This is a genomic window from Bergeyella porcorum (assembly GCF_042427575.1).
Taxonomy (GTDB): Bacteria; Bacteroidota; Bacteroidia; order Flavobacteriales; family Weeksellaceae; genus Bergeyella; species Bergeyella porcorum.
The window spans coordinates 57672-173014 of the sequence record NZ_JBHMFD010000002.1 but is presented as its reverse complement, the minus strand read 5'-3'; the positions used below and the strand labels follow the sequence as shown (position 1 = coordinate 173014).

The 115343-nt window shown below is 37.7% G+C and carries 98 protein-coding genes, 2 tRNA genes and 3 pseudogenes (2 of these 103 cut by a window edge); 67 read left to right on the top strand and 36 right to left on the bottom strand.

Features of this window, described 5'->3' with window-relative positions; translation table 11 throughout:
• From ACFFUE_RS02305 to ACFFUE_RS02270, 8 genes are all read left to right on the top strand, one after another.
• Positions 1-386 carry the 3' portion of a hypothetical protein gene (locus ACFFUE_RS02305; protein ID WP_376832467.1) on the top strand. It extends 394 nt beyond the left edge of the window, so 386 of the gene's 780 nt are visible here — the last part of the coding sequence; the start codon falls outside the window, past its left edge; it ends in the stop codon at positions 384-386.
• A gap of 36 nt (positions 387-422) precedes the next feature.
• A complete protein-coding gene (locus ACFFUE_RS02300) occupies positions 423-1037 on the top strand; it encodes a deoxynucleoside kinase (RefSeq protein WP_327984444.1) in 615 nt (204 codons plus the stop codon).
• Positions 1038-1089: 52 nt separating this feature from the next.
• Positions 1090-1434 carry an ArsC/Spx/MgsR family protein gene (locus tag ACFFUE_RS02295; protein ID WP_376832464.1) on the top strand — a complete coding sequence of 115 codons (345 nt, stop codon included), beginning with the start codon at positions 1090-1092 and terminating at the stop codon, positions 1432-1434.
• Positions 1435-1563: 129 nt separating this feature from the next.
• The gene (locus ACFFUE_RS02290) at positions 1564-2202 is read left to right on the top strand and encodes a DUF47 domain-containing protein (RefSeq protein WP_376832462.1); all 639 of its coding nucleotides are present in this window, start codon (positions 1564-1566) and stop codon (positions 2200-2202) included.
• Between the two features lie 21 nt (positions 2203-2223).
• Positions 2224-3369, top strand: coding sequence for an inorganic phosphate transporter (locus tag ACFFUE_RS02285; RefSeq protein ID WP_376832460.1), 1146 nt, complete (start codon positions 2224-2226; stop codon positions 3367-3369).
• A 104-nt stretch (positions 3370-3473) separates the two neighbouring features.
• On the top strand, positions 3474-4445 hold the full coding sequence (locus tag ACFFUE_RS02280; RefSeq protein WP_376832458.1) for a polyprenyl synthetase family protein: 972 nt from the start codon (positions 3474-3476) through the stop codon (positions 4443-4445).
• A gap of 317 nt (positions 4446-4762) precedes the next feature.
• Positions 4763-5716: a GSCFA domain-containing protein gene (locus ACFFUE_RS02275; RefSeq protein WP_376832454.1), complete on the top strand. Its 954-nt coding sequence runs from the start codon at positions 4763-4765 to the stop codon at positions 5714-5716.
• Between the two features lie 129 nt (positions 5717-5845).
• A complete protein-coding gene (locus ACFFUE_RS02270) occupies positions 5846-6610 on the top strand; it encodes a TatD family hydrolase (RefSeq protein ID WP_376832452.1) in 765 nt (254 codons plus the stop codon).
• 219 nt (positions 6611-6829) lie between these two features.
• Here the strand turns inward: ACFFUE_RS02270 and ACFFUE_RS02265 are convergent, their stop codons facing one another.
• Entirely contained in the window at positions 6830-9256 is a 2427-nt protein-coding gene (locus ACFFUE_RS02265; RefSeq protein WP_376832450.1) for a hypothetical protein, read from the bottom strand.
• 88 nt (positions 9257-9344) lie between these two features.
• On the opposite strand from ACFFUE_RS02265, the gene ACFFUE_RS02260 reads away from it, so the two are divergent.
• On the top strand, positions 9345-9947 hold the full coding sequence (locus tag ACFFUE_RS02260; protein WP_376832448.1) for a DUF5715 family protein: 603 nt from the start codon (positions 9345-9347) through the stop codon (positions 9945-9947).
• 67 nt (positions 9948-10014) lie between these two features.
• Here the strand turns inward: ACFFUE_RS02260 and metG are convergent, their stop codons facing one another.
• A complete protein-coding gene (metG, locus tag ACFFUE_RS02255; protein ID WP_376832446.1) occupies positions 10015-12057 on the bottom strand; it encodes a methionine--tRNA ligase in 2043 nt (680 codons plus the stop codon).
• A gap of 422 nt (positions 12058-12479) precedes the next feature.
• On the opposite strand from metG, the gene ACFFUE_RS02250 reads away from it, so the two are divergent.
• Genes ACFFUE_RS02250 through ACFFUE_RS02240 form a run of 3 tightly spaced genes read left to right on the top strand, consistent with a single transcriptional unit; the run spans position 12480 to position 14458 of the window.
• On the top strand, positions 12480-13652 hold the full coding sequence (locus ACFFUE_RS02250; RefSeq protein WP_376832444.1) for a thioredoxin family protein: 1173 nt from the start codon (positions 12480-12482) through the stop codon (positions 13650-13652).
• Between the two features lie 12 nt (positions 13653-13664).
• Positions 13665-14252 carry a DUF3575 domain-containing protein gene (locus tag ACFFUE_RS02245; protein WP_376832442.1) on the top strand — a complete coding sequence of 196 codons (588 nt, stop codon included), beginning with the start codon at positions 13665-13667 and terminating at the stop codon, positions 14250-14252.
• A gap of 2 nt (positions 14253-14254) precedes the next feature.
• Positions 14255-14458, top strand: coding sequence for a hypothetical protein (locus tag ACFFUE_RS02240; protein ID WP_327984455.1), 204 nt, complete (start codon positions 14255-14257; stop codon positions 14456-14458).
• Between the two features lie 123 nt (positions 14459-14581).
• Here ACFFUE_RS02240 and ACFFUE_RS02235 read toward each other — a convergent pair whose 3' ends face one another.
• Positions 14582-15778, bottom strand: coding sequence for an exo-beta-N-acetylmuramidase NamZ family protein (locus ACFFUE_RS02235; RefSeq protein WP_376832439.1), 1197 nt, complete (start codon positions 15776-15778; stop codon positions 14582-14584).
• 4 nt (positions 15779-15782) lie between these two features.
• Between ACFFUE_RS02235 and ACFFUE_RS02230 the strand changes: the two genes are divergently transcribed.
• Positions 15783-17012, top strand: coding sequence for an ABC transporter permease (locus ACFFUE_RS02230; RefSeq protein WP_376832438.1), 1230 nt, complete (start codon positions 15783-15785; stop codon positions 17010-17012).
• Positions 17013-17386: 374 nt separating this feature from the next.
• Here the strand turns inward: ACFFUE_RS02230 and ACFFUE_RS02225 are convergent, their stop codons facing one another.
• Positions 17387-18943, bottom strand: a complete 1557-nt coding sequence (locus tag ACFFUE_RS02225) for an Rne/Rng family ribonuclease (protein ID WP_376832437.1) — start codon at positions 18941-18943, stop codon at positions 17387-17389.
• A 344-nt stretch (positions 18944-19287) separates the two neighbouring features.
• Positions 19288-19578, bottom strand: coding sequence for an HU family DNA-binding protein (locus tag ACFFUE_RS02220; protein ID WP_376832436.1), 291 nt, complete (start codon positions 19576-19578; stop codon positions 19288-19290).
• Positions 19579-19624: 46 nt separating this feature from the next.
• On the opposite strand from ACFFUE_RS02220, the gene mutY reads away from it, so the two are divergent.
• The 6 genes and pseudogenes from mutY to ACFFUE_RS02190 form a co-directional block, all read left to right on the top strand.
• Positions 19625-20674: an A/G-specific adenine glycosylase gene (gene mutY / locus ACFFUE_RS02215; RefSeq protein WP_376832435.1), complete on the top strand. Its 1050-nt coding sequence runs from the start codon at positions 19625-19627 to the stop codon at positions 20672-20674.
• A 303-nt stretch (positions 20675-20977) separates the two neighbouring features.
• Positions 20978-23713 carry a SusC/RagA family TonB-linked outer membrane protein gene (locus ACFFUE_RS02210; protein WP_376832570.1) on the top strand — a complete coding sequence of 912 codons (2736 nt, stop codon included), beginning with the start codon at positions 20978-20980 and terminating at the stop codon, positions 23711-23713.
• Positions 23714-23738: 25 nt separating this feature from the next.
• Entirely contained in the window at positions 23739-25307 is a 1569-nt protein-coding gene (locus ACFFUE_RS02205; RefSeq protein ID WP_376832434.1) for a RagB/SusD family nutrient uptake outer membrane protein, read from the top strand.
• 24 nt (positions 25308-25331) lie between these two features.
• Entirely contained in the window at positions 25332-26462 is a 1131-nt protein-coding gene (locus ACFFUE_RS02200; protein ID WP_376832433.1) for a SusE domain-containing protein, read from the top strand.
• 122 nt (positions 26463-26584) lie between these two features.
• Positions 26585-26845: pseudogene (locus ACFFUE_RS02195) on the top strand (helix-turn-helix domain-containing protein); the annotation flags it as partial.
• Positions 26846-27052: 207 nt separating this feature from the next.
• A pseudogene (locus ACFFUE_RS02190) lies at positions 27053-27163 on the top strand (transposase); the annotation flags it as partial.
• A gap of 238 nt (positions 27164-27401) precedes the next feature.
• Here ACFFUE_RS02190 and ACFFUE_RS02185 read toward each other — a convergent pair.
• Positions 27402-27920: a DUF4136 domain-containing protein gene (locus tag ACFFUE_RS02185; protein ID WP_376832432.1), complete on the bottom strand. Its 519-nt coding sequence runs from the start codon at positions 27918-27920 to the stop codon at positions 27402-27404.
• A 5-nt stretch (positions 27921-27925) separates the two neighbouring features.
• Positions 27926-28105 carry a C1orf53 family protein gene (locus ACFFUE_RS02180; RefSeq protein ID WP_327984835.1) on the bottom strand — a complete coding sequence of 60 codons (180 nt, stop codon included), beginning with the start codon at positions 28103-28105 and terminating at the stop codon, positions 27926-27928.
• A 33-nt stretch (positions 28106-28138) separates the two neighbouring features.
• On the opposite strand from ACFFUE_RS02180, the gene ACFFUE_RS02175 reads away from it, so the two are divergent.
• From ACFFUE_RS02175 to rpoN, 4 genes are all read left to right on the top strand, one after another.
• A complete protein-coding gene (locus tag ACFFUE_RS02175) occupies positions 28139-28471 on the top strand; it encodes a hypothetical protein (RefSeq protein WP_376832429.1) in 333 nt (110 codons plus the stop codon).
• Between the two features lie 116 nt (positions 28472-28587).
• Positions 28588-30036 carry an asparagine--tRNA ligase gene (gene asnS, locus ACFFUE_RS02170; RefSeq protein ID WP_376832428.1) on the top strand — a complete coding sequence of 483 codons (1449 nt, stop codon included), beginning with the start codon at positions 28588-28590 and terminating at the stop codon, positions 30034-30036.
• 181 nt (positions 30037-30217) lie between these two features.
• Positions 30218-30658: an ORF6N domain-containing protein gene (locus ACFFUE_RS02165; RefSeq protein WP_376832568.1), complete on the top strand. Its 441-nt coding sequence runs from the start codon at positions 30218-30220 to the stop codon at positions 30656-30658.
• 34 nt (positions 30659-30692) lie between these two features.
• Positions 30693-32174: an RNA polymerase factor sigma-54 gene (gene rpoN, locus ACFFUE_RS02160; RefSeq protein ID WP_376832426.1), complete on the top strand. Its 1482-nt coding sequence runs from the start codon at positions 30693-30695 to the stop codon at positions 32172-32174.
• A gap of 55 nt (positions 32175-32229) precedes the next feature.
• Here rpoN and ACFFUE_RS02155 read toward each other — a convergent pair whose 3' ends face one another.
• Positions 32230-32889 (bottom strand): DUF8845 family protein, encoded by a 660-nt coding sequence (locus ACFFUE_RS02155; RefSeq protein WP_376832424.1) that lies wholly within the window; start codon positions 32887-32889, stop codon positions 32230-32232.
• Positions 32882-33376, bottom strand: coding sequence for an RNA polymerase sigma factor (locus ACFFUE_RS02150; RefSeq protein ID WP_376832422.1), 495 nt, complete (start codon positions 33374-33376; stop codon positions 32882-32884). The genes ACFFUE_RS02155 and ACFFUE_RS02150 overlap by 8 nt, the downstream gene beginning before the upstream one ends.
• 97 nt (positions 33377-33473) lie before the next feature.
• Here ACFFUE_RS02150 and ACFFUE_RS02145 point away from each other — a divergent pair, with 97 nt between their 5' ends.
• The 3 genes from ACFFUE_RS02145 (at position 33474) to hemL (ending at position 36925) form a co-directional block, all read left to right on the top strand.
• The gene (locus tag ACFFUE_RS02145; RefSeq protein WP_376832420.1) at positions 33474-34388 is read left to right on the top strand and encodes a 1-aminocyclopropane-1-carboxylate deaminase/D-cysteine desulfhydrase; all 915 of its coding nucleotides are present in this window, start codon (positions 33474-33476) and stop codon (positions 34386-34388) included.
• Positions 34389-34440: 52 nt separating this feature from the next.
• On the top strand, positions 34441-35499 hold the full coding sequence (locus ACFFUE_RS02140; RefSeq protein ID WP_327984826.1) for a glucosaminidase domain-containing protein: 1059 nt from the start codon (positions 34441-34443) through the stop codon (positions 35497-35499).
• A gap of 139 nt (positions 35500-35638) precedes the next feature.
• Positions 35639-36925, top strand: a complete 1287-nt coding sequence (gene hemL / locus ACFFUE_RS02135) for a glutamate-1-semialdehyde 2,1-aminomutase (RefSeq protein ID WP_376832417.1) — start codon at positions 35639-35641, stop codon at positions 36923-36925.
• A gap of 50 nt (positions 36926-36975) precedes the next feature.
• On the opposite strand, the gene cdd is transcribed toward hemL, so the two are convergent.
• Positions 36976-37461 (bottom strand): cytidine deaminase, encoded by a 486-nt coding sequence (gene cdd, locus ACFFUE_RS02130; protein WP_376832415.1) that lies wholly within the window; start codon positions 37459-37461, stop codon positions 36976-36978.
• A gap of 91 nt (positions 37462-37552) precedes the next feature.
• Here cdd and ACFFUE_RS02125 point away from each other — a divergent pair, with 91 nt between their 5' ends.
• Positions 37553-37867, top strand: a complete 315-nt coding sequence (locus tag ACFFUE_RS02125; RefSeq protein ID WP_376832413.1) for a DUF2752 domain-containing protein — start codon at positions 37553-37555, stop codon at positions 37865-37867.
• A gap of 336 nt (positions 37868-38203) precedes the next feature.
• Positions 38204-39325 carry a DNA polymerase III subunit gene (locus tag ACFFUE_RS02120; protein ID WP_376832411.1) on the top strand — a complete coding sequence of 374 codons (1122 nt, stop codon included), beginning with the start codon at positions 38204-38206 and terminating at the stop codon, positions 39323-39325.
• Between the two features lie 2 nt (positions 39326-39327).
• On the opposite strand, the gene ACFFUE_RS02115 is transcribed toward ACFFUE_RS02120, so the two are convergent.
• Positions 39328-40611: a replication-associated recombination protein A gene (locus ACFFUE_RS02115; RefSeq protein WP_376832409.1), complete on the bottom strand. Its 1284-nt coding sequence runs from the start codon at positions 40609-40611 to the stop codon at positions 39328-39330.
• A gap of 278 nt (positions 40612-40889) precedes the next feature.
• On the opposite strand from ACFFUE_RS02115, the gene ACFFUE_RS02110 reads away from it, so the two are divergent.
• The 11 genes from ACFFUE_RS02110 (at position 40890) to dnaE (ending at position 59416) form a co-directional block, all read left to right on the top strand.
• Complete coding sequence (locus ACFFUE_RS02110; RefSeq protein WP_376832407.1) at positions 40890-41885, top strand: helix-turn-helix transcriptional regulator; 996 nt, start codon at positions 40890-40892, stop codon at positions 41883-41885.
• Between the two features lie 396 nt (positions 41886-42281).
• Positions 42282-43517, top strand: a complete 1236-nt coding sequence (locus ACFFUE_RS02105; protein ID WP_376832405.1) for a reverse transcriptase domain-containing protein — start codon at positions 42282-42284, stop codon at positions 43515-43517.
• 148 nt (positions 43518-43665) lie between these two features.
• Complete coding sequence (locus tag ACFFUE_RS02100; protein ID WP_376832403.1) at positions 43666-44868, top strand: hypothetical protein; 1203 nt, start codon at positions 43666-43668, stop codon at positions 44866-44868.
• Entirely contained in the window at positions 44865-45773 is a 909-nt protein-coding gene (locus ACFFUE_RS02095; protein ID WP_376832401.1) for a hypothetical protein, read from the top strand. The genes ACFFUE_RS02100 and ACFFUE_RS02095 overlap by 4 nt, the downstream gene beginning before the upstream one ends.
• Positions 45736-46977, top strand: a complete 1242-nt coding sequence (locus ACFFUE_RS02090) for a DNA-binding transcriptional response regulator (protein ID WP_376832399.1) — start codon at positions 45736-45738, stop codon at positions 46975-46977. The genes ACFFUE_RS02095 and ACFFUE_RS02090 overlap by 38 nt, the downstream gene beginning before the upstream one ends.
• A gap of 91 nt (positions 46978-47068) precedes the next feature.
• The gene (locus ACFFUE_RS02085) at positions 47069-48136 is read left to right on the top strand and encodes a DnaB-like helicase C-terminal domain-containing protein (protein WP_376832397.1); all 1068 of its coding nucleotides are present in this window, start codon (positions 47069-47071) and stop codon (positions 48134-48136) included.
• Positions 48137-48374: 238 nt separating this feature from the next.
• Positions 48375-49454, top strand: a complete 1080-nt coding sequence (locus ACFFUE_RS02080) for a reverse transcriptase family protein (RefSeq protein ID WP_376832395.1) — start codon at positions 48375-48377, stop codon at positions 49452-49454.
• A 207-nt stretch (positions 49455-49661) separates the two neighbouring features.
• Positions 49662-52622: a tetratricopeptide repeat protein gene (locus ACFFUE_RS02075; RefSeq protein WP_376832393.1), complete on the top strand. Its 2961-nt coding sequence runs from the start codon at positions 49662-49664 to the stop codon at positions 52620-52622.
• Positions 52623-52665: 43 nt separating this feature from the next.
• On the top strand, positions 52666-54438 hold the full coding sequence (locus ACFFUE_RS02070; RefSeq protein WP_376832391.1) for a TonB-dependent receptor: 1773 nt from the start codon (positions 52666-52668) through the stop codon (positions 54436-54438).
• 11 nt (positions 54439-54449) lie between these two features.
• Positions 54450-54521: transfer RNA gene (locus tag ACFFUE_RS02065), tRNA-Arg, on the top strand.
• 263 nt (positions 54522-54784) lie between these two features.
• On the top strand, positions 54785-59416 hold the full coding sequence (gene dnaE, locus ACFFUE_RS02060; RefSeq protein WP_376832388.1) for a DNA polymerase III subunit alpha: 4632 nt from the start codon (positions 54785-54787) through the stop codon (positions 59414-59416).
• Positions 59417-59750: 334 nt separating this feature from the next.
• On the opposite strand, the gene gldG is transcribed toward dnaE, so the two are convergent.
• The 9 genes from gldG to ACFFUE_RS02015 form a co-directional block, all read right to left on the bottom strand.
• Positions 59751-61406 carry a gliding motility-associated ABC transporter substrate-binding protein GldG gene (gene gldG, locus ACFFUE_RS02055; protein WP_376832385.1) on the bottom strand — a complete coding sequence of 552 codons (1656 nt, stop codon included), beginning with the start codon at positions 61404-61406 and terminating at the stop codon, positions 59751-59753.
• 13 nt (positions 61407-61419) lie between these two features.
• Positions 61420-62154 (bottom strand): ABC transporter permease, encoded by a 735-nt coding sequence (locus tag ACFFUE_RS02050; RefSeq protein ID WP_376832383.1) that lies wholly within the window; start codon positions 62152-62154, stop codon positions 61420-61422.
• A gap of 95 nt (positions 62155-62249) precedes the next feature.
• Positions 62250-62795: a CopD family protein gene (locus ACFFUE_RS02045; RefSeq protein ID WP_376832381.1), complete on the bottom strand. Its 546-nt coding sequence runs from the start codon at positions 62793-62795 to the stop codon at positions 62250-62252.
• 6 nt (positions 62796-62801) lie between these two features.
• Positions 62802-63629 (bottom strand): SAM hydrolase/SAM-dependent halogenase family protein, encoded by an 828-nt coding sequence (locus ACFFUE_RS02040; RefSeq protein WP_376832566.1) that lies wholly within the window; start codon positions 63627-63629, stop codon positions 62802-62804.
• Between the two features lie 347 nt (positions 63630-63976).
• Complete coding sequence (locus ACFFUE_RS02035; protein WP_376832379.1) at positions 63977-64567, bottom strand: outer membrane beta-barrel protein; 591 nt, start codon at positions 64565-64567, stop codon at positions 63977-63979.
• Positions 64568-64721: 154 nt separating this feature from the next.
• Positions 64722-65282, bottom strand: a complete 561-nt coding sequence (locus ACFFUE_RS02030) for a putative outer membrane beta-barrel protein (protein WP_376832377.1) — start codon at positions 65280-65282, stop codon at positions 64722-64724.
• Between the two features lie 137 nt (positions 65283-65419).
• Positions 65420-66382 carry a PhoH family protein gene (locus tag ACFFUE_RS02025; RefSeq protein ID WP_376832564.1) on the bottom strand — a complete coding sequence of 321 codons (963 nt, stop codon included), beginning with the start codon at positions 66380-66382 and terminating at the stop codon, positions 65420-65422.
• 132 nt (positions 66383-66514) lie between these two features.
• Positions 66515-66594, bottom strand: a tRNA-Leu gene (locus ACFFUE_RS02020).
• 75 nt (positions 66595-66669) lie between these two features.
• Positions 66670-67437, bottom strand: a complete 768-nt coding sequence (locus ACFFUE_RS02015; RefSeq protein WP_376832375.1) for an MBL fold metallo-hydrolase — start codon at positions 67435-67437, stop codon at positions 66670-66672.
• A gap of 48 nt (positions 67438-67485) precedes the next feature.
• Here ACFFUE_RS02015 and ACFFUE_RS02010 point away from each other — a divergent pair, with 48 nt between their 5' ends.
• Positions 67486-68916: a TonB-dependent receptor gene (locus tag ACFFUE_RS02010; protein ID WP_376832373.1), complete on the top strand. Its 1431-nt coding sequence runs from the start codon at positions 67486-67488 to the stop codon at positions 68914-68916.
• 1 nt (position 68917) lies between these two features.
• The gene (locus tag ACFFUE_RS02005; RefSeq protein ID WP_327984802.1) at positions 68918-69367 is read left to right on the top strand and encodes an XrtF-associated fRMsr-like GAF protein; all 450 of its coding nucleotides are present in this window, start codon (positions 68918-68920) and stop codon (positions 69365-69367) included.
• A 32-nt stretch (positions 69368-69399) separates the two neighbouring features.
• On the opposite strand, the gene ACFFUE_RS02000 is transcribed toward ACFFUE_RS02005, so the two are convergent.
• The 6 genes from ACFFUE_RS02000 to ACFFUE_RS01975 form a co-directional block, all read right to left on the bottom strand.
• The gene (locus ACFFUE_RS02000; RefSeq protein WP_327984801.1) at positions 69400-69978 is read right to left on the bottom strand and encodes a pyruvate decarboxylase; all 579 of its coding nucleotides are present in this window, start codon (positions 69976-69978) and stop codon (positions 69400-69402) included.
• Positions 69979-70146: 168 nt separating this feature from the next.
• Positions 70147-71013 (bottom strand): sigma-70 family RNA polymerase sigma factor, encoded by an 867-nt coding sequence (locus ACFFUE_RS01995; protein WP_327984800.1) that lies wholly within the window; start codon positions 71011-71013, stop codon positions 70147-70149.
• Between the two features lie 235 nt (positions 71014-71248).
• Positions 71249-72490, bottom strand: coding sequence for a DUF1015 domain-containing protein (locus ACFFUE_RS01990; RefSeq protein WP_376832370.1), 1242 nt, complete (start codon positions 72488-72490; stop codon positions 71249-71251).
• A 7-nt stretch (positions 72491-72497) separates the two neighbouring features.
• Positions 72498-73457 carry a D-2-hydroxyacid dehydrogenase gene (locus tag ACFFUE_RS01985; RefSeq protein ID WP_376832368.1) on the bottom strand — a complete coding sequence of 320 codons (960 nt, stop codon included), beginning with the start codon at positions 73455-73457 and terminating at the stop codon, positions 72498-72500.
• A gap of 10 nt (positions 73458-73467) precedes the next feature.
• Complete coding sequence (serC, locus tag ACFFUE_RS01980) at positions 73468-74532, bottom strand: 3-phosphoserine/phosphohydroxythreonine transaminase (protein ID WP_376832366.1); 1065 nt, start codon at positions 74530-74532, stop codon at positions 73468-73470.
• Positions 74533-74594: 62 nt separating this feature from the next.
• Entirely contained in the window at positions 74595-74945 is a 351-nt protein-coding gene (locus tag ACFFUE_RS01975; RefSeq protein WP_327984796.1) for a 4Fe-4S dicluster domain-containing protein, read from the bottom strand.
• Between the two features lie 68 nt (positions 74946-75013).
• Between ACFFUE_RS01975 and ACFFUE_RS01970 the strand changes: the two genes are divergently transcribed.
• The 7 genes from ACFFUE_RS01970 (at position 75014) to ACFFUE_RS01940 (ending at position 81935) form a co-directional block, all read left to right on the top strand.
• Complete coding sequence (locus ACFFUE_RS01970; protein WP_376832363.1) at positions 75014-76048, top strand: acyl-CoA reductase; 1035 nt, start codon at positions 75014-75016, stop codon at positions 76046-76048.
• Positions 76049-76097: 49 nt separating this feature from the next.
• Positions 76098-77588 (top strand): MFS transporter, encoded by a 1491-nt coding sequence (locus ACFFUE_RS01965; RefSeq protein ID WP_376832361.1) that lies wholly within the window; start codon positions 76098-76100, stop codon positions 77586-77588.
• 107 nt (positions 77589-77695) lie between these two features.
• Positions 77696-78622: a mevalonate kinase family protein gene (locus ACFFUE_RS01960; protein WP_376832359.1), complete on the top strand. Its 927-nt coding sequence runs from the start codon at positions 77696-77698 to the stop codon at positions 78620-78622.
• A gap of 68 nt (positions 78623-78690) precedes the next feature.
• Positions 78691-79590 (top strand): UbiA family prenyltransferase, encoded by a 900-nt coding sequence (locus ACFFUE_RS01955; protein WP_376832357.1) that lies wholly within the window; start codon positions 78691-78693, stop codon positions 79588-79590.
• Positions 79591-79621: 31 nt separating this feature from the next.
• A complete protein-coding gene (locus ACFFUE_RS01950) occupies positions 79622-80845 on the top strand; it encodes a TCR/Tet family MFS transporter (protein WP_376832562.1) in 1224 nt (407 codons plus the stop codon).
• Positions 80846-81017: 172 nt separating this feature from the next.
• The gene (tatB, locus tag ACFFUE_RS01945) at positions 81018-81380 is read left to right on the top strand and encodes a Sec-independent protein translocase protein TatB (RefSeq protein WP_376832355.1); all 363 of its coding nucleotides are present in this window, start codon (positions 81018-81020) and stop codon (positions 81378-81380) included.
• 3 nt (positions 81381-81383) lie between these two features.
• Entirely contained in the window at positions 81384-81935 is a 552-nt protein-coding gene (locus ACFFUE_RS01940; protein WP_327984788.1) for a phosphatase PAP2 family protein, read from the top strand.
• Positions 81936-82154: 219 nt separating this feature from the next.
• On the opposite strand, the gene rplT is transcribed toward ACFFUE_RS01940, so the two are convergent.
• Both rplT and rpmI read right to left on the bottom strand, forming a co-directional pair.
• The gene (gene rplT, locus ACFFUE_RS01935; RefSeq protein ID WP_327984787.1) at positions 82155-82499 is read right to left on the bottom strand and encodes a 50S ribosomal protein L20; all 345 of its coding nucleotides are present in this window, start codon (positions 82497-82499) and stop codon (positions 82155-82157) included.
• Between the two features lie 124 nt (positions 82500-82623).
• Complete coding sequence (gene rpmI, locus ACFFUE_RS01930) at positions 82624-82821, bottom strand: 50S ribosomal protein L35 (protein ID WP_327985282.1); 198 nt, start codon at positions 82819-82821, stop codon at positions 82624-82626.
• Between the two features lie 213 nt (positions 82822-83034).
• Between rpmI and ACFFUE_RS01925 the strand changes: the two genes are divergently transcribed.
• Both ACFFUE_RS01925 and ACFFUE_RS01920 read left to right on the top strand, forming a co-directional pair.
• Positions 83035-84438 (top strand): amino acid permease, encoded by a 1404-nt coding sequence (locus ACFFUE_RS01925; protein WP_376832351.1) that lies wholly within the window; start codon positions 83035-83037, stop codon positions 84436-84438.
• A gap of 10 nt (positions 84439-84448) precedes the next feature.
• On the top strand, positions 84449-85003 hold the full coding sequence (locus ACFFUE_RS01920) for a DUF4256 domain-containing protein (protein ID WP_376832349.1): 555 nt from the start codon (positions 84449-84451) through the stop codon (positions 85001-85003).
• 27 nt (positions 85004-85030) lie between these two features.
• Here the strand turns inward: ACFFUE_RS01920 and ACFFUE_RS01915 are convergent, their stop codons facing one another.
• The 5 genes from ACFFUE_RS01915 to tamL all read right to left on the bottom strand — a co-directional run bounded on the left by ACFFUE_RS01915 (position 85031) and on the right by tamL (position 91973).
• On the bottom strand, positions 85031-85246 hold the full coding sequence (locus tag ACFFUE_RS01915; protein WP_376832347.1) for a heavy-metal-associated domain-containing protein: 216 nt from the start codon (positions 85244-85246) through the stop codon (positions 85031-85033).
• Positions 85243-85674 (bottom strand): phosphohydrolase, encoded by a 432-nt coding sequence (locus ACFFUE_RS01910; protein WP_376832345.1) that lies wholly within the window; start codon positions 85672-85674, stop codon positions 85243-85245. The genes ACFFUE_RS01915 and ACFFUE_RS01910 overlap by 4 nt, the downstream gene beginning before the upstream one ends.
• Before the next feature lie 54 nt (positions 85675-85728).
• Positions 85729-86550, bottom strand: coding sequence for a hypothetical protein (locus tag ACFFUE_RS01905; protein ID WP_376832343.1), 822 nt, complete (start codon positions 86548-86550; stop codon positions 85729-85731).
• A gap of 216 nt (positions 86551-86766) precedes the next feature.
• On the bottom strand, positions 86767-89172 hold the full coding sequence (locus ACFFUE_RS01900; RefSeq protein WP_376832341.1) for a heavy metal translocating P-type ATPase: 2406 nt from the start codon (positions 89170-89172) through the stop codon (positions 86767-86769).
• A gap of 236 nt (positions 89173-89408) precedes the next feature.
• Positions 89409-91973: a translocation and assembly module lipoprotein TamL gene (tamL, locus tag ACFFUE_RS01895; RefSeq protein WP_376832339.1), complete on the bottom strand. Its 2565-nt coding sequence runs from the start codon at positions 91971-91973 to the stop codon at positions 89409-89411.
• Here tamL and ACFFUE_RS01890 point away from each other — a divergent pair.
• The gene (locus ACFFUE_RS01890; protein WP_376832560.1) at positions 91959-92687 is read left to right on the top strand and encodes a TrmH family RNA methyltransferase; all 729 of its coding nucleotides are present in this window, start codon (positions 91959-91961) and stop codon (positions 92685-92687) included. The genes tamL and ACFFUE_RS01890 overlap by 15 nt on opposite strands.
• Positions 92688-92710: 23 nt before the next feature.
• Here the strand turns inward: ACFFUE_RS01890 and ACFFUE_RS01885 are convergent, their stop codons facing one another.
• The 3 genes from ACFFUE_RS01885 to ACFFUE_RS01875 all read right to left on the bottom strand — a co-directional run bounded on the left by ACFFUE_RS01885 (position 92711) and on the right by ACFFUE_RS01875 (position 94021).
• Entirely contained in the window at positions 92711-93205 is a 495-nt protein-coding gene (locus tag ACFFUE_RS01885; protein ID WP_376832337.1) for a phosphoribosyl-ATP pyrophosphatase, read from the bottom strand.
• Positions 93206-93219: 14 nt separating this feature from the next.
• The gene (locus ACFFUE_RS01880) at positions 93220-93528 is read right to left on the bottom strand and encodes a phage holin family protein (protein WP_327984780.1); all 309 of its coding nucleotides are present in this window, start codon (positions 93526-93528) and stop codon (positions 93220-93222) included.
• A gap of 109 nt (positions 93529-93637) precedes the next feature.
• Positions 93638-94021, bottom strand: coding sequence for a YtxH domain-containing protein (locus ACFFUE_RS01875; protein ID WP_327984779.1), 384 nt, complete (start codon positions 94019-94021; stop codon positions 93638-93640).
• A gap of 209 nt (positions 94022-94230) precedes the next feature.
• Between ACFFUE_RS01875 and ACFFUE_RS01870 the strand changes: the two genes are divergently transcribed.
• From ACFFUE_RS01870 to ACFFUE_RS01795, 16 genes and pseudogenes are all read left to right on the top strand, one after another.
• Positions 94231-94572: a phage holin family protein gene (locus ACFFUE_RS01870; protein ID WP_376832335.1), complete on the top strand. Its 342-nt coding sequence runs from the start codon at positions 94231-94233 to the stop codon at positions 94570-94572.
• Between the two features lie 29 nt (positions 94573-94601).
• A complete protein-coding gene (locus ACFFUE_RS01865) occupies positions 94602-96596 on the top strand; it encodes a S9 family peptidase (protein WP_376832333.1) in 1995 nt (664 codons plus the stop codon).
• A 659-nt stretch (positions 96597-97255) separates the two neighbouring features.
• Complete coding sequence (locus ACFFUE_RS01860) at positions 97256-99232, top strand: site-specific DNA-methyltransferase (protein WP_376832331.1); 1977 nt, start codon at positions 97256-97258, stop codon at positions 99230-99232.
• 1 nt (position 99233) lies between these two features.
• A complete protein-coding gene (locus ACFFUE_RS01855; protein WP_376832329.1) occupies positions 99234-102107 on the top strand; it encodes a type III restriction-modification system endonuclease in 2874 nt (957 codons plus the stop codon).
• 178 nt (positions 102108-102285) lie between these two features.
• Positions 102286-103302 (top strand): nucleoid-associated protein, encoded by a 1017-nt coding sequence (locus ACFFUE_RS01850; protein WP_376832327.1) that lies wholly within the window; start codon positions 102286-102288, stop codon positions 103300-103302.
• Positions 103303-103312: 10 nt separating this feature from the next.
• On the top strand, positions 103313-103537 hold the full coding sequence (locus tag ACFFUE_RS01845; RefSeq protein ID WP_376832325.1) for a putative signal transducing protein: 225 nt from the start codon (positions 103313-103315) through the stop codon (positions 103535-103537).
• 177 nt (positions 103538-103714) lie between these two features.
• Positions 103715-103861 (top strand): hypothetical protein, encoded by a 147-nt coding sequence (locus ACFFUE_RS01840; protein ID WP_376832323.1) that lies wholly within the window; start codon positions 103715-103717, stop codon positions 103859-103861.
• Between the two features lie 3 nt (positions 103862-103864).
• A complete protein-coding gene (locus ACFFUE_RS01835; protein WP_376832321.1) occupies positions 103865-104197 on the top strand; it encodes a type II toxin-antitoxin system PemK/MazF family toxin in 333 nt (110 codons plus the stop codon).
• A 144-nt stretch (positions 104198-104341) separates the two neighbouring features.
• Positions 104342-105268, top strand: coding sequence for a malate dehydrogenase (locus ACFFUE_RS01830; RefSeq protein ID WP_327984405.1), 927 nt, complete (start codon positions 104342-104344; stop codon positions 105266-105268).
• 177 nt (positions 105269-105445) lie between these two features.
• Entirely contained in the window at positions 105446-107776 is a 2331-nt protein-coding gene (locus ACFFUE_RS01825; protein ID WP_376832319.1) for an ATP-dependent helicase, read from the top strand.
• A 35-nt stretch (positions 107777-107811) separates the two neighbouring features.
• Positions 107812-108408, top strand: a pseudogene (locus tag ACFFUE_RS01820) (NAD(P)H-dependent oxidoreductase); the annotation flags it as partial.
• 196 nt (positions 108409-108604) lie between these two features.
• Positions 108605-111430 (top strand): DNA polymerase I, encoded by a 2826-nt coding sequence (gene polA, locus ACFFUE_RS01815; RefSeq protein WP_376832558.1) that lies wholly within the window; start codon positions 108605-108607, stop codon positions 111428-111430.
• 1014 nt (positions 111431-112444) lie between these two features.
• Complete coding sequence (locus ACFFUE_RS01810; RefSeq protein ID WP_376832317.1) at positions 112445-114088, top strand: alpha-amylase family glycosyl hydrolase; 1644 nt, start codon at positions 112445-112447, stop codon at positions 114086-114088.
• Positions 114089-114122: 34 nt separating this feature from the next.
• On the top strand, positions 114123-114701 hold the full coding sequence (rclC, locus tag ACFFUE_RS01805; RefSeq protein ID WP_376832315.1) for a reactive chlorine resistance membrane protein RclC: 579 nt from the start codon (positions 114123-114125) through the stop codon (positions 114699-114701).
• A 15-nt stretch (positions 114702-114716) separates the two neighbouring features.
• The gene (locus ACFFUE_RS01800) at positions 114717-114860 is read left to right on the top strand and encodes a hypothetical protein (RefSeq protein ID WP_376832313.1); all 144 of its coding nucleotides are present in this window, start codon (positions 114717-114719) and stop codon (positions 114858-114860) included.
• Positions 114826-115343: the 5' end (the start) of a M16 family metallopeptidase gene (locus ACFFUE_RS01795; protein ID WP_376832311.1), read on the top strand. 2347 nt of this gene lie beyond the right edge of the window; only the first 518 of its 2865 coding nucleotides appear in the window; its start codon is at positions 114826-114828; the stop codon falls past the right edge of the window. The genes ACFFUE_RS01800 and ACFFUE_RS01795 overlap by 35 nt, the downstream gene beginning before the upstream one ends.

The following is a 115343-nucleotide window of genomic DNA, read 5'->3' as shown; positions in this document are numbered from 1 at the left end:
GCTCCCAGCGACTTTTGCAGTACAACTATCGGGAAGGGAATATTATCAATTCTTTTCCCATTGTCTTTTCCACAGAAGATATTGTAGATATGTTGGTCTTTGATAATCAAGCTTATATGATTACACGAGATAAGCTGATGGTGTACCATACTAAAACTGGAAAACTTACCTCATACAATATAGACCATCCCAGAAGGCTGAGGCGAGAGGGCAACAACCTTTTTATTTTGACAAAAAATCAAATTCTGCAATGGCAAAATGCCTCGCTAAAAATCATCTTTGAAAAAGAAAATGCCCGAATTGTGGATAAAAACTCCAATGCGTATTTTGAAATGAAGGATAACAAAGTTTATCTTTACACCCGAGATTTATCCGCAGAAGAATAATTATTAATCAACTCATAATCAACATAATTTTACACTATGCATATTGCAATTACAGGAAATATCGGAGCAGGAAAAACCACCCTCACCACAATGCTAGCAAAACACTACGGCTGGGAAGCCCAGTTTGAAGATGTGGAGCACAATCCGTATTTGGAGGATTTCTATGCCGATATGAGCAAATGGAGTTTTGCATTACAAATTTACTTTTTGGGAAGCCGTTTTCGTCAGGTCAAGGAAATCCGTGAAAGTGGAAAAAACATCATTCAAGACCGTACCATTTATGAAGATGCTCATATCTTCGCAGAAAACCTGAATGATATGGGGCTGCTATCTGAGCGAGATTTTAACAATTATTCTTCGGTGTTCAATCTGATGAAATCCTTTGTTTCGGCTCCAGATTTATTGATTTATTTAAAGTCTGATGTTCCTAATTTGGTGAAAAAAATCTACAAAAGAGGGCGTGATTATGAAGCCAGCATCAGCATTGAATACCTTTCCAAGCTCAATCAGAAATATGAAAAATGGATTGAAAGCTACAAAGATGGAAAACTTTTGGTAATAGAAGTAGATGATTTGGATTTCGTGGAAAGACCAGAAGATTTTGGCTATATTTTAGAAAGAATAGAAGCAGAATTGCACGGGCTTTTTTGATGATTTTGAAACAAGGCACTAAAACGCAAAACAAACCCTATCATCCTCCCTTATGTTAAAAGTTTTACACAATCACCATTGCTCCAAATCTCGTGGGCTTTTAGAATTTTTAGACGAAAAAAAAGTTGATTATGAATTGATTAACATCGTCCACGAGCCACTCACGGTATTAGAGCTCAAAACGCTACTAAAAAAGTTGAATCTAAGCGTTCAGGAGCTTATCAGAAAGAACGAAACCCTTTTTAAAGAACGGTTTTCGCACCAGACTTTTTCAGATGAAGACTGGCTTTACCTGCTATCTGAAAATCCATCATTGATACAAAGACCCATTGTTATCAAAGGGCATCAAGCCATTGTTGCAAGACCTTTGGAGGTGGTTTTACCTTATATAGAATAAAAGCGAGCTTCAGAAAGAGGCTCGTTTTTATGATTTTATACCAATGTTAACAAAAATTAATGTTCAATATAGAAAAGATTGTCGGCTTATTGTAGATATTTGCAGTCCGAAAATTAAAATAACATTACAATGGGAATAGGTAATATTTTCAGGGCTTTTCAGCCAAAAGACAAAGTATTTTTTGTATTGTTTGAGCAAGTGGCACAAACATTAGTAGAGATGTCTAGCGATTTTCACAAAGGTCTAGAAGATTATGACCTGAATGATGATAGTCTGCTCAAAAAAATGAGTGATTATGAGCATAAAATGGATGACTTTACGCACGAAATCTTTGTGCAATTGGGAGAAAACTTCATCACGCCATTCGATAGAGAAGACATCAGCCAACTTACTGTGGCATTAGATGATATCGCAGACCATATCTACGCTTCAGCAAAGTATATGTATCTGTACAAAACCAATGAAATCAAAGCGTTTTCTGAGTTTTCACTACTCATTCATAAATCTTGCGTGGAAATTCAAACCGCTATTCAAAACCTTAAAGGATTTAAAAACCCAGCAGCCGTAAGAGAGTCTAGTATTAAAATTAACTCTTTCGAGAATATTGCAGACGATGTATTGAGCCAGTCTTTGGTAAAACTTTTCGAGTCTAATGATCCTATCCACATCATCAAGGCTAAAGATGTATTGGAGTACTTGGAAATCGTAACGGATAAAGCAGAAGATGTGGCGAATATTATGGAGAGCATCATCATCAAATATTCTTAATTTTAATACGACTATTTTAGAATGGAATTTCCAATTTTACTCATTGTCATCATCGCATTGGCATTGATATTTGACTACATTAATGGTTTCCACGATGCTGCCAATGCCATTGCAACCATTGTTTCTACCAAAGTGCTTACGCCATTTCAGGCGGTACTTTGGGCGGCATTTTGGAATTTTGCTGCATTCTTCGTAGCAGCTTATCTACTACCCGGAGGGTTTAAAATAGGTAATACCATCGCCAAAACCGTTAGCGAAAACTACATCACGCTAGAAGTGATTTTCGCGGGGATTGTAGCGGCAATATTCTGGAACTTGCTCACTTGGTGGTTTGGGATACCATCTTCTTCTTCTCATACCTTGATTGGAGGATTCTTAGGGGCTGCACTGATGCACGCTCTAAGGATAGATTATCAAGCCGTAGCAGCATTACACCCAGATGCTTCGGTATTTGAAAAATTCAAGCTGGCAATGCAAGAGCTGATGACCCAAGGCGTGGTGAAGTATGATAAAGTGATACCAATCTTTTTATTCATCTTCTTAGCTCCAGTGATAGGGATGCTGATGTCTATTCTCCTTACCCTTATCATCGTGAATATCTCCAAGAAAACCAAGCCTCACAAAGCTGAAAAACAATTCAAAAGATGGCAGTTGGTTTCCTCAGCATTATTCAGTTTAGGACACGGGCTAAACGATGCTCAGAAAGTAATGGGGATTATAGGTGCAGCGGTAATCTACTACCACGTGAATATGATTGCAGACCCTGCCTATGTCAATATAGACCACTCTGAGCGTTTCCACTACTTTACAGAACATTATCTTTGGGTACCACTAGTATCATTCTTGGCTATTGGTTTAGGAACTATGAGTGGCGGTTGGAAGATTGTAAAAACAATGGGTACTAAAATTACCAAAGTAACTTCATTGGAAGGTGTAAGTGCGGAGTCTGCGGGAGCGCTTACCTTGTTCTTAACAGACCATTTAGGAATTCCTGTTTCTACTACGCATACCATCACAGGTTCCATCATCGGGGTGGGAGTTACCAAGAGGGTATCTGCTGTACGATGGGGCGTTACCGTCAATCTACTTTGGGCGTGGATACTTACCATCCCTGTAAGTGCTTTATTAGCAGGATTAACATATCTTTTGGTTATTTTGTTCCAATAAGAAATCAGTTTTATAAAAGTCATTTTCTCAGAAATGGCTTTTTTTATTGGGGTAAATTTTAGAAAACGCTTAATTAATCTTACTTTTGCATAAAACCAATTTTTATGAATTTTTTAGACCAATATCAAGACATTGTAGCTAAAGCCATTGAACAATATAAATTTACCAACACGCCTACCGAGCTTTATGAACCGATGAACTATATCATCAGCCACGGTGGCAAGAGATTGCGTCCCATTATGGTACTAATGGGCAATGACCTCTTTGGTGGCAATGTGGAGAAAGCCTTGAAACCAGCCTTGGCAATTGAGTTTTTTCATAACTTCACCCTTATTCACGATGATATTATGGATGAAGCCCCTCTCAGACGAAACAAGCCTACCATCCACACCATCTATGGCATCAATATAGGAATATTGTCTGGTGATGCTTTGCTCATTAAGGCATATCAGTTTTTTGAAGATTTGGAACCAGAATTATTCAAAAAGTGTATTTCTATATTCTCTGAAACTGGTGCCGTACTCTGCGAAGGACAGCAGATGGATGTGAATTTTGAAACGGATAACAATGTAACCTATGATGATTATCTGAAAATGATTACCTACAAAACAGGGGTGCTGAGTGCCGCTTCTTTCAAAATTGGAGCCCTTATTGCAGGGGCTACCGATGCAGAAGCCGAAGCCTTGTACAACTTCGGAAAGCATATAGGTATTGCCTTCCAAATTATGGATGATTATCTGGATGTTTTTGGTGATATGTCTCAGTTTGGAAAACGCCAAGCAGGAGATATTTATGAGAACAAAAAAACCATCCTCTACCTTACCGCAATGGAAAGTGCTACCGAGGAAGAGAAAAAAGAACTCTTATATTGGTACTCTAAAAAAACCGAAAATATCGATAAAGTACACGGCGTTCTCAAAATTTTCCGAAGAGCCAAAGTAGATGAACAAGTACTGCGTCTGATACAGAAACATAACGAAATAGGACAAGAATACCTCAATAGTATTGGACTTTCTGAAGAGAAAAAACGCCCATTTATAGAGCTGGCAAATTATTTACTTAAAAGAGAGTCTTAAGTTGGTTGTCGGTTAAGCTAAGAGGTTAGATATTAGATATTAGATATTAGAGAAAAAGTCTTTTCTTTTTCTTCTTTCTTCTTTTTCCCAAAGCTCAAAACTCAGCACTTAGAACTTAGAACTTAGAGCTTAGAACTAGTATGGGTATTAAATTGATGGTTGAGGGGTATTAATTTAGTGGTTGATAGTTGTTGGTTGTCGGTTGATGGATGACAACTTAAAACTCAACACTTAGCACTCAAAACTTAAGTTGGTTGTCGGTTGATGGATGAAAACTCAAAACTCAACACTTAGCATTCAAAACTTAAATAATTAAGATGAAATTTCGTACAGAGGTTTTGCTCAATTCTTCGGAAATGAAAATGGGCATTCAAGATAAAATCTTTTCCATTGGCTCTTGCTTTTCTACAGAGATGGCAGAACTTCTGGAAAAAGGGCAACTGCAAACGCTTAATAACCCCTTTGGAACGGTGTTTAATCCGTATTCCATCAATATGGCATTGCAGAGCATCTGCCAACTGAAATACTATACCGAGGAAGACCTCATATTATATGATGAGGAAATGATTTCTCTGGACCACCATAGCAGTTTTAACTCCCGAGATGGACTAAAAACCCTGCAACACATCAATCAAAATATAGAGCAAGCTCATCAGTTTCTGAAAACAGCACAATGGGCTATTGTTACCTATGGCACGGCATTTATCTATGAGTTTTTACCACAGCAAAAGCTCGTTGCCAACTGCCATAAGATTCCTAATAAGTTCTTCCAAAAACGATTGCTAACCCACGAGGAAATTTTACAATCTATCCAAAACACCATACAGTTTATCCGCCAGATGGCTGGAGAAAAGGTGCAGATACTATTCAGTATTTCACCCGTACGCCATACCAAAGATGGTATGATGGAAAACCAATGGAGCAAAGCAAGGCTTATCAATGCCCTACACGAAGTCATTTCCGAACAACCCAACTGCCACTATCTTCCCATTTATGAAATAATGATGGACGACTTGAGAGATTACCGTTTCTATAAAGAAGATATGATACACCCTAGCAGGCAAGCGGTAAATTATATTTTTGAGAAGTTTTCAAACGCTTATATTTCTGAGGAAGCCCAAGCCTTTATGGAGGAGAATTTTAAAATTCACACGGCTTTGAATCATAAAACCAATGATGCTAATCATCCCAAGCATCAAGCGTTTTTAAATAAAATAAAGGAACGAATAACCCATCAACAAACTAAAGTAAAACATCAATTGAAGTTTTGAGTTTTGAATGCTGAGTTTTGAAGAAAGAAAAAAGAAGAAAGAGGAAAGACTTTTTCTCTAACTTCTAACCTCTTAACTCTTCAACAATTTAACCAACAACCATCAACCAACAACTAATTTTAAATTCCTATGATAGACACCCACACCCATTTATATTCCGAGCAATTTGATACCGACCGCGATGCTACTATCCAACGGGCGATAGATAATGGTGTAACCCATTTCTTCCTTCCTGCCATAGATTCTTCTACCCACGAAAAAATGCTAACCTTGGAAGCCCAATACCCTGAGCGAATGTTTGCAATGATGGGACTGCACCCTTGTGATGTGAAACCAGATACTTGGGAGCAAGAATTGGAAATCGTGCAAGGGTATTTAGCCCAAAGACCCTTCTGTGCCATTGGTGAGATTGGGATAGACCTATACTGGGAGCAAAGCACCTTGGATATTCAGGTGAAAGCCTTTGAACAGCAAATAGACTGGGCTATAGAAAGAGATTTGCCCATTGTAATCCATACCAGAGAAAGTTTTGATGAGACCTTTGAGGTGCTACATCGCAAAAAGCATCCAAAACTAAGAGGGATTTTCCATTGTTTTTCAGGCAACTTGGAGCAGGCTCATCAGGCGATAGCTTTAGGCTTTTCATTGGGGATAGGTGGCGTGGTTACTTTCAAAAATGGGAAAATAGACCAATTCCTTAGTGAGATTCCTTTGGAACACATCGTCCTAGAGACAGATTCCCCTTATTTAGCTCCCGTTCCTTATCGAGGGAAACGCAATGAGAGTGCTTACCTAGAATACATTGCAGGGAAATTGGTAGATATCTATGGTAAAGATTTGGCTACGATAGATGCCATCACCACCGCTAATGCTTTATCCATTTTTCAATTATAAAAAATGGTTATTGGGGGCTTGGTAGCTCGAACTAACCCAGATTATTGTTTAATCTCTAAGCCTTTCAATTTTCAATAGGGGTCGGGTTTTAACCCGACTTTTAGTATGGTGTTCCCAAGAGGCTTTAGCCAAAAAATCTTGCGGAGTTACATTCTAGGTGGGAGATGATGTCATTGTTTAGTTATTGCTTACGGCTTAAAGCCTATTGTATAATCTAGCTTAAAACCCTAAAAGTTTCACCTTTAGTTGTACGGCAAAGTTATCCCCAAATTTCGGAGTTTGATAATGCCCTACACGATAGAAGAAGCCTAAATTAAGTCCTGTACTTAGGAAATTATTCCATTCAAATCCTGCTTCTTGATACAAACGGTTGAGCGTAGAAAAATCAAACTGATGACGCTCTGGATGCTTCATATCACCAATTGCCCCTCGGTAAACCAAATCAAAGCTGGAGGTCTGTTGCCCAAAACTTTTGAAATGCCAAGGAAGGCGATGGGTGAGATAGTAGCCCAGCATTCGGTCGCTATAATATTTACCCGCTTGCATTGTAGCAAATCCCAGATATGAGGTCAGATTATAATTATAATTTAAATTAGAAGAACGCCCACCCAAGCCATTCATATGGAAGAGGTGCCAGATAGGAGCTTCTCCCGTTACGATACCAGAATAAACCCTTGCTCCTGTAATCCCCGCTTTGGTTTTAAACCTATGCGTTGCCAAAATATCCATCTTGGTATAATCAAAATCGCCTCCAAAAGCTTTGTCCGCCTTTTCAAAATTGAAATAAAACTCTGGAAAACCTTGTTCAAAGGTATATTTCCCCGATGGTGTCATTATATTTTTAGATTTCGGGGCGTACTTTAAAGTTACTATCGTTTTAAAATTATCAAACTGATTTCCCATACCACGATAATCGTAATTGAACAATGCTTGTTCTACATTTCTGGCTACAGATGTACGCAATGTAAGGGAATTGAGCAGGTCGTTTTCATAAGACAGTTTTACGCCTTCGTATTGGTAGAAACGGTCGTTTTTCAGATTGACACCGCCATTCATTATTTTCATCTTAAAGTTCCAGAGCCTCTCGTTAAATTTTCCAGCGGCAAGCACATCGTGATAATATTCTATTCTAAAAAAGGAAGTTTTTCTAAGGGTGGTTTTTACATCCAATCCCAATCCATATTTCAGACCACGGTCTTTGAAACCATACGCTACATAGGCATCAGGAGAGAGATAGCGGTGAAATTTCTCATTCATTTTAACCTCCGCTCCCAATCTCAAGCCTTCATAAAGAGTATATTTGATGGCGTTTCCAAGATTGAAATCTACCTTCCCTAATCTCAGCTTTCCACCCAACAACGCCGAAACAAGCTTCACTTTTCTATCCAACTGGTACTTTTGCCCTACGCTATCTATCTTGATATAGGTCATCAAATCCCTTTGGGACAAGCTATCTGTACGATACTGAGAGAGCAGAGAGCCATCGGCATTTTTTATTTCCATAGTATAACCTTTGAAATCTTTAGCCTTAGCTTCAAAATTGGTTTGATAATCAAAGTAATCGGCAATATGATATACATAGTAGCCATACTGTTGCGTTTTGTTATTTTTTTCTTCTTTATTTTGTTTAAAGCTTATCTGCCCAGCTTTTAGTTTCAAGTTTTCCTTTTGTAAAAACCATTTGCCATCTACCAACGTCCAGATACTAGTAAGGCTACCTTCATTTTTCTTATTGCTACTGCTTTCTATTTTTTTCAGTCCGTAGGTTTCGGCATCTATATAGAGATAGCCGTTGTATTTTCTTCGGTTTTCGCGTTGTTTATAATTGGTCTGTCGGAATCTTATCACATAGCTGGGTCTTCCTTCTACATCTAGGGTATCGGTAAGGAAGTATCTGTAAAGTTTTTGATTTTCTTCAAGAATTTCACGGGGCATTTTTGTACGGTTGGAGCGGAGGGTCAGCATTTCATAGATGGGATTATTAAGCCCCGAAACACGATTGTCTAGAACGGTAATCTTTTCTCCATATTTCTTAGAATAGGCAAACTCTTTTACCCGCTCCCAGAGAAAAGCCTTGCTCTGCCCCACCAGTTTCATTGTATGGGTATTCTCTATAGAATCTTTTATCTTCTTTTGGTCTTGATTTTTTTGAGGTAATTGTTTCAGAGAGTCTAATCTTGCCTTTACGAAATCATTATACTGCTGTATGGTATCTTGGTCTAGGTCTAATGCTGTTTTTTCGTAAACCTTAAAGGAATAAGACGGTAAACTCTGTGGCGTATTATCGCTGTAATGCGCTCTTACTTTTTTCAGCAGTTCTAATGCCTTGGGGTCGCTCACATCTTTTAGCACTACTTTTTCTATACTTGCTGTTCCTTTTTCTAGTTGTTCCAAAGTGGCTTCCATCACTTTATCTACCACCACTTCCGTTTCATAATAACCTTTAGCGGCTACTTCTACGCTTCTGCATTGGGTACGAAATTTCAAGATACCTGCGGCATTAGTTCTTCCTAAAATCTTACCATTACAAGCAACCGAAGCTCCTGCAATGGGCGTTCTACTACCAGCTTTGAAAACTTTAATTTCTGATTGGGCAAATCCTAATACTCCCAATAAACTTAAAACTAAGATATACCAATATTTCATAATGCGAAAATACTTTTTTTTTTTCAGATTTAACCTCGTTAGGATAAGAAAATGAAAGAAAAAGCGTTAATTCTAAAAACAATTTTTGATGAGATATATTCTATTCGTTATTCTTTTCTTTCACTTATCAGCTTCTATTTCGGCTCAAAAATCCAACTGTTATGATAGGGATAAAGTAATGAAAGTAAAACCTACGGCATTGTATGAAAAACATCTTTCCGCATCCAAGAAAATGAAACTTTCTGTACTAAAAAATGATACTTCTATCAAGAAACATAAAAAATCTGGCAAACTTACTTCTGTGAAATCTTTAGGCAAAGGCTATCGCGTACAAAAATTACGATATAGTCAGCTGGTATTAGCTCCTAGAGCCAAAACTGCGTTACAAAAAATTGCAAAAACATTCTACGCTAAAGCCAATGGTAGTACCCTTACTTATACCTCTCTTACCCGAACTTTAGAAGACCAATGCCGACTGCGAAAAGTAAACAACAACGCTTCTTTAGGGTTTAGTACACATAATTATGGCAACGCTTTTGATGTCTCATATATCCGCTTTAATGACCGCTTAAAAAGGAATGACCGTTTAGAAAAAATCTTAGAAAAAGTATTAATCCAAATGGAAAAAGCTGGCGAAATCTATTTTATCAAAGAGAAGCAACAAAATTGTTTTCATATCACTGTGAGATAAAAAAGCCGCCTCACAACTTGTGAAAGGCGGTCTTTTTTTGCTCATTAATTGTGTGATAGATTTGTTATTATCCTATCTCCACGCCGTTGTCCACTTTTTCATCTGGTGTTACGAAAGATAGTTTACCATCTGGTTTGGTGGTGAGAAGGAGCATTCCTTGGCTTTCTATTCCGCGGATTTTTCTGGGAGCAAGGTTGAGCAAAATCATCACTTGTTTGCCTACGATTTCCTCTGGAGTAAAGCTCTCTGCAATGCCAGAAACTACAGTTCTTACATCTACACCTGTGTCTACTTTCAGTTTTAGAAGCTTATCGGCTTTTTCCACTTTCTCGGCTTCCAAGATAGTAGCTGTTCTTAGGTCTATTTTCGTGAAATCATCAAAGGTAATCTCGTCTTTCATAGGATTAGCGTTAGGATTGGTTTTCTTATTTTGTTGTTTTGTATTTTCAAGTTTTTGGATTTGAGCCTCAATGGTTTCGTCCTCAATTTTTGAGAAGAGTAGCGGAATGGAATTAATCTGATGCCCCACTGGAATAAGGAAATTATCAAAAATTTCATTCCATTTTTTATCTTCAAGGTTCAATCCTTGTCTAATTTTCTCTGCAGTGAATGGCAAGAATGGTTCGCATAGATAGCCCAATGCTGCTGCCACTTGCAATGCACAGAATAGTTGTGTTTTTACCCTTTCTGGGTTGTCTTTTATCACTTTCCAAGGCTCTTCATCGGCAAGGTATTTGTTCCCCAAACGGGCCAAGTTCATCAGCTCTGCCAAGGCATCACGGAATTTGAACTCATCCAAGTTTTTACCTATTCTTTCAGGGAACTGTCTTATTTCGTGATACAAATCTTTATCCACTGGCTCAAAATCGCCAAACTGTGGAACAATGCCTTCATAATATTTATTGGTAAGTACTGCTACACGATTGATGAAATTTCCAAAAATACCTACCAACTCCGAATTGTTTTTGGTCTGAAAATCTTTCCAAGTAAAGTTGTTGTCCTTCGTTTCTGGGGCAGAAGAGAGTAAAGCATATCTTAGGACATCTTGTTGCCCAGGGAAATCTTCCACATACTCGTGTGCCCAAACAGCCCAATTTCGGGAAGTGGATATTTTATCATTTTCAAGGTTTAGAAACTCAAAAGCAGGAACATTTTTCGGCATAATATAGTCGCCGTGTGCCTTCATCATTGCTGGGAAAATAATGCAATGGAATACAATATTGTCTTTCCCAATGAAGTGAATCAGTTCTGAGTTATCATTTTGCCAATAATCTTTCCAATCTTTACCGTTTTTCTCTGCCCACTCTTTGGTGAAAGAAATGTATCCGATAGGAGCGTCAAACCATACATAGAGTACTTTGCCCTCAGCATCGGGTAGAGGCACGGGAACACCCCAGTTCAGGTCGCGGGTCATTGCACGCGGTTTCAGGCCATCGTTGAGCCAAGATTTTACCTGACCGTAAACATTAGGTTTCCAATCGTCTTTATGTCCTTCGATAATCCATTCATTGAGGAAGTTTTCATAGTCATTCAGTGGAAGATACCAGTTTTTGGTTGCCTTTAAGGTTGGGACATTGCCACTCAACATAGATTTTGGATTGATGAGCTCCGTAGGCGAAAGGGTAGAGCCACACTTTTCGCATTGATCGCCATAGGCGTTTTCATTACTACAATTAGGGCAAGTCCCTACAATGTATCTATCGGCGAGAAATTCTCCCGCTTGTTCATCATAAAATTGTTCTGAGACTTCCTCTGTGAATTTTCCATTGTTGTACATTTTCAGGAAAAATTCCGAAGCGGTTTCGTAGTGTTTTTTAGAAGTTGTTCTAGAATATTCATCGAAAGAAATGCCCAAATCTTCAAAAGATTTTTTGATGATTTCGTGGTATTTATCTACAACATCTTGAGGGGTAACACCTTCTTTTTTAGCACGGATGGTGATGGGGATTCCGTGTTCATCGGAGCCACAGATAAAGGCTACATCTTTGCCCATTCTTCTTTGGAAGCGGGCATACACATCGGCTGGAATATACACACCCGCCAAATGTCCAATATGCACAGGTCCATTGGCATACGGCAAAGCGGCGGTAATCATCTTTCTTTCTGACATATTTTATGTAATTTTTTGCAAAGATAATCAATAGTAGGATTAATAAAAACTTGATTTTGGAAAGGATGTGAATTGTAGTATGTTTTTCTGAAAGCTTTGAAACTCTCAAAGAAAGATTTCGAGATATCAGCCTGAATGAAATCGAAGGATAATGCGTCCTCTGCTTGGCAATGTCTTCAAACTCAGTAACACGGACTGCTGTAATTACTTTTTTCATAGCATTAAGATTTAAAAATGATTCCATTTTCTAAATAGAAACTCCCAATATTTTTATCATCCTAATTTCTAAACAGAAAATACCTCCTTTGGAAGCTTCTTATCAATTTCTAAATAGAAAATACCTACCTTTTCTCCTCAGAGGGAAATGACTTAAAAGCATTAATAGTTTTTCTGTATATTTGCGAGGTCAAATGGTTTTTAAGATGAAAAAAATATTCTCTTTACCTCTTTTAATGGCTGGAGCGTTGTTTTATGCCCAGCAATCCATCAATTTTGAAAACGCACCATTCAAAGATATTTTAGCAAAGGCTAAGAAAGAAAAAAAGTTGGTGTTTTTGGATGCTTATGCATCTTGGTGTGGACCTTGTAAGATGATGGAGAAAAATATTTTTCCGAAAGATGAGGTGAAAGATTTTTATAATGCTCATTTCATTAATGCACATTTTGATATGGAAAAAGGGGAGGGGCGAGATATTGCAATGAAATATGGCATTCGTTCTTATCCCACTTTTTTATTTTTGAATGGTGATGGAGAAGTGGTTTTCAAAGGAATGGGTGCTTTGGATGAGAAAAATTTCATTGCTTTGGGTAAAGAAGCCGATGCTGTTGGCAAGGGTGGTTCTGCTAAAGAACGCTTTGAAAAAGGGGAGAAAGACCCTGCGTTTTTGCTCAACACCATTAAAATGAATGCAGGCACAGACCCCGTATTTGCTCATAAAGTGGCAGATAGATATTTCAGCCAAAGGGCAAAAGGGGCTTATACTCAAGAGGAGATTTCTATTTTGCTACACTTTCTTAAAAGCCAATCAGATGCACTCTATACCACTTTTGTGCAAGATAAAGCCGAGATAGTAAAACATCTTCCAGAGGCTAGCTATCAGCAGTTTGATAATCAATTTAAACTGAATGCTGTAGTAGAGAAAACCTTTAACCACCAGACAGGAACTATAGACGAGGAGCAATTTTTAGCCGAGGCGGAAGCTATTTTGGGCAAAGCAGAAGCTAAGACAACGCTTGATAAATTAAAGGTCTATTTTTATCCTTCGGTGGGAAATTTCAATGCTTTTGAGAAAGCAGCGTTGGCATACTATGGGGATGGTGATGGTTTTGAGGATAAAGAACTGAATAGGGTAGCTTATACTTTTGCAGAAAAAATTTCTAACCCCGAATCGCTGAAAAAAGCGGTGGTATGGGCAGAAAAAGCCGTGATGAAAGCAGAGACCGCAGAGAATACCTATATTTTAGCGAAGCTTTACCTTAAAACAGGGAATAAAGATGCTGCCAAAATGTACGCTGAGCAATCTTTGAAACTGACCAAGCAAAGAGGAATGGATGCTTCTATTCCTGAACAATTACTTTCAGAAATTAAAAAATAAAATACAATCAACTTGAAAAAAATATATAGCATCGCTTTGGGATTATTGACAGCTTTTAGCATCAATGCCCAAAAGACAGACAAAGCTTTGTATGTCAAGGGAAATGCTCTTTTTGTTCCTTTGTCAATGATTAATTTAGGCTTAGAATATCAGCTGAGCAAGCAGTTTACAGTGCAAGCAGATGGCTTTATTTCCCCTTGGAAGTCGGCATTTGGCAATCATTTTCAGGTTTATATGGGACATCTGGAAGGGCGATATTATTTTAAAGAAGCTTTTAAAAATTGGTATGTAGGTGCCAATGCTGGCTTTGGAGTATATGATATGACCAAGTGGAACTATGTAGACACAGGGAAATTCCAAAGAGGGTATACCTATATGCTAGGAGCAACGGTAGGCTACCAATGGCAATGGAAAGACCGCTGGAATATAGATGTTTACTTAGGTGGGGGAACCAGCCAAGGCTATTATAGAGGTTATGTAGATGTGCCGCCAGATGGCTTCATACGCTATGATGACCCTGAGGGAAAAAGACAATGGAACCAAAGTGGCGAATGGATACCTTACCGAGGTGGTATTATGATAGCATATAAAATAAAATAACAATGAAACTTTTCGGAAGAACACACATTATTATATCAATCATCACTTTTGTGATTTTATTCTTAATGAATTACATCGGTAGCGATGCAGCAGATAAACTAAGCCGAGCGTTACTCAATGCTGTGGCAGGCGTGGTGGGACTATCCATTGGTCTGTTTATTTTGTACAAAAACAAAGATGGTAATCATCCTAATCATTTTGATTAATGTAACAATGTATCAATGTACCGATGTAACAATGTATAATGTAAAAAGTATAATGTACAAAGTACAATGATACAATAATACAGTAATACAAATTACAACAATACAATAAGCGTAGCAGTACAATCAATCTTCATAGATGATGTATCGGCGTCTGATTTTTTCAAAAGCTTCTAAATCTTTTTTCCAAGAATCGCGGATTTCTTTTTCGGATTTTCCAGCAACAATTTGCGTGCGAAGCTCATCTGACCCTGCCAACTTATCAAAAAAGAGATTGTCTAAAAAGAAGTTCTTTTCAGGATTATGGTAGGCTTTATATGCTTTTAGCAACCAAGAGAGTTCAAGGGAGTTTAATGTTTTTGGATATTGAGAAAGGTTTTCACCAAAGCATTGCTCACCATTGAGGAAAGGGTTTTTTGCCCCGAAGTTGGGCTCTGGGGTGAACTGGTACGGCAATGTTTTTGTCCACGGACTGCCGTAGATTTGGAAAGGCAAATCGGTGCCGCGTCCTACGGAAACTTGGGTGCCTTCAAAGAAGCAAAGCGATGGATATAGGTTGATGGCTTTATCATTAGGTAAGTTGGGCGATGGTTTTTCTGAGATGGGGTAGCGTTGTTTCTTGTAGTATCCTTGCATTGGGATTAGGGTATAATGGGCTTTGATACCGTTTTTTAGCCATCGTTCACCATTGATCATTTTGCCGTATTCTCCTATGGTTAGTCCGTAGATTACGGGTACGCTGTGCATTCCTACAAAGCTTTTCCATTTCTTTTTCAGTATAGGTCCATCGGTATAGCCATCGTGAGGGTTGGGTCTATCCAGTACTACAACGGCAATTTTGTTCTCCGCAGCGGCTTCCATCACATAGGCTAAAGTGGAGATGTAGGTGTAAAACCGTACGCCCACATCTTGAATATCGAAAAGGATGATTTCTATATTTTTTAGCTGTTCTTTAGTAGGTTTTTTATGATTCCCGTAGAGGGAGATGATGGGCAGTCCCGTTTTGGTATCCTTACCATTTTTCACTACTTCGCCTGCATCTGCGTCCCCTCGAAAGCCGTGCTCTGGTGCAAAGATACTTTTGATATTCACGCCATTGGCAAGGAGGAAATCTACCAAGTGGGTTTTATCTTGTAGCAAGCCAGTTTGGTTGGTTACCACGGCTACCGCTTTGTCTTTTAGTAGTGGTAGGTAGAGTTCTGGGCGGTCGGCAGCAGCTTTATATTCTATATTTCCAATGTTTTGAGCCTTATGGAAGGATATTGTTCCTAAAAAAATTAGGCAAATAAAAAGTAAATCTTTAATTTTGAGGTTTAAAATCATTGCGTTGAATTTTCCGATTTATTTTTCTAAAAAAATTGCGTTTTCCAAAGATAACAAAAATAATCTATCCAAGGTGATTATCTTCATCGGGAGGCTTTCTGTGGCTTTGGGTATTATTGTCTCTCTGATTACAGTGGCTACGGGGCTGGGGTCTAAACACGCCATTAAAAATAGGCTGGCAGATTTTGGCGGGGCTATTCAGATTAAGTCTCAGAAGTCTAATGCCTCGTACAACTCCTCCATCATTAGCCAAGAGGGTTTTAATGTAGAGGCGGTGAAGCAACTGCCAGAGGTGGCGGCGATGCAGAAGTATGTAACGGTGAGTGGCATTATGCGTACAGAGAGCAATTTTGCGGGGATTATCTTCAAGGGCGTGGGAGCGGATTTTGATTACCATCGTTTTCAGAAGTTTATAGTTTCGGGGGAGGTGCCACAGATCAAGGAAAACTCCTATGATGCTAATGTCTTGGTTTCGCAGAAAATTGCAAGGGATTTGCATAAAAAGGTGGGCGATAGCGTGGTAACTATTTTTTCTAAAGAAGACCAAAAACCGATTTATAGAAAATTTAGAATCGCTGGAATTTATAAAACGGATATTAAAATGATAGATGACCTCTTCATTATTGGAGGGATTGCCCACGCAAGGAAGATACAAGGGTTTGATAAAGATGCTGTGGGTGGCTATGATGTATTTTTGGCTAATAATGCGAAAGTAGATGAAGTTTATCCTAAAATAGACCAGCTGATAGGCATTAAAAACTATGCGGAAAAAATGACGGATAAGTATCCGCAGATTGTGGATTGGATTAATATTTTTGACACCAATATCGCATTGATTATTACCATTATGCTGGTGGTGGTGGTTATCAACATTGTGATGGTGCTTCTTATTTTGATTATTGAAAGAACCAATTCTATTGGAATGCTGAAAACCCTTGGGGCGAATAATGCACAGATTAGAGCCATTTTTATTAATTATACTTTGATTATTATGGTGCCTGGTTTGCTGATAGGAAATGCCATTGGACTGGGGCTACTCCTTGTACAGAAATATACCGGGATTATCAGGCTGAACCCTGAAAACTACTATGTGAGCGAAGTTCCTGTGGAGCTGAATATCTTTTACATCTTGGGACTTTCCTTGGGAATTCTTGCCATTTCTGCTGCCGCTTTGATTTTCCCGAGTTACCTCATTAGCAAAATTTCTCCTGTTAAATCAATAAAATACCGTTAATTTTTATCTTTTTTAATAGTATGATGAGCGTTTTAGTCGGTAGGATGCTTGTTTTAATGGTATGATGAGCATTTTAGTTGGTAGGATGCTTATTTTAATGGTATGATGAGCATTTTAGTTGGTAGGATGCTTATTTTAATGGTATGATGAGCGTTTTAGTTGGTAGAATGCTTATTTTAATGGTATGATGAGCATTTTAGTTGGTAGGATGCTTATTTTAATGGTATGATGAGCGTTTTAGTTGGTAGGGGCTTCTTATTCAAAGTGAATTTGTGAATTTAATCAGTTGTATTGTAGTTTATTGATTATTTGTGTTAAAAAAAACAAAACCATTCCTTTTTTGCGGGAATGGTTTTGTGTAAAGATTGCTATTTTTAGTTGGAGTAACTTGCGAGTTCCTCTTTTTTTGCATTATAAAGGTGGTATTCCAGATACTTGTAGCTATCTCGAGGGATGATGGTAACCCATTTTTTGTATTTCAGATACCATTTGGTTTGTATGCTGATGAGCCCTTTGGTAAGGTAGGCTTCTACAAATGGGTGTACGTGGAGATAGAGCTTGCCTTTCTCTTTTTGGATGAGGTTCCGTATTACCTCTTCCATTCTTTCTACCACTACAATAGGGGCTAATATTTCCCCATCTACATTAGGATTTTCTTCCTTAGTTTCTATTTGTTTTTCGGGGCGTACCCTTTGTCTGGTCATTTGGATGAGTCCAAATTTACTTGGAGGAAGTATTTTATGTCTGGCATTATCCTTTTTCATTTCTTCGCGGAAATGCTCGTAGAGCTCCCGTCTATGTTCAGGGTTTACCATATCGATAAAATCTACCACAATGATGCCTCCCATATCCCGCAGGCGTAGCTGTCTGGCAATTTCTGTGGCAGCCAGTTTATTGACATTCAGCCCGTGTTCCTTATTGGTAGTAGTGGAGGAGATATTAGGCCCAGAGTTTACATCTATCACGTGTAGGGCTTCGGTATGTTCTATCACCAGATAGGCACCTTTGGAGCTTGGGATATTCACATGTTTTCCAAAGCTTTGTTTGAGCTGTTTCTCCACATTATAGTACTCTAATAAGGGAATATGAGAGTCATAAAACTGAACGATTTTTTTGCGTTCAGGGGCAATTACATCAAGGTAGTTTTTGATGTCTTCTACCATTGCTTCATCATCGCAGATGATGCTGGTATAATCTTGGTTAAAATTATCCCTCAGTATGGCAGAAGCACGGCTTTCCTCGCTAAGTACTTTAGATGGTACTTTTTGTTTTTGAATATTTCTGAAAGTAGCGTCCCACTTCTGTATCAGTTGGTTCATATCATTGTGGAGCTCGGCTACCTTTTTACCTTCCGCTACGGTGCGGATGATGACGCCAAATCCTTCAGGGCGAATGCTTTCTATCAATGTTTTTAAGCGTTCTCTATCTTCAGGATTTTTAATTTTTTTTGAAATGGAAACTTTATTATCAAAAGGGATAAGCACTAGGAAACGCCCCGTGAGGGAGAGTTGTGTAGAGATTCTAGGGCCTTTGGTAGAGATGGGTTCTTTGGTAATTTGGATAAGTACCACATCATCTTTTGCCATTACTTTATCTACGGTGCCATTTTTATCTATAGCCTTCTGAACTTGAAAGTTTTTTAGCTCTGCACTTTGCTGGCGTTTCGCAAAAGTGTCTTTAATAAATTTTTGATAGCTCAAAAAATCAGGGCCTAAGTCCTGATAATGCAAAAAAGCATCCTTGCCATAACCAATATTGACGAAGGCTGCATTGAGGTTGGGGGCAAGTTTTTTTACCCGTCCTAAAAATAAATCGCCAACGGTAAATTCATTGTTGTCCTCCTCCTCGTGGAGTTCAAACAATCTACCGTCTTCGAGCAGTGCAATCTTCGTACGCTCATTCTCATAAGAAATGATAAGTTCTTTCTTCATTGCTCAGATTTATTTTTAATGATTAAATTTTTCTTATTATAGAGAGAGGAAGGAGAAAAGAGAAAAGAAGAAAGAGAAAATACTAGTCTCTAAATTCTAATGTCTAATATCTAACCTCTAAGTTCAATATCTTAATTTCTACGCTCTCTCATAAACAAAATATAGTTAATGAAAAAACTTTCATCAACTATATTGAATATTTTACTTTCGAGAAAGATTATTTTTTCTTTTTGTGTCTGTTAGCTCTTCTTCTTTTCTTTCTCTTGTGCGTCGCTACCTTATGTCTTTTTCTTTTCTTTCCGCTTGGCATTTTTTTAAGTTATTTAAGGTTAATATTCAGTTAATTATTTTACAGCTACTTTAGTTTTTACTCTCTCCACGAATGATTTCGATGGTTTGAAAGCTGGGATATTGTGAGCAGGGATTTCGATAGCCGTATTCTTAGAAATATTTCTACCAGTTTTAGCTGCTCTTGTTTTGATGATGAAAGAACCAAAACCTCTTAAGTAAACATTGTTACCATTATACATAGAAGTTCTTATCTCTTGCATAAAAGCTTCGATGATTCTTTGTGTTTCATTTTTTTCCGTTCCCAATTTACTTGAGATGGTATTTACCAATTCTGCCTTTGTCATTTCCTTTTTTGTTTTTAATTTTGGTCTGCAAATATAAAACATATTTTTGAAACCAAAAAAACAAAACCCTGATTTTCTTTATCTTGGTAAAAAACTTTTGAATTGGTACCGAATCAATGCAAGAAATTTACCGTGGAGAAGTACCAGAAATCCCTATAAAATATGGATTTCTGAAATTATTTTACAGCAAACCCAAGTGAAACAAGGTTTGCAACATTACCTCAATTTTGTGCAGAGATTTCCCAATGTAGAAACCCTTGCCAATGCCGATACAGACGAGGTTTTGCTCTATTGGAAAGGTTTAGGATATTACTCCCGAGCGTTGAATTTGTATAAGGCAGCCCAACAAATCATAACCGATTTTGAAGGTGAATTTCCTCAGAAATATGAAGAAATTCTGAAACTGAAAGGCGTAGGGAAGTACACCGCAGCGGCTATTGCTAGTATTTGTTACCACGAGAGAAAACCTGCTATTGATGGTAATTTTTATCGGGTGCTATCCAGATTATTTGCAGATGATTATGATATTTCTCAGACGGGAGCGTTTCAATATTTTTCAGAATTGGCATTGCAAATGATGCCTTACGAGGCTTGTGGAGATTTTAATCAAGCTATAATGGATTTGGGTGCAGAGGTTTGCAAGCCCAAGCAGCCTTTGTGCCAGCTTTGTCCATTAGCAGCGGATTGTATGGCGTGGCAAACGGGAGCAATGGCTCAATTTCCTGTGAAAACCAAAAAAGTAAAGGCTACAGATTTAGCTTTGCAGTATTATTTTGTACACTTTGAAAATCGGTTTTTAATTCGGCAGAGAGCAGATGACTTTATTTGGAAAAAGCTGTATGAGTTTCCCGATGCTATTCCAGAGGATTGGTTGCAATTCCGTCAGTCATCCATTGTTCTAAAACATAAGCTGACGCATAAAAATCTTGAAATTACAATAGATACCATTGCATTGCCCTCGGAGGCTCTTTTGGAGACATTGGTAAAGCAATATTCATATATTATAGTAGATACGGAAGCATCACATCAGAAATCATTTCCTAAGCCATTAGAAGCGTTTATCCAGCAATGGGAACAGCGTAAGAATGAGGGATAAGCGTGTTTTTTTTTGTTAATCTTACACTTTCATTTGAAGATGCGTAACTATGATAATTATCAATTTTGTGAAAATAATGTTAACAAAATGTAAATAAATGTTTAATTGTTTCTAAATTTAGATTCTCTACAAGGGAATGATATTGATGTTGAAAATGAGTGAGTTACATATTTCTTTGTGATTTTGATTTACTAAACAGGGAGAAAAATGGAGAGTGAGAGGGGGAAAATGGTTAATTTGGATATGAAGAAGGCGATTAGTAAATTGGTTAATAATAGAAACAAATTTTTAAAATTTTATATCGTGAGAAACTATAGTACAGTACTGAAAATTGCTCCAGCTTTTCTATTGGCTGGAACAATGATGCAAGCACAGGTTCGAGATTCCGCTATTAAAGAGCGAAAGATAGAAGAAGTAGTGCTGGTGGGATATGGTGCAAAGAAAAAAACTGATTTAACAGGTTCCGTTACGGCGATTTCTACTAAAGATTTCAATGGAGGCGTGGTTTCTTCACCAGAGCAATTGATTCAAGGTAAAGCTGCGGGGGTGCAGATTACTACCAATGGTGGGGCACCAGGAAGTGGTTCTACCATTCGTATTCGTGGGGCGGCGTCTCTTAATGCGTCTAATGACCCTCTTATCGTAATTGATGGGATGCCATTGGATAACAATACCATTAATGGGGCTGCGAATCCTTTAGCTTTGATTAACCCTAACGATATTGAGTCTTTCAATATCTTGAAAGATGCTTCTGCTGCAGCTATCTATGGTAATAGAGCTACCAACGGGGTTATCATCATCACTACTAAAAAAGGAACGAGAGGAAGATTGAAAGTGGGTTATAACGCTACCACTTCTGTTTCTCAGAAGTTTGGAACTTTGGATGTGTTGAATGGTGATGAGTTTCGTAATGTGGTGAATGCCAATGCAGCAGATATTTATAAAACTCTGTTGGGTACAGGAAATACCAATTGGCAAGAGAAAATCTATCAGACTGCAGTTGGCTTGGATAATAACTTGACACTTTCTGGTGGTATTGGAAAATTGCCATTCAGATTGTCTTTGGGGTATCTTAATCAAGATGGTATTATAAGAACCAATAATATTGAAAGAAGCACAGTAGGTTTAAACTTGAATCCAAAATTGTTTAAAAATCATTTGGATATTAACTTTAACTTGAAAGGGTCTTACACCGAAAACCGTTTTGCAGCTGCGGGTGCCATAGGGGCTTCTGTAGCGTTTGACCCTACACAGTCAGTATATGATAGCTCAATGTCTCAAGTTGGTGGATACTGGGAATGGTTGCAAAGCAACGGTGATCCTAATGTGAATGCTACCAAAAACCCACTGTCGATGCTTTATCAGAGACAAGATTTATCTTATGTAAGAAGATTGATTGGGAATGTTCAGTTTGATTATAAATTCCATTTCTTGCCAGAGTTGAGAGCTAATTTGAACTTGGGTATGGATTATGCAGATTCTAACGGAAAAACCATAGTACCAAGAACATTAGCTTCTGCTTACTTTACCGAAGGTTCTAGCAGAAGATATACGCAAGAGAGAAAAAACCAATTGTTAGAATTTTATCTTACCTATGCTAAGAAATTACCTTCTATTCAGTCGGATTTTGATATAATGGCAGGTTATTCTTATCAGAAATGGAATGAAGACACGCCTTTTGCACCTACAGTATTCGGAACAGGGGCATTGGACCCAGCAGATGGCGTAGATTTCTTTACTCAGAATCTTTTGATTTCTTACTACGGTCGTTTGAACTACACTTTCAAAAACCGATATTTATTAACAGCATCTTTGCGTAGAGATGGTTCTTCTAGATTTAATGAAGACAATAGATGGGGCTATTTCCCTGCGGTTTCTTTGGCTTGGAGAGTGGATCAAGAATCTTTCTTAAAAGGAAATTCTACCATTTCTACATTGAAACTTAGAGGGGGCTGGGGTAAAACAGGGCAACAAGACCTAGGTACTAGTAATTATCCTTACTTAGCAGTATATACTATTTCAAATGGTGGAGCTACTTATCAAATGGGAGATACATTCTATACCTTATTCCGTCCTAATGGATATGATAAAGACATCCGCTGGGAAACTACACAGACTACCAATGTTGGGGTAGATTTCGGTTTATTAAAAGACAGAATCTTATTCAATATTGATGCTTACGATAGAAAAACCGTAGATCTTATCAGTGTAACACCACCAGCAGCAGGAGCTAACTTTACCAACCTACTCCTAAGTAATGTGGGGGATATGAGATCCAAAGGTATTGAACTAGGGGTTACCGTAAAAGCTATTGATAAGGAAAACTTTACTTGGGATTTCACTGCCAATGCCACTTTGCAAAAGGCTGAAATTACCAATCTATCTACGACTAATGACCCAACTCAAAAAATCCTTACAGGAGGCATTAGTGGAGGAACAGGTAGTACCATCCAAGTACATTCTGTAGGCTATACTCCAAGCTCTTTCTATGTATGGCAACAGGTATATGGAACAGATGGAAAACCAATAGAAGGTGCTTATGTGGATAGAAATGGCGACGGCGTTATCAATGAGCAAGATTTATATCAGTACAAGTCTCCAATGCCAGACGCTCTATTCGGATTCTCTTCTAGAATGGCATACAAAAATTGGGATTTAGGCTTCTCTTTGAGAGCAAGTATTGGCAACTATGTGTACAATAATATGAACTCTCAGTTTGGTAACCTTCAAGGGATTGGACTGAATAATTATCTGCAAAACATCACTACAGATTATTATAACACAGGCTTCAAGAGAGCTCAGTTCTATTCAGATTACTATGTGGAAGATGCTTCTTTCCTTAGAATGGATAACATCAGCCTAGGGTATAACTTCCCAGAGTTTGTAGGTAACGCAAGACTTAGAGTAAACGCTACGGTAAACAATGTGTTCGTTATTACTAAGTATAGCGGGTTAGATCCAGAAGTATTTAATGGTATTGATAACAATTTCTATCAAAGACCAAGAGTGTACTCTTTAGGATTGAATCTTCAATTTTAATCATTAACATCAAAGAATTAAAGCAATGAATTTTAGATACATAAAAATAGGTGCTGCTGTATTAGCCTTCAATTTGGCATTGGTTTCTTGCGAAAGAGATCTTAGCGAATTCCATAGTAGTGATATCTCTTCGGAAACGGTGTACAGCAATTTTGATAACTACAAAAAGGTTTTGGCAAAATGCTACGCTGGTCTTGCAGTAGGAGGACAAGATGGGGGAGATGGTAGAGCAGATATCGGTGGTATAGATGGTGGAACATCTAGCTACTTGCGTCAGTATTTCCAATTGCAACAATTGCCAACAGATGAAACCATCATCGCTTGGAATGATGCAGACCTTCCAGATTTGCACAATATGTCTTGGGGATCTAATAACCAATTCATCACGGCAATGTACTACAGAATAATGTACCAAGTTACTTTGGCTAATGAGTTCATTAGAGAAACTTCTGATGATAAATTGTCTTCAAGAGGTATTTCTGGAACTCAAGCGGACGAAGCTAGATTGTACAGAAACGAAGCTAGATTCCTAAGAGCATTAAGCTACGCACACGCCATTGATATGTTTGGTAATGTAGCGTTTGTAGATGAAAACTTCCCAATCGGGAAAACCGCTCCACAGAGAATTGAAAGAGCAGCGTTGTTCAATTATGTAGAAAGCGAATTAAAAGACCTAGAATCTCTTTTGAAAGATGCTAGAACCAATGAGTATGGTAGAGCGGATAAAGCGGCAGTGTGGATGCTTTTAGCAAAACTTTACCTTAATGCAGAAGTATATACAGGCACCGCAAGAAATACAGAAGCTGCTACTTATGCTAAAAAAGTTATTGATGCAGGTTACTCTTTGAAATCTAATTATGCAGAATTGTTCTTGGCAGATAACCACTTGAACAACAATGAAGTAATCTTCTCTGTTAATTTTGATGGAAGATATACCAGAACATTCGGTGGAACTACCTTCATTATCAGTGCAGGTGTAGGAGGAAGTATGCAGGCAGAAGCAGACTACGGCATTGGTGGTGGCTGGGGAGGTATCCGTGCTACTAAGGCGTTGGTAGAGAAGTTTGAAACTGCAGATAAGAGAGGAAGATTCCATACCGATGGACAAAACCTTGAGATTAACAATCCTTCTGTATTTACAGATGGCTATCCACTTATCAAGTTTAAAAATATCACAAGTAAAGGAGTTATAGGTTCCGATACTGGTAAAGCGTTTGTAGATACAGACTTCCCATTATTCCGTTTGGCAGATGCCTACCTTATCTATGCAGAAGCTGCTGTGAGAGGTGGTGGTGATAAAACTTTGGCACTCACTTATGTTAATGATTTGAGAAAAAGAGCAGGAGCAAGCTCCATTACATCATCGGCTTTAACCTTGGATTTCATCTTAGATGAAAGAGCAAGAGAATTGGCTTGGGAGGGGCATAGAAGAACAGACCTTATCCGCCACGGAAAATTCACTTCTGGTTATACTTGGCCTTGGAAAGGAGGTAGCAAAGATGGGGTAGATGTAGCTTCTTATAGAGCATTGTATCCTATCCCTGCAAGAGATTTAACTGCTAACCCTAACTTGGTGCAGAACCCAGGATATTAATCTAATTTTAAATTATTAAGCAAAATGAAAAATATAGTTAAAGTATTGTTCTCCGCATTAGCATTGGCTATGGTATTTTCTTGTGAGAAAAGAGAGGAGGATATGGTGCAATACAGCCAAACGGGGACAGCCTCTTTCACGCTAAGTGCTACCGAAATTGTTTTGGATGAAACAAAAGCTGATGAAGCAGCATTAACGCTAAATTGGGTAAACCCAGTGTTCTCACCAGCAATGGTTACTAAAAACCAATTGCAGTTTGGAGTAAAAGGTGAAGACTTTGCTAACAGTGTAGTGATGGACTTGCCAGCAGATGCTACCACTTATGGTCTTACCCACTCCACGCTTAATACAGTATTTACAAATCTAGGATTATCTCCTAACCAAGCTACTGCGTTGGAGGTGCGTCTTAGAACTGTTTTAGGAAGTAATGAGGCTAATTCTGTTTACTCTGCAGCTACCAATCTTACAGTAACCACTTATAAGTCTAATCCAGATTTAGTTTATCCTAAAATCAATATGCCAGGAGGCTATGCTGGTGCAAGTGGCTATAGCGATTGGAATCCATCTGCTACAGCTAACCTTTTCTCTCCGAAGAAAGATGATGTGTACTATGGTTTTGTTTGGATGAATGTGAATACAGAAGGACAAAGAGAATTCAAGTTCACTAAAGGAGAAAGTTGGGATGTGAACAAAGGAGACGATGGAACATTCACAGGTAAATTGTCTGATGGAGGTCCTAATTGTAAAGTAGAGCTGGGTACTAATACTTACTATGTGAAAGTGGATTGGGCAGGTAATACTTATTCATTAGAAAAAGCCAACTTTGGAATCATCGGAGCAGCTACTCCTACAGGTTGGGATTCTGATACAGATTTTACCTTCAATACTACCACCAAGAAGTTTGAAATCGCTTCCATTGCATTGACGGGAGGAGAAATATTCAAATTCAGAGCTAATGATTCTTGGAATTTCAAATTCCAGCCAAGTTCAGATGATGAGGTTCTTGTTTCAGGAACAGAAGTTCAAACTTATTTCAGTGCAGAAGGTACCGTAAATGGAGACCCTAACTATAAAGTAGAAACTACAGGTAACTACAAAATAGAATTAGACCTTCACAACTCTGCTTACTATTCTATCAAAGTAACGAAGTTGTAATTAGGAATAATTTATGACTATAAGACTGTCCGAAAATGGGCAGTCTTTTTTTTGGGGGGAATTATTGAGAAATTAACACCATTTAAACCTTTTTATTTCACTTATTTTTCGTATATTTGTATGTGGGAAGGAAGAGAGCATTTGAGATAAAAGAGGGCTTAGCAGAGCTTAAGAGTTACATACCTAAGGTGAGAGGATACAAACCGTCTAAACGCTTAGAAAGTTTGATTCTTATCAAGTCGGACCAATATAAAAAATTGGAAGAAGTTGCCGCACACCTTGGTGTGACGAGAAAAACCCTGCTCAATTGGATAAAGGAATATAAACAAGGCGGTATCGCTTTGCTACTCTCCCCTGCAAAGCGTAACAGACCATCAAAACTGATTACTCCAGAAATACACGAGGAATTAGAGAAAAGACTTCTGAGCGAGAAAAATCCCTTTTCAAGTTATGTGGAGGTGAAAGAGTGGCTTTTGAAGCAGTACGGCGTTGAGATAGAATACCAATGGCTGTGGAAATATATGCGAACGAAATTCAAATCGGTCTTGAAGGTTCCTAGGAAAACCAATGTCAAGAAAAATCCAGACAAAGACTTCGATATTCCCCAAAATATTGCACTGATAAATATTCCACCATACAGTCCAGAATTGAATCCCTGTGAACAAGTTTGGCAATACATAAAAAACGCTTTAAAAACAAGACTTTTGAAAATATGAAACTTCTCAAAGAATGGCTCTACGAAACCTTAAACGCTATGGACAATCAAAAAGTAAAATCCATCACTTCTAATCATCATTACCTTAAAATATTTACGAGTATTTTTATGGTTTAAGTGGTTTAAGTGGTTTAAGTGGTGTAAGATATTGAGTAAATCTGGCTTTAATGAAAAAAATCCACACATTGTTGTATGGATTTTTTTTGAGTTGTTTGTATATCAAATTATTTCTTAGGTGGATAATTCGCCATAATAGAGGCCACAATATCGGGGATTTGTTTTTGTTTAGATTTTGGAGAATCTACGGAAATCCCCTCGCCAATGCCTTGCCATACCAATTTTTGAGTATTAGCATCTATCAGGTCTATCACTAGGCCTCCTTGGGTATAGTTACTAGTCCAGGTGCGGTTCATCCCTACGCCCCAGCCCCAAGGACCACCCCAGCCCCACATTCCAGGGGAGCTTTGTACATCGGTGATTTTTTTGTGCTGAGCCTTGATGTTTACAATAAGGTCAGGATTTTCACCCACAGTAAGACCTTTCGCTTTCAGTTGTTTAGAAACTTCGTTTAGCACTCGGTCTTTATCTATGTCATTCAGTTTCAAATCGTCAATTCTTAGTTTATAAGTTTTGTAAGAATTAAAGTTGGCAGTTTCTGCATAGTCGGTTCTTACCTGAAATGGGCTACAAGAGGTAACGCCCAATGTAGCGGAGGCTAATAAAATAAAAAGGTATTTTTTCATAATTTCTATTTTTTTAAATTTTTTTGTTTGAATGTGTCTGTTTTTTTATCATATCCATACGGGCAGTGCTTGCATCCATTTTTGCAACAATAGCCGCGTTTTAGATGAAATTGCTCCGTAAAGACCTTATAACCTTGCTCGTTATAATAGAAATCTTCATTTTCTTTGATATCAGAGTTTGCCATAAGTTAAATCAAAGTTTTTGTTATTTTTGTCTGATGATTATTATCGCTCAAAAACTTCTCAAAAATACGAAAATAAATGGGATTACACTATTTCCGTTCATTTTGCTACGCCATAGAGGTTTGAAGCATCATCCTATTCTCATTAACCACGAGAAAATCCACCTTCGCCAGCAGATAGAGTTGCTCATTATTTTCTTTTATCTCTGGTATGTGATAGAGTATTACTATTGGTTTTTTAAGTTGAAAAACAGTTTTTTAGCGTATAAAAGAATTTCCTTTGAGCGGGAGGCTTACGCTATGGAGGCAGATTTGGACTATCTGAAACACCGTAAGTGCTGGAGTTTTTGGAAGTATATTCGTTCATAATTAAGTCCTAAAAATAAATAATATAGATACTTTTTCGTATAAAATTATTCTTTACTGAGCAAACATTATTCCAAATTTCTTACATTTGTGCTTTATATTAAGAAGAGAGGATAACAATGGAAAGAAAAACAATCAAAGACATTTTAGCAGATTATAAGAAAATTCTTCATCACGATATCACGGTGCAGGGCTGGGTGCGAGCATTTCGTTCCAACCGATTCATCGCTCTGAATGATGGCTCTACCATCAACAATTTGCAGGTAGTAGTAGATTTTGAAAACTTTAATGAGGAAGTCATCAAAAGCATTACAACGGCATCTTCGCTCAAAATAGTGGGTGAAGTGGTAGAGAGCCAAGGAGCAGGGCAGACGGTAGAGATTTTGGCAAAGAAAATTGTAATTTTGGGTGACAACTTCTCTGATGATTTGCAGAAAACCATTTTGCAACCGAAGAAACACTCTTTGGAGAAATTGAGAGAAGAAGCACATCTAAGGTTTAGAACCAATCTTTTTGGGGCAGTGTTCAGAGTAAGAAGTGCGGTGAGCTTTGCCATTCATCAGTTTTTTAATCAGAATCAATTTTTTTATATCAATACGCCTATCATCACGGGGGCAGATGCAGAGGGAGCTGGCGAGATGTTTGGCGTTACTGCATTTGATTTGAACCAAGTTCCTAAAACGGAAGATGGCGAGGTGAACTTTGAAGAAGATTTCTTTGGTAGAAAAACCAGCCTTACCGTTTCTGGGCAGTTGGAAGCAGAAACTGCCGCAATGGGATTGGGGAGAGTCTATACCTTTGGACCTACCTTCCGTGCAGAAAATTCTAATACCACAAGGCACCTTGCAGAGTTTTGGATGGTGGAGCCAGAGGTGGCTTTCAATAATTTGGAAGACAATATAGACTTGGCAGAAAACTTTTTGAAATATGTTATAGGCTATGTTTTAGATAATTGCAAAGATGATTTGGCATTCCTTGACAAGCGATTTGCAGAAGAACAAAAGCAAAAACCAGAGAAGGATAGAGCCAAAGAAGGATTGATCGAAAAACTGGAAAATGTCATCAAAAAGAGATTTAAAAGAGTGTCTTATACAGAGGCTATTGATATTTTGATGAACTCCAAAGAAAATAAAAAAGGAAAATTTCAGTTTCCAATAGAAGAATGGGGAGCAGACCTGCAATCTGAGCACGAAAGATACCTAGTAGAGAAGCATTTTGAGTGTCCTGTGGTACTTTTTGATTATCCTAAGGATATCAAAGCCTTCTATATGCGTCTGAATGAAGATGGAAAAACCGTTGCCGCTATGGATGTGCTGTTCCCAGGGATAGGAGAAATCATTGGTGGGTCTCAGAGAGAGGAACGCCTTGAGGTATTGAAATCTAAAATGCAAGAGATGAATGTAGATGAACACGAACTGTGGTGGTATCTTGATACTAGAAAATTTGGTTCTGTGCCACACGCTGGGTTTGGATTAGGATTGGAGAGATTGGTGCTTTTTGTAACGGGGATGACGAACATCCGAGATGTGATTCCTTTCCCAAGAACGCCAAAAAGTGCAGAGTTTTAGGCTCTAAACTTATAAAGAAATACCAAAATTTTATAAGATATTGGATTCTGTATAGAATATTTTTGCAGCCGTTATGCTCATACCGTTTAAAAATATAGAGGAGAGAGTTATCAGCATTAGAGAAGAAAAAGTGCTGATAGATGCAGATGTGGCAGAGCTTTATGGTGTGTAGACCAAGGAAATCAATCAAGCGGTGAAAAATAACCCTGAAAAATTTCCTATGGGGTATATTTTGGAATTGAACAAAGAGGAGAAAGCAGAGCTGGTCAAAAATTTTGACCACCTTCAGAGGCTTAAATTTTCTAAGGCATTACCAAAAGCATTTACGGAAAAGGGATTGTATATGCTAACCACAATATTGAAAGGCGAAAAGGCTACGCAGACCACGCTCTCTATCGTAGAAACATTTGCAAAAATAAGAGAGCTTTCTAGGACTATTTCTGATTTATCCGAAATAAAAAATAAGGCAGAACAGAAATCCTTGATGCAGAAAAGTGGTGAAATCATTTCCGAAATTTTGGGAGAGGAAATGAAGACCACAGATACAGAAACCACGGTAGAGCTGAATTTTGCAGTACTCAAGCTGAAGCATACCATCAAACGAAAAACTGATAAAACCTAAAATGGATTTGTATTTAAATCCTTAAAATGTAATTATGTTAAAACAAAACCTACAGCTTAAGCTCGGACAAAAACTTGCCCCTCAGCAGATTCAGTTGATGAAGCTTATTCAGCTTCATACCTTGGAATTTGAAGAGGAACTAAAGCGTGAGTTGGAGGAAAATCCCGCATTGGAAAGAGTGGGAGAAGAGCATAAAGAAGAGGATAACTATGATGAGCTGGGAACGGATTACGAAACAGAAGGCTCCGAGAGTATCGATACCGATTTTGATGTAGAGGAATACCTCTTTGATGATGAACCATCTTACAAAACGGCTTCTAGTAACTACTCCGCAGATGATGAGGAATTTGATAACGAAAGTTTGCTCACCGAAGGGCAAACGCTGTATGACTATCTTATAGAGCAAATTCGTCTGGTTAATATCGCAGACGAAGACCTCAGCATTGCAGAATATCTCATTGGAAATTTGGATAATGATGGCTATCTGAGACGGGAAATCAAATCTATTGTAGATGATTTGGCGTTCTCGCAAGGAATCTATACCACCCAAGAAAAGGTAACCGATATTTTGGAAAATTATGTCCAAAAACTAGACCCCGCAGGAGTGGCAGCCAGAGATTTGCAAGAATGCTTATTGCTTCAGATAGAGAAAAAAGTGTCTTCTAGTAAAGCGGTTTCCTTGGCGGCTAATATCCTTAGAAATCAGTTTGATGCACTTACCAATAAGCATTATAATAAGATAATGCAGAAGTATGATGTGGATGAAGATGACCTGAAAGATGCCTTGGATGAAATTTCTAAACTATCTCCTAAGATAGGAGGAAATTTTGATACCCAAACCATTACCATCAATCAAGAGATTATTCCAGATTTTGTGATTCAGGTAAAGGAAACTTCCAAAGGGAAATACGATGTCATCCCATTGCTGAATGGGAAAAATGCACCTACGCTTAGGGTTTCAGAGGAGTATAAAGATATCCTTACCACTTACTCGCACGATAAAACTTCAGCGGAACACAAGCAGGCGGCTTTGTTTATCAAGCAAAAATTAGATGCGGCAAAATGGTATATAGATGCTATTAATCAGCGACAAAATACATTGTTGCAGACCATCACGGCAATTGTGAAACTTCAGAAAGAGTATTTCCTTACGGGAGATGATAAGTCTCTGAAGCCGATGATTCTGAAAGATGTAGCAGACATTACGGGGTTTGATATCTCTACCATTTCTAGAGTGGTGAAAAGTAAATATGCCGATACACCTAATGGTATTGTTTATCTAAAAGATTTGTTTTCAGATTCTTTAACGAATGATGATGGTGAGGAAGTTTCTACTAAAGAAATTAAACAACATCTTCAAGACGCTATAGATAAAGAGAACAAACGAAAGCCTTATACAGATGATGCCCTAGTGGCAATACTGAAGGAAAAAGGCTATAACATTGCCAGAAGAACCATTGCTAAATATAGGGAACAACTCAATATCCCTGTGGCAAGGCTTAGAAAAGAGTTGTGATTTTTTAGAAAACTAAAATAGACTGGCTTCAAAATTTCTTGAAGCCAGTCTATTTTCATTGTTGATTATCCATCTCCTGCAATTGTTTCAGGTTTTTACCCAATCGTTTTACCAATATACCGTAAACAATGCGATAGTATATTAATGCCAATGCAATACACAGCCCAATGCCAATGCTTAGAGCCACAATGAAGCGAAGGGCTCGGGCAGACTCTATCTCAATATTCTGGAAAGAAGAATAGCCAATAACAAACCCCACTAGAGTGATGACATAGATGATGAACAATACAATATTGATGAAAATAAAAAGATTAACGGTCTTTCTAAAATAGATGATTTTCAGGATAAACTGCTTTAGATTTTCTTCTATTTTAATACCTTTGTATCCAAAATAAAATTTGAAAATAAAGAATCCCGTCACCAAAAGCGAAACCACTTGCATTGTGATGTAGATGGTATTGTATTGTTGTACCAGCGTATCAGTAACGGTGATGTCTAGGTTTTCCATTATTTTGAAAAAACTATGGTGTTTATCCACCAAAAGATGGCTTCCCAAGATGATGAGAAACTCTATTACACTTACCCAAAGGATGTACTTCACATAGTTGCGTGATTTTTTATTCAGCAAATTTAGAATTTCACTGTGGCTGTATGGATTAGAGATTTTCTGTGCTTGCCATTGTTGTTTCAGGCTATCAATATCAAAATCAGGCATATTGTTCCATCAATTCTTTTAGCGTTTTCTTCAATCGGTTCATTTTCACACGGGCATTTCCTTCTGATATGCCCAGCGTTTCGGCAATTTCTTTGTAAGGCAAATCGTCCAGATACATCGTTACAATGGCTCTATCCATCTTCGGAAGTTGCTTGATGACCTTGTAGAGCAGAGCAATCTGGTGTTGTTTTTCTTCATCATTTTCTATTACAATTTCAAAATGATGCTCAGCCAGTTCATTGGTGATGGGCGATTTGGTTTTCTTTCTAAAAAGGGTAATTGCCGTATTCAGAGCTACGCGATACATCCAAGTAGATACTTTGCTCTGTCCTTTGAATGAGTCGTAGCTTCGCCACAATTGTAACACAATTTCCTGAAAAAGGTCTTGTTCATCTTCGGGGTCATTGGTATATAGACGAGAAACCTTGATAATCAAACCTTGATTATCCTTTATCAATTGTGAAAATTCTCGTTCTTTCTGTGGCAAGAGGTTGTTTTTCTGGCGAAGATAGGGAAAATGGATGATAAAAGTATAAGTTTATTAAAGAGATTTCTTAACTTTGAACCTACAAAACTGGCATTGGATGTTACCACTCCCCGAAATTAAAATTCCCATTATTCCTATCCCTTTGGAAAATTCGTCTGTGAGTCTTTATATCAAACGGGAAGATGAGGTGAATAAAGCCATTTCGGGAAACAAATATTGGAAGCTTTTTTATAATGTTAATCAGTATTTAGAATTAAATCCCACTGAGCCGATGCTTATTTCTTTTGGTGGAGCTTATTCTAATCATATTGCAGCCTTAGCAGCTTTGGGAAAGGATTTTGGAATCCAGACTTTGGGTATCATTCGTGGAGAAGAATTGGAAGAACGCTGGGCAGAAAATCCCACTCTTCGTTTGGCAGCAGAGTGTGAAATGCAGTTTTGTTTTGTGTCCAGAGCCCTCTATCGGGATAAGGAATCGTTAGCAGAATCATTTAAAAATCAGTATCCCAATGCTTTGATTATCCCCGAAGGTGGTACCAATCTCCAAGCGGTAGAAGGGGTAAAATATATGCTGAATGCTGATACCCAAGATTTTGATTATATTTGCACCGCAGTAGGTACGGGAGGTACGGTTGCTGGGCTCTCAAAGTTTGCAGAGTGCCATCAGCAGGTTTTAGGCTTTAAAGTGGTGAAAGATGCTTCGCTTTCAGAGGTGGTTTCAAGACTTTCAAGGCGAGAAAATATTACCTTATTTGAGGCTTCGTATGGGGGATATGGTAAGGTATCAGATGAAGTGATTGGTTTTATTAATGCGTTCCAGCGTAGGTATCAGATTTTATTAGACCCAATCTATACGGGGAAAATGATGATGAAGCTTTTGGAACTGATAGAAGCAGGCTATTTTCCTAAAGGAAGTAAGATATTAGCCTTTCATACAGGAGGTTTGCAAGGGATTTTAGGAGCCAATCAAATGCTGAAACAACAAAATAGACCTTGTATAGACATCATTTGATGTTAATATCGATGGTGAATCATCAATTGGATTTAGACCAAAAAAAATATTTATGAAAAGATTGCTTATTCTATCATCTATGGTGTTGCTGTCTAAGTTTAACGCTCAGAGTTGGAAAACGGACGACCAATACATCCAGAGATTTGCACTTTATGCGGTGGAAGAAATGGAGAAATATAAAATTCCAGCTTCTATCAAACTGGCTCAGGGGCTTTTGGAAACGGGCGGCGGACAGAGCCGTTTGGCTCAGCAGGGCAATAATCATTTCGGTATCAAGTGCAAGGAAGACTGGACGGGAAAAACAATGAAACATAATGATGATGCTCCCAATGAGTGCTTCCGTGTGTATGATGACCCACGCCAATCCTATGAAGACCATTCTAAGTTTTTGGCTTATCGTAAGTATTACGCCAATCTTTTTAATCTGGATATGAAAGATTACAAAGCTTGGGCACACGGGCTGAAGAAAGCGGGCTATGCTACCAATCCGAAATATGCCCAAATTCTCATCAGTAAAATAGAAAAATACCGCTTGTACGAGTTTGATAATCTGAAGCCTAAGGAGGTCTATGCTACACTACTCACCCGATATCCAGAGCTATCTAGCGATAAGATGTTTATGGCTAAAAACGACCAAAGTAAGGCAAAACCAGCCACCCCAGTTACGGTGACGGTTCCTTATAGCCAGACTTCTTATGCAGAACAGCAAAAGAAAGCCGAAACCCTCAAAAATAAAAAAGAATCTTTACAAGCTATTTTGGTGAGAAATCATCCCAATGGTGGTAAAAAATTCATCATTGTGCCTGTAGATACAGAGGTTTCCTTTATTGCGAATAAATTTAAAGTATCAGAAAGCAGTTTGCTGAAATGGAATGAACTCACCCAGCATCAGTTGAAAAAAAATGCCATTGTTTTTTTAGAAGCTAAAAATGCTAAAGGCAATATTAATACCTATAAAGCCCAAGTGGGAGAGTCTATGTATGATATTGCACAGAAATTTGGGATTAAACTTTCCAAGCTTTATTCTAAAAATAGAATGGCATACGGCGAACAGCCTAAAGTAGGACAAATTATCTATCTGCAAGATAAAAAACCAAGAGGTAAATCGTAAGTTTGGTTGTCTATTAATGGTTAATTGTCAATGGTTAATTGTTAATTAGATAAAAACTCAAAACTCAGCACTCAAAACTAATAATTATGGTGAATTTAGATTCATAAAATTTTTAATCATTTAATATTTGAATAAAAAAATGTTATATCAAAGAAGTTCAGCCTTATTTGCTGAGGCACAGCAGTATATTCCGGGGGGGGTTAATTCTCCTGTTCGTGCGTTTAAATCCGTAGGAGGCGTACCAGTTTTTATGAAATCGGCAAAAGGAGCATACCTTACCGATGCCGATGATAGAACCTATATAGACTATATCAATTCTTGGGGACCTGCCATTGTGGGGCATACGCATCCTGTAGTTTTAGAAGCGGTGCAGCAGCAGGCAGAGAAGGGATTTTCTTTTGGAACGCCCACCGAATTGGAAACCGAAATAGCCAAGTTTATTATAGATAATGTACCGAATATAGACCAAATCCGTATGGTTTCTTCGGGTACGGAGGCGTGTATGAGTGCTGTAAGACTCGCGAGAGGTTTTACAAAACGGGATAAAATCATTAAGTTTGAAGGGTGTTATCACGGGCATTCGGATTCGTTTTTAATCAAGGCGGGAAGTGGAGCGGCTACCTTTGGAAATCCTAATTCACCAGGTGTAACGCAAGGCACTGCTAAGGATACGCTGCTGGCAAGGTATAACGATTTTGAACAAATACAACAGCTGTTCAAGGATAATAGTGGAGAAATTGCAGCCATCATTATAGAGCCTGTGGCGGGTAATATGGGCTGTGTTTTACCAGAAAATAATTTCTTACAAAAACTGAGACAAATCTGCGATGAAAACGGCACTTTACTGATTTTTGATGAAGTGATGACGGGCTTCCGTTTAGCATTTGGAGGAGCTCAGGAGGTGTTTGGGATTAAAGCAGATTTGGTTACTTATGGTAAAGTTATTGGCGGAGGGATGCCTGTGGGGGCTTTCGCTGGACGCAACGAAATTATGGACTGTCTTGCCCCGAAGGGTGCGGTGTACCAAGCGGGAACTTTGAGCGGTAATCCATTGGCAATGCGTGCTGGTTTGGAAACTTTGAAACTGATAAAAAACGATACCGAGTTCTATAATAGAATCCATACCACTACAGAAACATTAGGAATGGAGGTAGGGAAAATCCTTTCAGAGAAAGGGATTTCGCATTGCATTAATAGGAGAGGTTCTATGATGAGTGTTTTCTTTGAAACGGATAAGGTTTCCAATTTTGATGATGCTCAAAAAGCCAATCATTCAATGTTCAATCAATTTTTTCATTCATTGTTAGAAAATGGTATTTATCTACCACCGAGTGGCTATGAAACTTGGTTTATTTCAGATGCTATTAAAGACAATGAAATAGAAAAAACTTTGGAAGCGATAAGGAAATTTGAAGTGAAACATTAATTTTTAATAGTGATAAAACACAAATACCAATGGTTTTTCCATTGGTATTTTTATAAGTAAGAAGAATCAAAATTGAAAGGAAGCAAATCTTTGATGGAATTGGTCTTATAAACCTCGCCACTTACCGATGCAAAATAAATCTCAATATCCATAGCTTGTTTACTTTCGTATTCCATAATGCTTTGTCGGCAAGCACCACAAGGCGGCGTAATGATGTCTGCATTTTGTTCATTTCGTTGGGAGCCTCCTACCACGAAGATTTTTAAGATTTTCTTATTAGGATGATTGGCAGAGGTCCAGTAGATAGCAGTTCGCTCCGCACACAGCCCAGATGGATATGCGGCATTTTCTTGGTTATTTCCCACCACAATAGTACCATCTTCCAACAGCAAGGCACAACCCACCAAAAATTCAGAGTAAGGAGCATACGCCTTTTCTCGGATTTCCTTAGCTTTCGCAAATAGTTGTTTTTCAATATTATTAAGCTCTCTAATGTTAGAAAAATACTCGTACTTTATATTGATTTCTTTCTGCATTCCATCATTTTTTTGAGAAAGTAAAATTAATACATTTATTTAAATTTGGAAAGACTTATCTTTATCCCTCAAAAAAAGCATTAACCTTCGTATGGTAATAGAAGATTTTTTATGGCGATGCCCATACAAAAAGTATTTGGGGATAGAGTGTTTGGGTTGTGGGGCTCAGACCGCTTTGCTACACCTATTACAGGGTAATTTCTCTGAAGCGTGGCAAATTTACCCTGCCATTTACCCTCTTATTTTTTTAGCATTTACTTTCGTTTTATATCTTATCACGAAGCGAAAATTTTTTCAGAAAATGCTATTGCCCCTCGTGGTACTGAATGTAGTTTTTATTTTCGTTCAATATTATTGGGAGATGATCAGGAAGATTTTTGATGTAATCAATCTTTGTGGATTATAATTTTAATAATTATATCTTAAAATAATTGTTGTTTTTATCGCAAACAGGGTTGAATGAAACAAAACCTTTTAGGGATTATTTACAAACATTGATGTTTGTAATGAATCCCGATTGGGATTTCCTTCAAACAACTTGCAGGAAACCAATCCCGATTGGAATTTTGGAAAAACACGGTTGTTTGTAATGAATCCCGACTGGAATTTTAGGGAAACAAGCCTGTTTGTAATCAATTCCAAATGGAATTGCTCTAAAACAACCTTGTGTGAGGCTAATCTTTTGTTTTGAAAACAGAAAACGCATTGTTGATAGCTAATAATTTTTACTATCTTTGGGACTATGAATTGGGACGCTATTGTAGGGCAAGAGGCTCTAAAATCACAACTGAAAGACAGTATTCAAAATCAGAGAATTAGCCACGCACAGCTGTTTGTAGGGAAGGAAGGCTATGGTACTTTGCCTTTGGCTTTGGCGTATGCTCAGGAGATTTTAAAGCAAGAGAATGCCTCTGCGGCAGCCAAGGTGCAGCACTTCAATCATTTGGATTTACATTTTAGCTTTCCCGTTTATTCTGAAAAAAACAAAGCCCTTAGTCAGCGGTTTTATGAGGATTTTCGCACGATGATTTTGGAAAATCCTTACTCTAGTTTTGAGGATTGGACAGCCGTTTTAGCCTCGGAGAACAAGCAACTTTTAATCTCTGCTGATGAAATGGAGGAGATTAATCATAAATTTAGCCTAAAAAGTTTTGAAGGTGGCACCAAGATTTTGATTGTATGGTGTGCCGATAAGATGAATGAATCCGCATCTAATAAATTTCTAAAATTTTTGGAAGAACCTCCGAAGAAAACCATCATTATCCTCATTGCTGATTCTGACCAAAATTTCCTCCAAACGATACTGTCCCGTACTCAAAAAGTGGAAGTTCCGCGTTTGCAAGATGATGATATTCTGGATTACCTTCTGAAGCATTATGAGCTGCCCGAAGATAGAGCAAGGGAGATTGTAAATCAGGCTCAGGGCGACCTTAATATCGCGATAAAATCTGCTGTAAGTGGGGATATCTCTACCGAGTTTGAAGAGCTTTTTGTACAGTGGGTAAGAGAAGCATTTCAGGTGAAGAAAAACCCTGCGATGCTGAAGAATATTATCCTTTGGGCAAGGAATATCGCTGGCTGGAATCGTGAAAAGCAAAAGCAATTTCTGAGCTATTGTGCAGAGATGTTTCGCTTGGCATTGTTGCAAAACTATGGTCAGCAAGATTTGGTATATAAAACCATTAATGTGAGCCAATTTCGTTGGGATAAGTTCTCACAATTTATCCACGGGGCTAATATTGAAGATATTTTAATAGAAATCAACGAGGCCGACCACCATTTGGTGAGAAATGGGAACGCTAAGGTGGTGTGGACAGATTTGGGCATCAAGCTTTCTAGGTATATCCATAGAAGTGCAATGTAGGGCTAATCAAAATATTTTCCTTTCCACTTTTTTTGGAGGTCTTCACGGATTTTTTTCTCTGTAGAATTATTTCCAGGGGTGTAGAAAGCCGTTCCAGCAATGGTTTCGGGTAAAAATTCTGCTTTTACAAAATTATTCTCGTAGGCGTGGGCATACTGATAGTCTTTGCCATAGTTCAAATCTTTCATCAGTTTGGTAGGAGCATTTCTCAGATGAAGTGGCACAGGGAGATTTCCTGTTTTTTTTACAAAAGCCATTGCTTCATTAATGGCAGTATAGGTGGAATTAGACTTTGGAGATACCGCCAGATAAACCGCCGTTTCGCTCAGTATAATTCTAGCTTCGGGATTACCGATGACATTCACCGCTTGGAAGCAATGGTTTGCCATTACTAGAGCGTTAGGATTCGCCAGACCGATATCTTCAGCGGCTAAAATCACCAATCTACGGGCGATGAATTTAATATCCTCACCTCCTACCAGCATTCTCGCCAGCCAATACACGGCAGCATTAGGGTCTGAACCTCGGATGGACTTGATAAATGCGGAAATGATGTCGTAATGCTGTTCTCCATTTTTATCATAGAGAGCCATATTTTCTTGTAAAACAGAAAGCACATCATCACTAGTGATGTTTTGTTTTTCAGAGTTTTTATATTGCCCAAGTACCAATTCTATGGCATTAATCAGCTTCCTTGCATCGCCCCCTGAATATTGAATAAAGGCTTGTTTTTCTGGGAGGGTAAAATGGGTATTTTCATTGAGATTAAATCGGTTCAAAGCGATATCTGCCAATTCTTCTAACTTCTCAAAGCTCAAAGGTTTTAAAACATAAACCTGAGAACGAGAGAGTAATGCGGAAACTACCTCAAAGCTTGGGTTTTCTGTGGTGGCACCTATCAGTACAATCCAGCCTTTTTCCACAGCGTGAAGCAGGGAATCTTGTTGAGATTTATTAAACCGATGAATTTCATCAATGAAAAGAATTGGGGATTTCCCTGAAAAAAGATGTTGTTGTTTCGCTTGGTCTATCACTTCGCGTACTTCCTTTACGCCAGAGGAAACCGCAGAGAGTTTAAAAAACTTTCTTCCCGATTGCTCGGAAATAATTTCTGCCAATGTTGTTTTCCCTGTACCTGGAGGCCCCCAGAATATGAGGGATTTCAAGGTATTGTTTTCTAGCATTCGGCGTATGGTTCCTTGAGCTCCCACCAAATGCTCTTGTCCTAAGACCTCGTCTAAGGACTTAGGGCGTAGTTGCTCGGCTAAGGGAATGTTCTGATTCATTGGGGAGCAAAGTTACGATAAAAAATGTTTTTAAGTTAGCCCCTTGTTCCCCGAAAGTGACAAAGATTCTAAGATTATTCTTTTGAGTTTTTGAAGAAAGAGCAAAGACTTCTTAGCCTGCTAGCTTTCTAACCATTAACCATTAATAATTGACAATTAACCATTAATAGACAGTCAATTCCAAGTTTTTGAGTTTTTGTTTATGAGAAAAAAATATTAACTTGGCGACATAGATAAGAACAATATAATTTTGATAAAAAATAATTTTTCATAAAACAATGGCTACCAATAAAAATGCACAGCTTCGGTATAAAATTTTAGACGAATGCTTTTCTAATCCGTATAAAAAATTTTTCATTGAAGATTTGATAGAGATTTGTTCGGAACGGATTTCGGAGCATTACGGTGAAGAAAAGAGCGTGTCGCGCAGACAGGTTTTGGAAGATATGAAATTTATGGAAAGTTTAGATGGCTATGAAGCCCCGATAGAGCGTATAAAAGATGGAAGGCGGGTATATTATCGATACAGCGATGAAGAGTTTTCGATACTTAAAAAAACATTTAATAGAGAGGAACTTAATGCAATATCTGAGGCTATTGAAATTTTTTCTAGGATACAAGGTTTAGAATGGGGAGAAACATTACAAATAAAACTCAAATCTGCTGTAACGCCCAATTCTTCAAATGAGAAAGTTATTGATTTTGAAGAGAATAGATTTTTGAAAGGTTTAAAATTTCTTAATCCATTGTATCAATATATTGTCAATAAAAATGTTTTATCTATTGATTATAAACCATTTAAAGAGGATTCGCAATCTTTTATAATATCGCCATATTATTTAAAACAGTATAATAATCGCTGGTTTTTGTTGGGAAAAAATCATACAGAAAACTATTTGCAAGTAATGGCTTTGGATAGAATGGTAGCTGTAGCCATTTTGGATGAGGATTTTATTGAAAATACTATTGATTTTGAAAATTATTTTGAAGAAATTATAGGAATTACTAATTTTGAAACCAATAGAATAGAAGAAGTTATTATAGAATTGTCAGAGCATATTATTCCTTATGTAGATTCTAAGCCATTGCATTCTACTCAGAGAATTCAGGGAAATATACTTACATTGGAGGTGAAGCTAAACTATGAGTTGGAATCGCTTATACTTTCTTTTGGTGAACATTTTAAAGTTTTATCACCTCAATCTCTGAGAAATAAGATTGTGGATAGGTTAAAACATTCTGTAAATCAATATGATGTTTATAGAAAAGAATAAATTATCTCATTAGTGCAGATAGGTTGCACAATAGCATTATACATTTGCACCATCAAAACGAAACAAGTTCATTGAAATACCTGCTGAAATATTGAATAGTTGATTTTAAGTTTTTACTTTTAATTAACTTGGTTGCTGGAAAAGCCCATAAAGCGATTCAGATCGGCAACTGGCTCGGATAGCACCCGAGTAATACAACGTGAGTCGATAGACACTCGTCGTTTGGAAATCTCCCACATTTTTTTGCTCGCACTCACAAGTGGGACATCTTTCAAGATTAATCTTGATGTCAAATAACATTAAAGATTATAGGATTATTAAATGAACTACATTATTAAATGGAACTACTAAGAATAGAGTAGGCAGGTATTTCGGAACTTAAAAAAAACAAACATTATGAACACCACTAGTAACGAAGTAAAGGAGCAGATCAAAGCAGAGTTTCTCAGTATAAAAAAAGTAGATGATTTATACGATATTATTATTGGCGTTTTAAAATTTCATAATCTTCCAAGAATCTCTAGGAAACAGTTTGCTGTATGCATTCGCTCTTTGAATATCAGATACAAGAAGTTTGTTATTAAGAAAAAATCTGGTGGAGAAAGGATAATAAATGCACCGATTGGACCTTTGATGTTGGTACAAAAAGCATTGAAATTTATTATGAGTTTGTTTTTTGAAACGCATCATAAAGCAATGGGGTTTGTAGAAGAGAAATCTGTGGTAGATAATGCTCATTTACACATTGGGAAAAACTATGTCTATAATATTGATTTGAAAGACTTTTTTCATTCCGTTGAAAGATGGCAGGTGAAACATCTCTTTATGCGAAAACCTTTCTATTTTACTGATGAAAGGGAAGATGTTGCATTTACCATTGCTAATCTGTGTACTTTTCTAGTAGAAACGGATGGTGTAAAAAAAGTGGTTCTTCCTCAGGGAGCTCCTACTTCGCCTATACTTACTAATATTTTATGTAAAAGGATGGATTTTGCCTTGGATAAATTGGCAAAAAAACATAAAGCAACCTACTCAAGGTATGCTGATGATATTACTTTTTCATCCAATAAATCGGTGTTTAAAAATCCTGATTTCTTGAAGGAATTGGAAGAAATTATTGTACGCAATGGTTTTTGTACTAATACTCAAAAGACGAGATTACAAAAGAAAAATGCTCGCCAAGAGGTAACAGGAATTACCGTGAACGAAAAACTTAATACGGCAAGGAAGTATGTGAAGCAAATTCGTATGTGGCTATATCTCATTGAAAAATATGGAGTACAGAAAGCAGAAGGAATTTTCAGGAGAGATTATATCCGCGAAAAAGGTCATATTAAATATCAGGGAAACCCAATGTTTAATGTGATTGAAGGAAAATTGCTTTATCTAAAAATGGTAAAGGGAGAGGGGGATAATTCATATCAAAAATTGGCTCAGAGATTTGATAAAATACGAGAATTTGATGTAGATAAAATATTGAAAATTTGGGAAGAAAACGGAATGGAAGAGGCACAAGAGCTTTTTGTTAGTACTAAGATTATTCCTAGAAGGAAGAAAAGAAAAGTTACTAATAAGAAATGGATAAGTTATAGAAGGAGAAAACCGGCATTTGTCATCAAGATGCCGGAATAGAAGAAAGGTAGTTTTTACGATTAGGATGGGAACTTTATCAAAAAAGCAGTCAATTGCAGATAGGGATTGAGTTCTGAAATAAAAACTTTGATGGAAAAAGCCCTTGTGAAATACTAAAAGTTTTTAACATAACTTGAAAAGTGAAAGAGTGAAAAATTTTATACAAGAATTTATAAAAATAGGAAAACTAACGCAGCAACAAAAGGATAAAATGTTGGAAATCATTATTACTGATAAAGCTGTAGGGAAAGCTGCTATAAGTGCTGAAGAGGTTCCATCTGATGGTAATAGTAAATATCCATCGAATAAAAGTAGTTTGCCAGATTTTAAAGATCCTTTCGGTAAGAAATCATTGTCAAAATTTATTTTGGCTTACAATCAAGACCCACTATTGAAATATACTTGGCACACTGTTGATGGTGAAACGATTGAATATGAAGATGAATCTCTTACTATTAAGGACTACATAAAGAAACTTTGTAATTCAGATGTTTATTCTGTAAGAGAACATCAAAAACTCTTGAAGACAAGGTTTGATGAGTTAAAATCAGCATATTCATTGAATAAACAGATTCAAACTTTATTAAATGTATATTTGACGGGGGAGGATTTTTACGGTAAACCAAAAAAATGGAGTTCTAATGAAGTGGAAATTAATTGGAGAAGCGAAAATCTATTAAAATGGTCTGATGAAAATAAAGATTGTATTCCTCACGCTAACGGAAATTTGAAAAATAGCCAAAAGAATAATGTTTATAAATTACCCAAGCCTTTTAACTCTAAACTAAATGGGAAAAGAATAAGGGATTTTTCAGAATTGGTTATCCATTGTAAAAACTTATTTCATATCAGAACAGATAATTCTTTAAAATCTATTTTGGAATATATTATTGAGCAAAATAAAGATTGGCGTGATAAAATAAATTTTGAATTTGTAAACTTTCAGGAAAATATCACATTATTTACTGATGTGGATAAATTATGTCAATTCTTTAAAGAGTTTGTCAGGTTGATAATTAATGAGTTGCCAGAGAAAATTAAGAATAGTAAACATCAAATAGAACTATCTTTTACAGAAAAAGATGAATATATTAATTTTGTTATCCATCATATTTCTATAGATTGCCCTTATTACGGAAAGTCATCTAGCGATACTATCAGAAGATTGGGGAATTCTTATACTAGTATGATAAATAAGATTAATGGAATGTGTGAATTATGGTTGGAAGCTGATTTTCCTGATGAGCCAAGCTACAGAATAAATCTTTGGACAGAACAAACAAGCAGACATTCAAAAACAGAAATAAAAAAAGTAGGAGGCGTAAAACATATCTTAAAATTTAAACAATGATTTATCTAATAGATGAACAAACCAATAGACAGAATACATACAGCTGGGGGCAAGAGAAATTTTCTAAATATGACAGTATTTTGAATGTTTTTAGTGCAACTGAAACATTATCTTTTGATAAGATAAAAGCAGAAGCAAAGATTGTATTTTTGCACGAATCGTTTCCAGATGAAGAATTGAAAAGAGCTCTTTATCAATATAATGAAGAAGAAAAATCATTCGGACTAGTGGTGTTCAGTGGAAGTAAAAACGAACGCAAACAAGGGAAGAATCGAGTGGATATACCTGTAAAAGTTTTTTATCAAAACTTAGAAATTTTTTTAGAGAAAAATAAACAAGAAGGTAAACCGAAAATAGAATATTTGCTCTACGGGGATAGTAATATAGAAAAAGAATTATTGAAAGAAATAGAGTTTAGTATTCAAAATGAAAGAGCAGACTCTATCCAGTCTCAAAAAGATAACTTTATATTTTTCTCTGATGAAAACGCAATAGAATCTCCTTTTGATAATATAAAAAGAGAACTAGATTTGTATGCAGATGAAAATGATGAATTTTCTGATAGTCATATAGATAGTGTTTTGAGAGATAACTTATTGGAAGAAAAATATGATAATATCTATATTCCATTGTGCTTTGGTAAGACATTGTCCGACTTCAATGGGCTTCGTTTAGCCACCCATATTCGTTGTACATCTACTAAAAATCAGTTGACTACCATTTTTATTTATGGGGTTCCATCTTTAGATAGATTGATGAATAACCCATATTTTGATATATTGAAAACCAAAAATGTTTTCTATATAGGTTACAACAAAAAAGCATTACAAGAAGCTGAAAATAAGGCGGTGGAAGTTTTTTCAGAAGATGAGTTGTCCACGGAACTCAAAAAAAGTCAATCTTGAGGCTCCAAAAGACAATCATAGTATAGCGAATGAATGGGCAATTTATCGTTGGGCAAAAAGTGTACAAGCTGATGATTACGATATTGAAAAAAACAATCAGAAAATAGAAAGTAATTTGTATTATAAATACTTACAGACTATTTACCCCGTTTCGGAAAGTAAAGATTTGCAAAGTATTAAAGTAAAGTTTGCTAATGAAAGACCAAGAGTTCTTTATATTGATGATGAATATGAAAAAGGCTGGAATGAGATTTTTGCAACGATTTTGTATGACAAGAGTGAAAAAATAGATTTTGAAAGTTTAGAAACGGATTTTTCTGCTTCGCAAGAAAAAATCATAGAAAATGCTGTCCAAAAAATCAAAGAAAAAGATATAGATACTGTGATTTTAGATTTTAGGTTGCACAAAAATGATTTTAGTAATCAAAATACCAATGAGATAACAAGTGTAAAACTTCTTCAAGAAATTAAGAGAATTAATGCAGGAATTCAAGTCATTTTCTTCTCTGCGACTAATAAAATTTGGAATTTACAAAAATTACAAGAATTTGGAGCTGATGGATTTATCATAAAAGAATCCCCTGAAAATAGTATTAATCCTCATTTTACGCAAGAAACTATTTGCAACTTCAAAGCCACAATGGAAACAGCTTTTAAACGCAGGTTTTTGAAAGAGTTGTTTTTAATTCTTGATGATATAAATCAAAATGTAGGCAATGCAAAAGGTTCTTTTTCGGATGAATTTGATAAATTTCTTAACGATTTAGAAACTCAACTCAAAGTTATAGAAACAGGTTTGAAAAATGTAGATTTGAAAAATAAAATGTCGTTGGATATTGTATTTTTGGGGTGTTATAACTTTATGGAAAAATTCAAAGAATTTTATTTTAGAGAGGATAAAAAAGATTACAAATATTATATTGGCGTGGATAATGAGGATGCAAAAAACTATTATTTTGATAGGAATAATCAATTTATAGAAGATAAATACATTAAAGAATTGACTTGGTTTTGTGCAATGACAAATCTGTTTGTTGATTATTTCAAAATATGTGATAAAGATGACTTAACCATCAGAGATTTGGATAAAGCAAAAGAAAAACGCAATAAATACATTCACGAAGGTAAACTTTATTTTGATGAAAAAGAATTACTGTTGATATTTGATTTATGTAAAAAAATAACATCTGAATTAAAAGAGTAAAAACTTAACCATTTCACGGTGGCAAGCATTTTCAATATCTAAATTAAAGCTTGACTATCTAAATATAAAACTTGTATAAATTATTACTATTATGACTCTAAGCCTAAAAGATAGAATAAATACAATCTTTGAAAATGAGAATTTTGAAGATGATAAAGAGGTTATAATGAAAATAAAAACTTTGCTTGCAGAGTTAGAAGATGAAACCTCTGATAGCCCTAAGAGTAAATCACTAGCTCAGATTTTTCAGGATGGTTTTGATCTCTTGGTAAAGCCTCCCAAGCTTATCAGTACCAGTGTCAAAGCCTTTGATGATAAATTTGGAGGCTTAGCATTAGGTGAGTTTGTGGTTTTAGGTGCACGACCATCTATGGGGAAGACCTCTTTGGTTACCCAGTTGGCTTCTCAGATTTCAAAGGAAGTTCCTACGCTATTTTTCTCGTTTAATCTGAGTGAAAATCAATTGTTTTATAGGTTTTTAGCTTTGGAGAAAAAGATTGATGCAATGGGATTTTATTCCCGAAGTTTTTTGGAAGAACATTGGGTAGATTTAGTATCTTTGAAAGATGAATTAGAGGTTAAAAAGTTGTTTTTTAATATTTCAGGAGTCACTACTTTATCTGATTTTAGAAAAGAATGTGAAAAATATATTAAGGAAAACAAAGTGAAGGTTATCATTGTAGATTGTCTTCAAGATTTAAGTTCTAGTAAAAGATGGAATAATAGAGAAATAGAAATGGGCTTGATTTGTAGAGAGTTAAAAAAGATTTCTAGGGAATATGGTGTTTGTATAATTGCTACCAGCCCTCTCAGTAGAGCTACGGAATTTCGCCCTGGGAAGCGACCGCAACTTTCTGGTCTTCGTGAAAGTGGAAGCATTGAGCAAGAAGCAGATAAAGTTATACTTATTTATAGACCAGAGTATTATGATATAGAATATTGGGATAATGAAGATATGAGTTTAACAGAAAATGAAGCAGAATTGATTTTAGCGAAGAATAAAATGGGAATGCTGGGTAGTGTCCGCGTAAGATTTAATAAGAATTTAGGAATTTTTGAAAATTCTGAAAATAATTATAAAATTATTGGAGATTTTAGTTTCTTAGAATCTAGACTAGGCGAGATTGGTTTTGAAAACGAAGATAATATACCATTTTAATATAAAAAAGTGAGAGCCGTTACATACGCATTATGATGTCAAATATTGATATTTAGAATTGTGTTCCGCAATTCGTTTGTAAATGGATTTGCAATTCGTCTATTTACCTCGTACTCATTGTATTCGCACATCGGTAAATAGACCATCCGTATCAAAGATAATCGGTAACGGCTCTTTTTTTATTGCTATGAAAACGCCTAATGAAATACTAAATTTTGCAAAAAATCATAAAAAAGATTTGTGGTATTGGTATCTGAATTACAGAAGTGAAAGTTTTGATTTTCAGGTATTAAATGGTATGAAACGCTATGAAATCAATGCGGCTCTTTTTGTATCCATTTCTACTAAATATGAATTTTGTAAAATTCTCAATATATCGGACATATTTTTAAATATAAGTGTAAATTATCCTAAGTATGAAAAATTCATAATTCCTAAAAAACGAAATGGGAATCGTGAAATTTATGCCCCTAATTGTTATTTGAAGGCTGCACAAGCGAAGTTAAGTTATTTTTTACAAGCATATTATGAGTGTATAAGACCTAGAGAATCCTATGGTTTTGTATTGAATATTAATAAGATAAAAGGATTTTGTAATATCGCTGAAAATGCAAAGCAGCATGTTGGAAAAAAATATTTACTTAACATTGATTTGAAGGATTTTTTTTCAAATATTTCAGGGAAACAGGTGTATGATTTTTTTTCCTCATCGTATTTTAACTTTCCTAAGCCTATTGTAATGGCAATGACACTTTTCACCATTTTTGAAGGAAAATTACCCACAGGAGCTCCTACCTCGCCTGTGATTTCTAATCTTATTTGCTTAGAATTAGACGCTATTCTTAGTCGTTATTCATCTGAAAATGAGATGACATATTCTCGATATGCGGATGATTTGAGCTTTTCATCTGATTCTTATTTTACAGAGGAAAAAGTGTCAAAACTCATTTCATTGATTGAGAGTAAAGGCTTTATCGTTAATAATAAAAAAGTTTATCAAAAAGCGAAGTATCAGAAGCAGGTAGTAACGGGTTTGGTGGTGAATGAAAAAGTGAATATTGATAGGAAATTGCTGAAAAAGATAAGAGCAATGCTTCGCGATTTGGAGATGAATGGTATTGAAAATGCTACAAAGAAACATTTTGGTTCATCGTATAAAAGTTGTACATCTCAGTCTCAATTTCTTAATCGTTTAGAGGGGTATATTAATTTCGTAGGGCAAATTCGTGGTAAGGAAGATGTGTTGTTTTTGAAAATGAAATCTACTTTTGAGTTTTTGAAGAAAAAGCAAGACCATCAACTGACAACTGACAACTGACAACCGACAATCAGCAACCAACAACCAATTTTAAGTGCTAAGTGTTGAGTTTTGAGTGCTGTTCTTCTTTGAAGCAAGAAGCAAGAGAAAGAGCAAAGACTATCAACCGACAACTATCAACTGCCAACCAAAATCGGACTTGCAAAAGCAATATCTTTTCTATATTTTCGTTGGCTTAATTAGAACTAATTTTTTCAATTGAGTAGAATGAATTCAAAGAAAATTATTTTGGCTGTAGCAGCCTTCTATTTCGGGACGGCAGAAGCACAGCAATCTCAATATTTCAATAATAAAAACGATTACCGATACCATCTGGCGGAGCAACTTTACCAAACCAAAGTCTATAATGCTTCCCAATTTGAGTACGCTCGGCAATATTTTTACCATCAAAGTTTATCCCAATCTAGGAAAGAAGCGGCACAGTTTTTTGATAATGTGATTGGGGTAATCTTGCAGAAATACAATGCGGAACAAGGTTTGGATGCTTTTATGAAGCAGTATCCTAATTCGGCTTATTACGCTCAGGCAAATCTTCCTTTGGTAGATTATTATTTAGCGAAGAAAGATTTTAATAAAGCTTTGGAAACCTTGCAAAAAATCAATCAATATGAACTTTCCAAATCTGAAAATACAGAGTATATCCTAAAACTAGGCTATGCTAAATTTATGACGGGGGATTCTCAAGGAGCGATAGAAGCATTAGAAGAAGCATATCAAAACTCTGAAAATCAAAATAAAGGGGAGATTGCCTATATGCTAGGACATCTTCATTATGCCAATGGGGACAATGAAAAAGCTTTCAGTTTTTTTGATTCTATAAAAGAAGAGGAAAGGTATAGCAAGCTGGTGCGTCCGTACTATGTGCAGATGTATTATAACGATAAAAACTATGATAGGGCCATTGCAGAGGGTAATGCTTTGCTGGATGAAGATATATCAGAGGCTTATCGTGCAGAGGTTCATAAGATTATCGGGGAAAGTTATTTTATGAAATCGGATTACGCTTCAGCATATCCACACCTTAAAAACTATCTAGACAAGCAAACGGCACCTTCGGAAAGTGATTTGTATGAAATGGGCTTTGTAGCCGCACAATTACAGAAGTATGAAGAGGCTGTTTCTTATTACAATCAGTTGATAAACAGCCAATCGGCTACGGCACAAAATGCGTATTATCAGTTGGGGAATGCTTACCTTCAGACCAATAAAAAACAAGAAGCCTTATCGGCATTTCGCTCCGCCCATCAGATGGATTATGACAAAAATGTGCAGCAACTCGCCCACGAGCAATATGCCAAGCTAAGTTATGACCTCGGAAATCCATTTGAAAGTGCTCCCAATGTGATTCAATCTTATATTTTAAAGTATCCTAATAGTCCTAAAAGTAAGGAAATGAACCAGCTATTGGTGAAATCTTACTTGTATTCTGGGGATTATAAGGGAACTTTGGACGCCATAGACCGATTGCCCAATTCCACGCCAGAGCTGGATAAAGTGGATCAAGAGGTGTCATTCCTCCTAGGAACCGAGGAGTTTAACAAAGGAAATTTTGATGCCGCAGAGCAGTATTTTCTAAGAAGTTTGGAATTTTTTCACAATAAAGATTTCCACAATAGAGCTACCTATTGGCTCGGGCAGACCTATTATCAGAAAGGTAACTATCCATCGGCGATTGTAAGGTTTGAAAAACTGAAAAACGAAAATTTTGAAGAACGCCAGCAATTGGATTATGATTTGGGCTATGCTTACTTTAAATCAGGAAAGTTTGAAGCGGCACAGCAAGCTTTTAAAACTTATTTAAAAAATCCTAAAACAGAATTTAAAGCCGATGCAGAACTGCGTCTAGCGGATACCTATTATGCCAATAATCAGCTAAACGAAGCCGTTGCTATCTATGATAAAACTACGGAAGTGGCAGATTATACCCTGTATCAAAAGGGAATGGCATTAGGATTCAAAGGAGATTCTGTGGCGAAGATAGAAACTTTAAAAAGCTTGATTTCCCAATACCCTAACTCTGAATATGTAGATGATGCCAACTATGAAATTGCAGTAGCTTACGCTTCTAATGACGATTTTGCATCTTCCAACGCCTATTTTGATAAAGTTATCAAGCAAAGTTCTGATAATGATTTGGTAGCCAATGCACAAATCTATCGCGTACAAAATTATATTGACCAAAACCAAACCGAAAAAGCCCTATCTGAACTGAAAATATTGGGTAATCAGTATAAAAACACGGCGTATGCTACCAAAGTGGTTCAGGCAGCGAAGCCTATCTATGCCAAGAATGGCGATGCTGCAGGGTATCAGGCATTTGCTAAGAGTATGGGCGTGAAAATCAACACTTCGGAAATAGATGAAATCCATCTTTCTACGGCTAAACAATGGTTTGCAAAGAAAGATTATAAAAATGCCATTCCGCTGTATGAAAAATATTTGAGCCAAAACCCAACAGGTGAAGGGCTTTATCAGGCTCAGTATGAATTGGGAGAAAGCTATTATCAAACAAAAAATAATGCCAAAGCCTTATTGGTATTACAAGAAGTGGCGGCGGTAGCCAATGATTATCAAGAGGAAGCTCAGACCAGAATGGCTCAGATTTATCTGGCACAGGGAGATGGCACTTCGGCAAAGAAATACCTTATGCTTCTAGCCAATTCTTCGGATATCGCCTTGCGAGGTTTTGCTCAGGTGGAACTGATGAAGCTTTTCGCCGAAGAAAAGAATTTTGCCCAAGCAGAGAAATATGCTGATATGGTATTGAGCAACTCTAAAAACTCGGTGGCGATATTGGAAAGTGCTAAGGTAATAAAGGCAAGAAGCCTGATGAACAGCAAGAAGGATAAAGAAGCCCAAGCCGCTTATGCCTCTTTGGAAAAATCTTCTAACACGGAGGTGGCAGCAGAGGCTCTTTATGCCAAAGCTTTTTATCAAAATAAAGCCAAAGCGTTTAAATCTTCCAATGAAACCGTTTTCAAATTGGCAAACAACTACGCTTCCGAGCAATATTGGGGAGCTAAAGCTTTGGTGGTAATGGCAAAAAACTATATAGGACTGAAAGATAATTACCAAGCCAGCTATACCGCAGACCAAATTATAGCCAATTATCAGGACTTTCCAGATGTGGTAGCGGAGGCAAAAGAAGTTAAAAAACAGATTAAGTAATTAGCGGAAATTAATATTAATGTTTTCAGAATCAATCTAAGAAATGAATCAATATACCATAAAAATATTAGGATTGGGAATGCTGGCATCCTCTACATTGGCATTTTCTCAAATCCAAGAGGAGCGTTTAATTCTTGATAAAAAACGCATTCCAGAAGTGAAAAAAATAGAAAAGAAAAAAACATCGGTAGAAAGCATCAAAAACTATCCTCCAGAGGAAAAATCTGCTGTGCCAGTGGAGTATGAGATTACCAATGTCCCTGCAGCTTCAGATTTTAAAACCTCTACCATACAGGGGGAAGATATTGCACCGCAGTTTGATGCTAATTTTCAAAAAAAATATTTCCGTGTAGGGTATGGTAATTATGGTAGATTTTTGGCAGATGGCAATATTTCTACTGTTTTAGAAAATAAAATGGAGGTAGGGGCTAATGTCCATTATCTTTCCACTCAAGGATTGAAAAAAGATTATCCTTGGTCCTCTCAGCAGCAACAAGGTTCCGTGGGAGCGTTTTTAACATCGTATGGTGAGCAGGGGAAATTTAACCTTGATGCAGAATACCAACTGAACGATTATAACTACTATGGCATCTATGCTTTACAACCAGCTTCTAGTATAGACTTAACGCAAAAGACCCATCAATTTCAGGTGAATGGTTATTATGATTTTTACTCCAATAACCTTCTGAATGATATTAGAGTGAAGAGTTCCTTTTTGGGTGACCATTTTAAGGCTAAAGAAAATCAAGTGTCTATTCTGGGAAATTTCTCCAAGCACGCGGTAGAATTGCCTATAGATGAGGTTACTATGAATGCTGATTTAGGGGTGGGCGTAGAATATCTAACCTCGAATTTTTCCCTTTTAAACCAAAATAATAGCAAGATTTTCAGTACAGATTTTACACCTAAAGTGACTTTCTTTAAAGGAGAATCTTACCTAATGCTCGGTTCAGAAATCTCTCTGTTTAGTGGGAAATACAATGGCTTGCAACTGGCAAATGAGGAGAGGAATAATAGAGTGTATTGGTTTCCAAGGGCTGAAGCCCTCTATGCCGCCAGCGAGAAATTCAAATTTTATGCAGGTGTAGATGGAGGTTTAAAACTCAACTCTTACGCATCTATGTTGCAAGAAAATCCATTTTTGGTATCAGACCAGATGATTCGTCCTACGGAGACTAAATATCATTTTTACTTCGGAATGAAAGGAGACATCAGCGAGAATCTGAAGTATGATTTTAATGCAGGTTTTAGCAAAGTGAACCATATAATGTTCTATAAAGCTAATGGATTGTTTGATGATATCGCTACGCTCAACCGTTCTGCTTATAATTTTGCCAATACCTTTTCTGCTGTTTACGACAATGGAAAAATTAACTCCATCAATGGAAGTGTACAGTATTTCCCATTGGCAAATTTGGTGTTGGAAGCGGAGGTTAATTATACCCAATATCAATTGGACAACTACAGTAAAATTCTCAATCGCCCATTGCTGAAAGGAAGTTTAGGAGCTCAGTACACGATGCTAGATAAGAAATTACACTTAGGATTTAAAGGCTTCCTAATGGGGCAGCGTACCACCAACACTTTCAGCATTACAGAGTCTTTGGTTGTACCAGGTAATTATACATCTACGGAGCAGGCTAACGAAAAAATTTCGGCTTATGCAGATTTTAATCTCTCAGCAGAGTATAAAGTTCACAAAAATTTCAGTATTTTTGCACTCGGAAACAATCTTACCCATCAGAAGTATGAGCGTTTCAAGGGTTATAAAGTTCTTGGAGCTCAGATTTTGGGAGGTGTAAAGATTACTTTCTAAATCTATAAGTAGGCTGCATAGTTTAATGGATAGAACTACGGATTTCGGCTCCGTCAGTGAGGGTTCGAGTCCTTCTGCGGCTACGATGATGGCACATTTACAATTGTAGATGTGTCATTTTGTTTTACAGTCCATTGTTAAGTGTTAAGGAAGTTTTTCGAGGGATGAACTTTTTATCAATCATATTCTAAATGAACTATAAGTAATTGAGGTATAGATTTATATGGGTATCGTAAAAATCCAATTTTTTTTTGATTTTTTTTTGATTTATCTTTACACTTTAATTGTAAAACCACGATTTCCACCCAAGGAAATTAGACGAAAATAAATCAAATTCTACTCCGAAATGTATTTAGTTTTTGACACAGAAACCACGGGATTACCCCGAAGTTTTGACGCCCCTATTACCGATTCTGACAACTGGCCAAGAATGGTGCAGATTGCTTGGCAACTGCACGATGAAAACGGAAAATTAATTGAAAATCAGGATTATATTATAAGGCCAGAAGGCTATGATATTCCCTTCAATGCTTCTAGAATCCACGGGATTACCACCAAGATTGCCCAAGAGGAAGGGCGAGATTTGCAGGATGTATTGGAAGAGTTTAAAGCCGTTTTGCAGAGGGCAAAATTTGGGGTGGGACAAAATGTAGAGTTTGATTATAAAATCATCGGAGCCGAATTTCATCGGAAAAATATAGAAAATCCATTGCAAGAATTGCCCAAGGCGGATACAATGCTCCTAGGTACGGAGTATGTGGGGATTCCGCAGGGGAATAGTGGAAGGCTGAAACCACCCAAATTGGAAGAGATTTTTGAGAAGCTTTATGGCTATAAATTTGATGAAGCTCACAATGCTGCTGCCGATGTGAATGCTACTGCTCAGGTTTTTTTTGAAATGTTGAGGATAGGCGTTATCAACGCTTCGGATTTAAAGATTAGCGAGGATTTGGTAACGCAGTTTAGAGCGGAAAATCCTAATCCCATCAAGCCCTTTGGTATTGTTATCCGTAGGCAGGTTGCCGATTCCAAAAAGAAGAAAAAACACGATTTTGGCGACACTTCCGATGTGGAGCTGGGAGCGTATTTCAATTTTCACAATCACAGTATTTACTCCTCTTTGCAAGCATCTACCAGTATTTCAGATTTAGTGAAAAAAGCTACCAAAAGCGGTTTTCCAGCCGTAGGAATGGTAGATTTGGGGAATATGATGGGAGCCTTCAAATTTATTTCGGAGGTGGAAAAAACCAATGGAGGACTGAAAAAGGAATACCAAGCTTATTTGGAAGAAAAACAGAAAGCAGAGGAGGAAGGTAAAGCTTTTGAGCAACCAGAACCTCAGAAAGAATTAATCCCGATTTTGGGGTGTGAATTTTATATTTCAGATCGTCCAGAGCAAAAACAATTTACCAAAGACGATCCCGACCGAAGAACGCAGGTGGTGCTTTTGGCAAAAAATTTTAATGGTTACAAAAATTTAGCAAAACTTTCCAGTTTGGGCTATGTAAACGGATTTTATTTCGGTGTACCGAGGATTTCCAGAGCGATGATTGCGGAGTATAAAGAAGATGTTATCGCCCTTACAGCAGGTACCTTTGGGGATATTCCTAATACGATTTTGGAATTTGGAGAGCAGAAAGGCGAGGAACTTTTTAAATGGTGGAAAGATACTTTTGGAGAAGATTTTTATGTGCAAATTCAGAATCACGGTATAGATGAGGAAGAGTACGTTAATGGCGTGCTATTGAGCTTTGCGGATAAATATGAGGTTAAAATTCTGGCTCAGAACGAAACATTTTATACCGAAAAATCTGATGCCAATATTCAAGATATTCTCTATTGTATCAAAGATGGAGAAAAGCTTTCAACCCCTGTGGGTAAAGGATTTGGAAAACGAAGAGGTTTGCCATCTACAGAGTTTTACATCAAAAGCGAGGCAGAACTAAAGCAAGCATTCAGAAACTATCCAGATGCCTTTGATGCTTATGAAGAATTTTTGGGTAAATTCTCTCCTTATACTTTAAAACGCGATGTTTTACTTCCAAAATTTGATATTCCAGAGGAGTTTCAGAGTGAAGAAGACCTTAAAGATGGTGGAAAACGCGGCGAAAATGCTTACCTAAGACACCTCACCTACGAGGGAGCAAGGGTAAAATATGATGAGATTACCCCTGCCATAGAAGAGCGTTTGGATTTTGAATTGGAAGTTATTGCCAATACGGGATATCCGGGTTACTTTTTGATTGTTCAGGATTTTTGTAACGAAGCAAGGAAAATGGGCGTATCGGTAGGGCCGGGGCGGGGTTCTGCTGCGGGGTCTGCCGTGGCGTATTGCATTGGGATTACCAATGTGGACCCTATTAAGTACGACTTGCTTTTTGAGCGTTTCCTCAATCCAGAGCGTATATCGATGCCCGATATCGATATTGACTTTGATGATGAGGGGCGGGACAGAGTCATCAAATGGGTGATTGAAAAATATGGGAAAACCAATGTAGCACAGATTATTACCTATTCCGTTTTGGGAGGGAAATCAGCGATTAAAGATGCAGGCAGGGTTCTGGATGTTTCCATACCAGATACCAATAATATCGCAAAACTTATCCCACCAAGTCCAGGGATGAACATCGCAAAAGCATTTTCTAAATACGAAAAATTAGCTCCAGAAGATAAGGTTTTGGTGGACGAGATGAAAGCCATTTTGGATAATGAGGGCGATGCTCGGCACGAGGTATTAGCGGCTGCACAGAAGATGGAAGGAGCCATCAGAAATACGGGAATCCACGCTTGTGGGGTAATTATTACGCCAGAGGATATTTCCAATTTAGTTCCGATTACCATTGCGGCGAAAGATGCGGATATTATTGTCTCTCAGTTTGATAACTCGGTAGCAGAGAGTGCAGGGTTGCTGAAAATGGACTTCTTAGGACTTCGTACTTTAACGATTATTAAAGACGCTATTAAGCTCATTAAGGCTAATCACGGGGTAGAAATTATTCCAGATGATATTCCATTAGATGATGAAAAAACCTATCAGTTGTTTCAAGAAGGGCGAACGGTGGGGATTTTCCAATACGAATCTCCTGGAATGCAAAAGTATATGCGAGAACTGAAACCAACTGTTTTTGCAGACCTTATTGCGATGAATGCCCTATACCGTCCGGGGCCGATAAAGTATATCCCTAATTTTATCAATAGAAAACACGGCATTGAAGAAATTGTTTATGATCTCCCTGAAAACGAGGAGTATCTGGCAGAGACTTATGGAATTACCGTATATCAGGAGCAGGTAATGTTGCTTTCTCAGAAGTTGGCTAATTTTACCAAAGGTGAAGCTGATACCCTAAGAAAGGCGATGGGTAAAAAACAAAAAGATGTTTTGGATAAGATGTACCCTAAATTTTTGGAGGGAGGAAAGAAGAATAATCTAGATGAAGAGAAACTCAATAAGATTTGGAAAGACTGGGAAGCTTTTGCGGAATATGCTTTCAACAAATCTCACTCTACTTGCTATGCCCTTATTGCCTACCACACGGCGTATCTGAAGGCCAACTATCCTGCGGAATATATGGCGAGTGTAATGACGCACAACCTGAACAATACCAAGCAGATTACAATGTTTATGGAAGATTGTAAAAATATGGGCGTGGATGTTTTAGGACCCGATGTCAATGAAAGTCAGTATGAGTTTGCGGTGAATGATAAGGGACAAATTCGTTTCGGATTGGGGGCGATAAAGGGGATTGGTGAAGGTCCAAGTGAAGCCATAGTAGAAGCCAGAAAGGAAGGGCGTTTCCAAAGTATTTTTGAGTTTTTTGAGAAAATTCCGTCCAGCCAAATCAATAAAAGAGTGGTAGAAAGTTTGGTGGTAGCAGGGGCTTTTGATGAAATAGACCAATACCACAGAGCCCAATATTTCGACATAGATACCAGCGGAAAAACCAATATTGAAAAGCTCCTTCGCTACGGGCAGAGCTTTCAGGAGAGTAAAAATGAGATGGAAAACTCCCTCTTCGCAGATTTTGCTGATGAGGTGAGAATAGAATATCCGAAAATAAACCCCGCTCCTGAATGGCCTAATATGCACAAACTCAACAAGGAAAAAGATATTATTGGATTCTACCTTTCGGCCCATCCATTGGATGAGTTTAAATATCAGTTTCAGTTTATCCAAGGAGGACTTTCTCGAAAGGAAGTTTTAGAAGGAAAAAAAGAAGAAGAACTACCTGTGGAGCAGGTGTTGGCACCCGTGGAAGATGATGATGCCGTGGAGGAAGTGGTAGATATGGAATTTTCTGAAGGGGATGAAGCAATGGAGGAAAAACCTATAAAAAATGTGGAAGCCAAAGGGAATTTCAATTTCTTAAACTTGGATGAGATAGACGCTTTCCGAGATAAAACCTTCGGAGCAGAGCAGATAAAACTATATCAGGAAATCAAGGATTATAAGGAACAAAGAAAGTTCAACGACAATGCTAAAGAGTATATGGTGGCAGGGCTCATCACAGAATATACGGTGCGAGATAGTAAGAATAGTGGCGAGAAAGTGGCATATGTTACTTTAGAGGATTACTCTGGAAGCTACTCTTTCCGATTGGGAGATAGGGATTATCTAAGGCTGAGGGATAAGCTAGATGTACAGCGTTTTGTGATTTTGAAAGTGAAATTTACCATTTCCAAAGACGGAAGAGTTTTCCTCAATGTAACCGATGTAATAGAACTAAAAGAAGCCTTTGAAAAGTATGCTAGAAGCATCTCTGTAGTGATGGAACTCCAAGAGCTACGCCCAAAAGATTTGAAGTTTTTTTCAGAAATATTTGATGAATATCAAGGGCAGCACAAGTTGCATTTTTACATCAAAAATCCAGATGATGACAAGCATATAGAACTGACTTCCTTGCGGAAATATGTGGACATCAATAGTGAATTTCTTACCCATTTCGGACAAGATGGGCTGTACACTTTCTTCTTGAATTAAAACCGTGGTGAAGAACTGAAAAATTGGAAAAAAGATGATTGACTAATGAAAGGGGAGGACGCCGAATAGTAAGGGTAGATAAAAAAGCCTCTGGGCGACCTCTGCGGAATAGTAGTGAACCTTTGCGGAAGAATAGTAGAGGTATGCTATTGAAAGATTGATTTATTCTATTTGATGGTATACATAGACTATTTAATAGGAGACTTGTACTATTGAATGGTAGATGTTTAAAATTGATTCTTATTGAAAATAAATCAAAAAAACAAGTGTGTATTTAGGTTCAGAGAAAAAACGCTCGATAGGGAAGTGCCTACCGAGCGTTTCGTTAAAATATTTATCCAAATTTTTTCTTTCTCAGGAAGACCATTACACCACCCATTACAGCGGTAAGTAGCAGGGGTAAGAGTAGATTAATCCATTGCCATTGGGTTTTCTCTTCGCTGATTCTTTGGCGGTCTAATAATCTGGCTTCGATATTCCTATTGCGAAGCTCAATAAGGTTGGCATCGTCTAGGAGCCAATCCAACGCATTTTTGAGAAACTGTTGGTTGCCAAACATCTGATTGGTGAGCAAATCATAGCCCAGAGGTAGCACCTCGCCTTGTACCACTTTATTGCGTCCCACGTCGCCATCGGCAATTACAATCATTTTGTTGTGTGGGCTTTCAGTACGGAAATTAGGATACAGATTTCGTTCGCTGCGGGTGGTGTAGCCCGATGGAAATTTCCCTTCTAGGGATACAGCGTAGATTTTCGGGGTAGAAGGGCGTTCGTTTTGTCCTAGACTATCCACACTAGCGATTTCCTTTAAATCCACATAATTCGGTACTTGTTTGATGAGCGTTTTAGGGCTGGATTCAAACAAGACTTGGGTTCTGATGTTGGGTCTGCTCAGGGTATCAATAGAAGTAGGAAATTCAAATTTTACAGGATTGATATGGTTGGTAATAGGGTTATAATCTGTGGCAATGCCCAAAGGAAAATAAGGCCAAGGCAAACTGGTGTATTGTGGATTGCCTTGCACCTCACCCGTTACCAGCCTTAGTAAAGCAAATTTTTGTACATCTTTCACTAATCCAGAATTAATCCTTACACCATAGTTAAAGAAAAAGTCCGTCATATTGATATCGATGGGATATGCCATTATTTTTCGAGCAACATTCAGGGTATCCATTTCAGCATTTACGGCATCTATCATCCAGAGGGTTTTTCCACCATTGGTGATGTATTGGTCCAAAATCAGTTTTTCCCCATTGGTAAATGCCTTTCGTGGTTTTGCAATCACTAGGGCATCGTATTTTTTCAGTGTAGGAACATCCTCTAGGGTCAGTTCGCCTTTGTTTTTGGGGATGATAGGCCCAGCATTGTAATTTTCCAAAGTCATATCTACAAAACCTTGGAACTCATTGGGTCTCAATTCATCTTGGTTAACTAAAATTCCTACATTCTTTTTCTGGGTTTCTGTGATGGATTTTAGATTGGAAATCAAATTATATTCAAGATTTTCTATGGAGCGATTGAGTTGTTCAGAGGCATCAATACCCGTTTGTTCTACAATGAGAGAGGAAGAGCTGCCATAGCCATCATATTTAAAAACAGCATAAGGGAACAAGATGATTTCGGAGACTTTTCCATCTTTGAAATCGGGAAGTCGGGAGGGGCTCATTCCCATTGCCATCAGCGTATCTTGAGACATTTTAGTCTTGATAGGGTCTATAAATTTGAAATCAATTTTAGGGTTTACTTTCCTAAATTCTTCCAGCATAAAACGCGTTTCATTCTGAAGTTGCTTAAAGCTAGCAGGGAAATCTCCTTCTAAATAAACCTCTACCATCATTGGTTTCTGAATGGATTTCAGTACAGAAATAGAAGACTCTGAAAGGGTATAGCGTTGCTCTTGGGTTAAATCCCAGCGGGTGGAAAACAGCCCAAAGGTTCCTGCCAAAAGAATAACGAGGATGGTGATATAGGTGAAATAAGATTTTTTCATTTTCTTTGAAGAATTAAGGTTGCTTTTTCTTTTGTACAAAATATGAGGTGAGGGCTATAGCAACTGCCATAATGAGGAGATAGTAGAATACATCTCTGCTGTCCACCAGTCCGCGAGATAGAGAGATATAATGCTGATAACCACCCAGATTGGAAAGGTAGTAATCTACCCCACCCAATAGTTTGTAGCTTGCCAATTGTTCAATCCCGAAGTAAAGGAAAAAGCAAAGTAAAACGCCTAATAAATAAGCCATAATCTGATTGGAAGATAATGACGATGCTAAAACACCAATAGACGAAAATGCCGCAACAAGAAGAGAAAGCCCTAGATAACTTCCCAAGGTAGCTCCAAAATCCAAATTGCCTTCGGGGATTCCCAAAGCGTAAATGGTGTACAGGTAAACCAAGGAAGGAATAATGCAAAGAAAACCCACAATGATAACGGATAGTAATTTGCCTAAAACCAACTGAACAATGGAAATAGACTGGGCAAAAAGCCAATAGAGCGTCCCAGATTGCTGCTCTTCTGCAAAAGACTTCATAGAAAGGGCAGGGATAATGAACATCAGCAGCCAAGGGCATAGTGCAAAATAGCTTTGCAGAGATGCCATTCCGATTTCAAAGATATTAGAATCGTTATCGAAAAAGAACAAGAATAGGGTGCTTATCAGGCTAAATGCGGCAATGATGAGCCAAGCACTCCAATTGCCAAAGAAACTCCACAGTTCTTTTTTTAAAATTGCATTCATTTTTAATAATTATCAATTGTAAATTATCAACTATCAATTAAAGTTTGTTGGTTTTACAGCCTCCTAACTCTATAACCTTCTAACTTTATAGCTTTTTAACCTTTATTTTTATTCACCAATTTTACAATGAGCGTAATGCCCACCACTAAAACGATAAATCCTAATAATAATTGCCACCAATATGCTAAAATACCCGCCTTTAAAATCACGGTGAAGATGATGAGGAAAAGGAGGAATGTTGCAATTTCATTCGCTTGGCGTAGCTGGATATTCGCATTATTCAAGCTGTTGCCGTGTAGGCTTTTCAGGGTTAGAATTTTTTTCCAACACCAATAGTGGTAGATCAATAGCCCGATGAGAAAAGTGAGTTTTAAATGAAACCAAGGGCTTTTCATCAGTCCAGTATTAAGGAAAATGAGGGATATTCCTGTGATTGCCATTAGGACAAAAGCTGGCACCGTGATGATGTTCCAAAGCCTACGTGCCATAAAGACATATTGCTCTCGGAGGATTTTCTGCTTAGTAGCTTCAAAATCATCGGTATCTTTGTAGTAAACAAAAATCCTTACAAGGTAAAAAATTCCTGCAAAATAGCTCACCATAAAGATGATGTGTAATGCTTTTAAGATAAGATATGCCATAGTTATTTATTTAAATTGAATATAGATTTTCTCGCCCACATTGAGTCCGAAGAGGGTTTTGGCACCATTGTTTTTGTTGCCTTTATAGATGCAGAGCTCTAAGAGTTCAGCTTCATTAAAAACCGCTACGGCTTTGCCGTGGTATTCCTTCTCTTTGCTCCAATCTTTGATAAAATCGGTGTACTGATGGTGCACTTTGGAAAGGGCTAAGTTTCTGAATTTGATGTCATATTGCGTGTGGCTGTTTCGGATTTTTTCAAAGAATTTCTTATTGATATTAGAGACCAGATTACCATAATTATCAATGTACATCACTTCACCGATAATCATTTTTTCGCTTTCGTTGTGTACTGCCCTTGGGAAAGCCGCCTCTTTGATGGATTCTATTTTTCTACCAATCACTTCTGGCACGCCGCCTTTCAGCAGGTGTACAGCAGCTGGAACAAAGATGTCTATAGTGCTGGAGGTTACCACATCATCAAATCGGTTGTTGAGCGTAATTTCATAGATAGCATCAGGTCTGATATCAAAGAAGATAAGGTCTAAAATCCCATTGTCTGCCGCAATGAAATAATGCCCATCTGCCTTGTAGATGATACTTTTCACTTCCTTTCTATAGAGGCTATCTACAGAAATAATGTGTATGCTGTTTTTCGGGAAATACTTATACGCATTTCTGAGGATGTAGGCGGTCTGCAAAAGGTTGTGAGCTTCTATTTCGTGAGAAATATCCACAACGGTAGCATCATCTTTCTGAGAGATAATGCTCCCTTTGATGGCTGCTACACGATAATCTGTAAGACCAAAATCTGAAGTAAGGGTAATCACCGACATAATGGCACAAAAATAGAAAAAATGATTGAGAGTTTTATGTAGAGTAGGGCTGAAAATGATGTACGGATTCAATTTGTTTTATTCCGCTGGATCTGCGTAAGATTATTGATAGATGTTCAGTTTTCGTTTCTACTTTAGCTTAAAAGGTTTAGACCTTTTACTAAAAAGGTTACTAGCGTTTCCTGAAAAGCCCGCCTGCTTTTTGGGAAAGTTCGCCTGTATTTTTAAAAAGGTGGCGAGCTTTTTATAAAAGCTCTTAGAGGTTTTTAAAGTATTGTTATAATAAAAAAGTGATGCGGATAAAATCCACATCACTTAATGGTATTTAGTATGTTTCCTAAAAGGGATTAGAATACATATTTCACTCCGAAGTTGATTTCAGAGAAGTTAAGACCTAACCCAAAAGTGTTAGCACTTTTTCCACCATCTGGTTTTGTAGAGTTATATCCCAAAGCACCGATAGTAGCTTCAATAGTCCAGTTGTTGCTTAAGAAATAATCAAGACCTGGTCTTAGGAATACTCCAAAAGAAGATTCTTTACCACCTTCATAAGACTTTCCAGCTACAGTAGTTTTAGTTTTTCCAAACGCCATTGGCACATCTAGCTGCCCGAATAGATAGAACTTGTCAGCTACAGACCAATACTTTCTAGCAAATGGCTTAACTACAAATGCAGATACTGTTGTTTTGTTGTCAGCGTTAGTTTTGTTTGTGCTTGATTCGTACCCAATACCAGCACCTATAGCAATGGTAGGAGATACAAAGTGTCCAACTGCAGGAACAATAGCAACTTCACTTGTAGAAGCATCAGAACCGCTTGTACCAGAAGTACCGAAACCTACTTGTCCTGTTACAAATGTTTTACCTTCAAACCCAGACTCTTGAGCATTCATTGCTCCGAAAAGTGCAAAAGCACCTAGTAAAAATACTTTTTTCATTAGTTCTAATAATTAAATTATCGGCGGCAAAGGTAAACTTTTATTAATATTCTGTTAATATAATTTCTATGATATTTCTCATATATATTTGTTAAAAAAAGAGACCATCCCATAAGGATAGCCTCTTTTTAGATTTTTATGGAAAGATAATCTATTATTGATTATCCTTAAGTACTTGTTTTGCTTTAGCGTTTGGCAAGTAGATTTGGAATCCTACATTAAGACCAAGGTTTCCGTTGAAGTTTTGGTTTCCACCACCAGCTACACCAGAGAATTTTAATAGACCTTCAAGGCTTACATTAGGGGTAAGGAAATAAGCATATCCAGCTCCGATTCCTAATCCTACACCATTGGTAGTAGCTCCAGAAGACTGATTGATGCCAGTAAATCCTACATTACCTTGTGCGAAGAATCTTCCATTTTTCAAGATGCTATCCACTTCATTAGGACCAAAGTAGTATCTTGTGAAAGCACCCAAATCAATATTAGTAGTAGTACCACCATTAGTTTGGTCAGCGATAGATAAGCCAACTTCTCCACCTACTGCCCAATTGTCCTCGATGAAGTATCCTACTTGCGGAGTAAGGGATAAGTTGAATCCATTAGTGAACTTCATATTAGCTACTTGTCCACCTACCATCCAGTTTCCTTTTTGGATTTGAGCATTTGAAAGTCCGAAAAGTGCAAAAGCACCAGCTAAAAATAACTTTTTCATAATTTTAAATTTTAATACCTTTTTTAATGATTTTTAATTGTTTTGTTTTCTAAATTGTGGATGCAAAACTAATTCCGCATTTTGAATTTTCCAAACTTTTACAAAATCATATAAAAAAAATTATGAATCATATAAAACTATGCTTCCTCTCGCTGTCTTTTCTCTTCTTGGTTGTAGGCTAAGATGATTTTTTTCACCACAGGATGTCTTACCACATCTTCTTCGGTAAGGTGAATGAACCCAATCTCCTTGACATCTTTCAGTATTCTGATGGCTTCTCTCAGTCCAGATTTTTGTTTCAAAGGTAGATCTACTTGGCTAGGGTCTCCGGTAATGATGAATTTGGCATTCATCCCCATTCTGGTAAGGAACATCTTCATCTGAGAATGGGTGGTGTTCTGAGCTTCATCCAAAATCACAAAGGCATCGTCCAAGGTTCTCCCACGCATAAAGGCTAATGGTGCCACTTCGATGACTTTTTTCTCTATGAAGTTTTCCAATTTCTCGTGAGGTATCATATCTCTGAGAGCATCATAAAGCGGTTGCAAATAAGGGTCTAATTTTTCCTTCAAGTCCCCAGGTAAAAAACCAAGGCTTTCACCAGCTTCTACCGCTGGCCTTGTAAGGATGATGCGTTTCACCTCTTTATCCCTTAAGGCTCTTGCTGCCAAAGCCACGCTGGTATAGGTTTTTCCCGTTCCTGCGGGGCCTATAGCGAATACCATATCCTTTTGTTCTACTTCCTTTACCAGTTTCTTTAGATTGGTGGTTTTGGCCTTGATGATTTTACCGCTAACGCCTTTTACTATGATATCTTGGTCAAAAATGAGTTGCTTCTCTGTTTCATCTTTTATTTTCAAGATGCTTTCTACTTCTTTAATGGAAATAGCATTATGATTGGAAATAAAAGCAACAATATCATCCAATTTTTGTTTTAAAACATCTAAAGCTTCCTGAGTTCCCATAGCGAAGATATAACTATCTCTTCCTGTTATTTTCAGGGTAGGGAAGCTGGATTTTATCAGGTTGAAATTTTGATTTTGGACACCATAAAAAGTTTTGGTATCAATTCCTGTGAGTTCATAGTTCAATTCAAACATAAATAGTTGTCTCAAATTTTTGATAAAGATAAAACTTTTATTTCGGATAGGCGATATAGGTTTGAATTATAAAAAAGGAATGTGCGAGATTATAAAAGTAAAACCTCCGAAACAGATGTTTCAGAGGTTTTGTACCCAGGGCCGGGATCGAACCGGCACTCCTAAGAACTGGTGTTTGAGACCAGCGCGTCTACCAATTCCGCCACCTGGGCATTTCGTTTGAATCGGTGTGCAAATATACGCCAATTTTTATTCTGTGCAAACTTTTTTTGATATTTTTTTTAATTTTAAAATGAAAATTCTAATCCATCGTATGCAAGTGATATGTTATCAGGTAGTTGGTGATTTTCGATTTCATATAGTCCAAAGTGATGGCTGATGTGTGTAAGGTACATTTTCTTTGGTTTTAGCTCCTCATTGAGTTTTAAAATATCTTCTAATATGAAATGAGCAGGGTGGTAATCTGTTTTTCTGAGACAATTTAAGATAAGCACATCCAAGTTTTTGAGTTTTTCTTTTTCTTCATCAGAGATAAAGCTGGCATCGGTAATGTAAGCCAATTGTTTAAACTTATACCCCAAAATTTCAATTTTAAAATGGGTGATTTTTATCGGAGTAATTTCAGTGTTTAATAAATTAAATTTCTGATTTTCAATAGGGTGTAAATTGAAAGAGGGAGCGCCAGGGTATTTTTCATCTGCGAAGGCATAGGGAAATCTGGCTTGGATTTCTTTGCCCACTCTCGGGTTACAGTAGATGTCTATAGCTCTTCCTTGTTTGAAAATGAGAGGACGCATATCATCCAATCCTATAATATGGTCATTATGCTCGTGGGTGATAAGGACGGCGTCTATTTGGTCTTCATTGTTATGGAGCATCTGTTGCCTAAAATCTGGTCCACAGTCGATGAGAATTTTATGACCTTCATCGGTGGTTATCATTGCAGAGGCTCTAAATCGTTTATCTTTAGGGTCTTGAGATTGGCATACTTCGCATTTACAGCCAATCACGGGAACGCCTTGCGAGGTGCCAGTGCCTAAAAATTTTAACTTCATTTTTTTTGATATACTTAAGTTTTTGTAAATTTACAAAAATTTGAAATAATGCCAGAAATAAAGCAATTTTTAACGCCTAAACAAAAAGCGTTAGCAATTAATTTAGATTCTAATATATACGGAACTTTTGCAGAGATTGGAGCAGGGCAAGAGACGGTACGCCATTTTTTTAGAGCAGGTGGAGCTTCGCAAACCATTGCCAAGGCGATGTCTGCCTATGATAAAGATTATAGTAACGCCATCTATGGTAAGGAGGAAAAGAATAGATTTGTTTCCCAAACGAGGTTGAAAAAAATGCTATGCCACGAAATCCAGCTGATAGATGAGCGTTTGGATAATACGGAATGTCCTAATAGACGCTTTTTCTCCTATGCCAATACCGTTACTACCATTAATTACCACAAGACTTTCAAAGGACACGGTTGGGTAGGCATTATGTTTCAGCACGCTCCTAATGCGGAATATAGTGAGATTATCTTGCATATTAAGTTTAAAGAAAATGAGGCCAGTCTGCAACAAGAAACACTTGGAAATCTGGGCGTTAATCTTATCTATGGTGCGTTTATGCATTTTGATAATCCCAGAACGCTGATTAAATCCCTTTACGATGATATTGCGGTGGATAGGATAGAAATAGATATGATACACTTCGGTGGGCCGGCGTTTCCTTATGTGGACAATCGTCTAATGTCTTTGCAATTGGTGAAAAAAGGAATGTGTGATGCGGTGATTTTCAATTCTGAAGGACAAAATATGCTTCCCGCAGATATGATTTATAAGAAGAATGTCTTTGTGGTGAGAGGAAGCTTTCGCCCCGTAACGCTGGTGAATGTGGATATGTTTGAAAGTGGGTTGAAAATGTTTTTAGAAGATACGGGAAGCACAATAGAAGATACCGTAGTGATTTTTGAAATTACCACTTTCAACCTGCGTGCTACAGGGAAAATAGACGAAAGAGATTTCCTAGATAGGGTAGATGTCTTAGCAAAACTGGGCTATACGGTGATGATTTCTAACTTTGCAGAATATTATAAACTTACCGAGTATTTTAGCTCGTATAATATCCGAAATATGGGAATAGCGATGGGGGTTAATAATTTGCAGATGGTTTTTGATGAAGAATATTATCAGCACCTTCCAGGAGGAATTTTGGAAGCCTTCGGAAAGTTTTTCAAGAAGGATATGAAGGTATATCTATACCCTTATAAAGATAGTGAACTCAATGAACTGCTCACCTCTACTAATCTGAAAGTGAACGATAATCTGAAAGAACTCTATAAATATTTTATTGCCAATGATAAAATAGTGGATATTGTAGATTATAATCCTAATTATTCCGAAATCTATTCTCGGGAAATTTTAGAAAAAATCACCAGTCACGAGAAAGGCTGGGAAAATCAACTGCCAGAAGGTGTTGCCGAGATGATAAAAGAACGAGGACTTTTTGGGTATAAAGAAACATTTTTTATAGAAGAATAAAATGGTAGAATTAAAGAAAAGAATAGCGTCTATCTTAGAAAGCCCAACGGCGGATACAGACGATAAACTGAAGAAAATCTGTCAGTTATTAGACCAAGAAATAGAGTATTTTAATTGGACGGGATTTTATTTCAGAAATGGAGATAAAGAAGAACTTGTCTTAGGGCCTTATGTAGGGGCGGCAACTGACCATACTGTGATTCCCTTCGGGAGAGGGATTTGTGGGCAAGTAGCGGTTTCTAATGAGACTTTTGTAGTTCCAGATGTATCCCAAGAGGATAATTACCTATCTTGTTCCATAGATACGAAGGCAGAAATTGTGGTGCCAATTTTTAAAGATGGAAAAAACATTGGACAGATTGATATAGATTCTCATTCTCTCAATCCTTTTACCAAAGAAGATGAAGCATTATTGCAATGGATTTGTGATGAAGTGGCAAAGATTCTATAACCAGAGATAAAGTGTATAATATCGTAGAAAACTCAACTGGATAGTTGGGTTTTCTTTATGGTTTTAAGGAGGTCGTTCATTACGCCATTAGTTCCTATTTTGATGGAGTTTTCGGTGCTTCTTAGCAATCGTTTATTTCTTTTGAAGGTATCGTAGCTGGCTTCTTTTATCAGTTCGCCTTCGGCGTTGTAGAGTTTCATACTCACCACTACCTGATTGGAAAACACATACTTACCCAGTCCTACTTTGAAATATTGTATCTTGGGAACTACCACGAGATTGGCAGTATTATTTTTACAAATCTCTTGTATGGTTTGGGTATCCACCGTATCATATTCCATTACGGTTTGTAGTCTATCTATCTTGATTTGATCAAAAGGACTTAGCTTATTGGTAACGCTATCAAAAAAAGCTTGGTAAGAAGGTGGTTTTATTTCATCCACATCAGGAGCAATTTCTGGGGCAAAGTACACTATTTTATAGCTTTCCTTAGATTTAGGAAAATCAGATTGTTTTACAAATTGTCCACTAGAGCCATAGGCAGCAATGCAACCCGTGAGAACAGCTGCACCTACAGTAACTAATATGACAGGAAATAAAATTTTTTTCATCACTTTTCTTTGTGCAAAGATAAAACCCATGATTGAGTTTTTAACTATAAAATTTTTAATCTGTAATTACAAAATGAAATTATATTAAACTCATTTTTATATGATTAAAAGCTACCTCCGATGCAGAGGCAGCTTTTAAACTTTGTTGAATTTACATTGCAATCAAAATTATTTACCCAAGTAAGATTTCAAAATTTTACTTCTGGTATTGTGTTTCAATCTTTTGATGGCTTTTTCTTTGATTTGTCTTACCCTTTCTCTGGTCAAGTCAAAGGTTTCGCCTATTTCTTCTAAAGTCATAGGGTGTTTTCCATTCAATCCAAAATATAATCTTACCAAATCTGCCTCTCTTGGGGTAAGCGTTTGCAAGGCTCTTTCTATTTCTATCTGAAGAGATTCTAGCATCAAATCTTTATCTGGGCTTGGCGATTCGCCAGAACGGAGAACATCGTACAGGTTGCTATCTTCACCCTCCACGAGCGGAGCATCCATAGAAAGGTGACGCCCACTGTTTTTCATAGATTCTTTGATATCTTCCTCGCTCATATCCAGCACTTCTGCCAATTCTTCTGGGGAAGGAGGTCTTTCATTTTCCTGTTCCAAATGAGCGTATGCCTTATTAATCTTGTTGATAGAACCAATCTTATTAAGTGGAAGTCTTACAATTCTAGACTGCTCTGCCAATGCTTGCAAGATGGATTGACGAATCCACCATACAGCATATGAAATGAATTTAAACCCTCTGGTTTCATCATATCTTTTAGCGGCTTTCATCAGTCCGAGGTTTCCTTCGTTAATCAAATCGGGTAGGGAAAGACCTTGGTTTTGATATTGTTTGGAAACAGATACCACGAAACGCAAGTTGGCCTTGATGAGTTTTTCTAGTGCCACTCTATCCCCCGCACGGATTCTTTGGGCCAATTCTACCTCCTCATCGGCGGTAATCAGTTCTACTTTACCAATTTCTTGTAGATACTTGTCCAAAGAGGCGGTTTCTCTATTGGTAACTTGCTTGGTTATTTTTAACTGTCTCATTTTTTATCTCTTGTATTTTTAAATGCCTTTTATTAATGGCTCCGTTTAATTGTACGATGAAACTGTAAGAAAGGTTACAAAAAATATTTCTTTTAATTTGAAATTTTATTTGAATGGAAATTTCTTAAGTCTATTTTTTCGGAATAATTTAGTAGCCAATATAATGCCAAAATAGTAAAACTAAAAACCCTTTCAAATTAAATTCAAAAGGGTTAATTACTTTGTTTTTATAAGTTTATTTAATGTCGTACATCATCAGTGCAGACATCAGTTTAGGCTCTATGTAAGTGCATTTGGGAGGCATACTGATTTTGTTATCCGAAATTTTAATCATTTCGTTAAAACTTACGGGATAAATTCCAAAAGCTACAGCATATTTCCCACTATCCACCGCATCTTTCAGTCTTTTAATACCTTCTGCAGATGAGGTTCCTTTGATATAGCTGATGTTATCCGAACTATCGGTATTTTCAATATTCAAAATATCATTGAAGATTAAATTATCCACCACTTGATGGTCTATAAGGTTTTTTACCATATCTGGCGTTCTCAGGCTGTGTTTCAGATGAAGAGAGTAAAACTTCCCATTCATATACATAGAGATATGAAACTTCTGAGAAGGGAAGTATGGCGTTTCATCTTTTTCGTGGATGTTGAAATTAACTTCGAGTTTTTTTAGAAAATCTTCTGGGGACAATCCGTTCAAATCTTTCACTACGCGGTTATAATCGTGTATTTTAATGGATTGATTAGACACGATGAAGCTGTACACAAAGTTATACGCCTCCAGCCCTGTGTGTTTTTTGTTTTTCTCTTTTTGTTTTTTAGCATTGAGTGCTGCCGAGCCAATTCTATGGTGTCCATCTGCAATGTAAAAGGCTTCTACATTGTCCAAAACTTCTTTGAGCTGTTGCATTTTCAAGCGGTTGTCAATTCGCCAAAGTTTGTGCTTAATGCCTTTATCATCTTCAAAAGAAAGGATAGGAATGCTTTTTTCCTCGTGGTTCATCAGCAATTCTACCTTAGGATTGGAAGGATAAGTAAGCAGAACGGGGTCTGACTGCAAGTTGACTTTCTCTAAATAATGCGCTAGTTTTTCCTTTTTTTGAGGAATAGTACTCTCGTGTCGTTTAATTTTACCATTCCAAAAGTCCTCCACAGAGGTCAGTCCCAGAAGCCCTCGGAATACCGACTTGTTGGGGTAAATCTGTTCATACAAATAGTATGAAGAGGCATCTTGGGTTAAAACTTTATTGTCTAAAAGTTCCTCGAAGCTGTGTCGTATTTTTCTCAAGTTTCTATCTACATCCTTAGATTTGCTCAGGATATAAGGCTTAATCATTTGGATATAAGTGTTGTTTTCTTGAGATTTTTTCAAAATTACTTCTTGTGAAAGTCCGTCAATAGGATGTGTAGGAAAAATCTCTACATAGTCATCATTGGGTCTTATTCCACGAAAGGGTTTGAATATCGGCATACTTCAATTATATTTTTCTTGATAATTCTATGATTTGCGTAGCAAGTTCCGTACCTATTTTTTCTTGAGCATCTAGCGTATTGCCTCCTAAGTGTGGCGATAGGGATAGGTGAGGGTTCATTAGCAATGCCAACTCTGGCTGAGGTTCATTTTCAAAAACATCTAATGCGGCTCCAGCTACTTTTCCTTCTTCAATGAAATCGATAAGTGCCACTTCATTGATGACGCCACCTCTTGCGGTATTAGCGATAAATACCCCATCTTTCATCATTTCAAATTGTGGTGTATCTATTAGATAGCCATCGGTTTTAGGTGTGTTGATGCTGAGAAAATCCACATCGGAGAGGAAAGTAGCAATGTCATTAGTGGAGGTTAAGTCAAAATCTACTTTCTGTCCATCGAAAAAGTGTAAACTTACGGTTTCTGTGCGAGGCGTTTGGCTAAGAAGTTTCACTTTCATTCCAAGGGCAATTCCCATTGTTGCGACTTCTTTTCCGATGCCTCCAAAACCGATAACGCCCAAGGTTTTTCCTTTGAGTTCTATTGCATTGGCATAAGATTTTTTAAGGGCATTAAACTGCGTTTCGCCTTCCAAAGGCATCATTCTATTGGCTTCGTGAAGGAATCTCGCTAAGGAAAAAAAGTGAGCAAAGACCATCTCTGCTACCGAACGCGAAGAGGCTAATGGCGTATTGATAACGCTGATGCCTTTTTCACGGGCGTATTCCACATCGATATTGTCCATACCAACGCCACCTCTCCCAATGATTTTAAGACTGGGACAAGCATCGATGAGGTCTTTTCTTACCTTAGTAGCACTGCGAACCAATAAAACATCCACCTGATGATCTTGGATGAATTTGGACAATTGCTCCTGTGCTACGCGAATATCCAAAAACTCCATTCCCGCATCTTTTAGCATTAGTTCTCCCGCTTTGGAAATTCCATCATTGGCTAATATTTTCATTATTTGTATTTTATGGTTTAAAATTTCTCATTACATCTACCAAAACTTTCACACTTTCAATAGGCATTGCATTGTATATGCTGGCACGGTATCCGCCAACGCTTCTATGTCCGTTTAGTCCGCTGATTCCCGCTTCTTTCCAAGCGGCATCAAAGGTTTCTTTCAGTGCATCATCAGTTAGCCTAAAGGAAACATTCATTAGAGAACGGTCTTCTTTTTGGGCAAAACCTTCAAAGAGTGGGTTGGCATCAATCTCGTTGTAGAGCAATTCTACTTTTGCTATATTTCTTTGTTCCGCTGCAGCGATACCGCCATTGTTTTCCAAGTGCTGAAGCGTGAGCAAACTGGCATAAACAGGGAAGACAGGCGGTGTATTGTACATAGACTCTTTGGCAATATGCAGAGAATAATCTAGATACGAAGGAATATCTCGTCCTGTTTTGCCTAAAATTTCTTTTTTTACCACAACTAAAACTGTTCCTGCAGGACCCATATTTTTTTGAGCTCCAGCGTAGATAAGGTCAAATTGGGAGAAATCTATCACCCTTGAAAAGATATCCGAACTCATATCGCATACCATCCGTGTATCCACTTTGGGGAAGGCTTTCATCTGCGTGCCATAGATGGTATTATTAGAAGTGCAATGGAAATAATCATAATCACTTCCTACGGCATAATCCTTCGGTATAAAAGTATAATTCTCAGCTTTGGAAGAACCTACAATATCCACTTGTCCCAGCTTTTTAGCTTCTTTAATGGCTCCTGCTGCCCAAGTTCCTGTATCGAGGTAGGCGGCTTTTCCGTTTTCAGCGTTCATCAGATTGAACGGCACCATAGCAAATTGCAAGCTGGCACCACCGCCTAGATACAGCACTTCGTACTCATCGTTTAGGTTCATTAGTCTTTTCACGATGGCTCTGGCTTCGTCCATTACGGCTACGAAATCTTTACTGCGGTGGGAAATTTCTAAAAGCGAAAGTCCAATGCCATTAAAATCCAAAATGGCTTCGGCAGATTTCTGAAAAACCTCTTCGGGAAGGATGCAAGGCCCTGCACTGAAATTATGTTTTTTCATAAGGAGTGATTTTTATAACATCATTCTAAAAAAATGCTCCAAAATACTGGAGCATAATTTTTCTATTCATTATGTAAAAATGCTTTTTTATCCAATAAGCTTTCTTCAGATTCTACATTGTCATCATCTGGCACACAGCAGTCCACAGGGCATACTGCCGCACATTGAGGCTCTTCGTGGAAGCCTTTGCACTCTGTACACTTATCTGGAACGATGAAGTAGATATCATCATTTATCGGGGCTTGTGGGTCGTCTGCATCTATAGTAAGACCAGATTTTAGGGTTACCATTCCACTTAGGGCGGTTCCTTCGGAAGCTTTCCAATCTACGGCACCTTCATATATTGCATTGTTAGGGCATTCTGGTTCACAAGCTCCACAGTTGATACATTCGTCTGTTATTATAATCGCCATTGCTGATTTTAATTTTTATAAATTTGCACAAAATTACTAAAAATCTATCAAACACGAAGCATAAAAAAATGAATAGCGAATTGCAAATAAAAGGTCTTGTACAATTGTCTCAGTTTTTAGCTTTATTTCTGGATAAAGATGAGGCAAAATATGATGATAATGAGCGAGAACTATTGGGATTATTGAAAAAATCACAATTGGAAAATCCTTGGTTTACAGAGGAGAATATAAAGTTTGCTCTACAGCAATGGGCAAATTTACTCACAGAGAAGAATATTCTGCAATGGCTTTCTGCTTACAAACGAACTGTAGAATCCAAGAAAATAGGGCTTATCTTGGCTGGGAATATTCCTTTGGTGGGTTTTCACGATGTGATTTCTGTGGTGCTGAGTGGAAATATTCCGCTCATTAAACTTTCTTCTAAAGACCAACGAATTTTACCATTTCTTTTGTCGAAATGGAACGACTTTTCCAATGGAAATGTAAAATATGAATTGGTAGAAAAGTTGGAAAATTTTGATGCTGTGATTGCTACGGGAAGTAATAATACAGCGAGATATTTGGAATACTATTTTAAAAATCATAAAAGTATTATCCGTAAAAATAGAACTTCTGTAGCGGTACTGAAAGGTGATGAAACCGATGAAGAATTGCAACGATTGGCAGAGGATATTTTCAGATATTTTGGTTTAGGATGTCGTAATGTAACCCGATTGTTCTTGCCACAAGATTTTAAACTAGACCGATTGTTTGAAAACTTCTTGGCATTTGGAGAGATAATCAATCATAACAGTTATGCCAATAACTATGATTATAACAAAGCGATTTATCTACTGAATCAAGAAAAATTTTGGGATAACAATTTTGTGATGTTAAAGGAAGATTCTCAATTATTTAGTCCGCTATCGGTGCTGAATTTTTCGCGGTATCAAGATTTGGATGAAGTGAAAAACTTCCTTTCAGAAAATAATAATGAGATACAATGTATCGTTGCCAAGCCAGAATTAAATTTAGATGCTGTAAACTTTGGCGATGCTCAACATCCGAAGTTGAACACCTATGCTGATAATATCGATACAATGAAATTTTTGGAGATGGTTTAGAATCCAAGTAAAATGATTTTTATATTTTTGTTTTAGTAAATTATTTGTAATGTCAAATCAACCATCGTCTATATTGGGAAGCATCAAAAATAATCCTAAAATAATGAGAGCTTGGGCAGCGTATGACTGGGCAAACTCTGTTTATTCCCTAGTGATTACTTCCACCATTTTCCCAATATATTTCTCTATTCTTACCACTCAGTTTGAAAAAAAAGAATATCTCGCAGAGCAAAATCGCTGGATAGATGTACCCGTACGCCATAGTATTAAGCTCTTTGGAGAAAGTTACCATCCCGATGCGGTCTATGGCTATTCTCTTACCATTTCATTTTTTATAGTGGTTTTGCTCTCACCGTTTTTATCGTCTTTGGCAGATACCATTGGAAACAAGAAGTCTTTTTTACAGTTTTTCTGTTATTTGGGAGCTACTTCTTGTATGGGATTGGCAATGTTCACAGGGATGAATAATGTGTTCCTAGGGCTATTGTTTAGCATCACAGCGAGTGTAGGTTTCTGGGGAAGTTTGGTTTTTTACAATTCTTTTTTACCAGATATAGCCACACCAGATAGGCAAGATGCTCTATCTGCACGGGGATATGTCTATGGGTATATAGGCTCTGTCGTTTTGGTGATTATTTGTTTGGTATTGATAATGGTGATTGCAGAAACCGAAAAACAAAGATTGATTTTAACCCGCGTGAGCTTCCTTTTAACGGGGGCGTGGTGGTTTGGCTTTTCACAATATACCTTCAAGCATTTACCTAAGTTTGGTAATGTGAAAGATAAATTACCAAAAGATTTGGTACTGCTCAATTATAAAAATATTTTCAAAAAACACGAGGAGCAAGGTGGCTTTTTTGAGGTTTTGAAAGATAATATTCATTTTTATATGGATATAGCAAGGCAGAGTTTTAAAGAGCTTTTCAAAGTGGGGCATCAGCTGTTTTCCAATACCAATCTCAAATTTTTCTTATCCAGCTTTTTCTTTTATAGCATTGGGATGCAAACCATTTTTCTGATGGCAACTTTATTCGGAAAAAGTGAAATTAATCTAGACCAAGGAAAGCTGATAGGAACCCTATTGGTAATCCAAATAGAAGCCATCATCGGTGCGATATTTTTCTCGAGACTTTCCAGAAAAATAGGGAATAAGAATGTGATTTCTATAGCCGTTATCCTTTGGATTGTGGCGTGTCTATGGGCTTATTTCCTCAATAAAGAAAATCCAACGGTAGAGTATCAGTTTTACGGCGTTGCGGCTATTGTAGGATTGGTAATGGGAGGGCTTCAGGCAATGTCTCGTTCTACATATTCTAAGCTTTTGCCAGAAGACTCTATGGATAATACCACTTTTTTCAGCTTTTATGATGTTTTAGAAAAACTGGCAATTATTTTAGGAACTTTCATTTTTGCAACTCTGATAGACCATTTCAACAATATGAGATTTGCAGCACTCTCTATGGTGGTATTTTTCTTATTGGGATTGGTGATGATTCGTTTCGTTAAAGTGAAAATGTTCTCTAAAACTGCGGGGCAATAAAGGCTAAAAGAATAATCACATTTTGGCTTAAAAATTGATAATAAGAAAACTGAACCAAACAAAATGTGTATCTTTGCATCAGTTTTGCAAAACCACTCAATAAAACTATGGCGAATCCTCTATTTTACGCTAAAATTTTACTCTTTGGGGAATACGGAATCATAGAAGACTCCCAAGGTTTGACGCTTCCGTACAGCTTCTATAAGGGAACAATGAAGTTCTCTCAGTTGGATACTGATTTTGAAAAAAAATCTAACGAAAGTCTTAGAAAATATTCAGAATACTTAGAGCAGTTGGCATTGCCAAAGGAATTTCAGCTGGATGTAGAAACTTTCAAAAAGGAAATTTCCCAAGGTTTGTCTTTTGATAGCAACATTCCACAAGGCTACGGCGTGGGGAGTTCAGGTGCTTTGGTAGCAGCAATTTTTGAGAGGTATTCCTTCCAAAAATACAATCCAGAAACCATCAGTAAAGACCAGCTAAAAGAACTGAAAAAAGTATTTGGTCTTTTGGAAAGTTATTTCCACGGAAAAAGCTCTGGCATAGACCCTCTGATTTGCTATATGAATCTACCCATTCTCATAGAAAATAGAGAAAGTGTAGATAAAGTAGCTATCCCAAAGCAGGAGGAAGGCAAGGGTGCCATTTTCCTTATCGACTCTGGAATGGTGGGCGAAACCGAGCCTATGGTGCAGATTTTCTTTGAGAAAATGAAAACCGAAGGATTTAGAAAAACCTTGAAGGAAGAATTTATACGATACAATAATGCGTGTATTGACGCGTTTCTGAAAAAGGAAATGAATCCATTTTTTACCCATCTGAAAAAACTATCCATTTGGGCTTATGACCACTTTAAACCGATGATTCCCGAAAGTCTTTACAAGGCGTGGAAAAAAGGTTTGGATACCAATGCGTATTATCTGAAACTCTGTGGTAGTGGAGGCGGAGGCTATATTCTAGGCTTTTCTAAAGATTATGAAAAAGCAGAGTCTTTACTGAAAGGATTTAATAAAGAGGTTATTTATAGATTCTAATTTTCCTGATTTTAAAATATGGAGGAGACGCGGCGATGAGGCTCGCGTCTTTGGTTTTAACTAAGTGTATGATGGCAAAAAAATCTTTCATCGTTAGAATGTCTCAGCTGGTAAGTTTACTACTTGGGGCAAGGATTTTTATGCTTCTTTTATTCACCTTTACGCTGTATGTTTCCACTTTTTTCTTGTTTAGCCAAGAGGAAAGCCTGAGGAACTTCGTGTTTGATTATAAAGTTCACGGCATTATTCTATGCTCACTACTTAGCATTGCTTCGGGAGGCATTATCAATCAGTTTTATGATTTTGAAAAAGACCAACTACAGAAGCCTTTTAGAACAAAACTGCAAAGTTTCCTGAAACAAAAGTATTTTTTGTATTCATATATCATTCTGAATATCATTTCGCTCGGTATTGCAGTCTTGCTTTCGCCAAGGATATTTGTTTTCTTTCTGCTGTATCAGTTTATGATGTGGTTTTATAGTCATAAGCTAAGCAAAATCTTGATGGTGAATAATCTAACTTTCGTTTCGCTTACCTTATATCCATTTTTTGGAATGTTGGTTTATTATCAGCATTTTTCGTGGAAACTATTTTGGATGGCGATGTTTTTATTTTTAATCCTTCTGATAGTGGATATTTTGAAAGATATTTTAACCCTTCGCCCTGATACCATTTTCGGATATAGAACATTGCCCAATGTTTTAGGAATCAAAGCCACTACAATAGTACTTTCAATATTGCTGATTGCCAACGCTTGGATTTCCTTTTTGGTGGTACAGCACATCTTGGAACACCATCTGTTGATAGTCTATTTTTCCTTATCCATCGTGATATTGTTATTATCCTTACTGCCAATCTTTTTTTTCAGGTTCAAAAGGATGTATTGGCTGGTCAATTTGCTAAGGATATGGATTTTCTTAGGAGTGGTTTTTATGCTGCTCAACGGGATATTTGAAAGAGTAGGATAATCACTAAATATTTTTTTGCAATTTTATTATGATGAAACCAAAAAATAAATCTGCTGCTATGGGATTTATCTTCATCACGCTGCTGATAGACATCACAGGGTGGGGAATCGTGATTCCTGTAGTTCCTAAACTGATAGAAGAGCTGATACAAGCCGATGTTTCTGAAGCAGCAAAATATGGAGGCTGGCTTAGTTTTCTGTATGCGTCTATGCAGTTTGTTTTTGCTCCTATTTTGGGAAATTTGAGCGATCAATATGGTCGGCGACCCGTTATTCTATTTTCTTTATTGGGGTTTTCCATCAATTTTTTCTTGCAGGCGTGGGCACCTACCATATTTTGGCTTTTTGTAGGTCGTTTGTTTTCTGGAATCACAGGAGCCAGTATTACCACAGCCAGTGCTTACATTGCCGATATTTCTGATGATAGCAATAGAGCAAAAAACTTTGGACTGATAGGAGCTGCTTTTGGCTTAGGGTTTATTATAGGCCCTGTTTTAGGCGGTTTATTAGGGCAATATGGTGCAAGGGTGCCATTTATTGCAGCGGGGATATTATGTTTGCTTAATTTTGTTTATGGCGTATTCATTTTGCCAGAAAGTCTGGATAAAAATCATCGTAGAGATTTTAGCTGGAAACGAGCCAATCCTATTGGAGGATTTTATCAGGTAAGGCAATATCCAGAGCTTATTAAACTATTGGTGGCGTGGTTTTTAGTCTATATTGCAGGGCACGCTGTACAGACCAATTGGGCTTATTTTACGATGTATCGTTTCCAATGGGATGAGAAAATGGTAGGAATTTCCCTTGGAGTGATGGGTGGGCTTACCGCTTTGGTACAAGGCTTTTTAATCAGAAAACTTCATCCTAAAATAGGAAATGATAGAAGTATTTTGTACGGATTTATAGCTTATGCCTTAGGAATGTTATTGTTTGCTTTTGCCAATCAGCCTTGGATGATGTTTGCCTTTTTAGGAATTTATACCTTGGGAGGTATTGCAGGACCAGCGTTACAATCCGTAATTACTTCTAAGGTGCCAGCTAATGAACAAGGGGACATCCAAGGGGTGCTTACCAGTATGGTGAGTTTAACCTCTATTATAGGACCTCCTTTGATGACTAATGTTTTCTATTATTTCACCCATTCTGAAGCTCCTTTTCAGTTTGCAGGTGCTCCTTTCTTCTTAGGATTTTTATTGATGGCATTCAGTGCCTTTTTCATCTATCGCTATGGGATGAGTGGAAGGAGGAAAGATTAAAGTTGTGTTTTTTTAATAAGTTATTGATATATTGTAAATTAATAAAACTATTAAAAACCATTTTAAAATCCACTTTATTGAATTACAGCTTATAGCTTGATACTTAAAGCTTATAGCGTTAAAAATTTAAAATCAAGGTTTAAGGTTAAAAAATGTTTCGTATTTTAGCAGAATGGAATTAGGATTTATGGAAATGGTGGTCATTGCCATCGCCATCATTGTATTATTCGGGCCTAGTAAGTTGCCTACCATTGCACGAGATTTAGGAATTGGCGTGCGTAAGATGCGTGGTGCAATGGAAGATATAAAAAGTGAAATAATGAAGGAGGCAGATAACCCAGTCTCCGAAATTAAGCGTGAAATAGAGAAAGTGAAGGAAGCCGCTAAGGAATATAACCCGATGAATGAAGTGAAAAAAGAGATAGACGGGATTAAAGAATCGGTTTCTATCAATATTGATGAAACAACATCTGCAGCCAAACCAAAGGTGAAGCCCGCTGATGATGAAGCCTATGAAGGACCTGTAAGCCGATAAACAATGACGGAGATAATCGCTTGGGATAAAGCTTTATTTTTATTCCTCAATAATCTGGGAACGCCCGCTTATGACAATTTCTGGAAGATGGTTTCTGGAACATTGGTGTGGTTGCCTTTTTATGCTACCCTTTTGTATCTTTTTTTTAAAGCTTATGGCTGGCGAAATTTGGTTTACATCCTTATTTTCATTGCTTTGGGCATTACCATATCAGACCAATTGTCTGGGATTTTTAAAAACGGACTAGAACGCCTAAGACCGTGCCACGATGCCTCTCTTAATGCGATGATGCGTAAGGTGGTCTGCGGAGGGCAATATGGTTTTTATTCTGCCCACGCTTCCAATTCTTTTTTCTTGGCAATCTTTTCTACGATATTGCTTAGAACCAAGCATTTCTTTCTACCTTGGATTATGTTCATCTGGGCTGCTCTAGTAGCGTATAGTCGTATTTATCTTGGTGTCCATTTTCCTTTAGATATTCTCTATGGTGCGGGTGTAGGCTTTTTGCTCGGAGGCTTTATGGCTTCCTTGGCTAAAAAAACACTGAAGGTTTAACCCAGATTAAGCATTTGAAAAGATGTTTCTTGTTTAATTTGTTGATTGACAGCATTGCTAAAATATGTTTGCAAAATCTATCTTATTGAATGAAAGCTTTTACGACTTAAAGCCTAGTGCGTAATTTGGGTTTAATATACAGAAGAAAAATCTTAAAAAAACAAAAGCCCGAATTATAAATTCGGGCTTTTGAATATTGATAACAAAAAAAATTCTACATTATTTTACTTGATCTACAACAGCTTTGAAAGCTTCAGGGTGATTCATTGCAAGGTCTGCAAGAACTTTTCTGTTTAGCTCGATGTTGTTCTTTTTAAGAGCTCCCATAAACTGAGAGTAAGAAAGTCCGTTCTCTCTAGCACCCGCATTGATACGAGCAATCCAAAGAGCTCTGAAATTTCTCTTCTTCTCTTTTCTACCGCGGTAAGCATATTGCATTGCTTTTTCTACGGCATTTTTAGCAACTGTCCATACGTTCTTTCTTCTTCCGAAATAACCTTTAGCCAGTTTTAAAACTTTTTTTCTGCGTGCTCTAGAAGCTACGGCATTTACTGATCTTGGCATAATTTAAAATTGTTTTTTTTGAATACAGCGTTGCTTATTGCATCAAACTTTTGGGCTGATATTCAGGGTTAAAATTCTTGAATTGTTGTCTAATTCTTATAAACCGAATATGGATTTATAAAAACTACTTAATGGCTAATTGACGAAGTACGCTTTTCTCGTCCACCTTAGCTACATAAGAAGTTTGCGTAAGATTTCTCTTTTGCTTAGTTTCTTTCTTTGTTAAGATGTGACTTTTGTAAGCATTCTTTCTTTTGATCTTTCCAGTTCCGGTAAGAGCAAAACGCTTCTTAGCACCTGATTTCGTTTTTAGTTTTGGCATTGTTTTGCTTTTTTTATTTTTGTTATCAATACATTTCCATTGCATAATGCAGGGATTTTCCCTCTCATACAATAGTTTGCAAATTTACAAAAAATTATAATACAAGCACCAATTGCACTAAGATTTTTTTTGGCTGGGAAACTCAGAAATAAAAATTTAATATCCGTACTAAGCAATTATTTTCTACATTTGTTCCTTTATTTGTAATTGATAATGGAAGAACAACATACAGAACCGAAACTAAAAAGGGGCTTGTCTAATAGGCATATCCAGCTGATTGCCTTGGGCGGAGCTATAGGCACAGGATTATTCTTGGGCATTGGACCTGCGGCGGTATTAGCAGGGCCTTCAGTGATATTAGGGTATATCTTGGCAGGGATTATTGCCTTTTTTATTATGCGTCAGTTGGGCGAGATGGTAGTAGAGGAGCCAGTATCTGGGTCATTCTCGTATTTTGCACACCGCTATTGGGGAAGTTTTGCAGGATTTACTTCGGGGTGGAATTATTGGATTTTATATATCTTGGTCTCTATGTCAGAGCTTACCGCCATTGGCATCTATGTACAATATTGGTGGCCCGATATTCCGTTGTGGGCTTCTAGTGGCTTTTTCTTTTTGGCGATTACGGCTCTTAATCTAGGCTCGGTGAAATTGTTTGGCGAGGCAGAATTTTGGTTTTCCATCATCAAAGTTGTGGCTATTATATCAATGATTTTGTTCGGAAGCTACCTCTTGTTATCAGGGACGGGAGGTGAGCAAGCAACAGTACAAAACCTGGTTAACAACGGAGGATTCTTCCCCAAAGGGTGGTTTCAGCCTACTGAAAACGGCTATCAGGGTTTATTAGCAGTAATGGCTATCATTATGTTTTCTTTTGGTGGTCTAGAGCTCATCGGTATTACTGCGGCAGAGGCAGAGCACCCCGAAAAGAATATCCCGAAGGCCACCAATCAGGTGATTTATAGAATTTTAATTTTTTATGTAGGGGCTTTGGTCATTTTATTTTCATTATCACCTTGGGAAAGCATTACCACGGAAACCAGTCCGTTTGTTACTGTTTTTGATAATCTGAAAGTGCTGAATTTTAGTGTATTCGGGAAAGAGTTTTCTACAGCTCAGCTTGTGGCTAATTTTCTGAATCTGATTGTGCTAACGGCAGCCCTTTCGGTTTATAATTCTTGTGTGTACAGCAATAGCCGAATGCTATTTGGACTGGCAGAGCAGGGAGATGCACCTCGGTTTTTGAAGCGACTGAACAGCAATGCGGCTCCTATCACAGCCATATTAGTATCAAGTGGTTTCGCAGGCTTGTGCATTATCATCAATAAGTTGATTCCAGAAGAGGCGTTTAAAATTCTGATGTCTCTGGTGGTTTCTTGCTTGATTATCAATTGGGTAATGATTTCTTTGACGCATCTGAAATTCAGAAAAGCGAAGGCTAAGGAAGGTTTTACTACAAAGTTTCCATCGTTTCTATATCCGTATTCTAATTATATCAGCATTGTGTTTCTGGTGGCTATATTGGGCATTATGCTGGTAACAGGGATGGCGGTATCCGTTGTTTTGATTCCGATATGGCTGGTATTGCTATGGCTGGGTTATCGTTTTGTAAAATAAAAAGAAGTTTATGAAATTACTTTCAGAATCAGAGAAAGAAAGCTTGTTGCTTTCGTTGAAAACGCGATTTGAAGAGAATACCCATCGTCATTTAGAGATGTCTTGGGATAGAGTAGAGGAAAAATTACGCAAAAACCCAGAGAAATTATGGAGTTTATATCAAATGGAACAAACCGAGGGTGAGCCCGATGTGATTTTGTATGATGCTTCTCGTGATGCTTTTTGCTTTTGTGATTGTTCTAAAGAAAGTCCGAAAGGGCGTAGAAGTTTGTGCTATGATTTAGCGGCTTGGCAGTCTCGCAAACAAAACAAACCGAGTTCGTCTGCGTGTGAAGAAGCCGAAAAAATGGGCGTATCCTTGTTGTCTGAAGATGAGTATGTTTTTTTACAAACAGTAGAACCAGTAGATACCAAAACTTCTAGTTGGCTAAAAACACCTGAAGAAATGCGGCAATTGGGAGGGGCTTTGTTTGGAGACTACCGCTTCGGTCGTGTGTTTTTTTACCACAATGGGGCAGACTCCTACTATTCTGTAAGAGGATTTAGAGCCATATTATGGGTATAAAAAAAGAAGGTTATTACCTTCTTTTTTTTATATTATTTCTATCAAGAAACCTTTGCTTTTCACGATGTTTTCTATGGTTTCTTGGGCATTTTCGTCTGCCGTTACCGTTAGTATCTTCTCCGGATTATCCGTATCTACGCTCCATTCTTGGATGTTGGGAGCATTGTCTAGTTCGTTTTGCACTTTAGACACGCAGTTGCCACAGTTGAGGTTGGTTTTGAATTGAAATTGTTTGGTATTCATAAATCAGATGTTAAGGTTGTTTTTAAATAATGGTAAGCATTCAAATATTTGTTTAGGCGTTCTAAATCTTTGGTGTCTATTTTTTCTAATCGTGTGATATCCATATTATCTTTTAAATCGTTGATTTTAATCTTTACAGCAATAGGGTTTTGCTTCACTCGTTCTATGAAATTGGAGTAGTCTTCGTTTTCTCTTTTAGTTACGCAATCTAAAATAGTTATAATTTCGTCTGAAAAGCCTTCATTTTTTAAATCATCAAAAGTCCAATTCGTATCTTCTATCAAATCGTGAAGCACACCACATATTTTTTCCACTTCGGTTTTTCCACTATCCATCACTCGGATAAGATGATAGATATAAGGTTTTCCCACTTTGTCTATTTGATTTGCGTGGGCTATTTTGGCTATTTCTATTGCTTTTTCTAACATTGTAAGGAGTTTATTTAGGGATAATTATTTGTTTATTTATTTCTCTCAATTATATTAGCACCAATGTACGGGGTTGCCAACTTCTATCGAGCCTATAAGGAGCTTTTCTAAAGATACTATGACAGAGTTCCAATAAAAAGAAGAGTCATATTGCTTTTTTTCCACTATATACTCATTGACAGATTCTCCCGTATCGTTTCTTAAAGACATCGAACAATTACTAAGACCTCTTTTGGTTTTATTACAAACAAAAGTAATATTTTTCTCGTCTTCTATGTATTCAGTGAAATCTGTTGATTGAAAAATAATGTAATATTGTTCTTCTTTCTCTTCTAATATATGAAATCCTTCGTTGCTTAATAAAAACATTTTGTTTTTGTCAAAAAATCCAAAAGGAATATCATCATCATAATTACCAATCATTATGATTTCGTCGTTTTTTTTATTTCTTAAAACTACTTTATCTAAATTTTTATTACTATTTTGTAATTTTTGAAGTTCATTATAAGCGTCTTGAGCTTTATTAGCAGGAAGACAGCCACCGTTAGCCTTAGGAAGATATTTACTGAGAACAGGATACTCTTTTTCGCCACCATTTTCAGCAATAAATGCTCTAAAACCACTCATCCCCATATTGTTTGCGATATTTTCATAAACATATTCCATTTCTTCGTGGGGGCAAGCTGTATTTTTCCAATCATTAAATTCTCTTTCTTTTTCAAACTCGTCCTCCCAATCTTTATCTGTTGCATTAGGGTTGTCTGGAAACTCAAGGTATAATCCGTCTTCGTCAAATACAACATATTCTTTGTAAGGAGGTTCTGTTGTTTTACCTTTTTGATAACAATCACAAATTACAAATCCACAATAACTCATATTTATTTATTTTGGTCAGTAAAAATAAATATTTTAACGATATAATCCATTTATTTTTTAACGAATAAAGCAATTGATGTTAAATTTTACTAGGTCACGAAATACTTTATTTATGTCTTACAATAAAACATCCCCCGAATATCCCCCTGACCCCAAAGGATTATCCCCCTAGTCCCCCGAAGGGGAAACTAACAACTGTCAACTAACAACTAACAACTAAAAATATCGCATTCTCAAGCTATTGCTCACCACACTTACGCTGCTAAGTGCCATTGCTGCACCTGCAATCATTGGGTCTAATAGAAAACCATTGATAGGGTAGAGGATGCCTGCAGCAAGGGGAATTCCTATAATATTGTAGATGAATGCCCAGAATAGGTTTTGCTTGATGGTTTGTACTGTTGCTTTAGAAATTCGTATGGCTTGAGGTATTTTTAGCAAATCAGAAGAGATGATAGTCATCTTGGCTACATCTATAGCAATGTCACTTCCTTTGCCCATTGCAATGCTCACATTGGCGGTGGCAAGGGCTGTGCTGTCGTTAATACCATCGCCTACCATTGCTACGGTGCGTTGGTTTTGCTGTAAAGCTTTCACAAAATCAGCTTTGTCTTGCGGTAATACTTCGGCTTTGTATTGGGATATTCCTACTTGTTTTGCTATGGCTTTGGCAGTGGCGTGGTTGTCTCCTGTGAGCATATACACCTCTATTCCCATTGCTTGTAGTTGATAGATTGCTTCTTTGGAGGTAGCTTTTATCTTATCTGCAATGGCAAATACGGCAAGGGCTTGTTGGCTATTGCCAAACCAAATGACGGTTTTGCCTTGGGTTTCCCATTGCTTTGAGGCATCTATCAGTTGAGATGGAATGTTTATCTGCTGTTCGGTAAGGAGTTTTCTATTGCCTACCCAATATCCATCACCGTTGTAGGTGGCTTTTGCTCCTTTGCCTGTAATGCTTTCAAACTGCGAAATTTCTACCATTTCCGATTGGGAAAAATGTTGTATGATGGCTTCTGCCAATGGGTGTTCGGATTGTTTTTCGATGCTTAGGAGTATGTTTTTTAGAGTAGAAACATCTTCTATCCATAGGCTGTCTGTTACCTGTGGTTTGCCTTCTGTGATGGTACCTGTTTTATCGAGGATAATGGCGTCTATTTTCTCGGCTAGTTCTAGACTTTCAGCATCTTTTATCAAAATTCCCTTTTCGGCACCTTTGCCCACACCTACCATTATGGCAGTAGGAGTTGCTAAGCCTAAAGCACACGGACAAGCGATAACGAGTACCGTAATGGCAGAGAGAAGTCCTTGAATCAAGGCGTTTTCTCCTCCGAAAACATTCCACAAAACAAAGGTAAGCACGGCAATCATCAGGATAGAGGGAACGAAGATGCGAGCAATTCTATCTACCATTTTCTGCACAGGCGCCTTACTGCCTTGGGCATCTTGCACCATCTGTATGATTTGGGCAAGCATTGTTTCGCTGCCTACCTTGGTTGCACGGAAGGTGAAACTCCCTTTTTGGTTGATGGTTCCTGCAAAGACTTGGTCGTATGCCTTTTTTTCCATAGGGATAGGCTCACCGCTGAGCATACTCTCATCTACAAAGGAAGTGCCTGAAAGTACCTCGCCATCTACGGCAATTTTCTCCCCTGGTTTTACCAAAATACGGTTGCCAATAGCAACTTGCTCAATGGGAATTTGCAATTCAGAGCCGTTGTCTTGCAAGATGGTAACGCTTTTGGGTTGTAATCCGATGAGTTTTTTAATGGCGGTAGAAGTGTTGCTTTTGGCTTTTTCTTCTAATAATCTTCCTAGGAGGATAAAGGCAATAATCACGGCTGCAGCCTCGAAATAGGCGTGGGCGTGCAATCCTCTTCGGTGCCAAAACTCTGGAAATAAGGTGTTAAACACGCTAAAGAGGTAGGCAATCCCTGTGCTAAGGGCAACTAAAGTGTCCATATTAGCAGAGCGATGTAGGGTTTGTTTCCACGCATTGCGGAAGAAATCTCGCCCTAGCCATAGGACTACTGGGGTAGAAAAAGCCCACATAATCCAATTGGCATAAGGCATATCCATAAAAAACATCCCAATAACCATTACCGGAAAAGCTAAGGCAATAGCCCATAAGGTGCGTGTTTTTAGCTGATGATACTTTTTATTGTGTAGGTCTTCTAGGGTGTCTTGTACAGAATTGTTTTCTATTAGTAGGTCAAAACCAGCTTTTTGCACAGCTTTTTGCAGTAGAAAGGGATTGGTGATATTAGGTAGATATTCTACCGAAAGGAAGCCCGTAGCGAAGTTGACCGAAGCGTAGAGTATGCCCTCTTGCATTTTCACAACATTTTCTATGCTACCTGCACAAGAGGCACAAGACATTTCTAGTGCAGGAAACGAAGCCTTTACCGTTGGTACTTCATAGCCTAGAGATTGAATAGTATCCATTGCTGCAGCAATAGTATCGGGCTGGCTTGTGTGGATAAGCACCCGATGATTGTTGAGCTCAACCGTTGCAGAAACAATGCCCTCTACCTTGGCAAGAGCCCCTTCTATGATTCGGGCACTGTGTTCGCTCTCTACTCCCACTAGAGGTAGAAAAGTGTTTTTTATATTTTTATCCATTGGTTTTCTTTGTTTTGATACTACAAATTTGCGGATAATTTTTTAATCCCCCGAAGAACAATCGACAACCAACTTGAGTTTTGAGTGCTAAGTGTTGAGTTTTGAGTTGTTGAGGAAAGAAGAAGGAAGAAGGAAGAAGGAAGAAAGACTTCTTAACCTTCTAGCTTTCTAACAATTGAAAACCATTAACCATTAGCTAAATGTCCATCAACCATCAACCGACAACCATCAACCAATTAAAACGGATATCCAAAGGCGAAGTTGAGGGTGGGTTTCCAAGTATCTCCAATCACCCAGCGGTTTCCTAGGGGTTGGTTAGGGTCGTGCACCTTCCAAGCGGCATCTAAACGGAGCGTGATGTAGGCAACATTTACCCTAACGCCAAGCCCAGCACCTACCCCCATTTGAGAAATGAATTTATTGAATTTAAACTCATCCCCAGAGCCTGTATCTTTCAGAGCCCAAATGTTTCCCGCATCTACAAAGGCAGCACCTTCAAACATTGGAGAGAAAGGCAATCGGTATTCTATATTGGTGGTTAGCTTCATATTGTTCATAATGAAAGCCCGCACGCGTTCGTCCAGCTGAGAATCCGCAGGACCCAGTCCACCATAGACCCGCCACGCACGGATATCATTAGAGCCTCCGTTGAAATAAGACCTTACAAAAGGCATACGCGTAGAGTTGCCATAAGGAATCCCAATACCGATGAATTGCCTCAATGCTAGCGTATGATTACCATTGAAAAAGTGAAAATACTTTCTAACATCTACATCAAATTTCACGAACTGTGAGTAAGGAATATCAAAGATGGTTTTTTGCATATTCTGTGTAGATAGCCCTTCGTTTTGAGAGCGGCTATTGAATAGGTTAAAGAGGTTTCCCGCTGTTTCTATTTTTCCACTGAAATAAAATGGATTACGATAGCCTTTTTTCCCGATTTCGTTGTAGATAAAATTGTAGATTAAGGAAGAGATGAGCACATCCTGCGTCTGTCGGTCTTTATTGATGAGAGATTGGACAAAGTTATTGAACAAGTCTAAATTTTCTCCCGTAAGTGTACTCTGAAAAGAAGGGTCTTCCATAATGATTCTGGAAGCTTCATCTGATGTGATTTCCCCTGCCAAAAACCGATTGTACAAATCGGGAGAGTATAGGCTAAACATATCATTTCTAATGGCACCTTCGGTAGGGAAGAAGTCGTAATAGCGGTCTTTGTTTCGGGTCAAACTGAGCTGGGTATTGAGAACGGATAGTTTGTGAGAGACCACATCATTGACATTGGCATAGTAGCTCAGTCCACTATTGAAGGTTACCCTTCCTAAGCCGATATTATTCTGCACGGAAATTCCTAGATTGATAGCAGAAGTAGGAGAGTACCGTTTGGGAATCAGCTTGTAAGATTTAAAAGGGAGGAGCAATCTCGGGAAGCTAAGAGAGGATTGTAGAGAGGCTTCATAGGCGAATATCCTTTGGCTTGTATTCTTGGAATCTACCACACGCCCCGTGATGCCAGAGATACCCACAGTAAGGTTTTCTGCACCGCCAAAGATGTTTCTACTGGTAAGGTCCACAGAAGGTGAAATCCCCAGATTGAGAATCTGCGAGTAGCTTAGGTCTGTGGCAACACGAAAATCATATTTAGGCAAAGGTGCCAGATAATAGGAAACATCCAAGATGCTATCAGTTCCCTTTCTGATGCGTTCCCGATAATCAATAATGCTGAAATTGTTGGTCGCCGCAATATTTCGTTTGGTAAGGTCTAGATTTTTTTGTTTGTAAACCTCGCCAGTAGCTAAAATAATGGGACGCCACAGAGCATTGGTTTTGTACTGTTGGTCTAATTTGTGAAACTGAATGCCACGCAAAGTTTCCTTGGAAGTTTCCAAAGTATCGGAGAGTTTTTCTAGTATATGTACATTAATATCCCCTATGGTAGCCCTTTTGTAAGGAGTTCCCAAGGAATCCTTTCGGATGTCCATTACCAGTGGTACATTTTTTCGGTTGTTTAGCGTATCTGCGGTGAAGAAAATCTCTTCATTAGAGCTGTTAAATTTATAAAAACCTTCATCTTTCATCTGCTGATTGATGCGGGCAATTTCAGCTTCTAGTTTGGTTTGGTCTAGGATATCACCAGCCTTTATAGTACTTTTATGATGGCTACCTTCGTAGATTTTTTTGATTTCAGGGTCTTGAATATTGTAATAATACTCTGAAACTCTGGTAGGTGTGCCGTGTTTGATGGTGTAATTAACTTCCGCTTTCTTGGAGGCAGAATCCAGAATATGCTGATGTTTTACTTGAGCATCCCAAAAACCTCGGTAGATGAGTCTTTTTTGGATATTCTCGGTACTATTTTCCGTTCGGGCTTCGTCTAAGATAACAGGAGCTTCGCCAATGGTGTGCAAAAAACGATTGATGAATAAGTTTTTCCCTACCGACTGAGGCATTTCGTACTTAATAAATAGAGAATCTCTCAGTTTTTGATTTCTCATTTCCGAAGGATAGGTAGTGTATTCATTAAGTAGTGTATCATATTTAGGATTGGCGAGATTGTAAGCCCAAAGCCCAAAAGGAAATAAAAAGAGTGCTTTTTTGTTAGGTTTTTGTCCTACATAGTCGGGTAACTCATTGCTATGCTCTTTACTATCCTCGTAGGAGAACGAGTTTTTGGTGAGGAGATAGCTGCCCTCTGGCACCTTCTTGGTAGTGCTACAAGCGTAAAGAATTCCCATAGAAGTTGCAACTGATAAAAATATGTGATATTTTTGAAAATATTTCTTGATATGCTTACGGCTCATACGATAAAAATTATACAGTCTTTAGACAAAAGAAAGTTCAGGCAAAAATACAATTTGTTTTTGGTAGAAGGTAGTAAAACCATCAGAGAACTTTATTATTCTAACTATAAAGTAAAAGAATTATTTTCCACTAATGATGAGGTGGGTGATTTTCCTGCTCACGAAATACAAAAAATAACGCCAGCAGAACTGAAAAAAATAAGCTTTCTACAGCATCCAAAAGATGCCGTAGCACTCTGTGAAATTCCAGAAACTAAAATGATGGAGGACGCAGGGTTCAATTTGGTTTTAGATGGCATACAAGACCCCGGTAACTTGGGTACAATGATTCGCTTGGCAGATTGGTTTGGAATACCACAGATCGTTTGTAGCCAGGATACTGTGGATGTCTATAATCCGAAAGTGATTCAGGCAACAATGGGATCTTTCACACGGGTGAATGTGGTCTATACCGATTTGGTAGAATTTCTGAAACATTCTGAAAACGAGAGTATAGGCACTGATATGGAAGGTTCATCTATCTATGATTTCCATTTTCCTGAGCGGCTCAACCTTGTTCTTGGTAATGAGGGCAACGGAATGCGGGATGCTACCGAGCGTTTATTGAAACATAAAGTTACCATTCCAAGGTTTGGGAAAAACCAATCTACCGAGAGCCTCAATGTCTCTATGGCGTGCGGCATCATTTTAGGTGAGATTTTCTCAAAAAAATAACCGTTTCTGAAAACGGCTATTGGCTATATCAATTTTTCCATACTGGATATGCTTTTCTTTTGCTGAAATTCTTCCGCTTTGTTTCGGATGTATCTCAGTGCGATAGGCAAGACATAAACAATGGCTAGGCCTATGAGTTTATGTTTCCAGCTGCTGCTTTTTAGGTTCTTTTTTGCGGCATTGCCGATGAGTGCTACACCTCCCAGTTTGATGGCACTTTCTATCAGATTGCCTTGTAGGCCATCGTTATCAAAATTGATGATGGAGTTTTTTCGGCTTCTATTGGTGAGTTCATTGCCGATAAGTTTGGCAACATTACCTGTTTTTAGGGTGAGTTTAGTTTCTCCCTCTGGGGTTACTTGCTCCATCAGGAATTTATCTGTAAAGCCATTGGTAAATGCACTAAGGCTTTCTTTGGTATTCTCAAAGGTGAGTAGACCTTCCATATCCTGAACTTCTTTTTTGAGCAGGGCTTTTTTTCGTCTTAATTCTTCTAGGCTATTATATTTAGTGGACATTTTTTGAAAAGGTTTTAAGGGTTAAGCAGTTTAATGATTTTATTAGCCACCGAATTGGTAATGCTTTTTCTTGCCAAAAATAGAACAATAAGAATGAGCAAGTAAACGCCTCCCATAATGAGCACACCATAGGCGTAATTGCCCAAAAGATAGCCAATCCAAAGTCCTAAACCGATATTGAGCAGGATGATAAAGAATGTTGCTACAAATACTGCTAATAAAATGAATGCTGCCGTACCCAAACTTACGGAGGTTTTCTCTGTAGCTTCCATTTTCAGGAGGTCGGCTCGTTTTGCAGCATATTGCTTTAGAATATCTATCATAAGTTTAATAATTTAATTGAGTTGCAAAAATGGGGAAACTTAGTGATATAAGCTTCCCCAATTTTTATATTTCCATTCGGAAAACTGAAATCATCATTGGAAGCGGGTTTTATTTAAGAGCGTCCAACTCAGTTTCAATTTCTTTAGAAACTTCTGCAACGGTATTGGCTGCTTGGTTTTTGTACTTGTCATATCCTTCTTTTACAGAAGATACCACTCTATCGGTAGTTTCTTTGACCTGAGCAGAAAGATTATCGTATTGGTTTTTTACTTTTTCAGATACTTGCTCATATTGTTCTTTGGCTTTATCTACCGTTTTACCATATTGGTCTTTTGCCTGAGAAGCCAAATCGTCAGCTTTATCTTTTAGTTTTTTTCTGGTTTTCTTACCTTCTTCTGGAGCGTAAAGCATTCCTACAACCACACCTACAGCTGCACCAGCTAAAAGACTTGCCAAGACAGCACCTACATTGTTACCACATTTTTTAGACATAATATTTAATTTTTAAAGGTTAAAATTCTATTTGATTTTCGCTGTGTGAAGTTACAACAAAAGTGCCAATAAACCTTATTTAAACTATTAAAATTATGTTAAAATGGGAATAATGAAAAGAAATATAAAAGTCTTGAAAGATAAACCGCACCCTATTACCTGCCGTTAATTCAAATAAAAATCTTATTTTTACATCAAAATTGAACACAATGAATGCTATTTTAAGATTGCTCATCACAGCGGTAGTAGCCTATTTGCTTACCAATGTTTTGGATGGCGTCCGCTTTACAGATTTTTCTTCAGCCATTGTATTTGCATTGGTTTTAGGTCTTTTTAATATGATTGTAACGCCTATTTTAAAATTTTTAGGCTTGCCACTTACCATCATTACCTTGGGACTATTCTCTTTGGTCATCAATGCCATTGTTATTCTTTTGGTAGATTATTTTGTAGTTGGTATGGTGGTTAATGGTTTTTGGTGGGCATTCATATTCAGTATAGCGTTGTCTTTTGTAACTTCTATACTGAATTCTCTATTGCTAAAAGATTAAATTTCAAAAAAATAAATTTATAAAGTAGAATGAAAATTAAACAAACTTTGGTAGCTCTTGCAGTACCTTTCCTTATGAATGCACAGCAAGTAATGACGCCAGAACTTTTGCATTCCCTTAGAAGAATAGGCGTTTCTGCGGTTTCACCAGAACAAACATCGTTGATATACAAGGTGAGCCAAACCGATGTAAAAACGGAAAAAAGCCAATCTGAAAGCTACTTCCTCAATCTTCTTAATGGGCAATCTGCCAAGATAGATTTGGGCAAAAAAGCATTGATACAATGGGATAAAAATGGGCTGTATGCCTATGAGGAAGAGCAGATTTTGATTTCTAAAGACTCTGGAAAAACTTGGGAAGTTTTTTATACCATTGGCAAGGTTGATCATATTGTGATTTCTCCCGATGGGAAAAAGATTGCGTTCAGCAAAGAGGTGCAGGTAGAGACAGTCTATGGCAAAGAAAAATATTCCGATTTGCCCAATTCTACTGCTCAAGTTTATACCGACCTTAATCACCGCCATTGGGATTATTTCAATGAAGGGAAATACAATCATATTTTCGTAGTTCAGAAATCTGAATCTGTGGATAAAGCCAAAGACTTGCTAGAAGGAAAAGCGTGGGACTCGCCACAGCGACCGTTTGGCGGAGCAGAAGACTTTATCTGGAGTCCAGATTCTCATCAGTTGCTCTATGTGGTAAAACCTTTGAGTGGGAAAGACTATGTACTTTCTACCAATACAGACATCTTTGCGTATGATTTAGCCTCTGGCACCACTAGAAATTTAACTGAAGGAATGAAAGGCTATGATAAGTCGCCGAAATTCTCTCCTGATGGAATGTATCTTTCTTGGCAAAGTATGGCAAGAGATGGCTATGAAGCAGATAAGAACGATATCTATATAATGAATTGGAAAACAGGAGCCAAAACCAACCTCACAAAAAACTGGGACGAAAGCGTTACAGGAGATGTGTTTTGGATGCAAGATGCTAAAAAACTCTACTTTACAGCAGCCTTCCGAGGGACTAAGCAATTGTTTTCCGTAGAAACTAAAACGCAGAAGGTAACACCTATTACCAAAGGAGATTTTGATGTGAATGCCATCATCGCACAGCATCAATCTACCTTGTTTGTAACAAGAAACGATGTTAATCATAACCCTGATATCTTCTCCGTAAACCTTGCTAATGGTAAGATGAACCCCGTAACGGCGGTGAATAAAGATTTTTATGCCCAGATAACCCCTTCTAAAACCGAACTAAAAATGGTGAAAACCACCGATGGTAAAGAAATGGGCGTATGGTTTATCTATCCACCTCATTTTGACCCTAATAAAAAATATCCTACTTTACTTTATTGTCAAGGTGGGCCACAGTCTGCATTAACGCAGTATTTCAGCACCCGTTGGAATTTTGCCCTAATGGCTGCTAATGGCTACATTATAGTAGCTCCCAACCGTAGAGGAATGCCAGGCTGGGGTACGCAGTGGAATGAACAAATATCCCAAGATTGGGGTGGGCAAGTGATGCAAGATTACCTTGCGGCTACCGATTTTGCCAAAACATTGCCGTATGTAGATGGCGATAGAATAGGTGCAGTAGGAGCCAGCTATGGTGGCTATAGCGTGTATATGTTGGCGGGGATTCATCAGAATCGTTTTAAGACTTTTATTGCCCATAATGGATTGTATGATATGAAATCTTGGTATGGTACTACAGAGGAATTGTTCTTTGCCAACTGGGATTTGGGAGCTCCTTGGGACCAACCTACACCAAAGGCATATACGGAGTTTAATCCAAGCAATTATTCTCAAAACTGGAATACACCAATAATGGTAATCCAAGGGGGGATAGATTTTAGAGTGCCTTATGAGCAAGGCAACCAAGCGTTTCAAACAGCGAGGTTGAAAGGCTTAAAATCGAAGTTTCTATATTTTCCTAATGAAAACCATTGGGTGCTTCGTCCTCATAACGCTCTGAATTGGCAACGAGAGTTTTTTGAATGGCTGAAAGAAACGCTCTAATGCTTAACTCTAACGTTAAGTTAGCTTTAATTCAATAGGATATAAATTTTCCCCGCTTCAGCAAAGCTGAGGCGGGGAAAATGTTTAAATAGGATATTGAAACCCTCTGTGAGAGAATTTCATAGTAGGAAAAGTCAGCGGGAATCTTCCGTGAGGAAATTTCATAGTAGGAAAAGTTAGCGGGAACCTTCGGGGAGAGAATTTCATAGTAGGAAAAGTCAGTGGGAATCTTCCGTGAGGAAATTTCATAGTAGGAAAAGTTAGCCAGCACCTTCGGGGAGGTAATTTCTAAATAGAAAAAGTTAGCCAGAACATTTCGGGCAGCCTCATTCTTTTTGGGTTAGGTATAGCAGGGCTATGCTACGGTCTCAGTTTGCAGATAGACAGAAGTACAGGCTTTGCCTTGCAATGTTTTGAATTTTGAGTTACTCAACACTAAACACTAAACACTAAACACTCAACACTAAGCACTAAGAACTCAACACTCAACCCTAAGCACTATTTTAAGTTTTTTAATACTAAATTTTGTGATTGTGAATTTTAAATGCGTAATTTGTAGTTATAAATTTTAAGTTTTATAGTGCATTTAGTTTTGAATCTTAAACTACTAAAAACGAAAAACTTGACATTGTTAAATAGGTAAAATTCAGAGAATAAAGATGAACACAGAACAAAACCTCACACACAATATACACGCTATCAATCCGAATATGGAAAAACTCAAACAAGCCTTTCCGCATTGTTTTGATAAAAACGGCGATTTTGATTTTGCAAAGTTTCGGGAAGAATTGGAAGGCTCGGGGATGAATATTGCCAAAGAGGGCTATGCTCTGAATTGGCTCGGTAAGTCCTATGCTAGAGTGTTGGCAAGTGATGCGGCTACTACTTTGCTCCGAGAAGATGAAGCCCACAATGCAAAACCTGAAAATGCCAATAGTGAAAACCTCCTGATAAAAGGGGATAATCTGGAAGTGCTAAAACACCTATCCAACGCCTATTATGAAAAGGTGAAGATGATTTATATAGACCCGCCGTATAATACGGGCAGTGATGGTTTTGTGTATAATGACGACCGCAAGTTTACCGCCAAACAACTGCAAGAGCTGGCAGGAGTAAGTGAGGACGAGGCAAAACGCATTTTGGAGTTTACCCAAAGCAATAGCAACAGCCACTCGGCGTGGCTTACCTTTATGTACCCGCGTTTGTACATTGCCAAGCAACTCCTAAAAGGCGATGGGGTGATTTTTGTGTCTATTGATGACAATGAAGTAGCACAGCTCCGCCTTTTGATGGACGAAGTGTTTGGGGAAGAGAATTTTATTTCTGAAATTATTTGGGAAAGGGCTTATGCTCCTGTTAATTTAGTGAAACACTTTTCCACATCTCACGACCATATTTTAGTGTATGCAAAAAATATAAACTTTGCAGTAAATAATGGACTAACAAGAAATGAAGAAGTAAATAATCGTTACCAAAATCCAGATAATGATCCTCGCGGAGTTTGGTCAAGTAGTGATATTTCTGTAGGTCCAGCAATCTTAGAAAATATTTATCCTATCACCGCCCCTTCGGGGCGGGTGATAGAGCCTCCAACTGGACGCAGTTGGAGTCTCTCAGCGAATGCATTCGCTGAGAGACTCCGTGACAATAGAATTTGGTTTGGTAGTGATGGAAATGGAGTTCCTCGTATTAAAAGATTTTTATCTGAATTAAAAAAAGATGGAATTACCCCAATGACTATTTGGAAGTATACAGAAGTGGGGCATTCACAAGAAGCAAGTCAATCTCTCAAAAAACTATTTGAAGGAAAAATGCTTTTTGATTATCCCAAGTCTGTTAATCTTATCAAAAGAATTTTGCAATTATATTCTGATAAAGATTGTTTAATCCTCGACTTCTTCGCGGGTAGTGGAACAACCGCTCATTCTGTAATGCAACTCAATGCAGAAGATGGTGGCAATAGAAAATTTATTTTGGTGCAACTCCCAGAACTTATTGATCCAAAGAAAAGCAAAACTGCTTATGATTTTGTAGAAAAGGAATTAGGAGTTACGCCCCCAACTATTTTTGAAATTACCAAAGAGCGTATTATTCGTGCCGCCAAACAAATCAATGCAGAGCTGGATAGCAAGATAGAAAAACTAAAAAACGAACCAGATACGGAAGAAAACAAAGCAGAAATTGCTAAAAACTTAACACTCAAAACTCAAAACTCATTCAAGATTTTTGAGACCACGCCTATTTGGGAAGATTATGATTTTCAAGCCACACAGCTTGCCAATGCTCCACAATTGTTTGACGACAACCAGCTTACCGAAGAAGATATAAAAGCATTATTCACCACTTGGAAAACCTCTGATGGTATTGTACTTACAGAGCCAGTACAAACGGTGGATTTGGCGGGATATACGGCTTATTATACCAAACAAAAACTCTATTTGATGCACAAAGATTTCGGTACGGAAACTTTGAAAGCCTTGTTAGAAAAGATTGATGCCGATGCTTATTTTAACCCAACAGCAATTATTGCCTTTGGTTATTATTTTGAAAGCAAAGCCTTACGCGAAATAGCAGAAAACATCAAAACCTATAACAACAAGAAAAATATAGACATCGATTTTATTACACGGTATTAATATGAAAGGATTTAATTTTGAAAAAAATCTCGACCATCAGCAACAGGCAGTGGATGCCACTCTGCGTGTTTTTGAGCGTGTGAATAAAGTATTACCCGATGGTGTGGATAAGCAGTGCGTCAATCCTTTGTTAGATTATAAAGATTTTCAGTATTGGAGGAATTTAAGAGGAATAGAAACCTGTGTTTTACCAGAGGGGTTGGTGCATTACAAGGTAAAAAACATTGTAGATATAATGATGGAAACAGGTACGGGGAAAACCTATACCTATACCAAAACAATGTTTGAACTCAATAAACATTATGGTATTTTCAAGTTTATTGTGGTGGTTCCTACTTTGTCTATCAAGGCAGGAACGATCAATTTCTTAAAATCTGATTCTTCGCGAGAGCATTTTTATGAGCAGTATGGCAAAACTCTGAAACTGCATATTGTAGAGAGCCAAACGAGTAAAAAATCAAAGAAAAGTTATATTCCATCGGCAATCAACAATTTTGTAACGGCAGGTGATTTTGACAAGAATAGCATACAGGTAATGATTATCAATGCAGGTATGATTAATTCTAAAACATTGGCAGAGAAGTTTGATGTAGGATTATTTGATAAATACAGCGTTCCATTTGATGCTATTGCAGCCACACGCCCGTTTATGATTATAGATGAGCCGCATAAATTCTCACAAGACAACAAAACTTGGGACAATCTCCAAAAGATGCAACCGCAGATGATTTTGCGTTATGGGGCTACTTTTACACAAACCGAGAATTTGGTTTATACCCTTTCGGCAGTAGATGCTTTTTCCAAAAATTTGGTAAAAGGCGTTATTGGTCATATTACCGAGTTTCAAGAAGGTGAAAATGCACTGGTAAAACTCATTGATACCGATGGTAAAGAAGCATCGTTTGAAGTGAATGAGGGAACAAGCAAAAAGACCATCAAAATAAGCAAAGGTGATAGTTTGAGCCGTGTGCATCCGCAGATGACTGATTTGTTTTTGGAGCAAATGAATAAATCCAAAGTAGTGCTTTCCAATGGCTTGGAGATGAAAAAGGGAGACAAAATCAATCCGTATTCTTATGCTCAAACCCTACAAGAAATAATGGTGCAAAAAGCCGTTAAAAAGCATTTTGAAATAGAAAAAGACCTCCTTACTCGCGAAGTACGCATCAAGCCACTCACACTATTTTTTATTGATAATATAGAAGAGTATCGCAATAAAGACGGGAATTTGCGTCAGTTGGTAGAGCAATACATCAAAGCCGAAGTAGAACGCCTGTTACAGACAGAAACCAATGCGGTTTACAAGGCATTTTTAGAAAAAACATTAGCCAATATAGAGGCTACACACGGAGGGTATTTCTCCAAAGATAACTCGGATAAAGATGAGGAAATAGAAAAAGAAATCAATGAAATCTTGCACGATAAGGAAGCGATTTTGGATTTGGACAATCCTCGCCGTTTTATCTTTTCTAAATGGACTTTGCGTGAAGGGTGGGACAATCCGAATGTTTTCCAAATATGCAAACTCCGAAGCAGTGGTAGTGAAATATCAAAACTTCAAGAGGTAGGGCGTGGCTTGCGTTTGCCAGTGAATGAATATGGCAATCGTGTAAAAGACGAGCAGTTTTACCTCAACTATTTTGTGGATTTTACAGAGTCAGATTTTGTAGATAAGCTGGTGAATGAGATTAACGAGAAATCGGGAGCAATTTCTATTGAGTCGGTTCCAGAAAAGTTAACCGATGATATTATCCAGAAAATCACAGCATCTTATGGCGTTACAGAAGATGATTTGTTAGAAGAATTAGATGATAAAGGAATTATAAAGCGTAATAATACCTTTAAAGAAGGTGGATGGGAATACATTAAACAGCACTATCCAAATATTTTCCAAGGGGTGAATTCATCTAAAATCCGCAAGGCAACCGATGCTCCGAAGAAAATCAGTGTGCGTACAGAGAAGTATGCAGAGCTGAAAGCCTTATGGGAAAAGCTGAATGAAAAAGTGATTTTGGAATATAAATTTGATGATGAAAAGCAATTTGAAGCTCTATTAAAAACCTTTTTTGTAGGGTTAAAAGAGAGATTCAAGATAGAAGGTTTAAAACATAGAGAGAAAAAAATCATTATTCAGGACTATGAAGCCTTGTTAGATGCGGAAGTTTCAATTTTTGATGATGAAATCACACCAGTATCTACAATGTTGTATAGTGATTTTATCAAAGAATTGGCAAAGGTTTTACATATCAATCTAAAAACCATTCATCAGGCATTTGTAGATGCAGGTATAGAGATAGACAAATATCTGAATGCGTCCACTATTCGGATTATCAAACAAGGGTTCAATGAGTTTTTAATGCACAATGCTATTGATAAATTTTCTATTGCTTATCAACAGGTAAATAATAGTATTCACCCAACAAAGCTCACCGATGCTAAAGGTAATCCATTGCAAGAAATCAATGCAGGGGATATCGGGGTGCAGTTTAGTGAGGACAAAGTTGCCGAGAATTACCTCTTTGAAGAATTGTTTTATGATTCTGATTTGGAAAAGAAAAATATAACAGAGAAAATAAAAGAAGTGATTGTATTTACCAAAATACCAAAAAACTCTATCAAGATTCCTGTGGCAGGTGGGGCGAGCTACTCTCCTGATTTTGCTTATGTATTGGACTTTGCCGACGGACAAAAACAATTGCATTTTATTGTAGAAACAAAAGATGTTGCGGGAGATAATCAATTGCGAAACGAAGAAAAACAAAAGATAAAACACGCAGAAATACTTTTCAATGGAGCGGTAAAAGTTTCGTTCAAAACCCAGTTTAGCAATACGAAAATTACGGAGCTGATAAAAGAAGTGTATTTACAAGCGTAATTTCTTGTGTGCAATCGGTCATTTCGTTAATAAATAATATCAACACCCTCCCAGAAATCACTTCTTGGGAGGGTGTTGTTTTGAGAAATGATTCACTGCGTAATTTAGAATAAAAATGCGAGGGTATATTTTTTACGCCAGCTAATGCTTATATTTGCTCATTATAAATCAAAGGACAATGTTTTCAAAAATTATAGTGCATAGGGTAGGAAATAAGATTAATAACGAGAACCTTTTTACTTCTCAAGAAGAATTGCATCTGGAAGAAGAAATGAAGGAACTCTTGAATGATTTTTTTCTATCGTCTTTCAAATCAGAGGAGAAGTTTCATTTTTATAGTGATACTTATTTGGTCAATAATCCTGTTTACAGCTCCGTTTCGGAGATTTTTGAGGATAAGGATAAATTTGTTTGGGAAAGCGAAAACATTGCAAAACACCTCTACGAAGTGGCAGAAAATCCTCGTGTGCAGGGTGGGGAGCTTTTTGTAGTTTATTTTGAAGGCGAGGAAACTGATGCTGGTAAGATAGACTCCATCGGGATTTTTAAAACCGAAAAAAAAGACCCTTTTCTTAAGATTTTTCCTAACGATGAAGATGGCTATCAGCTAGAAAAAGACTATGGGATATCTCTAGGGAAACTAGACAAAGGTGCCATTATCTACAACAATAGTAAGGAAGATGGCTATGTACTTTCTGTGATAGATAATAATAAAAATGGCGATTTTTACTATTGGTTTGAAGATTTCTTAAAGGTAAAACAGCGAAGTGATGATTACTTCCATACCCAAGAAACGCTGCAGGTGTACAAAGACTATATCACGCAGCAGCTGCCTCAGGAGTTTGAAGTATCCAGAGCAGACCAAGCGGATTTCCTCAATAAATCTATCAATTTCTTTAAAGAAAAGGAATCTTTCAATTTTGATGAATTTGCCAATGAAGTTTTGGAAGACCAAAGCGTAATAGAGAGTTTTTCTAATTTTAAAACTGATTACGAACAAGAAATGCAGGTGTCTATCTCTGAGGATTTTCCTATCAATGAATCGGCGGTGAAAAAACAGCAAAGACACTTTAAATCGGTTATCAAGTTGGACAAAAATTTTCACATCTATGTTCATGGTGATAGAAAAATGATTGAAACGGGCGAAGACGAAAAGGGAAAATACTATCGCCTTTATTTTGAAAAAGAACAATAAAACCTTGGCTATGGCAGAATTTACAATGATTTATGAGTCCTCATACCTCTATGAGTTGCAGGTGAAAAAAAGCAAATTAGAATCAGAAGGGATTTTTTCGTACATCAAAAACGAATATGTGAACAATGTAGCGGTGATGTCCCTTACGGAGCTATATCAGCTATGGGTGAATACCCCAGATGCCCAGCAGGCAATAGCAATTTTAGCTGAAGTTGCCGATGATGGCGAAGCATAAAAGAGCATCATAGAAAAATGTTTCTTGCTAAGACCATTTATATTTTGTAACTTTGAAAGCATAAAAAATAAGGTTTGGGAATGATGAAAGGCTTTGTTTTTGTATAGGTTCCTTCCAATTAATAATGAAAAGGAATTTTAAAGTATATTATCAATAAAACTAAAAGCACAAAATATTATGGAAGTGAAAAATAAAAAGCTAAGGCTAAACCAAAGAAAAAAGAATATAGAAATAAAAAAAGCTAAGGAAAAGGAGGAAGAAAAAAAAGCCTTCCTACTCACGGCACAGAAAAATGCAGCATCGGTTTTTGCTAAATATCTGTAAGGTATGAGATATCATCAGAGGGATGTAGTGGAGATTAATTTTCTCTTTCCTAATGGGGCGATGAAGCCTCACCCTGCCATCATCATTTTAAATGATGAACTGCAAGAGGCGGAGGGCTTTGTTTATCTGGTGCTTATTTCATCTAAAAATTATAATGATGAGTATTCTTATCCCTTGACAGATGAGATGCTGACCTTTAAAATGGAAAAGCAAAGTTTTGTGAAGTGCCAACTGATAACGGCTAACCCAGATGAGACCATTATCAAAAGATTAGGAATGATAAAAGAGCCTTATTTCACGGAAATAAAAGAGAAAATTATAGTGTCTATATTCTAAAGTTTTTTTTAGATAAAGTCAGTGCTGGCGGATGATTAGATATTTTCATTTAGTAAAGGGAAATAAAGATGAAATATCATTGAAAACATCAGAATATGAATATTATTTAATAAACGATAAACATAATTAAAAACAAGTAAAAATATGAAAGTTACCGTAGTTGGAGCAGGTGCAGTAGGTGCATCTTGTGCAGAATACATCGCAATGAAAAACTTCGCTTCAGAAGTAGTATTAGTGGACATCAAAGAAGGTTTTGCCGAAGGTAAAGCAATGGATTTGATGCAAACAGCATCGCTTAATGGCTTTGATACTAAAATCACAGGTACAACAGGAGATTACAGCAAAACGGCTGGGTCTGATGTTGCGGTGATTACCTCTGGTATCCCAAGAAAACCAGGTATGACAAGAGAAGAGCTTATCGGTATCAATGCTGGTATCGTGAAGGAAGTTACTGAAAACTTGGTAAAACACTCTCCAAATGTTATCATCATCGTGGTGTCTAACCCAATGGATACAATGGCGTATTTGGTACACAAAACTTCTGGCTTGCCAAAAGAAAGAATCATCGGTATGGGTGGTGCATTGGATAGTGCCAGATTCAAATACAGATTGGCAGAGGCTTTAGAAGCACCTATCTCTGATGTAGATGGGATGGTGATCGCTGCTCACTCAGATACAGGAATGCTCCCACTATTGAGCAAAGCAACCAGAAACGGAGTGCCAGTAACAGCTTTCTTGAGCGAAGAAAAACAAAACTATGTAATAGAAGAAACTAAAGTAGGAGGGGCTACGCTTACCAAGCTTTTAGGAACTTCTGCTTGGTATGCACCAGGTGCAGCGGTATCTACCATTGTACACGCTATCGCTTGCGACCAAAAGAAAATGATTCCTTGTTCATTGATGCTTAATGGTGAGTATGGACAAAGCGATATTTGCCTTGGTGTACCAGCGATTATTGGTAGAAACGGTGTAGAGAAAATCGTTGAAGTAGAACTAACCGATGCAGAGAAAGCGAAGTTTGAAGAAGCTGCAAAAGCCGTAAGAGAAGTCAATGGCGATTTGAAGTTTTAATAGTTTTATTTATTGAAAGTATATTGAAAGGCTGTTCTAATTAAGGGCAGCTTTTCTATTTCTGTAATACTCAAAGCTATAAAGGATGAACCATTTTTATAGTCTCTCGGGGGAGATAGATGATAGTTTTTTCCATCAAAAATCTTAACTTTGTGGGTTCAAAAAAAGAATTGGAAAATGGATTATCTGAAAGGACTTAATGATGCTCAATATCAAGCTGTAACCACTTTAGAAGGCCCACTAATGGTACTTGCTGGTGCTGGTTCGGGAAAAACTCGTGTGCTGACGATGAGAATCGCTCACCTGATAACTAATGGCGTTAGTCCGTTCAATATTTTAGCCCTTACCTTTACCAATAAAGCCGCCCGAGAAATGAAAGAGCGTATTGCCAAAGTGGTAGGGGATAGCGATGCTAAAAGTATTTGGATGGGTACCTTTCACTCTGTATTTGCAAGAATCCTCAGAAGCGAAGGGCATTACCTTGGCTTTCCTTCCAATTTTACCATTTATGATACGCAAGATGCTCAGAATGTCTTGAAAAAAGTGATTAAAGACCTGAATATAGACACCGATGTTTATAAACCCAAAAAGGTGATGTCTAGAATTTCAGCGTATAAAAACAACCTGATTACCGTACGGGCATACAACAATAATCCAGAACTTATAGAAGCTGACCAAAAAGCCAATATGGGGCATATGGGAACCATCTATGCTAAATATGTGGAAACCTGCTTTAAAAATGGAGCAATGGATTTTGATGATTTGCTTCTGCGTACCAATGAACTCCTAACGAGGTTTCCAGAGGTTTTGGCTAAATACCAAGACCGTTTCAGATATATCTTGGTAGATGAGTATCAGGATACCAATCACTCTCAGTATCTCATCGTAAAGGCTTTGGCTTCAAAATTTGAAAATATCTGCGTGGTGGGAGATGATGCCCAGTCTATCTACTCCTTCCGTGGAGCTAATATCTATAACATCCTCAATTTTAAAAAAGATTATCCAGATGCTGTAACGGTCTCTTTGGAGCAAAACTACCGTTCTACACAGAATATTGTAGATGCTGCCAATGATGTGATTGCTAAAAACGAACAACAGTTTAAGAAAAATGTGTTCAGCGATAATGAAGTGGGGGAAAAAATAAAAATTTACCGTGCCCTTTCAGATGCAGATGAAGCTGGTTTTGTAGCAAAAAACATTTGGGAACTGCACAATGCTCAGCAACGCCATTTTAATGAATTTGCTATTCTTTACAGAACCAACGCCCAGACTCGAGCATTTGAAGATGCTTTGAGGAAGAAAAATATTCCATATCGGGTCTATGGTGGGCTATCTTTCTATCAACGAAAAGAAGTAAAAGATTTGGTGGCTTACCTTCGCCTATTGGTCAATTCTAATGACAACGAAGCTTTGCTGAGAATCATCAATTATCCTACGCGAGGCATCGGTGAAACCACTCAGAATAAACTCATTGTATTTGCAGATGCACAAGGCATTTCTATTGCTCAAGTTTTGGATAACCTCGGGTTTTACGCCACGCAATTAGGCTTCAACAATGGCGTTTTGAATAAGTTGGCAGATTTTTGGTCAATGATAAAAGCCTTTGAAGTGATGCTGAAAACAGAAGATGCCTATACGGTATCTATGGAAGTCGCCAAACGCAGTGGACTAATAAAATCCTTGAAAGAAGACCAAACGCCAGAGGGCATCTCCCGATTGGAGAATGTGCAGGAGTTACTCAACTCTATGAGAGGCTTTATAGACGAACAAAATCAATTGGAAGACGGCGATGCCAGCCTTACCAATTTCCTCGGAAATATTGCCCTCTCTACCGACCAAGATAATAACCAAGAGGATGATGGTAATAAAGTAGCACTAATGACCATTCACCTCTCCAAAGGGTTAGAATTTCCTGTGGTTCACCTAGTAGGATTAGAGGAAAATCTCTTCCCAAGCTTTATGAGTTCCTCTACACGAGAGGAGCTAGAAGAAGAGCGAAGATTGTTTTATGTGGCACTCACCAGAGCCGAGAAACAAGCCTTTTTCTCCTATGCCGTTACCAGATTTCAATGGGGAAAAATCACAGATGCAGAGCCATCGCGTTTCCTTAGCGAGATGAATACAGAGTATATAGAGTTCATCAATCCCGTAGCAGAACGGCAGTTTATCAATCGCTCTGGGCTGAAATCAAGCATTTTTGATGACACTCCAAGTGAACCGAGAACTTTCAAGAAAATAGAACCTAAAAAGAAAATAGAACGCAGTGAGCCACTGAACCCCGTGTCTAAAAACCTAAAGCCTATAGCGAAGGCAAAAATTAATACCCATAGCGGAACGGCGGCAGAGGACATTGAGGTGGGCGACCAAGTGCGGCACGATAGATTTGGTATCGGTGAAGTGATATTTTTAGATGGTACCGACCCGCAAAACATCAAAGCTAAAGTTCATTTTCAAAACGAAGGCGAGAAAAACCTTATCCTTAAATTTGCAAAACTGACAAAGATTTAATTGAATACTAACCAATAATAATTGATTGAAATAATGAGTTTTTAGAATTAGCAAAAAACCGATATACTACCAAGAGCTATAACGCTGATAAAAAAATATCTGATGAGGTAGTGGAGCAATTAGCAGAGATATTAAGACTAAGCCCATCGTCTATCAATAGCCAGCCGTGGCAATTCATCATTGTATCTGATGAGGCGATTAAAAATCAATTGGCAGAAGCTTCATTCTTCAATAAAGAGAAAATTCAAAACGCCAGCCATTTGGTGGTTTTCAATGCGGTGGATAGTTTATCACACTTTGAGCAACAGATTCAGGAGTATCTTCCACAAGGGGCTATTGGCTACTATCAGCAGGTGATAAAACCACGCCCTGAAGCAGAGGTGAAAGCGTGGCTACAAAAGCAGGTTTATATAGCGTTAGTTTTTTTCCTTTCGGCTTGTGCAGATTTAGGAATAGACAGCACTGCAATGGAAGGGATAGAAGCGGACAAATACCAAGACATCTTGAAGCTAGAGCACCACAAGCCTCTTTTGGCGGTAGCCATTGGATACAGAAATTCAGAAGATAGCAATCAGCTGGAGTTTAATCCAAAGCAAAGATTAGAGCAAGATAAGGTGGTTAAGTTCTTGTAAACTTCAGAGGATACAAAAAAACTGAGTCAATCTCCAAAAAGATTGACTCAGTTTTTGAAAAGATCGAGTCGATTTTCAAAAAGATTGACTCGATTTTTTTTACGCATTAGTCTCGTTCAGATTTTACCATAGAAAGGGTATTTTTGAAAAGCGTATTAGAAGGATTGCAATGAAAAAAAAACTCTATCTTTGCCCTATGGTACAGAATAATGATAAAAGGCTCTTTCTTATAGATGCTTATGCAATGATTTTCAGAGGGTATTATGCCCTTATCCGCAATCCGAGAATAACTTCCAAAGGACTGGATACCTCTGCTATTTTTGGATTTACCAACTCTCTGATAGAACTGATTCGCCGTGAGAAACCATCGCATCTGGCAGTGGTGTTTGATGTAGGTAGGGAAAATGTGAGAACGGCAGATTTTGCAGACTATAAAGCCAACCGAAGCGAAACGCCAGAGGCTATTAAAGTGGGCGTACCATACATCCATCGTATTTTGCAGGCAATGCACATTCCCATCTTGGGAGTAGAGGGCTACGAAGCCGATGATGTGATTGCTACCATCGCCAGAAAGGCAGAAATCCAAGGCTATAATGTACTGATGGTAACGCCAGATAAAGATTTTGGACAATTGGTAACGGAGAATATCAAAATCTATAAACCTGCCGCTAAGGGTGGCGATGTGGAAATTTTGGGCGTGGAAGAGATTAAAGCAAAATACGAAATAGAAGACCCGAAACAAGTGATAGATTTCCTTGCAATGATGGGAGATGCGGTGGATAATATCCCCGGACTGGAAGGTGTAGGCGAGAAAACCGCTATGAAATTCTTAAAAGAATATGGCACCATAGAAAACCTATTAGCCAATACCCATCAGCTGAAAGGGAAGATGAAAGAGAAAGTGGAAGCCAGTGCAGAGCGAGGGCTTTTGTCTAAAAAATTGGCAACCATTATTCAAGATGTACCCATTGAGTTTTACGAAGAGCAATATAACTTAGATGAGCCAGATTTTGACAAAGTAAGAGAAGTTTTTGACGAAATAGAATTTCGTAGGCTTTATGAAAACTTGTATCGTGCCTTTAAAACCGAAACTCAAGAGGCACCTGATGCCAAAACGCCACCCCTCAAAACGGAAGAGCTTCAAAATGCAGGGGGCATCCAGTTGGATTTATTTGCCAACTTTGAGGCCTTGGAACAAGCCACTTCTCGCAAAAGCAACCTGAACGAAAATGACCACCTCTACCAGCTGATAGACAATCCAAAAGCTCAGGAAATATTGGTGCAAAACCTATTGCAGCAGTCGGCAGTGTGTTTTGATACCGAAACCACTTCACTTAATGAATTGGAAGCGGAACTTGTAGGGCTTAGCTTTTCCTATAAAAAAGGATTGGCATATTACATTCCCATTTCGGAAGATAGAGCGGCAGCGTTACAAACATTGGAAATCTTTAGACCATTTTTTGAGAAAGAATCCATCTTGAAAATTGCCCATAACCTTAAATACGATTATAAAGTCCTAAAACGCTATGGCATAGAGCTAAAAGGCAACCTATTTGATACAATGATAGCCCACTATCTCCTCAATCCTGATGGAAGACACGGGATGGATTACCTCTCAGAGATTTATCTGAACTATACCCCCATTGCCATAGAAACCCTCATTGGGAAAAAAGGAAAAAAACAGGGCAACTTCAGAGAGGTAGATTTGCAGGTGCAGACCGACTACGCTGCGGAAGACGCCGATATCACATTCCAATTGTTTGAGATTTTTGCCCCTCAGATAAAGAAAGAAGGTTTAGAAGATTTGTTTTACAAGGTAGAAATGCCTCTAATGCAGGTCTTAGCCAAGATGGAACTAGAAGGTGTAACCCTAGATGTGCAATGGCTAGAGCAGGAAAGCATAGACCTAGAAAACGATTTGAAACATTTAGAATCCCAAATCTTTGAACTTTCGGGGGAGGTGTTTAATATGAACTCGCCAAGACAACTGGGAGAGATTCTCTTTGATAAAATGCAACTAGACCCCAAAGCCAAAAAAACCAAAACAGGGCAATACCAGACCTCGGAAGATGTCTTGCAAAAGCTAGCGTCTAAACACGAGATTATACAGCATATTTTAGAATACAGAACCTACCAAAAGCTGAAATCTACCTATGTAGATGCCTTGCCACAGCAGATAGAGCCTACTGATGGTAGGGTGCATACTAATTTTTCCCAGACCACAGCCTCTACGGGACGTTTGGCATCGCTGAATCCTAATTTGCAGAATATCCCTATCCGTACGCTGCGTGGACAGCAGATTCGGGGAGCGTTTGTGGCACCTCAGGGGCACAAGATTATCTCTGCAGATTATTCCCAAATAGAGCTAAGGCTCATCGCCGAAATTTCTGATGAAACCAATATGATAGAAGCCTTCCAAAGAGGAGAGGATATCCACGCTTCTACGGCTTCCAAACTCTTTGGGGTTCCTATAGAAGAGGTGAGCAAAACCCAGCGTTCTCAGGCAAAAACCGTTAATTTCGGGATTGTCTATGGGCAAAGTGCCTTCGCATTAGCAGAGCAAACGGGGCTTTCTAGAACCGAAGCCAAGCAAATGATAGATGCCTACTACGATACTTATCCTAAACTAAAAGAATGGATGGCACAGCAAGTGCAAAAGGCAAGGCAACTGGGCTATGTAGAAACCATTCTAGGAAGAAAAAGACACCTGAAAGATATTCATTCTAATAATTTTGTGGTGAAGGGACACGCTGAACGCAATGCCGTGAATGCCCCCATACAAGGAAGTGCAGCGGATATCATCAAGATGGCAATGATAAATATAGACCGCAGACTGGGAGAACAAAAACTACAAACCAAAATGCTCCTTCAGGTGCACGATGAATTGATTTTTGAAGCACCAGAAGAAGAGCTTAACCTCGCTACCGAATTGATAAAAACTGAAATGGAGTCTGCCTTCGAGACCCAAGTACCTCTATCCGTAGAAGTAGGCGTGGGAGACAATTGGCTAGAAGCTCATTAAAAGATTTTTAGAAGGTGATTGATGTAGGGAGGTTCTAATTTGTTAGTTTGAAATGTCCCAAGATTTACGGAGATAGACCAATTTCAATGGGGTCGGGTTTTAACCCGACTTTTGAGATAATTGCTCCAAGAGGCTTTAGCCAAATAAAAAAACTAGTAAAATTTTTTTAATTAGACTAAAGTCTTTTCTTATAAAACGGCATAGAATGGGCTAAAGCCCAATCCTATTGAAATTAGCATTTTTTCAACTGTGTAATTTGGGTTTGAAATATCCCAAGGTGTGCGGAGGTTCTAATCTACCAGTTTAAGATGTTTTCCCCTCGGGTAAAGGTTCTAATCTATCGGTTTAAGATGTTTTCCCCTCGGGTGAAAGTTCTAATCTATCGGTTTAAGATGTTTTCCCCTCGGGTGAAGGTTCTAATCTATCGGTTTAAGATGTTTTCCCCTCGGGTGAAGGTTCTAATCTATCGGTTTAAGATGTTTTCCCCTCGGGTGAAGGTTCTAATCTATCGGTTTAAGATGTTTTCCTCTCGGGTGAAGGTTCTAATCTATCGGTTTAAGATGTTTTCCCCTCGGGTGAAAGTTCTAATCTGTCAGTTTAAGGTGTTTTCCCCTCGGGTGAAAGTTCTAATCTGTCAGTTTAAGGTGTTTTCCCCTCGGGTGAAGGTTCTAATCTATCAGTTTGAAATATATCCCCGAAGGAGGAACTACCATCAACTAATTTTAAGTTTTGAGTGCTTAATGTTGAGTTTTTTGAAGAAAGAGAAAAGAAAAAAGAACAAAGATCAACTCAAAAAGTTTTGAGTGCTGAGTTTTAAGTGTTGAGTTCTGAAACAAACCATTAACAATAAACCATTAATCTTATAACCTCTAATCTCTAACTTTCTAATCTCTAATTTTCTAATCTCTAACCTCTAAATTAACTGATAACTATCAGCGTGTAATCAAAGGATTATTGAGGTAGGTCTTATTAAAATTGATAACTTTGCTTCTATTAATATTGAAAATTAGTTTTATGAAAAAAATAATATTGCCCATCGCTATTTTTGCAACGCTGGCTTCTTGTACATCGGTTGCTTCAGTAGCACAGGTAGAGAAAACCCCTCAGCCATTTGTATGGGAAGGTGCCAATTTGTATTTCTTGCTTCCAGACCGTTTCAAAAACGGAAATCCTAATAATGATGTCAATTTCAATAGAACCCAAAAAGCCAGCGTCTTGCGAGGTTTTGAAGGAGGAGATTTGCGTGGCATCATTCAGAAAATAGATGATGGCTATTTTACAGATTTGGGTATTAATGCCATTTGGATGACGCCTATTGTAGAGCAAATCCACGGGGCTACCGATGAGGGTACGGGGAAAACCTATGGCTTCCACGGCTATTGGACAAAGGATTGGACACAGCTTGACCCTAACTTCGGCACCAAGGCAGACCTGAAAGAATTGGTGGAAAAAGCCCACAAGAAGGGAATTCGTATAGTGCTAGATGCAGTGGTAAATCACACAGGGCCTGTAACGGCTACCGATGCAGTGTTCCCAGCAGATTGGGTGCGTACATCGCCACAATGCACTTATCAGAATTACCAGACCACCACGGCTTGTACACTGGTAGCCAACCTGCCTGATATTCTCACAGAAGATAATACGCCCGTAGAACTCCCGCCTCAGTTGGTAGAAAAATGGAAAAAAGAAGGACGATACGAGGCAGAAATGAAATCTTTAGATGCTTTTTTCGCCAAAACAGGCTATCCCAGAGCAGCTAAATACTATATTATGAAATGGCTGGCAGATTACATCAAAGAATTTGGAATTGATGGCTATCGCGTAGATACTGTGAAGCATACCAATGAAGATGTATGGCGAGAGTTTCAGAAGATTTGTCAAGCCGCTTTTGATGAGTTTAAACAAAACAATCCTACCAAGGTGCTAGATGCTCAGGCATTTTTCACTGTGGGAGAGGTCTATGGCTATGGTATTTCTCAGAAACAATTGTATGATTTTGGAGATAAAAAGGTTAATTACTATCAAAATGGATTCAACTCGTTGATTAATTTTGATTTCAAAGGCGATGCTAATCGATCTTATGAAGAGATTTTCAGCAAATATTCCTCGTTACTTCAATCTGATTTAAAAGGTTTTTCGGTAATGAATTACATCACTTCCCACGATGATGGCGAGCCGTTTGACATCGGTAGAAAAAAGTCGTATGATGGTGCTACCAAAATATTATTAGCCCCAGGTATTTCTCAGATTTATTACGGTGATGAGTCGGCAAGAAGTCTTTCTGTAGCAGGAGCTTACGGCGATGCTAATCTTCGCAGTAATATGAACTGGGAAGATATCAAAACCAATCCTGAAACTCAGAAATTATTGAGACATTATCAGAAATTGGGACAATTCCGTGCCAAGCATCCAGCAGTAGGAGCGGGTGTTCATCAGAAAATCAGCGATACGCCTTATTGGTTTACAAGGGTTTATAAGAATGATAAAGTATTGGTAGGTTTAGATTTAGGCCTTGGAGAGAAGGAGATTGCCGTAGCCAATATTTTTGAAAATGGCACACGCCTTAGGGATGTTTACAGCGGAAAAACCACGAAGGTGGCAGATGGCAAGGCTAAAATCAATACAGAATATGGCATCGTCTTGTTTGAAGTGTATTAGAGATTTTTTATTAGTTTTGTAAAAAAATAATCTTATGTATATGTTATTGAAAGTTTTTGCAGATTCACAAAGGCAGTTTATTAACTTTGTTAGAATAGGAATCTTCGTAGTAATGGCGTGGATTGGTGGGCTGAAAGCCTTTCAGTACGAAGCCGATGGTATTATTCCGTTCGTTGCCAATTCTCCTTTTATGAGTTTCTTTCTGAATTATAAAACCTCTGATGCAGATAACTATAAATTGCACAAAAACAAGGAGGGAGAAGTAGTTCCAGAGAATATAGAATGGCATAAGAAAAATGGGACTTACGCATTTTCTTACGGTCTAGGAGCGGTGATTTGCACCATTGGGATTTTGGTTTTGCTGGGTATTTGGAACCCTCAGATTGGTTTTTGGGGTGGGCTTCTCACTTTTGGGATGTCCATTGTTACCTTATCATTTCTTATCACCACGCCAGAGACTTGGGTTCCCGATTTGGGTGGGCCTAATCACGGTTTTCCTTACCTTTCAGGAGCGGGGCGTTTGGTTTTGAAAGACATCATTATGATGGGAGGTGGTTTGGTCTGTGCTTCTGATGCCGCAAAACGCATTTTGAAAAAGAGAAACGCTTATTAGTTTCAGTAAAATTAAATGATGAAAAAACTTCAGAGAATGATTTCTGGAGTTTTTTTATTTTGTATAAGAATTAAGAATAAACTTTCTACCTTTGCAGCCTTAAAAATATCAGGACTTTCCATAGATGAATACATACCAAGAAATACACGCTACGGATAACAATGGTTATCCGTATCTTACGATATCTAACGATGAAAACCAAGTGCGTATCTACACCCTGAACAATGGCTTAAAGGTGTTTTTGGCTCAGAATTTTGATGCACCACGCATACAGACTTATATCCCTGTAAGAACGGGAAGTAATAACGACCCCAAAGATAATACAGGGCTAGCACATTATCTGGAACATATGATGTTTAAAGGAACATCTAAAATCGGGACTAAAGATTGGCAAAAAGAAAAAGTATTATTAGACCAAATTTCAGAGTTGTTTGAACAGCATAAAGCCGAACAAGACCCCGAAAAGAAGAAAGCCATTTATAAGGAAATTGATGCCCTATCTTTGGAAGCCAGTCAATACGCTATCGCTAATGAGTATGATAAATGTATCTCTACATTGGGAGCTACAGGAACCAATGCCCATACTTGGTTTGATGAAACTGTGTATAAAAATAATATCCCCAATAATGAACTAGAAAAATG

What these genes read in the sequence shown, in the direction of transcription:
- ACFFUE_RS02300 (WP_327984444.1), top strand. Translation starts at nt 423, where the DNA reads ATGCATATTGCAATTACAGGAAATATCGGAGCAGGAAAAACCACCCTC.
- ACFFUE_RS02295 (WP_376832464.1), top strand. Translation starts at nt 1,090, where the DNA reads ATGTTAAAAGTTTTACACAATCACCATTGCTCCAAATCTCGTGGGCTT.
- ACFFUE_RS02290 (WP_376832462.1), top strand. Translation starts at nt 1,564, where the DNA reads ATGGGAATAGGTAATATTTTCAGGGCTTTTCAGCCAAAAGACAAAGTA.
- ACFFUE_RS02285 (WP_376832460.1), top strand. Translation starts at nt 2,224, where the DNA reads ATGGAATTTCCAATTTTACTCATTGTCATCATCGCATTGGCATTGATA.
- ACFFUE_RS02280 (WP_376832458.1), top strand. Translation starts at nt 3,474, where the DNA reads ATGAATTTTTTAGACCAATATCAAGACATTGTAGCTAAAGCCATTGAA.
- ACFFUE_RS02275 (WP_376832454.1), top strand. Translation starts at nt 4,763, where the DNA reads ATGAAATTTCGTACAGAGGTTTTGCTCAATTCTTCGGAAATGAAAATG.
- ACFFUE_RS02270 (WP_376832452.1), top strand. Translation starts at nt 5,846, where the DNA reads ATGATAGACACCCACACCCATTTATATTCCGAGCAATTTGATACCGAC.
- ACFFUE_RS02265 (WP_376832450.1), bottom strand. Translation starts at nt 9,256, where the DNA reads ATGAAATATTGGTATATCTTAGTTTTAAGTTTATTGGGAGTATTAGGA.
- ACFFUE_RS02260 (WP_376832448.1), top strand. Translation starts at nt 9,345, where the DNA reads ATGAGATATATTCTATTCGTTATTCTTTTCTTTCACTTATCAGCTTCT.
- metG (WP_376832446.1), bottom strand. Translation starts at nt 12,057, where the DNA reads ATGTCAGAAAGAAAGATGATTACCGCCGCTTTGCCGTATGCCAATGGA.
- ACFFUE_RS02250 (WP_376832444.1), top strand. Translation starts at nt 12,480, where the DNA reads ATGAAAAAAATATTCTCTTTACCTCTTTTAATGGCTGGAGCGTTGTTT.
- ACFFUE_RS02240 (WP_327984455.1), top strand. Translation starts at nt 14,255, where the DNA reads ATGAAACTTTTCGGAAGAACACACATTATTATATCAATCATCACTTTT.
- ACFFUE_RS02235 (WP_376832439.1), bottom strand. Translation starts at nt 15,778, where the DNA reads ATGATTTTAAACCTCAAAATTAAAGATTTACTTTTTATTTGCCTAATT.
- ACFFUE_RS02225 (WP_376832437.1), bottom strand. Translation starts at nt 18,943, where the DNA reads ATGAAGAAAGAACTTATCATTTCTTATGAGAATGAGCGTACGAAGATT.
- ACFFUE_RS02220 (WP_376832436.1), bottom strand. Translation starts at nt 19,578, where the DNA reads ATGACAAAGGCAGAATTGGTAAATACCATCTCAAGTAAATTGGGAACG.
- ACFFUE_RS02205 (WP_376832434.1), top strand. Translation starts at nt 23,739, where the DNA reads ATGAATTTTAGATACATAAAAATAGGTGCTGCTGTATTAGCCTTCAAT.
- ACFFUE_RS02200 (WP_376832433.1), top strand. Translation starts at nt 25,332, where the DNA reads ATGAAAAATATAGTTAAAGTATTGTTCTCCGCATTAGCATTGGCTATG.
- ACFFUE_RS02185 (WP_376832432.1), bottom strand. Translation starts at nt 27,920, where the DNA reads ATGAAAAAATACCTTTTTATTTTATTAGCCTCCGCTACATTGGGCGTT.
- ACFFUE_RS02180 (WP_327984835.1), bottom strand. Translation starts at nt 28,105, where the DNA reads ATGGCAAACTCTGATATCAAAGAAAATGAAGATTTCTATTATAACGAG.
- ACFFUE_RS02175 (WP_376832429.1), top strand. Translation starts at nt 28,139, where the DNA reads ATGATTATTATCGCTCAAAAACTTCTCAAAAATACGAAAATAAATGGG.
- asnS (WP_376832428.1), top strand. Translation starts at nt 28,588, where the DNA reads ATGGAAAGAAAAACAATCAAAGACATTTTAGCAGATTATAAGAAAATT.
- rpoN (WP_376832426.1), top strand. Translation starts at nt 30,693, where the DNA reads ATGTTAAAACAAAACCTACAGCTTAAGCTCGGACAAAAACTTGCCCCT.
- ACFFUE_RS02155 (WP_376832424.1), bottom strand. Translation starts at nt 32,889, where the DNA reads ATGCCTGATTTTGATATTGATAGCCTGAAACAACAATGGCAAGCACAG.
- ACFFUE_RS02145 (WP_376832420.1), top strand. Translation starts at nt 33,474, where the DNA reads ATGTTACCACTCCCCGAAATTAAAATTCCCATTATTCCTATCCCTTTG.
- ACFFUE_RS02140 (WP_327984826.1), top strand. Translation starts at nt 34,441, where the DNA reads ATGAAAAGATTGCTTATTCTATCATCTATGGTGTTGCTGTCTAAGTTT.
- hemL (WP_376832417.1), top strand. Translation starts at nt 35,639, where the DNA reads ATGTTATATCAAAGAAGTTCAGCCTTATTTGCTGAGGCACAGCAGTAT.
- cdd (WP_376832415.1), bottom strand. Translation starts at nt 37,461, where the DNA reads ATGCAGAAAGAAATCAATATAAAGTACGAGTATTTTTCTAACATTAGA.
- ACFFUE_RS02125 (WP_376832413.1), top strand. Translation starts at nt 37,553, where the DNA reads ATGGTAATAGAAGATTTTTTATGGCGATGCCCATACAAAAAGTATTTG.
- ACFFUE_RS02120 (WP_376832411.1), top strand. Translation starts at nt 38,204, where the DNA reads ATGAATTGGGACGCTATTGTAGGGCAAGAGGCTCTAAAATCACAACTG.
- ACFFUE_RS02115 (WP_376832409.1), bottom strand. Translation starts at nt 40,611, where the DNA reads ATGAATCAGAACATTCCCTTAGCCGAGCAACTACGCCCTAAGTCCTTA.
- ACFFUE_RS02110 (WP_376832407.1), top strand. Translation starts at nt 40,890, where the DNA reads ATGGCTACCAATAAAAATGCACAGCTTCGGTATAAAATTTTAGACGAA.
- ACFFUE_RS02105 (WP_376832405.1), top strand. Translation starts at nt 42,282, where the DNA reads ATGAACACCACTAGTAACGAAGTAAAGGAGCAGATCAAAGCAGAGTTT.
- ACFFUE_RS02095 (WP_376832401.1), top strand. Translation starts at nt 44,865, where the DNA reads ATGATTTATCTAATAGATGAACAAACCAATAGACAGAATACATACAGC.
- ACFFUE_RS02090 (WP_376832399.1), top strand. Translation starts at nt 45,736, where the DNA reads ATGAGTTGTCCACGGAACTCAAAAAAAGTCAATCTTGAGGCTCCAAAA.
- ACFFUE_RS02085 (WP_376832397.1), top strand. Translation starts at nt 47,069, where the DNA reads ATGACTCTAAGCCTAAAAGATAGAATAAATACAATCTTTGAAAATGAG.
- ACFFUE_RS02075 (WP_376832393.1), top strand. Translation starts at nt 49,662, where the DNA reads ATGAATTCAAAGAAAATTATTTTGGCTGTAGCAGCCTTCTATTTCGGG.
- ACFFUE_RS02070 (WP_376832391.1), top strand. Translation starts at nt 52,666, where the DNA reads ATGAATCAATATACCATAAAAATATTAGGATTGGGAATGCTGGCATCC.
- dnaE (WP_376832388.1), top strand. Translation starts at nt 54,785, where the DNA reads ATGTATTTAGTTTTTGACACAGAAACCACGGGATTACCCCGAAGTTTT.
- gldG (WP_376832385.1), bottom strand. Translation starts at nt 61,406, where the DNA reads ATGAAAAAATCTTATTTCACCTATATCACCATCCTCGTTATTCTTTTG.
- ACFFUE_RS02050 (WP_376832383.1), bottom strand. Translation starts at nt 62,154, where the DNA reads ATGAATGCAATTTTAAAAAAAGAACTGTGGAGTTTCTTTGGCAATTGG.
- ACFFUE_RS02045 (WP_376832381.1), bottom strand. Translation starts at nt 62,795, where the DNA reads ATGGCATATCTTATCTTAAAAGCATTACACATCATCTTTATGGTGAGC.
- ACFFUE_RS02040 (WP_376832566.1), bottom strand. Translation starts at nt 63,629, where the DNA reads ATGTCGGTGATTACCCTTACTTCAGATTTTGGTCTTACAGATTATCGT.
- ACFFUE_RS02035 (WP_376832379.1), bottom strand. Translation starts at nt 64,567, where the DNA reads ATGAAAAAAGTATTTTTACTAGGTGCTTTTGCACTTTTCGGAGCAATG.
- ACFFUE_RS02030 (WP_376832377.1), bottom strand. Translation starts at nt 65,282, where the DNA reads ATGAAAAAGTTATTTTTAGCTGGTGCTTTTGCACTTTTCGGACTTTCA.
- ACFFUE_RS02025 (WP_376832564.1), bottom strand. Translation starts at nt 66,382, where the DNA reads ATGTTTGAATTGAACTATGAACTCACAGGAATTGATACCAAAACTTTT.
- ACFFUE_RS02015 (WP_376832375.1), bottom strand. Translation starts at nt 67,437, where the DNA reads ATGAAGTTAAAATTTTTAGGCACTGGCACCTCGCAAGGCGTTCCCGTG.
- ACFFUE_RS02010 (WP_376832373.1), top strand. Translation starts at nt 67,486, where the DNA reads ATGCCAGAAATAAAGCAATTTTTAACGCCTAAACAAAAAGCGTTAGCA.
- ACFFUE_RS02005 (WP_327984802.1), top strand. Translation starts at nt 68,918, where the DNA reads ATGGTAGAATTAAAGAAAAGAATAGCGTCTATCTTAGAAAGCCCAACG.
- ACFFUE_RS02000 (WP_327984801.1), bottom strand. Translation starts at nt 69,978, where the DNA reads ATGAAAAAAATTTTATTTCCTGTCATATTAGTTACTGTAGGTGCAGCT.
- ACFFUE_RS01995 (WP_327984800.1), bottom strand. Translation starts at nt 71,013, where the DNA reads ATGAGACAGTTAAAAATAACCAAGCAAGTTACCAATAGAGAAACCGCC.
- ACFFUE_RS01990 (WP_376832370.1), bottom strand. Translation starts at nt 72,490, where the DNA reads ATGCCGATATTCAAACCCTTTCGTGGAATAAGACCCAATGATGACTAT.
- ACFFUE_RS01985 (WP_376832368.1), bottom strand. Translation starts at nt 73,457, where the DNA reads ATGAAAATATTAGCCAATGATGGAATTTCCAAAGCGGGAGAACTAATG.
- serC (WP_376832366.1), bottom strand. Translation starts at nt 74,532, where the DNA reads ATGAAAAAACATAATTTCAGTGCAGGGCCTTGCATCCTTCCCGAAGAG.
- ACFFUE_RS01975 (WP_327984796.1), bottom strand. Translation starts at nt 74,945, where the DNA reads ATGGCGATTATAATAACAGACGAATGTATCAACTGTGGAGCTTGTGAA.
- ACFFUE_RS01970 (WP_376832363.1), top strand. Translation starts at nt 75,014, where the DNA reads ATGAATAGCGAATTGCAAATAAAAGGTCTTGTACAATTGTCTCAGTTT.
- ACFFUE_RS01965 (WP_376832361.1), top strand. Translation starts at nt 76,098, where the DNA reads ATGTCAAATCAACCATCGTCTATATTGGGAAGCATCAAAAATAATCCT.
- ACFFUE_RS01960 (WP_376832359.1), top strand. Translation starts at nt 77,696, where the DNA reads ATGGCGAATCCTCTATTTTACGCTAAAATTTTACTCTTTGGGGAATAC.
- ACFFUE_RS01955 (WP_376832357.1), top strand. Translation starts at nt 78,691, where the DNA reads ATGATGGCAAAAAAATCTTTCATCGTTAGAATGTCTCAGCTGGTAAGT.
- ACFFUE_RS01950 (WP_376832562.1), top strand. Translation starts at nt 79,622, where the DNA reads ATGAAACCAAAAAATAAATCTGCTGCTATGGGATTTATCTTCATCACG.
- tatB (WP_376832355.1), top strand. Translation starts at nt 81,018, where the DNA reads ATGGAATTAGGATTTATGGAAATGGTGGTCATTGCCATCGCCATCATT.
- ACFFUE_RS01940 (WP_327984788.1), top strand. Translation starts at nt 81,384, where the DNA reads ATGACGGAGATAATCGCTTGGGATAAAGCTTTATTTTTATTCCTCAAT.
- rplT (WP_327984787.1), bottom strand. Translation starts at nt 82,499, where the DNA reads ATGCCAAGATCAGTAAATGCCGTAGCTTCTAGAGCACGCAGAAAAAAA.
- rpmI (WP_327985282.1), bottom strand. Translation starts at nt 82,821, where the DNA reads ATGCCAAAACTAAAAACGAAATCAGGTGCTAAGAAGCGTTTTGCTCTT.
- ACFFUE_RS01925 (WP_376832351.1), top strand. Translation starts at nt 83,035, where the DNA reads ATGGAAGAACAACATACAGAACCGAAACTAAAAAGGGGCTTGTCTAAT.
- ACFFUE_RS01920 (WP_376832349.1), top strand. Translation starts at nt 84,449, where the DNA reads ATGAAATTACTTTCAGAATCAGAGAAAGAAAGCTTGTTGCTTTCGTTG.
- ACFFUE_RS01915 (WP_376832347.1), bottom strand. Translation starts at nt 85,246, where the DNA reads ATGAATACCAAACAATTTCAATTCAAAACCAACCTCAACTGTGGCAAC.
- ACFFUE_RS01910 (WP_376832345.1), bottom strand. Translation starts at nt 85,674, where the DNA reads ATGTTAGAAAAAGCAATAGAAATAGCCAAAATAGCCCACGCAAATCAA.
- ACFFUE_RS01905 (WP_376832343.1), bottom strand. Translation starts at nt 86,550, where the DNA reads ATGAGTTATTGTGGATTTGTAATTTGTGATTGTTATCAAAAAGGTAAA.
- ACFFUE_RS01900 (WP_376832341.1), bottom strand. Translation starts at nt 89,172, where the DNA reads ATGGATAAAAATATAAAAAACACTTTTCTACCTCTAGTGGGAGTAGAG.
- ACFFUE_RS01890 (WP_376832560.1), top strand. Translation starts at nt 91,959, where the DNA reads ATGCTTACGGCTCATACGATAAAAATTATACAGTCTTTAGACAAAAGA.
- tamL (WP_376832339.1), bottom strand. Translation starts at nt 91,973, where the DNA reads ATGAGCCGTAAGCATATCAAGAAATATTTTCAAAAATATCACATATTT.
- ACFFUE_RS01885 (WP_376832337.1), bottom strand. Translation starts at nt 93,205, where the DNA reads ATGTCCACTAAATATAATAGCCTAGAAGAATTAAGACGAAAAAAAGCC.
- ACFFUE_RS01880 (WP_327984780.1), bottom strand. Translation starts at nt 93,528, where the DNA reads ATGATAGATATTCTAAAGCAATATGCTGCAAAACGAGCCGACCTCCTG.
- ACFFUE_RS01875 (WP_327984779.1), bottom strand. Translation starts at nt 94,021, where the DNA reads ATGTCTAAAAAATGTGGTAACAATGTAGGTGCTGTCTTGGCAAGTCTT.
- ACFFUE_RS01870 (WP_376832335.1), top strand. Translation starts at nt 94,231, where the DNA reads ATGAATGCTATTTTAAGATTGCTCATCACAGCGGTAGTAGCCTATTTG.
- ACFFUE_RS01865 (WP_376832333.1), top strand. Translation starts at nt 94,602, where the DNA reads ATGAAAATTAAACAAACTTTGGTAGCTCTTGCAGTACCTTTCCTTATG.
- ACFFUE_RS01860 (WP_376832331.1), top strand. Translation starts at nt 97,256, where the DNA reads ATGAACACAGAACAAAACCTCACACACAATATACACGCTATCAATCCG.
- ACFFUE_RS01855 (WP_376832329.1), top strand. Translation starts at nt 99,234, where the DNA reads ATGAAAGGATTTAATTTTGAAAAAAATCTCGACCATCAGCAACAGGCA.
- ACFFUE_RS01850 (WP_376832327.1), top strand. Translation starts at nt 102,286, where the DNA reads ATGTTTTCAAAAATTATAGTGCATAGGGTAGGAAATAAGATTAATAAC.
- ACFFUE_RS01845 (WP_376832325.1), top strand. Translation starts at nt 103,313, where the DNA reads ATGGCAGAATTTACAATGATTTATGAGTCCTCATACCTCTATGAGTTG.
- ACFFUE_RS01840 (WP_376832323.1), top strand. Translation starts at nt 103,715, where the DNA reads ATGGAAGTGAAAAATAAAAAGCTAAGGCTAAACCAAAGAAAAAAGAAT.
- ACFFUE_RS01835 (WP_376832321.1), top strand. Translation starts at nt 103,865, where the DNA reads ATGAGATATCATCAGAGGGATGTAGTGGAGATTAATTTTCTCTTTCCT.
- ACFFUE_RS01830 (WP_327984405.1), top strand. Translation starts at nt 104,342, where the DNA reads ATGAAAGTTACCGTAGTTGGAGCAGGTGCAGTAGGTGCATCTTGTGCA.
- ACFFUE_RS01825 (WP_376832319.1), top strand. Translation starts at nt 105,446, where the DNA reads ATGGATTATCTGAAAGGACTTAATGATGCTCAATATCAAGCTGTAACC.
- polA (WP_376832558.1), top strand. Translation starts at nt 108,605, where the DNA reads ATGGTACAGAATAATGATAAAAGGCTCTTTCTTATAGATGCTTATGCA.
- ACFFUE_RS01810 (WP_376832317.1), top strand. Translation starts at nt 112,445, where the DNA reads ATGAAAAAAATAATATTGCCCATCGCTATTTTTGCAACGCTGGCTTCT.
- rclC (WP_376832315.1), top strand. Translation starts at nt 114,123, where the DNA reads ATGTATATGTTATTGAAAGTTTTTGCAGATTCACAAAGGCAGTTTATT.
- ACFFUE_RS01800 (WP_376832313.1), top strand. Translation starts at nt 114,717, where the DNA reads ATGATGAAAAAACTTCAGAGAATGATTTCTGGAGTTTTTTTATTTTGT.